The 99,678-nt window shown below is 35.0% G+C and carries 70 protein-coding genes, 1 tRNA gene, 1 rRNA gene and 1 CRISPR repeat array; of the genes, 39 read left to right on the plus strand and 33 right to left on the minus strand.

Annotated features, from left to right (window positions below; translation table 11 throughout):
• Positions 1–70 (minus strand): 16S ribosomal RNA (locus GWR14_RS22960); the annotation flags it as partial.
• A 1,252-nt stretch (positions 71–1,322) separates the two neighbouring features.
• Between GWR14_RS22960 and GWR14_RS22965 the strand changes: the two genes are divergently transcribed.
• The 5 genes from GWR14_RS22965 to cas2 all read left to right on the plus strand — a co-directional run bounded on the left by GWR14_RS22965 (position 1,323) and on the right by cas2 (position 6,206).
• The gene (locus tag GWR14_RS22965) at positions 1,323–2,696 is read left to right on the plus strand and encodes a sensor histidine kinase (RefSeq protein WP_163411483.1); all 1,374 of its coding nucleotides are present in this window, start codon (positions 1,323–1,325) and stop codon (positions 2,694–2,696) included.
• Positions 2,697–2,794: 98 nt separating this feature from the next.
• Entirely contained in the window at positions 2,795–4,015 is a 1,221-nt protein-coding gene (locus GWR14_RS22970) for a DUF763 domain-containing protein (RefSeq protein ID WP_163411484.1), read from the plus strand.
• A 262-nt stretch (positions 4,016–4,277) separates the two neighbouring features.
• Positions 4,278–4,877, plus strand: coding sequence for an NAD(P)-binding domain-containing protein (locus GWR14_RS22975; RefSeq protein ID WP_163411485.1), 600 nt, complete (start codon positions 4,278–4,280; stop codon positions 4,875–4,877).
• Positions 4,878–4,986: 109 nt separating this feature from the next.
• Positions 4,987–5,901: a type II CRISPR-associated endonuclease Cas1 gene (cas1, locus tag GWR14_RS22980; RefSeq protein ID WP_163411486.1), complete on the plus strand. Its 915-nt coding sequence runs from the start codon at positions 4,987–4,989 to the stop codon at positions 5,899–5,901.
• Complete coding sequence (gene cas2, locus GWR14_RS22985) at positions 5,901–6,206, plus strand: CRISPR-associated endonuclease Cas2 (protein ID WP_187356561.1); 306 nt, start codon at positions 5,901–5,903, stop codon at positions 6,204–6,206. The genes cas1 and cas2 overlap by 1 nt, the downstream gene beginning before the upstream one ends.
• Here cas2 and GWR14_RS22990 read toward each other — a convergent pair.
• The 7 genes from GWR14_RS22990 to GWR14_RS23810 all read right to left on the minus strand — a co-directional run bounded on the left by GWR14_RS22990 (position 6,203) and on the right by GWR14_RS23810 (position 22,808).
• Positions 6,203–6,607: a transposase gene (locus GWR14_RS22990; RefSeq protein WP_163411488.1), complete on the minus strand. Its 405-nt coding sequence runs from the start codon at positions 6,605–6,607 to the stop codon at positions 6,203–6,205. The two genes, cas2 and GWR14_RS22990, sit on opposite strands and share 4 nt — an antisense overlap.
• A 2-nt stretch (positions 6,608–6,609) precedes the next feature.
• Positions 6,610–6,921, minus strand: coding sequence for a hypothetical protein (locus tag GWR14_RS22995; RefSeq protein ID WP_163411482.1), 312 nt, complete (start codon positions 6,919–6,921; stop codon positions 6,610–6,612).
• A gap of 240 nt (positions 6,922–7,161) precedes the next feature.
• A CRISPR array of direct repeats spans positions 7,162–11,550; the repeat unit is 36 nt; unit sequence GATATCGTGTTTTCTAATCTTTAATCAAACCACAAC.
• Between the two features lie 199 nt (positions 11,551–11,749).
• A complete protein-coding gene (gene cas9, locus GWR14_RS23000; protein WP_163411489.1) occupies positions 11,750–16,606 on the minus strand; it encodes a type II CRISPR RNA-guided endonuclease Cas9 in 4,857 nt (1,618 codons plus the stop codon).
• A gap of 209 nt (positions 16,607–16,815) precedes the next feature.
• A complete protein-coding gene (locus GWR14_RS23005; RefSeq protein ID WP_163411490.1) occupies positions 16,816–18,252 on the minus strand; it encodes a sialate O-acetylesterase in 1,437 nt (478 codons plus the stop codon).
• Positions 18,253–18,674: 422 nt separating this feature from the next.
• A complete protein-coding gene (locus GWR14_RS23010) occupies positions 18,675–21,656 on the minus strand; it encodes a glycoside hydrolase family 2 protein (protein ID WP_163411491.1) in 2,982 nt (993 codons plus the stop codon).
• A 251-nt stretch (positions 21,657–21,907) separates the two neighbouring features.
• Positions 21,908–22,633 carry an AraC family transcriptional regulator gene (locus GWR14_RS23015; protein WP_223150997.1) on the minus strand — a complete coding sequence of 242 codons (726 nt, stop codon included), beginning with the start codon at positions 22,631–22,633 and terminating at the stop codon, positions 21,908–21,910.
• The gene (locus GWR14_RS23810; RefSeq protein ID WP_223150998.1) at positions 22,608–22,808 is read right to left on the minus strand and encodes a cupin domain-containing protein; all 201 of its coding nucleotides are present in this window, start codon (positions 22,806–22,808) and stop codon (positions 22,608–22,610) included. The genes GWR14_RS23015 and GWR14_RS23810 overlap by 26 nt, the downstream gene beginning before the upstream one ends.
• A gap of 165 nt (positions 22,809–22,973) precedes the next feature.
• On the opposite strand from GWR14_RS23810, the gene GWR14_RS23020 reads away from it, so the two are divergent.
• The 3 genes from GWR14_RS23020 to GWR14_RS23030 all read left to right on the plus strand — a co-directional run bounded on the left by GWR14_RS23020 (position 22,974) and on the right by GWR14_RS23030 (position 30,978).
• Positions 22,974–25,415: a beta-galactosidase gene (locus GWR14_RS23020; RefSeq protein WP_163411492.1), complete on the plus strand. Its 2,442-nt coding sequence runs from the start codon at positions 22,974–22,976 to the stop codon at positions 25,413–25,415.
• Positions 25,416–25,612: 197 nt separating this feature from the next.
• The gene (locus tag GWR14_RS23025) at positions 25,613–27,961 is read left to right on the plus strand and encodes a beta-galactosidase (RefSeq protein ID WP_163411493.1); all 2,349 of its coding nucleotides are present in this window, start codon (positions 25,613–25,615) and stop codon (positions 27,959–27,961) included.
• Positions 27,962–28,080: 119 nt separating this feature from the next.
• Complete coding sequence (locus tag GWR14_RS23030; RefSeq protein ID WP_163411494.1) at positions 28,081–30,978, plus strand: exo-beta-1,4-galactosidase; 2,898 nt, start codon at positions 28,081–28,083, stop codon at positions 30,976–30,978.
• 795 nt (positions 30,979–31,773) lie between these two features.
• Here the strand turns inward: GWR14_RS23030 and GWR14_RS23035 are convergent.
• From GWR14_RS23035 to GWR14_RS23055, 5 genes are all read right to left on the minus strand, one after another.
• Positions 31,774–32,034, minus strand: coding sequence for a hypothetical protein (locus tag GWR14_RS23035; RefSeq protein WP_163411495.1), 261 nt, complete (start codon positions 32,032–32,034; stop codon positions 31,774–31,776).
• 15 nt (positions 32,035–32,049) lie between these two features.
• Entirely contained in the window at positions 32,050–32,385 is a 336-nt protein-coding gene (locus GWR14_RS23040; RefSeq protein WP_163411496.1) for a hypothetical protein, read from the minus strand.
• Positions 32,386–32,681: 296 nt separating this feature from the next.
• Entirely contained in the window at positions 32,682–33,122 is a 441-nt protein-coding gene (locus GWR14_RS23045; protein WP_163411497.1) for a hypothetical protein, read from the minus strand.
• 217 nt (positions 33,123–33,339) lie between these two features.
• Positions 33,340–36,993 carry a hybrid sensor histidine kinase/response regulator transcription factor gene (locus tag GWR14_RS23050; protein WP_163411498.1) on the minus strand — a complete coding sequence of 1,218 codons (3,654 nt, stop codon included), beginning with the start codon at positions 36,991–36,993 and terminating at the stop codon, positions 33,340–33,342.
• 105 nt (positions 36,994–37,098) lie between these two features.
• Entirely contained in the window at positions 37,099–38,529 is a 1,431-nt protein-coding gene (locus GWR14_RS23055; protein ID WP_163411499.1) for an arabinose isomerase, read from the minus strand.
• A 115-nt stretch (positions 38,530–38,644) separates the two neighbouring features.
• Here GWR14_RS23055 and GWR14_RS23060 point away from each other — a divergent pair, with 115 nt between their 5' ends.
• The gene (locus tag GWR14_RS23060; protein ID WP_163411500.1) at positions 38,645–39,532 is read left to right on the plus strand and encodes an AraC family transcriptional regulator; all 888 of its coding nucleotides are present in this window, start codon (positions 38,645–38,647) and stop codon (positions 39,530–39,532) included.
• Between the two features lie 223 nt (positions 39,533–39,755).
• On the opposite strand, the gene GWR14_RS23065 is transcribed toward GWR14_RS23060, so the two are convergent.
• Genes GWR14_RS23065 through GWR14_RS23075 form a run of 3 tightly spaced genes read right to left on the minus strand, consistent with a single transcriptional unit; the run spans position 39,756 to position 43,728 of the window.
• Entirely contained in the window at positions 39,756–40,100 is a 345-nt protein-coding gene (locus tag GWR14_RS23065) for an L-rhamnose mutarotase (RefSeq protein WP_163411501.1), read from the minus strand.
• 19 nt (positions 40,101–40,119) lie between these two features.
• Positions 40,120–42,039, minus strand: a complete 1,920-nt coding sequence (locus GWR14_RS23070; protein WP_163411502.1) for a glycoside hydrolase family 97 protein — start codon at positions 42,037–42,039, stop codon at positions 40,120–40,122.
• Between the two features lie 36 nt (positions 42,040–42,075).
• Positions 42,076–43,728, minus strand: coding sequence for an alpha-L-fucosidase (locus GWR14_RS23075; RefSeq protein WP_163411503.1), 1,653 nt, complete (start codon positions 43,726–43,728; stop codon positions 42,076–42,078).
• A gap of 236 nt (positions 43,729–43,964) precedes the next feature.
• Between GWR14_RS23075 and GWR14_RS23080 the strand changes: the two genes are divergently transcribed.
• From GWR14_RS23080 to GWR14_RS23090, 3 genes are all read left to right on the plus strand, one after another.
• Positions 43,965–44,843: an AraC family transcriptional regulator gene (locus GWR14_RS23080; protein ID WP_163411504.1), complete on the plus strand. Its 879-nt coding sequence runs from the start codon at positions 43,965–43,967 to the stop codon at positions 44,841–44,843.
• Positions 44,844–45,186: 343 nt separating this feature from the next.
• Entirely contained in the window at positions 45,187–45,777 is a 591-nt protein-coding gene (locus GWR14_RS23085) for a TetR/AcrR family transcriptional regulator (RefSeq protein ID WP_163411505.1), read from the plus strand.
• Positions 45,778–45,834: 57 nt separating this feature from the next.
• Positions 45,835–46,326: an acyl-CoA thioesterase gene (locus GWR14_RS23090; protein ID WP_163411506.1), complete on the plus strand. Its 492-nt coding sequence runs from the start codon at positions 45,835–45,837 to the stop codon at positions 46,324–46,326.
• 104 nt (positions 46,327–46,430) lie between these two features.
• Here GWR14_RS23090 and katG read toward each other — a convergent pair whose 3' ends face one another.
• Entirely contained in the window at positions 46,431–48,701 is a 2,271-nt protein-coding gene (katG, locus tag GWR14_RS23095) for a catalase/peroxidase HPI (protein WP_163411507.1), read from the minus strand.
• Between the two features lie 276 nt (positions 48,702–48,977).
• On the opposite strand from katG, the gene GWR14_RS23100 reads away from it, so the two are divergent.
• A complete protein-coding gene (locus tag GWR14_RS23100) occupies positions 48,978–50,054 on the plus strand; it encodes a hypothetical protein (protein ID WP_163411508.1) in 1,077 nt (358 codons plus the stop codon).
• Positions 50,055–50,112: 58 nt separating this feature from the next.
• Here GWR14_RS23100 and GWR14_RS23105 read toward each other — a convergent pair whose 3' ends face one another.
• Complete coding sequence (locus GWR14_RS23105; RefSeq protein WP_163411509.1) at positions 50,113–50,592, minus strand: YybH family protein; 480 nt, start codon at positions 50,590–50,592, stop codon at positions 50,113–50,115.
• 242 nt (positions 50,593–50,834) lie between these two features.
• On the opposite strand from GWR14_RS23105, the gene GWR14_RS23975 reads away from it, so the two are divergent.
• From GWR14_RS23975 to GWR14_RS23125, 5 genes are all read left to right on the plus strand, one after another.
• A complete protein-coding gene (locus tag GWR14_RS23975; protein ID WP_246236378.1) occupies positions 50,835–51,203 on the plus strand; it encodes a glycoside hydrolase family protein in 369 nt (122 codons plus the stop codon).
• 79 nt (positions 51,204–51,282) lie between these two features.
• On the plus strand, positions 51,283–51,891 hold the full coding sequence (locus GWR14_RS23980; protein WP_246236381.1) for a glycoside hydrolase family 130 protein: 609 nt from the start codon (positions 51,283–51,285) through the stop codon (positions 51,889–51,891).
• A gap of 326 nt (positions 51,892–52,217) precedes the next feature.
• Positions 52,218–52,865 carry a hypothetical protein gene (locus GWR14_RS23115; protein ID WP_163411510.1) on the plus strand — a complete coding sequence of 216 codons (648 nt, stop codon included), beginning with the start codon at positions 52,218–52,220 and terminating at the stop codon, positions 52,863–52,865.
• Positions 52,866–52,944: 79 nt separating this feature from the next.
• Positions 52,945–53,517: a hypothetical protein gene (locus GWR14_RS23120; protein WP_163411511.1), complete on the plus strand. Its 573-nt coding sequence runs from the start codon at positions 52,945–52,947 to the stop codon at positions 53,515–53,517.
• 7 nt (positions 53,518–53,524) lie between these two features.
• Positions 53,525–54,484 (plus strand): hypothetical protein, encoded by a 960-nt coding sequence (locus GWR14_RS23125; RefSeq protein ID WP_163411512.1) that lies wholly within the window; start codon positions 53,525–53,527, stop codon positions 54,482–54,484.
• Between the two features lie 56 nt (positions 54,485–54,540).
• On the opposite strand, the gene GWR14_RS23130 is transcribed toward GWR14_RS23125, so the two are convergent.
• On the minus strand, positions 54,541–55,659 hold the full coding sequence (locus tag GWR14_RS23130; protein WP_163411513.1) for a Fe(II)-2OG oxygenase family protein: 1,119 nt from the start codon (positions 55,657–55,659) through the stop codon (positions 54,541–54,543).
• Between the two features lie 262 nt (positions 55,660–55,921).
• Here GWR14_RS23130 and GWR14_RS23135 point away from each other — a divergent pair, with 262 nt between their 5' ends.
• From GWR14_RS23135 to GWR14_RS23170, 8 genes are read left to right on the plus strand one after another with little or no spacing between them, the layout of a single operon-like run.
• Positions 55,922–56,557 carry a nitroreductase family protein gene (locus GWR14_RS23135; RefSeq protein ID WP_163411514.1) on the plus strand — a complete coding sequence of 212 codons (636 nt, stop codon included), beginning with the start codon at positions 55,922–55,924 and terminating at the stop codon, positions 56,555–56,557.
• Positions 56,558–56,586: 29 nt separating this feature from the next.
• Positions 56,587–58,113 carry a pyridoxal phosphate-dependent decarboxylase family protein gene (locus tag GWR14_RS23140; RefSeq protein WP_246236379.1) on the plus strand — a complete coding sequence of 509 codons (1,527 nt, stop codon included), beginning with the start codon at positions 56,587–56,589 and terminating at the stop codon, positions 58,111–58,113.
• Positions 58,091–60,532, plus strand: coding sequence for a GNAT family N-acetyltransferase (locus GWR14_RS23145; RefSeq protein ID WP_163411515.1), 2,442 nt, complete (start codon positions 58,091–58,093; stop codon positions 60,530–60,532). Before GWR14_RS23140 ends, GWR14_RS23145 begins: the two co-directional genes overlap by 23 nt.
• A 17-nt stretch (positions 60,533–60,549) precedes the next feature.
• Positions 60,550–61,920, plus strand: a complete 1,371-nt coding sequence (locus tag GWR14_RS23150) for a lysine N(6)-hydroxylase/L-ornithine N(5)-oxygenase family protein (protein ID WP_163411516.1) — start codon at positions 60,550–60,552, stop codon at positions 61,918–61,920.
• A gap of 1 nt (position 61,921) precedes the next feature.
• Entirely contained in the window at positions 61,922–63,757 is a 1,836-nt protein-coding gene (locus GWR14_RS23155) for an IucA/IucC family protein (protein WP_163411517.1), read from the plus strand.
• Positions 63,754–65,160, plus strand: coding sequence for an MATE family efflux transporter (locus GWR14_RS23160; RefSeq protein WP_163411518.1), 1,407 nt, complete (start codon positions 63,754–63,756; stop codon positions 65,158–65,160). Before GWR14_RS23155 ends, GWR14_RS23160 begins: the two co-directional genes overlap by 4 nt.
• Positions 65,161–65,193: 33 nt before the next feature.
• The gene (locus GWR14_RS23165; RefSeq protein ID WP_163411519.1) at positions 65,194–65,436 is read left to right on the plus strand and encodes an acyl carrier protein; all 243 of its coding nucleotides are present in this window, start codon (positions 65,194–65,196) and stop codon (positions 65,434–65,436) included.
• Between the two features lie 17 nt (positions 65,437–65,453).
• The gene (locus GWR14_RS23170) at positions 65,454–66,842 is read left to right on the plus strand and encodes an AMP-binding protein (RefSeq protein WP_163411520.1); all 1,389 of its coding nucleotides are present in this window, start codon (positions 65,454–65,456) and stop codon (positions 66,840–66,842) included.
• Positions 66,843–66,914: 72 nt separating this feature from the next.
• Here the strand turns inward: GWR14_RS23170 and GWR14_RS23175 are convergent, their stop codons facing one another.
• Entirely contained in the window at positions 66,915–69,254 is a 2,340-nt protein-coding gene (locus GWR14_RS23175; protein WP_163411521.1) for a TonB-dependent receptor, read from the minus strand.
• A 174-nt stretch (positions 69,255–69,428) separates the two neighbouring features.
• On the opposite strand from GWR14_RS23175, the gene GWR14_RS23180 reads away from it, so the two are divergent.
• Positions 69,429–70,544, plus strand: coding sequence for a PepSY-associated TM helix domain-containing protein (locus GWR14_RS23180; protein ID WP_163411522.1), 1,116 nt, complete (start codon positions 69,429–69,431; stop codon positions 70,542–70,544).
• A 134-nt stretch (positions 70,545–70,678) separates the two neighbouring features.
• Positions 70,679–70,751, plus strand: a tRNA-Met gene (locus GWR14_RS23185).
• A gap of 72 nt (positions 70,752–70,823) precedes the next feature.
• Here GWR14_RS23185 and GWR14_RS23190 read toward each other — a convergent pair.
• Positions 70,824–71,291 (minus strand): hypothetical protein, encoded by a 468-nt coding sequence (locus GWR14_RS23190; RefSeq protein ID WP_163411523.1) that lies wholly within the window; start codon positions 71,289–71,291, stop codon positions 70,824–70,826.
• Positions 71,292–71,797: 506 nt separating this feature from the next.
• Between GWR14_RS23190 and GWR14_RS23195 the strand changes: the two genes are divergently transcribed.
• From GWR14_RS23195 to GWR14_RS23230, 8 genes are all read left to right on the plus strand, one after another.
• Positions 71,798–73,309 (plus strand): hypothetical protein, encoded by a 1,512-nt coding sequence (locus GWR14_RS23195; RefSeq protein WP_163411524.1) that lies wholly within the window; start codon positions 71,798–71,800, stop codon positions 73,307–73,309.
• A 21-nt stretch (positions 73,310–73,330) separates the two neighbouring features.
• Positions 73,331–74,047, plus strand: coding sequence for a hypothetical protein (locus GWR14_RS23200; RefSeq protein WP_163411525.1), 717 nt, complete (start codon positions 73,331–73,333; stop codon positions 74,045–74,047).
• A gap of 41 nt (positions 74,048–74,088) precedes the next feature.
• Entirely contained in the window at positions 74,089–74,526 is a 438-nt protein-coding gene (locus tag GWR14_RS23205) for a peptidase associated/transthyretin-like domain-containing protein (RefSeq protein ID WP_163411526.1), read from the plus strand.
• A 41-nt stretch (positions 74,527–74,567) separates the two neighbouring features.
• Entirely contained in the window at positions 74,568–75,524 is a 957-nt protein-coding gene (locus GWR14_RS23210; protein WP_163411527.1) for an energy transducer TonB, read from the plus strand.
• A gap of 399 nt (positions 75,525–75,923) precedes the next feature.
• Positions 75,924–76,757 (plus strand): SDR family NAD(P)-dependent oxidoreductase, encoded by an 834-nt coding sequence (locus GWR14_RS23215; protein WP_163411528.1) that lies wholly within the window; start codon positions 75,924–75,926, stop codon positions 76,755–76,757.
• 18 nt (positions 76,758–76,775) lie between these two features.
• Positions 76,776–77,690: a helix-turn-helix domain-containing protein gene (locus GWR14_RS23220; protein ID WP_163411529.1), complete on the plus strand. Its 915-nt coding sequence runs from the start codon at positions 76,776–76,778 to the stop codon at positions 77,688–77,690.
• Positions 77,691–77,764: 74 nt separating this feature from the next.
• Entirely contained in the window at positions 77,765–78,346 is a 582-nt protein-coding gene (locus tag GWR14_RS23225; RefSeq protein WP_163411530.1) for a TetR/AcrR family transcriptional regulator, read from the plus strand.
• A 50-nt stretch (positions 78,347–78,396) separates the two neighbouring features.
• Positions 78,397–79,188 (plus strand): SDR family NAD(P)-dependent oxidoreductase, encoded by a 792-nt coding sequence (locus GWR14_RS23230; protein ID WP_163411531.1) that lies wholly within the window; start codon positions 78,397–78,399, stop codon positions 79,186–79,188.
• A 351-nt stretch (positions 79,189–79,539) separates the two neighbouring features.
• Here the strand turns inward: GWR14_RS23230 and GWR14_RS23235 are convergent, their stop codons facing one another.
• The 7 genes from GWR14_RS23235 to GWR14_RS23265 all read right to left on the minus strand — a co-directional run bounded on the left by GWR14_RS23235 (position 79,540) and on the right by GWR14_RS23265 (position 88,643).
• Positions 79,540–80,379 (minus strand): HvfC/BufC N-terminal domain-containing protein, encoded by an 840-nt coding sequence (locus GWR14_RS23235; RefSeq protein WP_163411532.1) that lies wholly within the window; start codon positions 80,377–80,379, stop codon positions 79,540–79,542.
• Between the two features lie 9 nt (positions 80,380–80,388).
• On the minus strand, positions 80,389–81,303 hold the full coding sequence (bufB, locus tag GWR14_RS23240) for an MNIO family bufferin maturase (RefSeq protein ID WP_163411533.1): 915 nt from the start codon (positions 81,301–81,303) through the stop codon (positions 80,389–80,391).
• Positions 81,293–81,880, minus strand: a complete 588-nt coding sequence (locus tag GWR14_RS23245) for a hypothetical protein (RefSeq protein ID WP_163411534.1) — start codon at positions 81,878–81,880, stop codon at positions 81,293–81,295. The genes bufB and GWR14_RS23245 overlap by 11 nt, the downstream gene beginning before the upstream one ends.
• Before the next feature lie 16 nt (positions 81,881–81,896).
• Positions 81,897–83,411 carry a ferritin-like domain-containing protein gene (locus tag GWR14_RS23250; protein WP_163411535.1) on the minus strand — a complete coding sequence of 505 codons (1,515 nt, stop codon included), beginning with the start codon at positions 83,409–83,411 and terminating at the stop codon, positions 81,897–81,899.
• Positions 83,412–83,431: 20 nt separating this feature from the next.
• On the minus strand, positions 83,432–85,426 hold the full coding sequence (locus GWR14_RS23255) for a flavin monoamine oxidase family protein (RefSeq protein ID WP_163411536.1): 1,995 nt from the start codon (positions 85,424–85,426) through the stop codon (positions 83,432–83,434).
• A 46-nt stretch (positions 85,427–85,472) separates the two neighbouring features.
• On the minus strand, positions 85,473–87,191 hold the full coding sequence (locus tag GWR14_RS23260) for an alpha-keto acid decarboxylase family protein (protein ID WP_163411537.1): 1,719 nt from the start codon (positions 87,189–87,191) through the stop codon (positions 85,473–85,475).
• Between the two features lie 84 nt (positions 87,192–87,275).
• Positions 87,276–88,643 carry a heme-binding protein gene (locus tag GWR14_RS23265; RefSeq protein ID WP_163411538.1) on the minus strand — a complete coding sequence of 456 codons (1,368 nt, stop codon included), beginning with the start codon at positions 88,641–88,643 and terminating at the stop codon, positions 87,276–87,278.
• A gap of 537 nt (positions 88,644–89,180) precedes the next feature.
• On the opposite strand from GWR14_RS23265, the gene GWR14_RS23270 reads away from it, so the two are divergent.
• Together GWR14_RS23270 and GWR14_RS23275 are read left to right on the plus strand one after the other, a co-directional pair.
• Positions 89,181–89,618, plus strand: coding sequence for a DUF2141 domain-containing protein (locus GWR14_RS23270; RefSeq protein ID WP_163411539.1), 438 nt, complete (start codon positions 89,181–89,183; stop codon positions 89,616–89,618).
• 36 nt (positions 89,619–89,654) lie between these two features.
• Positions 89,655–90,347: a DUF4397 domain-containing protein gene (locus GWR14_RS23275; RefSeq protein ID WP_163411540.1), complete on the plus strand. Its 693-nt coding sequence runs from the start codon at positions 89,655–89,657 to the stop codon at positions 90,345–90,347.
• Between the two features lie 194 nt (positions 90,348–90,541).
• On the opposite strand, the gene istB is transcribed toward GWR14_RS23275, so the two are convergent.
• Together istB and istA are read right to left on the minus strand one after the other, a co-directional pair.
• Positions 90,542–91,279 (minus strand): IS21-like element helper ATPase IstB, encoded by a 738-nt coding sequence (gene istB, locus GWR14_RS23280; RefSeq protein ID WP_163411541.1) that lies wholly within the window; start codon positions 91,277–91,279, stop codon positions 90,542–90,544.
• 12 nt (positions 91,280–91,291) lie between these two features.
• On the minus strand, positions 91,292–92,839 hold the full coding sequence (istA, locus tag GWR14_RS23285) for an IS21 family transposase (protein WP_163411542.1): 1,548 nt from the start codon (positions 92,837–92,839) through the stop codon (positions 91,292–91,294).
• Between the two features lie 161 nt (positions 92,840–93,000).
• Here istA and GWR14_RS23290 point away from each other — a divergent pair, with 161 nt between their 5' ends.
• Positions 93,001–94,038 carry a TlpA family protein disulfide reductase gene (locus GWR14_RS23290; protein ID WP_163411543.1) on the plus strand — a complete coding sequence of 346 codons (1,038 nt, stop codon included), beginning with the start codon at positions 93,001–93,003 and terminating at the stop codon, positions 94,036–94,038.
• Positions 94,039–94,460: 422 nt separating this feature from the next.
• Here the strand turns inward: GWR14_RS23290 and GWR14_RS23295 are convergent, their stop codons facing one another.
• The 3 genes from GWR14_RS23295 to GWR14_RS23305 form a co-directional block, all read right to left on the minus strand.
• Positions 94,461–96,464, minus strand: coding sequence for an OmpA family protein (locus tag GWR14_RS23295; protein WP_163411544.1), 2,004 nt, complete (start codon positions 96,462–96,464; stop codon positions 94,461–94,463).
• A gap of 12 nt (positions 96,465–96,476) precedes the next feature.
• Positions 96,477–97,388 carry a PorP/SprF family type IX secretion system membrane protein gene (locus GWR14_RS23300; RefSeq protein WP_163411545.1) on the minus strand — a complete coding sequence of 304 codons (912 nt, stop codon included), beginning with the start codon at positions 97,386–97,388 and terminating at the stop codon, positions 96,477–96,479.
• Positions 97,389–97,444: 56 nt separating this feature from the next.
• The coding region (locus GWR14_RS23305) for a T9SS type B sorting domain-containing protein (protein WP_163411546.1) at positions 97,445–99,678 on the minus strand (2,234 nt) is incomplete at its 5' end.

Below are 99,678 nucleotides of genomic sequence, written 5' to 3' on the forward strand. Positions count from 1 at the left end.
ACCCCTCGACTTGCATGTGTTAAGCCTGCCGCTAGCGTTCATCCTGAGCCAGGATCAAACTCTTCATCGTATATTTTAATAATGTATATTCGATGCGTTATTCTAGTCGGTTATATTCGAATCTCGCGATTCTATTACTCTTATTCTTTCTGTTCTAACATCGCTGTTAAAACGGCTGTCAATTCAATATGTCTACGAACGTAATCTCTTTGTTTTTTTTCGCCTTTCGTTTGTTTCTCAAAGCGGGTGCAAAAGTAGTGAGTTAATCCGCATTTACAAGATTTTTTATCATTTTTTTTCAATCTTTTTAAAAACTTTTTCTTAACTCCCTAATAACATATATCTTAGAAATTAAAAATTTAAACTTAAATTAAAGATTATACTTACAATATTAAATTCCAAACAAAATAAATATTATAATATCCACTGGATGACAACAATTCTTTGAGTTATAAATGATATTTCACTACTGATTTTTATACTTAATTATAATCAAATCATTTTTTTTAATCAATTTCACCCAACGGGTTATTTTAATTCTTTCTCATTGGAACTTTAAGTTTAACATTATGGAATTGCGAATAAATCAAATGATAAACAACTTTATCTGCTAATAGCATACAGTTTTTAAACTGTTGTTTATATCTTATAAGATAATGAATATTGAGGCAGGACTGATATCCAAACTTTAAAAGACACCTCCTATCGAACAAACAGCGTGAAGTTTATAGCCATATAATGCATTTTTGATGAAGCACAGTATTCTCTTTCTGGAAGAGCGCAATCTGTTTCTTTGTAGATTCTACTACGGGAACTTCTTGACAATCTATAAACTTCTAAAGACATGCTGTCTACAACAAAATATTTTTCATTACCATTAAATTTTCCTGAAAATAATTTTCTAATACCTCCCATATAAACAAATAGCCTTCTTTTTCTTCTCTTGTAAACACTTCGCTTTATAATCAGCTTGATTTCAGAAGACAATATTCTAAATAACTAATTCCCAACATATATACTCATATGTTCAGAAGTCAGATTTATGGTGATTACTATCACTATGAATATAATTATATCATTCTTTAAAATATATTTTTTACATTTGCTCCAACGACTGGATTAGTGTGTCCTTAAAGTGCAGCATAAAAATTTGACAAGACCTTGTCTAACGATTAAAAAACTTGTAAACTTTTTTTTACTAATTATTATTTTTGTCAATTTTTTTTCCTCAATTATACCTCAACCCTTGTAAACCCTTACAAATACTGAGCTACTAATTTCTGCATCGGGAAATAGAAAGATAAAATAACGCAAAACAACTAATGTTCGAGCTTTTACGCATAGATCCAAAAACTATTTTTCTACTTTATCTTTGGGGCAATTTTTTTACCTGTATCCTTATTTTCAGTTATTCCTTTTCGTATGCTACGGGTGATAACAGAAAAATTCTAAAATGGTTTGGACTGGGAAAATTATTACTTACAATTGCTTGGATACTGGCTATTTTGCGAAATATTGCCAGTGATTTTATCTCAATCAATATTGCCAATTCTTTCATTTTTTGCGCCTGCTGTTTTGAAACCATGGCTATGTTGTCACTCATCAGGAGTAAAGCCAGGAAATATTATCTGTTGCAAATAGGTATTACAACTGCTACAATACTCATCTTTAATTTTGCAACTCTTTTAAAAGCCAATATAAATACCCGCGTTATAATTAGTTCCATTGGAATATTTGCCATCTATCTTCCGGCCACAATCAGTTATTTTATCGAAAAGAAGAAAAGTTTCTTCAAAACCTTTTATGTCCTTTGTTATGTCGCATTTGAAATCCTAATTATAATACGAACCGTTTACCGATATCTTTATCCGCAAGAGCAGGTCTTTTCCGACAATTTACTGGATAGTTTGTACTGTATTGGTTTATTCATGGTAAGTCTGATTGGGATTGTTGGTTTTTTATTGTTGGTAAAAGAAAAACAAGACCATAAAATTCAGAAACTTTTAAACGATAAAAACCAGTTTTTTTCTATTATCGCCCATGATTTAAGGGGACCATTAGGATCATCTGTTTCTCTCTCTGAAGTTTTAATTGAAAATATAGAAGAATACAATCGTGAAGAAATCAGGGAAATTTCAGAAACACTGCACGATTCAAATAAAAATATTTACAAATTGCTGGAAAACTTATTAGAATGGTCGCAAATGCAAACCGGAATGATAACATTCTCTCCAAAAAATATATTACTAAACAATTTGATTGAGGAAAATATTGAACTCAGCAGAAATTCGGCGTCAAATAAAAATATAAGCATTGTATTTGAACCGGCTGATCTTATTGAAGCAGAGGCAGACAAAAATATGATTGATACCGTTTTACGAAATTTACTGAGCAATGCAATTAAATTTACCGATAAAAACGGCGAAATTAAAATTAGACTATCAAAAACAGATCAAAAAGCAGAAATAGCAATCACTGATAACGGAACCGGAGTTCCTGATAATATCAAAGAAACACTGTTTAAAATAAACCGAAAGTCCATACAAAAAGGAACCGAAAATGAAACAGGAAGTGGATTGGGATTATTACTTTGTAAGGAATTTGTAAATAAACATAAAGGCAAAATTTGGGTAGAAAGCGAATTAGGAAAAGGGAGTTCTTTTAAATTTACCCTTCCTTTAACAAAAACATTATAGACACAATACATCGTTTTTTAAGATAAAGCCATTTCTGCTTTTATTAACACACAATATATCAGTAATCGGCTAATTTTGTATACTTTTAAATTTACCTCATGAAACGTTCCGGTACAGCTGATCTTCCGCTTCATTATGGCCATGTCCCTTTATGGCTTGCTGAACGTATGTCAAAGTTAGGGCTGGCTATTGTAGAAACTATAGCAATGGAGTTTTCGACGTCTGAAGTCATCAGTAAACTAAGCAACCCGTTTTGGTTCCAAAGCTTTGGTGCTGTGATGGGTATGGACTGGCATTCCTCAGGTATTACTACTTCTGTTCTTGGAGCTTTGAAAAAGTCTGTCAATCCACATTCTAAAGAACTTGGCATTTATATCTGCGGAGGTAAGGGTACTCATTCTATGAAAACGCCTCAAGAACTCTTGTATGTAGGTGAGCGCACAGGACTCGACGGAAATAGTCTCGCAAATTGCAGCAGGCTTACGGCCAAAGTTGATAATACTGCTATTCAGGACGGGTTTCAATTGTACCAGCATAATTTTATTGTGGACAATAGAGGACAATGGGCAGTCATCCAGCAAGGCATGAATCCTTATTCTAAAACTGCAAGAAGATATCATTGGCATTCTCAGGATTTAAAATCTTTTATTAACGAACCACATACTTTTATATATGGAGAGAATCAGGGTACGATTCTGAACCTCACAGCCGGAACTGCCGAAAAATCAAGAGCAGGAATTTTAGAACTGTCTAAAGAGTCTCCGACAAAAATTATGAAAGAAATACAGTACCTTTCTATGTCGGCACATCATGACATAAGAGTTGAAGATGTAAATATGAAAAGACTTGGTGCGATGTTGTGGACCACTCATGAAAACAGACCCGAAGATTTTGAAGAACTTTTACTCTTAAAAGGTATGGGACCAAGAGCACTACAGTCCCTGGCACTGGTAAGCGAAATTATTTACGGAACTCCTACCAGATTTGATGACCCTGCCCGTTTTTCGTTTGCCCATGGCGGAAAAGACGGACATCCGTTTCCCGTACCTGTAAAAATTTACGATGAAACTATTGATACTCTGCAAAGAGCTATTCATCGAGCAAAAATTGGCAACAACGACAAAATAGAAGCGATACGTAAACTTTCAGAAATTTCCAGAAAAGCAGAAGAAAGTTTTACTCCTAATGACAATCTTGATGCGCTCATCCAAAAAGAAAGGGATGAATCTTATAAATATGGAGGCAAAACCGTTTTTGGAAATGCTAAGCCTCCTAAAAACAAATCTATCCCACCAAACAATCAGTTAGAATTATTCTGATTTTTAGGCAATTTCAAAAACTCAGGACTTCTTTAAAAATCACTTTAAAACTAAGAGTCAGGATATTCAGAAGTTTTTATATTGCTTTTTTTACCCCAACCTCTTCAAAAAAATAAAAAACAGGTAAATCTACCTGCTATCATTTCCTGAAATTTCAGTAATTTAACTAACACATTTTTAATAATAAACAAATACTAAAAACAAACTGCATTCGACACCTATCTTATCTTATCTAATCTCAATACTAACCAAAACAAATGTTATGAAAATTGGAATCATAGGAATTGGATCCCTCACATTAGAATTAGCCCGCAGATCGGCACTGGCAGGATATGAAGTTATGGTAAACAATCCTAGAGGTAATAGCCTTGTGAGAGATACTATTGCCAAAATTGGTTCAAATATAAAACTGGGACCATTGTGTGAAACTGCATCGGCAGATATCATTATTTTCTTCGTTCCTAAAGATAATCTGGAATCTGTGATTCGAAATCTGCCTGATATGAGCGGCAAAATAATATTATATACCAGTGGTCTTATATTTAATCCGCAATCCCTTTTATCAGGAATATCTAATGCCCTTACTTATCAAATTACCGCATCACTGCTTCCATCCGCCCATGTTGTAAAACTTTTCCACCCTGTCAGACTTGAATCAAAAAAAGACGATCTGAAAGAAAAAAAAGACGAGATCTTTTATATTGCAAACCATACCGGTTCCAAACACACAGTGAGGACTTTTTTAAAAAACCTGAATTTCTCAGCCATCAATCTTTCAGGACGTTTACACCCTGTAGGAGTTGATCTGAATGCAGGGATTACACCAGTCGTTATTCAGCCTTCAGGTTTTTATTCCAATTAAATCTTTATAATCAAATGTATCTTCTGAATCGATACTTCAAAAATAAGGAAAACCGTAAAATGAATTTTATTTAAAAACCGAACTTTAAGCAAACTATAAAATTAAGGTTATGCTTAAAAGAACTATTTTTATTGAAAACAAGTTTTCCTTAACGACCAAATACAATCAGCTGGTATTAAAGTCTGAAACTAAAGAAAGTACAATTCCAATAGAGGACATTGGATTTCTTGTCCTTGACCACAATGAAATCTACTTGAGTATTCCGGCAATGAATCTTCTTATTGAAAACAATACATCTGTTATTATTTGCGGAAAGAATCATCTTCCCAACGGAATGCTTCTAAACCTCAACAGCCATCATATTCAGCAGGAGATATTTAAAAACCAGATTGAAGCTTCACTTCCTTTAAAAAAACAATTATGGCAGCAGACCATAACTGAAAAAATTAAAAATCAGGGACAGTTACTGGAGAAAATTACTCATTCAAAAAACAGCTTTGCCTTTCTTGCCGGCAAAGTCCTGAGCGGCGATTCGACTAATATGGAAGGAGTAGCTGCGCAGCAATACTGGAAATATTTTCCTCAGCCAAATATGGAAATGAACGGAATCAAGAGAGAAAGATACGGAGACTACCCTAATAACTTTCTTAATTACGGTTATGCTATTTTAAGAGCAGCAACTGCAAGAGCTTTGTCGGGAAGTGGTTTATTAAATACATTAGGAATCCATCATAAAAGCAAATACAATGCTTTTGCATTAGCGGATGATATTATGGAACCTTTTCGTCCTGTTGTTGATGAAAAAGTTTTTGAAATAATGCAATGTTTTGACGAGCAGGAATTAAACACGGCTATTAAGGCTGAATTACTGCAGATACTAACCCGAACCGTTTATTTTAAAGACGAAAAAAGTCCCTTAATGATAGCTCTGCAAAAAACCGCAAGCTCTTTACAGCAATGCTTTTCAGGAAATCGAAAAAAAATTAAATATCCCGCATTGTGGAGCTTAACGGATATCGAATAATGTGGCTGTTTGTTTTTTTTGATCTGCCTACAGAAACAAAAAAAGACCGACGAAATGCATCCGGATTCCGAAATAATTTGCTGAAGGATGGATTTTCGATGATGCAGTATTCGGTTTATGTCCGTCATTGTGCCAGCAGCGAAAGTGCCGACGTTCATGAAAAACGAATTCACAAACTGCTTCCCCCGCTTGGAAAAGTTAGTGTTTTAAGAATTACCGATAAACAATTTGGCAACATTCAAAATTTCTGGGGCAAAGCAGAAGTCCCTTCAGCACCTCAGCCTACACAATTGGAACTGTTTTAACAATTAAAAAAAGTGTCTGATTTCCATTTTTCAGGATTCAAATCAATATAATTGCTAATGTTTTGATATGACTTCTCGTTTCGAATAATATGATCATGAAAAGAACGCTGCCAGGAAAAATCTTCAAAACCAGACCGATGAATCAACTTTGACGATGTTGTTTTTAACGCTCCCATTAAACTCGATACTGATTTTATTTTGATTTCTTCGCCCTGCGCCTGTACGGACAGCTCGCGAGCTGTCCCTTCTGTCCCTACCATTAATTTATTTCTATCAATTTCAATAATCATATGAACATGATTAGGCATCACGACATAATTATGAATTTCAACATATTTATATTGCTCGGTCAGCCATTCAATTTGCTTCTTTACGATTTCTCCAAATTCATTCAAATTCATTTTTACATCTCCCAAATCATTTTCATTGGAATGATTTTCATTGGAATGATTTTCATTGGAATGATTTTCATTGGAATGATTTTCATTGGAATGATATTTTCATTGGAATGATTTTCATTGGAATGATTTTCATTGGAATGATTTTCATTGGAATGATTTTCATTGGAATGATGTACGGACAGGTCGCGACCTGTCCCTACCGTCCCCACGTATCCAAAACAACATATTCTATCCTGAACACATATCGTGACGAAATATAAATTATCGCTGGAATAATCGAATCCCTGCATTCTGTTTCTTTTTCTATTTTTCATTATCAATCAATTTATAATTGCATCTGCACGGACATTCAACAAACATGCATATCTGTACAGGCAGGTCGCGACCTGCCCCTTCTCAAAACCAATCAAATTTTTCATCATAAAAATACTGAATCACAAATTATTACAAATAAAAAAATGCTTCAATCCTGGGTTATCAATCCAAAAAAGAAGCATTTTTTTACACGATAATTCAATTTAATTCCATGATTATCAGAAGGAAACAAGCCAACTGATATCGTGTTTTCTAATCTTTAATCAAACCACAACTTCACGTGGTCTGGCTTTGTGCAGCGTATCGATATCGTGTTTTCTAATCTTTAATCAAACCACAACGATCGCCTACGCTGGTAGACGAGAACGACAGATATCGTGTTTTCTAATCTTTAATCAAACCACAACGGAATATCCGAGTTTCTCGAAGATGTGAAAGATATCGTGTTTTCTAATCTTTAATCAAACCACAACTTGTACGATCTGCGCTTTTTGCGTCGATGTGATATCGTGTTTTCTAATCTTTAATCAAACCACAACAACTGGACAGAAACACATCCGTTATGCCCCGATATCGTGTTTTCTAATCTTTAATCAAACCACAACACTTTCGCCGAAAATGGCGCTCGCTGCGGCGATATCGTGTTTTCTAATCTTTAATCAAACCACAACGATCTTATATGCCCAACAAGAATGAGGAACGATATCGTGTTTTCTAATCTTTAATCAAACCACAACAATACGGCGATAAGCTCGACGTTACCAGCGGATATCGTGTTTTCTAATCTTTAATCAAACCACAACGGTTAACGATATAGCCTACGGCGGCTCGAAGATATCGTGTTTTCTAATCTTTAATCAAACCACAACCAGATACTACCAAGTTTATGGGGGTCGTGGGATATCGTGTTTTCTAATCTTTAATCAAACCACAACGGGGTTGTTGTAGTACCTTAGCTATGACAAGATATCGTGTTTTCTAATCTTTAATCAAACCACAACTGCCTGTCCTAATCCTCTTATGTTTAAGTAGATATCGTGTTTTCTAATCTTTAATCAAACCACAACACATGTGCACGTCGGTCAATCCTAAACCAGATATCGTGTTTTCTAATCTTTAATCAAACCACAACACCGTTAGGCCCATAAATCCCTACGTTTGAGATATCGTGTTTTCTAATCTTTAATCAAACCACAACAGGCGTTACAGATGACAATGACCTACGACCGATATCGTGTTTTCTAATCTTTAATCAAACCACAACTCCCGTCCTTTTTCTCCATCTTTCTCGGAGATATCGTGTTTTCTAATCTTTAATCAAACCACAACATTAAACGTCCTGCTATTGAATGTCATTTTGATATCGTGTTTTCTAATCTTTAATCAAACCACAACGGGTAAGAGCGCAGAGGGTAAAGCCCTAATGATATCGTGTTTTCTAATCTTTAATCAAACCACAACCCTTATCTATTTTCTTAACGGCTACTGCGTGATATCGTGTTTTCTAATCTTTAATCAAACCACAACAGTTTTTGATTAAATGGGCTGAGGATGTTTGATATCGTGTTTTCTAATCTTTAATCAAACCACAACGTTAAACGTTCTGCTATTGAACGTCATTTTGATATCGTGTTTTCTAATCTTTAATCAAACCACAACTATTGTTGTTATTGTGCTTCCTTTTCTTTTGATATCGTGTTTTCTAATCTTTAATCAAACCACAACGTTAAACGTTCTGCTATTGAACGTCATTTTGATATCGTGTTTTCTAATCTTTAATCAAACCACAACCATTGACCTGTTCGCTCCGCTTTTCAACGAGATATCGTGTTTTCTAATCTTTAATCAAACCACAACAATAAATCACCATACAAATTATATTGTTTTGATATCGTGTTTTCTAATCTTTAATCAAACCACAACATTTAGATAGCTCATTATTTTCCCCGCTCTGATATCGTGTTTTCTAATCTTTAATCAAACCACAACAACCGGACAGAAACACATCCGTTATGCCCCGATATCGTGTTTTCTAATCTTTAATCAAACCACAACAGAAACGGCGGTAGGGAAAGCGAACGTTAAGATATCGTGTTTTCTAATCTTTAATCAAACCACAACTCAGATCTCAGTTTTATGAGGTTTCGAAACGATATCGTGTTTTCTAATCTTTAATCAAACCACAACAACCGGTACCTACTTTTCAATATTAGGCGAGATATCGTGTTTTCTAATCTTTAATCAAACCACAACAGGAGCTAAAAGAGATTCGCGACCAGCTAAGATATCGTGTTTTCTAATCTTTAATCAAACCACAACGTACGTCATAATAGGAGTTGTAATTACTACGATATCGTGTTTTCTAATCTTTAATCAAACCACAACGGCTAATGTTTAAAAATACATTTTCGACGCGATATCGTGTTTTCTAATCTTTAATCAAACCACAACAATTGTATCTCTACCAGTTTGCGTAATTGCGATATCGTGTTTTCTAATCTTTAATCAAACCACAACCGCTAAAGGATAAGCCCCCGTAACCGGGTCGATATCGTGTTTTCTAATCTTTAATCAAACCACAACGAAATATCCGAGTTTCTCGAAGATGTGAAAGATATCGTGTTTTCTAATCTTTAATCAAACCACAACAGAGCTACAGGATAAAAAGAAAACGGCCGCGATATCGTGTTTTCTAATCTTTAATCAAACCACAACGCTATTTAACCCGTGATGTTAACGACATTCGATATCGTGTTTTCTAATCTTTAATCAAACCACAACAAGGGGCTTTTAATCCTGTCTTGGGGTCAAGATATCGTGTTTTCTAATCTTTAATCAAACCACAACGCTAACGACGATTGACACAGGGAATTTATTGATATCGTGTTTTCTAATCTTTAATCAAACCACAACGGATTCATAATTATATCACCAAAACCACCTGATATCGTGTTTTCTAATCTTTAATCAAACCACAACATAACCTTTAGCGTTAATATCTCCCCCCGAGATATCGTGTTTTCTAATCTTTAATCAAACCACAACAACAGCAATAACACAAATGCAATTAATGAAGATATCGTGTTTTCTAATCTTTAATCAAACCACAACTAATTCTGTCATCCATTCGACGTCATCGCTGATATCGTGTTTTCTAATCTTTAATCAAACCACAACGCCTTTGCGGTCCCACGTTGTCCCCTCGGTGATATCGTGTTTTCTAATCTTTAATCAAACCACAACTATCACGGCAAGTATGAACCGACCGAGACGGATATCGTGTTTTCTAATCTTTAATCAAACCACAACGAGCAACGCAAGGCCTTGGTGGATCAGGAGGATATCGTGTTTTCTAATCTTTAATCAAACCACAACGAAATATCCGAGTTTCTCGAAGATGTGAAAGATATCGTGTTTTCTAATCTTTAATCAAACCACAACGGGATATAGCTCACGTGTTCTTTACAGACGGATATCGTGTTTTCTAATCTTTAATCAAACCACAACCAGGATGGGCCGTGGCTTTGTGCCGACGAAGATATCGTGTTTTCTAATCTTTAATCAAACCACAACGGTAGGTTTTATAACCAAATGCCCTAACAAGATATCGTGTTTTCTAATCTTTAATCAAACCACAACCGCCGAGGCGTACATTTTGGAACTCCGGGAGATATCGTGTTTTCTAATCTTTAATCAAACCACAACCGTGAAGGTCTTATTTTTCCAACTCTTAGAGATATCGTGTTTTCTAATCTTTAATCAAACCACAACGCCAAACCCTAAAGCAAGCTCGGCGATTTTGATATCGTGTTTTCTAATCTTTAATCAAACCACAACACAAATGAACAAATTAGAAATAGGAAAAAAGATATCGTGTTTTCTAATCTTTAATCAAACCACAACTACCAAACCAAGTCCTTTATTGGTATATTCGATATCGTGTTTTCTAATCTTTAATCAAACCACAACTCCTTCTGGAACATCGTTCGTAGAAGCAATGATATCGTGTTTTCTAATCTTTAATCAAACCACAACGATCGTATCTCTACCAGTTTGCGTAATTGGATATCGTGTTTTCTAATCTTTAATCAAACCACAACAAAACAATAACAAAGGGCGTGAAGCAAGAAGATATCGTGTTTTCTAATCTTTAATCAAACCACAACTTATCAGTTAGAAACAGTTGAATTCATTAAGATATCGTGTTTTCTAATCTTTAATCAAACCACAACTCGGTTGATATCCAACCTTCTTTTTTACTTGATATCGTGTTTTCTAATCTTTAATCAAACCACAACTTGTACGCTTGGTTTTAAAACCATAAAAAAGATATCGTGTTTTCTAATCTTTAATCAAACCACAACTAAAATTGATTCGAAGAAAGGATTATGAAAGATATCGTGTTTTCTAATCTTTAATCAAACCACAACGGTATTGTTGACAGAAAGCTAAACGCTATCCATATCGTGTTTTCTAATCTTTAATCAAACCACAACATACGACATACACTATGTAGCAACAGGCGACATATCGTGTTTTCTAATCTTTAATCAAACCACAACCAGTCCTTTTGAACTGAGTTTTCGATTGCACATATCGTGTTTTCTAATCTTTAATCAAACCACAACTTAAAGCTGCTGTATCCCTGCTGGGCGGATGCGATACCTTTCAGTTCTGGTTTAAAAGGTTTAAGCATTTGAAAAGCTTATGTCAATGAACTTTTAATGATCCTGTCTCCTAATCATTGTAACAATCTCAACTAAATCGTCGCTAATATAACAAGTAATATAGATTGGTGTAAATTTGCACCGAAATTTTAAAATGAGATTACATTTTTGAAATTTTTCCTAAGACAGAAATTTCTACTTTTATTGGATTCATCTCGTGATACTTTTTCATACTTGTTATTCTAATCTCCTCCATTTTATTTGTAACTGTTGATGCAATATGGTGCCTAAACGAATAATCTCCATCTGAAATTTTCTGAACCCGATACAAATAATTACTTAAAAAAGTATGGTCTAGTTTATTGTCATTGTACTCATCATTAGAAATCCCTAACAAAAACATATCGTTTTCCTGAAAAGTTAATATAAGTTCTTTAGGGGCTGGTTTATCAATTTCTATTTCAGGTAGTTTATAGATTTCATCTTTTTGTTTTACTCTTTCCACAACTTTCCAAAAATTAGTAATATCATCTTTCAACTCCTCATTTTCGTCTTTATAGATTAATATATGATGATTGTTTCCAGGGTTTACATACTGTCCAATTTTTTGATTTATTGTTTCTGCATTTTTCATTACTTTTTTTATTCGTACTTTTTTTATTGGAACAGGATTTCTTTCTTTGCCAACGTCAATTTTATTTAGCCGTTTGAATCTTTTTCCTTCATTTGGCAAATAAAACGTCTCATCTTTTAGAAAACTTTCAATTGTTTCGCTTATTGTTGATTTAATCCTATTTATTTCTTTCTGATTTTTATCAATTTCTGATTTTTTTTGTAATCTATTCGAATCTGTTTCCATTTTTTCAATTACACCTAGTTTTTCTATGGCTTCATCAATTTTACCTTTATTATATTTTTTCTTTAACTCTTTAATTTCCTCAAAGGTTGTACTTACATCATTATATTTTTGAAGAATTTGTTTGAAAGAATTTGTAACACTTGAAATAATTAATTTTCTAATATTATCATCAATTATATCATAAATACTTGCTCCACCTCCTTTTGCTGGCGCAAATTTCAACTTTGAAATTGGTAAACGCTGTATGATTTCCTTCTCTTTACAATGTAAATTCTTTCCATAAAAAGTAGTTTCGTGCAATTGCCCTCTTACTGCCATACCCTCACTTTTAAACGTTTGTCCATTTTTAGTAATTTTCTTGGTGATTTTTGTTAAGATGTTTTTGTTTTGCTTGTGGGAAATCAGGATACCATTTATGACATTTTTGGCATCGTTATGAAAACCATTCCAAGGTTCCGGAAAATCTAAATGTTCTTTTTCGTGTTCATTCCCTCTTTTTTTGTTTTCAGTTGAAGCGTTTTGTTTGCTCAACCGTTGGAAAAAAGATTCTTTCGTTAAGGCAATAACTAAAGCATCAATGGCGTGATGGCGATGATCTTCTCGGTTTTTGATTGGGTCAAATTTTATTTCGCCCGTATATTTATCAATCCAAGTTGTACCTTCAACTATTGTTTGTCCTTCTTCAAGAACTGGTTTAGCGGTTTTAACAGGTGAAAATTCAGTTACTTCAGAAACGATGTCAAACAAAACATAATATTTCCCTTTGCCTTCTTCCATTTCAAAATGATGTTGATTATCCATATCAGAAACAAATATATTTTCATCATTTGTAGTTCCTTGAATCAATATTTGATTTTCTCTAACTAAAGGTCTTTCGTTTAAGGCTTTTTCAAAATCAACCTTTTCAAAATCCACATCTATGATAAGCCAATACTTTCCATCTTCAATTTCTGTTTCGCATTCATAAATATACGAGGAGAAAAGACCGTCTTTTACTTCCCCAAATAGAAGTATTTGCTTTCCATTTTTCTTGGGTTGCTCTTCTTTAGCAGGTTTTTTAAATTCTTTTTTTTCAATAGTAAATGTTGCCCAATAAATTCCATTTTCCTTGCCAGTCGCATTTATAGCATTCAATCCATCATTTTTGAATTTATCTCTTTCAATCTTACCCCTTAAAACAATTTCATTTTCTAAAGTACTTGGCTTGTCTTTAAATACTTGTACAATATTTTTGGGCCTAGACAAAACTAACTTTGCCCAATAATCGCCATTTTCTAAATCTGGTGCATCAACCTGAAATTTAACATACTGTTCCTTCGATTTAAAAACTCCCTTATCGATATTTCCAGATAAAAGTGTTTCATTTTTATTAGTTGTTGGTCTGTCATAATAAATTCGTTGTGACAAAACAGGCTTTTTATCATTGTCTAAAACAACATAGTGCGGTATATGTTTATTCTCTTCAATATGTAAATTTGGAATATCTACTGTAATAATGGGTTGTAAAATATTATTCAACCCCCAAAGTCGACGCAATTCGGCGGTTAAACTTCCTGGCATCACACGAACATCGGAACAAACTTGAGATAAAATTTCGCTCGTTTTTTTACTTATATAACGAGTGTCATTTAATTGTCGTTGAATAAAATCGTTGGTTTCAAATTTTGTTTTCGACACAAATCGCTTTGCTTTTGGATAGGGCAAAACCTTAAAAACACGTCGTTCAATTTCTTCCCATGATTTCGCACCTCCCCAAAGATTTGGATCTTTGTTAATTTCATAAAAATCGTGAGGGGTTCTATTTCCTTTTAAACCATTAAATTTTGAATCACACAATGTTTTATTTGCAAAACTATCGTCTAAAGAAATTGATTTTGGAATGATATGTTCTATCTGAAATTTATTTCCCCTACCAAGTAAATCATTAATATTTATCGTTTTGTTAGTATAAGGACAAATAGAAATCGGCATTTCTTGATACAATAACACTTTTTGGATATTCTCTCTGCTTTGTCGCAAACCAAATTCTATCAATAATTCCTTTGCCTTTTCATTTTTCTTATCATTTTCTCTAATTTTATAACCTAATTCTTCTCTTTTCGTTTTACTATTCTTTAAATCACGTCCAAGTTCAATCCTAATTTGATCAAACTTTCCTTTTTGAGCAATCAATTCATTTACAATACGTTTAGTTTCATTTACTCCTTGTTGCACAATTGGATTCCTTAAATTTTGAACGGTATCAATTTTATCTTTTTGTTTTACTTGAATAATCTCTTGGCTATGGTGATACAATTTTTTAAATCGAACATCCTCTTCGACAAAGCCATATTTGTTTTCAATTAGATATACTTTTATTTTCTCAATTGCTTCTCCTTCTTTATTGGATTTTTCGTGATTTATTTTCAATAAATCTTTCTCTAATTCAATATGGTCATTTTTATATAATTCCCATTTTTTACCAAAAGCATTTCTGACACCTGCTAATATGACAGCATCACTTAAACGCAATCCCTTTTTTAGATAGGGCAAAATGTTTTTTATAGCTTTCAGAGAAACACTTGAATAGTCTTCTTTTAAATTTACTTTTTCTATTTTTTCAATTATTGCTTTATTTAAAATATAATCTATTTTTGTCTCTTTAATCAGTTTTTCTAAACTACAGATTAACTTATCATTGTCTTCACAAAAATGAAATAAATGCCAAATACGCTCATAGCCATATTCTAATTTCTCTTCCTTATTTACTATTATTAAAAATTCTTTTTCAAGTATCGATTTTGGGAATAAAGCATTCAGATATTTTGTTGTATAATTACCAACAACTAGTGAGTCGTCTTCATAATTAAAAGTTTCATATTCCAATTTCAATTTCTTTTTTATCTCTATAAAATCAAATTTCTTGTCTTTAGAATTTATTAGTTCCAACACTTGCAATCGCTGTGATTCTTCCAATCGTTGTTTCTTACCATATTCAATGTTATTGATATATTGTAATGCACGATACTCTTCATATAAAGGATGTGATATGTGACAGGGAGTTTTACCCTTTTGTATAAACTTACCATTTTCATCTTTCAAATCAGGTTCAAATCTACATTTAGCAAGAAGTCCTTTTTGTGAACGTAAAGCTCTTTGCCAAAACAAAACACTTTCATTACTCTTGAATTTCACAACTCCCTCCTCATCTTTGTCTATTCTACCCGCCAAAAATTCTTTTAAAGAAAGTTTTGTTTTAATTTTAAGCAAATATTTCTGCTTATCATTTTTTGACAATTTATCATTTAACTCAATTACTTCAATATTCTCTTCTCCTTTTATCTTTTTTAGATGTTCTATTTTACTATTATTTCTTTTGCTTTTCAAACCGCCTTTTAACAAAACTTTTTTCTCATTTGAGCACTTAATGGTTTCAAGACCTAAATTGCAAGCCTGTCTATTCCAAATTGCTTCAAATTCTGCTACATACATATCGCGCAAAGTATATCTAGACCGAACTCGCAATTCATTACCATTTTCATCCTGAATTAACTTAAAAGGTTCTCCATCTTTTGGCAAAATATTGAACAAATATTTTCCTAATGTTGAATTTTGTAATTCTTTTTGAGTTTCCTCAATACCTTTTACACCATCTTTCCCTTTATAAATCTTTCCATCATCTTTCCCTTTTCTATTACTTAAAAAACCTCTTCTTTGTATTAAATGATATAAAATCCTGCCAAACTCTTGTAGAGTTAAATCTTCATTTAATGATTTATCTCTTAACAAATAAGGATTTTGTTTCAACCACAAACAATAAGAATGACTTTCAGGTAAATGAATTTCTGGAGCCATTCTGCCTTCTTTCTTTTTCTGCTTATCCCATTTACTCCAAATATCAAGTTCCTCGTTTTTAAGGGGGCACATATCAAGATTAATAAGAGTTCTCAGTAATTTTATTTTCCTTAACCTTTTACGATAAAAACCACGTCGCTGTTGACGGCTATTTCGCCTACTTGCGTTTTTGCTTTCTTCTTTATCTCCAGTACCAATAGTTTTTGCAACAACTCCTTCAGGGAAAATCCGCACTCCTGAATCAATTATTTTTTTATCCATATCATCTACAACCGCCCACCCAATCGAGTTCGTACCTAAATCTAATCCTAAAATTTTTGCCATATCTCTTAAAATTTAATCCGCCTGAAATTTAATATAAAAAAAATTAACACTATTACGGTTTTCCTCATTGCGTTATAATTCTTTTTAACATACATTTACAACTGATTAAAATTTCTAATCTTTAATCTTATCACAATAAGGCTATATGCCGTAGATGAAAATCTTTAGTCCTGCTTCGGTGGGACTTTTTTTATGTTCTTCTTAATATTTTATTCAGTCAGAATATTTCTCATCGCCACAACCTGAAAATCTTTTTCTTTTATGTACTGCAGCAGTTCTTCTAAAAACTCTACTGAAGTAGAATAATCAGGATGCACAACGTCAGGGACACCGTGAAAAGTCAATACGATTATATCTCCTTGTTTTAGATTTTGTAAAGCAGTTTTAACCCGTACCTCAAGCTTATCGGTTGAGGCCACAGTGTAGCTCGGAATCGCCAGTCTGGAATCTTCTGCGATATCGTACAAGGTACTTCCTCCTGCCCTTGCATATTTATAACCCCGTTTTTTTAAAATTCCTTGTGAAATGGTATCATAACGATTGCCTGGATAAGCAAATGAAATAGGTTTAGGAATTTTAAATTCAGCGCATTTTTCTTCTACGTAAGCGATTTCTTTGTTGATATCTTCGGGACTTAATTTTGTGACATTTTTGTGATGTCCTGTATGATTCCCAATTTCAAAGTCTTGTTTATAGAGTTCCTGAATCTGATTCCATGTCATGTATTCCTTTTTCTCTTCAGGCTTTTTAAACGGAAATTCGCAGACAAAAAAAGTAGCACCAAAACCGTATTTTTTCAATAATGGAGCAACATTGTTATAGTGGCTGATTTCGGCATCATCAAAAGTCAGTACTACTTTAGGTTTCTTTTTTGATGTTTTTAAAGAAGGAGTTTCTTTTAATAATTGCTGCATGGCAACAGCATAACGTTTCCCAAGTTCTCTGGCAGACGGACTATCAAAATGCAGATGATCTCCTTTGTCTGTTAATCCTTCGGAAGAAACTGCCGCTGAGTTTTCAATTTCGTTCGGAATTGTATTTATTATTTTATTAATATAATCTTCTTTATTAAAACGGCCAATTTCTCCTGCTACAAAAGGGAGATTGGGTGCATTCAAATCTTTTCTTAAACTGGCAACCAGTTCTTTTAATTTTTCCAGATATACTTGTGATTTTACAGCATCGTTATCTGATTCTCCCTGATGCCAGAGAATGCCTTTGAGAACTCCTTTTTGCATAGCAATTTTGGTACGGGAAATAGCTTCATCATACGGGAAATTATTAAAATATTTAGCTCCGGATTTCCATACTTTTATAGGTGATCCTCCCCACGCACAGGGAATCAAACCTATTTTTACTCCATTTTTGCCTTCGAGCATCGTTTGTGCAAAACTAATTCCCGGTCCTACTCCTGCCGAAGGTTTGTCAAAATGCATCGGGTCTTTGGCTGGAATCCAGTCATTGTTTTTGTCCAGCATCAAAATAACTTCGGATGGGAGTTGGCTTTGGTTATCAAGTGCTCCACGCCCTGCCATATTGGACTGACCTATGAGTAAATATAATTCAAGCGGTTTTTCCGGAACTGTGTTTTGAGAATAGCCGTTTAGAAATAATAGCAACAGTACTGTTTTGAATATTTTTTTCATTGAAATTGAATGTTTTGAACCTATTGGATAAATCGACTAAAGAAAGGCTTCGACTCCGCTCAGCCTGGCATTAGTTTGATTCAATTATTAAGTATTTTAGTGATGATAATAAAAAAGCAAAAATGTTTCCTTTTGCCCCGATTACTTCGTCAGTTCGCTCCGCTCGTGTGAAACGAAAATCCTCTTGTGCTGGTGTTCAGCATAAGAGAGATTACTTCACTTAGCTTTTATTTCAATTGGAGTTCAGTGAACTTCGTTTGTAGTGGAAAGTGGGACGATGTTTACTGAAAAACACCTGCCTTTTCCTGCTTCAAAAAACATTATTCAGATTTGTTTGAAAACTTTTAAAAAAGCCTGTCAGGAATACTGAATACCTGACAGGCTACACTAAAAACTAACCAAACTTATTTTTATCTTTTTATCTACTTAACTGGCTCATAAAATTCTATTTCTACAATTGGCAATTGCGGCATTTTACTGTTTGTTTTTTTCAGACCGCCGTCATCAACTTTTCCGGTAATTTCAACCAGATTAATATCATTACTGTTTTTAGAATTTTCCATCAATTCTATTTGGACTTTCTTTCCTTTTGTTGGTTTAATATCTAATGTTACATAGCCCAAACTGGTCGGAGTAGTTCCTTCAAAAACTTTCTTGCCGTCTATTGAAATACGAAGTGGATATTTTTTGCTTCTCCATCCGGATAGTTTCAGCACCACCTGATTGATAGTTGCATTTCGTTCCAATTCATATTCAATTTTGGCTATCCCATCCCCATTAGACCATTCGCTCAATTCGTTGTCATCATAGCTTTTAGCAGCATCTGCCAGATTCGAATCGGTTTTAGCGCCAATAATCGTTAAAGGAGTTCTGGTTTTCTTAAACGATGGTGATTTTGGCGTAGGGCCTTTTTCTGTGAAAGAAGGCAAGTTGTCAGACGTTAATTTTACAGACAATTTTTCTAAATCGGTTTTAACTGTTTTTACCTCTGTAGTCATACTTTTAAGTGACTGAGAAGAAGCTTTAATATTGATAACTCCTGCTGTTTCGGTTGATCTTACAAAAATTCGGTTCACCCCGCATTCTACAGGAAGATTTTTTGAACCTATATAATTATCCGGTCCCTGGGCAATACCGCCTACAAAAGTACCCTGACCCTGCACCTCAAAATCAATCATATTCATTGCAGTTGGACAACGGTTTCCTTTTTCATCCACTACTTCTACCTGAATGATTGCCAAATCATTAGCATTGGCCAACATTCCGCCTGGTCTCTCGATACTGGTTAATTTAAGTCCAACCGGATTTCCAGCCGTTTTAATTTCGTCTTCACAAACTTTTATACCTGATTTATCATAACCAACTGCTTTTATGTTTCCAGGTTGGAAAGCTACATTTTTAAAAGTGTACAAAAACCTTTTTGACTGAACTCCTTTTCCTAAGCTTTTGCCATTAACAAACAATTCTACAGCATCGGCGGTTGAAACTACCGTAATATCTTTTGTTTCCCCATTTTCATAATTCCAATGTCCGATGATGTGCGCTGCTGGTTTTTCGGTATCAACCCAGCCATCCCAAATAACCTGGTGCGCATAAAATCCGTCTTTAGGAATACGCATTGGATCGGCCTCTCCGCTTCGGCGGTAGTTTTCCTGCCCCCTGTAGTGGGTATTTGAATCACTAAAAATAATATTTACACCACCTGAACTTACACGATTTCCTGTTCCCGGACGGGCTTCCCAATAGTCGTACCAACGCACTACATCTTCAATAGCATGAGCATCCTGATTGTGATTGTACGCGCTCGCATCGGCTACTTTTGTTCCGTTTACATTCGTATGATTGGTTCCTCCTGTTCCTTCTTTGTGGAAAGGTGGAGTAAACTCATCCCAATATTTACGTAAACCCTCGTCCCTGCTGTATTCGGTAGCCCACATTGGGATATGAACACTTTTGTTAATATAAAGCATTTCACCGCCATATTCGGCTACTTTGCTGTCGAGCATTTCTCTCGAACCTATTGCACGACCTCCAAAAGGATCATATTTATCTCTAATCGCTTTCATTTCGCTCATGTGCTCATCCGAAATACTTTCGTTTCCTGATTCGTAAAACAAAATACTCGGGTTGTTTCGATTGTAAATAATAGCGTCACGCATCAATTCTGTACGCTGTTCCCAACGTCTTCCAGTTACATCTTTTTCAGAATCACCTGCCGGCATTGCCTGTATAAGCCCTACTCTGTCACATGACTCCACATCTTGTTTCCAGGGCGTGATGTGCATCCAGCGTACTAAATTTCCATTGCTTTTTACCATCAAACTGTTAGAGTAATCACTCAGCCATGCCGGAGCAGACATTCCAATCGATGGCCATTCGTTACTGGTACGTTGCGCATAACCGTGCATCATAATCACGCGATCATTCAAATAAACCATTCCGTTTTTGAATTCGGTTTTGCGAAAACCTGTTTTAATTTCTGCCTTATCAACCGATTGGTTATCAACTAATAATTCTGAAGTTACTGTGTACAAATATCCATAACCCCAACTCCAGAAATTCAGGTTTTGTAAAGCTTTAGAAGTTTTTAAATCTTTCGTTTCATTGGGAGCCAAAGTAATAGTTTCTCCAAAAAATGTAGTAACTTCTTTCCCTTCCAAATCTTTTATATTCACTTTCAGTTGCACTTTAACCGATTTGGATTCTTCATTTTTTACCTGAGACGCAATATTTACTGTTGCTTTTTTTTGAGTAATATTAAAATCACTGGCATACACATAAGTTCCTGTAGTTCCAAGGAAAGAATACAAGGGTAAGGTTTGGTATACTTTTGATTTAATATGCAGGAATACATTTTTTGGAATCCCTCCATAATTGGCATTAAAGTTTTTATCATTCCACTGAAAGCCTGAATCCGTAGCTTTCTCTTTGTATCTCCAGTCATTATCGGTTTTTACAGCAATCACATTTTCCTGAGGAAAAGGATTTACAAAGGCCGAAATATCCAGACCAAAAGCCATCGCTCCGTTTTCGTGACGTCCTGCAAATTTTCCGTTTACATACACTTCACCCATTTGGCGAACACCTTCAAATTCTATAAAAACTTTTTTGTCACTGGTGTCTTTTGGCAGTTGAAACGTTTTTCTGTACCAGGCAATTCCGGTAGACAAATGAGAAATATCTACTTTGAAGGCTTCTGTCTGATTCCAGGCAAAAGGCAGATTTACATTAGACCATGTTTTGTCTTCATAAATTGTCTCTTTGGCTTGCTCAGCATCACCTACATTTAATTTCCAACCGTAATTGAAATTGTACTTCACTCTGCCGGAGTCCTTCTGTGCATTTAGTCCGTTTGCAAATAATATTGCGAAACCAAATGCGTAAAAAATATTTTTAATAGTCATTATTTAAATTGGTATTGGGTTAGATGAATAGCACTTTAAAAAATCTGAATTTTTAAGGTTTGACAAATATAAATCCTTCTGCATAGCTTGTATTATCAGCTTTTGCCATTAGTTATCATAATCAGACATATTGCCTAATAATGATATGAAATGTCAAGTTATGATATGCAATCCTTCATTTAAAGGGGCTTCGACTCCGCTCATCCTGACACTATTTTTCAACTCCTCAAACGAGTTTTATAGCAACACAATCAACTTTTATCTTTTGTACGGTATTCACTTGGGGAACTCCCCATTGTTTTGCGAAAGATACGAGCAAAATAAAGAGGATCATCAAAACCAACCAGCATACTAATCTGATTGATTTTCATATTTGAAAAATCGAGGTAATGGCAGGCTTCCTGTATTTTCAAATGGATATGATAATTTAATGGCGAATATCCCGTTTTGCTTTGAAATTTTGCCGAAAAATAAGACACTGAATACCCAACATAATCCGCAATTTGTTTGAGGGTAATTCTTTTTCGAATATTTTCACGCATATAATAAATGGCATTATCGACCATATCGAGCTGTTGATGCTCCATATTGGCATTATTACTGGCGCGGAAAGTCCCTAAATATTTCAATGATCCGAGAAAATGAAAAAAAGTAGTAACACTAAAATTGAGATTCTCTTTGCTAAAACCATTATTCAGGATAGAAAATAGTTCTTCAAATAACTTCAGCTGATCTTCAATACGTGCCTCTTTTTCGGATGAAATATGAAGCGGTTTATAAAATCCTTCGGCAAAAAAAGCTGCTTTTTCACCATCAAAGTGACACCAATAAATAGTCCATGGATTTTTCAAATTGCTTCCGTAGCTGTGTTCCCTTTCTTTTGGCAAAACAAAAACCTGTCCGGCAGATATTTTTTGAGTCTGACTATCGGTTTCAAACCATCCCTCACCTTTAATACAATAAATAAATAAATACATATTGAGATACTTCTTCTTTTTTTCTTTTTCTAAAATGAAAAGACGCTTTCGGATAATAACCAATATCTGTGATGTATAATAAAGAGCCTAAATCTGTTTTCTTAAAATCTTCAATAACCGGTGAAGGCACAACTATAGCGCGTTCGCCAATAAACCCATCCTTAATTTTTGCCATAACATCATTTTTGTCAAATTCAAATTTCGGAAATAATTATATCATTTAAGATAAAATCAGAATATAATCCAGTAATAAAGTAATATATTCCATATCAGTATAAAATTATTTGCTCTAAATTGCCATTCTTATCCTGTGATTTTTTAAGGATCCAAATTCTCCTCTATGAAAAAAATTATATTCATTAAAATATTAGGAATAACGACACTGTTGTTTCTGGTAAATCCGATTGATCTAAAGGCTCAAAACAATTACAAGATTGATGTTACAGCTTCTAAATTTGACCCCATTCGTGGTCATCTGGATTTGGGTGGAAGCAATGTAAAAGGAGACAATATCAGCGTTAACAGTTTTTATATCGAAAAAAACAACGAACCTTTTATTCCGGTTGTAGGCGAATTTCATTTTAGCCGGTATCCTCATCAGTATTGGGATGAGCAGTTAAAAAAAATGAAAGCGGGCGGAATTACCGTAGTGGCTACCTATGTTTTCTGGAATATGCACGAGTTCAAAGAAGGCACTTTTAACTGGACAGGAGATCTGGATGTACGTCATTTTACGGAATTATGTGCCAAAAACGGACTTAATGTCTTAATGCGGGTTGGACCTTTCGCCCACGGAGAAATACGAAACGGAGGACTTCCTGACTGGCTCTACGGTCGTCCAATCGATGTCAGAAGCAACGATAAAGCCTATCTTTTTTATGCAAATCGCTTATATCAGGAAATCGGCAAACAGCTGAAAGGACTTATGTTCAAAGACGGTGGACCAATTATTGGAGTACAGTTGGAAAACGAATACCAGCACTCCTCTGCTCCCTGGGCATTCACTTATCAGGACGCTCCAAAAGAAAGAACTGCTGCAGGCCGTGACCGCAAAATTGTTCAGGACGGAGTTGGCATTAATGACCTGGGGAACGAATTTGCCGATGTTGGCCGCGACCACATGAAAACCCTTAAACAATTAGCTATCAAAGCAGGACTTATTGCACCTATTTATACCGCTACAGGCTGGGGTTTTGCTACTATTGTCGAAAAAGGCTCTATCCCTGTGATGGCCGGATATGCTTATCCATTCTGGACTGCGAGTAATAACCCCTCGCCTTTTTATCTTTTTAAAAACATTCACAAAAATCCGGACTATTCACCTGTAAGTTATGATGTAAACCTTTATCCTTCATTGGCTGCTGAATTGGGAACAGGTATGGCAGTAACTTATTCCAGACGTCCAAGGGTCAAAGGAGAAAGCTTTTTGCCCATGATGGTCCGTACGGTAGGAAGTGGCACCAACGGACTGGGATTTTATATGTATCACGGAGGCACAACGCCATCGGTAGGCAATTACTTATTTACCGAAGGCACCGGTCTGAACAATAAATCATACGACTATCAGGCTCCTATTGGCGAATTCGGAAAGGTAAGTTCGGGTTATTATCCATTAAAACTCATCAATTATTTACTGAAAACGTACGGCAATGATTTAGCTCCTTTATACCCTGTTTTTCCAGCTACAAACGAAAGTATCAAAGCTGAAGACACCAAAACGCTGCGTTACGCTGTTCGAAGCGACGGTGACAAAGGATATTTGTTCATGCACAATTTTCAGGATCATGTTGTAATGAATGATCTGCAGAACCTAAAAATTAATATTACAACCAAAACAGGAACCATAACTTTTCCGGAAACAGGTACTTTTACACTTAAAGCGGGCAGTTCCGCTATCTTCCCTTTCAATGTAAATTTTGATGATATACCTATTCGTATGGCTACTGTACAGCCGTTTTGCCGTTTTACCAATAAGGGCAAAAAGTACAATGTGATGACTACAATTGATGGCATTACTCCGGAGATCGTTTTTAAAGGAAAAGCAAAAGTCACAGGTACCGGAATTAAAACTACTGTACGAAATGGCAATACCGTTATAGCCTTTGCTTCAGATAAAATGACGGAATTCCAGATAAATGGAGTTTCGTTTTTAATTCTTTCTAATAATGATGCTCAAAACACTTATTTATCAGGCAAAGACAATGAAGAAAAATTGATCATCAGTAAGGCATTGGTCTTAGAAGATAACGACGAACTGACTTTAATCAGCAATAATGAAGAAAATATCGATTTGACTGTTTATCCGGCTTCAGCAAATCTAAGTACAAAAGAAGGGAAAGCTACTAAAGGCAAATCTCCTCTAAAAAATAGCAATACCTGGCACATCAATTTACCCAAAGCTGAGCCGTTCATAAATCTAATACAGGCAGACAACAGCCATTTTGTAATTAAAGCCGGCAGCGTTGATTTGTCCAAAGTCAATGATATTTTCGTCACTTTTGACTATCGTGGCGATCGCGGCATCTGTATGATGAACGGAGAATTACAGACCGATGATCTGTACACCAGCAAACCCTGGACAATCGGACTGAAAAAATATCAGGAAGCTTTAAAAACAAACGATATGTACTTCCATTTCCTTCCAATGGCCAAAGACGCTCCTTATCTAAGCTATCTCGAAAAGGAAGTGCTGCCTGATTTTGGCAATAACAAAAGTTTTTTAGAAATTAAAAAGCCCGTAATTTTGGTAGAATACAAAGTAAATGTAGTTTTGAAAAACTAAGCGTTATTATTTTTTGAAGCAGAACAATCAGGTTTTTCAGGAAATTTTGTCCCGCTTTTCATTACAATCTTACATGGCGAACCCCGCCATATAAGGATTTCCATTGCAATCGGGGCTAAAAAAGAAACATTTTACTTTCTGACCGTCAAAAAATCATCATTAAAACAACCATCAAATTCAGATTTGAAATAAAAAACATGAAAATATCAAAACTTATTCTTGCCCTTGTTTTTTTTATGACATTAACCGCTAATGCACAGTCAGAACAAAAAAAAGGGACATTCGTTGCCGGAGACAAAACCTTTCTGCTAAACGGCAAACCTTTTATCGTTCGTGCCGGCGAACTTCATTTTCCGAGGATTCCACGAGAGTATTGGGAACACAGAATCCAAATGTGCAAAGCTATGGGCATGAATACGATTTGTATTTACCTATTTTGGAATTTTCACGAACAGCAGCCTGATAAATTTGATTTTACAGAACAAAAAGACGTTGCCGAATTTGTCCGTCTCGTTCAAAAAAACGGAATGTACTGTATTGTACGTCCAGGTCCTTATGCCTGTGCCGAATGGGATATGGGCGGTTTGCCATGGTGGTTATTGAAGAAAAATGATATACAGGTACGAACTTCAAAAGATTCGTATTTTATGGAGCGTTCTGTTAATTACCTAAAGCGTGTTGGCAAAGAACTCGCCCCTTTACAAATTCAGAATGGCGGAAATATCATCATGGTTCAGGTCGAAAACGAATATGGGGTTTTCGGTCAGGATGTGAGCTATATGGAGCAGGTACGCAATGCTGTCCGTTCTTCCGGATTTGACAAAGTACAATTATTCCGTTGTGACTGGAGTTCAAATTTCTTTAAATACGATGTTGAAGGCGTTTATACCGCATTAAACTTTGGTGCAGGTTCAAATACCGATCAGCAGTTTCAAAAATATAAAGAAGTCTATCCCAACGCTCCGCAAATGTGCAGTGAATACTGGACAGGCTGGTTTGACTATTGGGGTCGTGCGCACGAAACCAGATCCATCAGCAGTTTTATAGGCAGCTTAAAAGACATGCTGGACCGTAAAATTTCGTTCAGTCTTTACATGGCACATGGCGGAACTTCTTTTGGGCAATGGGGCGGTGCCAATGCGCCTCCGTTCGGTTCTATGGTTGCTTCATACGATTATAATGCCCCGATAAATGAGGCCGGACAGCCTACAGATAAATTCTATGCAGTTCGTGACTTGCTGAAAAACTACCTGAATCCTGGAGAAACGATTCCGGAACCACCGACAAACTATCCGGTAATTTCGATCCCTAAAATCACTTTTAGCGAATCAGCACCACTTTTCGACAACCTTCCAAAAGCTATTCCCTCAGAAGCCATAAAACCGATGGAATACTTTAATCAGGGCTGGGGAAGAATTTTATACCGTACAAAACTTCCGGAATGCACAACCGCTTTCAAATTAAAGCTTACTGAACTGCATGACTGGGCCAACATATATATCAACGGAAAACTTATCGGAAATCTGGATCGCCGAAAAGATGAAAGCATCATCGAAATGCCTCCGGTTAAAAAAGGTGACATCCTTGATATACTCGTAGATGCCAACGGCCGTGTAAACTATGGAAAAACCATTATTGACCGAAAAGGAATCACCGAAAAAGTTGAAATGCAGGTTTCATCCAATTCAACCACGCTAAACAATTGGGAAGTTTATAATTTTCCAGTGGAATATGATTTCCAGAAAAACCTGAAATTCAAAAAAGAAAAAACAAATGGTCCTGCGTGGTATCGTGCCACTTTCAACCTTACTGCTATTGGTGATACTTATATTGACATGAGTACCTGGGGAAAAGGAATGGTTTGGATAAACGGTTATAACATCGGACGATATTGGAAAATTGGTCCGCAGCAAACGCTGTTTATGCCGGGATGCTGGCTAAAAAAAGGCAAAAATGAAATTATAATCCTCGATTTGGAAACTCCAAAAGAACCTCAAATTTCAGGTGTTACGATTCCTGTGTTGGATAAAATTGTAGTTGATGAATCGCTTTTACATCGCAAAAAAGGAGAAACTCTCGATCTTTCAGTTGAAACTCCTGTAAACTCAGGTGCTTTTAACGCTGATAAAGACTGGAAAGAAATCATTTTTCAAAAAACAGCTGAAGGCCAATATTTCTGCTTTGAAGCCATTGCTCCTCAAAACCCAAAAGACAATAGTGCCAGCATTGCCGAAATTGAACTTATCGGAACAGACGGACAATTGATTCCGCGTTCGAAATGGAAGATATTCTATGCCGACAGTGAAGAAGTAATGGTTGGGAATTATTCTGCCGAGAAGATTTTCGATCAGCAGGAATCGACTATTTGGACGACCAGCAAAGCCGGAGACAAAATTAGCTATCCACATCAGGTTGTGGTTGATATGGGGGAAAATATAAAAATCAAAGGTTTCAAATTCCTGCCACGCACTGATAAAAGCACATCGGGGAATATTAAATCGTATAATTTCTATATCAAAACAAGTTCATTTTCAATTAAAAAATAAACTTGTTTAGTGATTAGCTTTTAATAATAGCAGCTTCGCCCAGCGAAATAATAATCATAAAGGCTAATCACTAAACACTAATTACTCTTTACTAATCACTCAAAAATAAACCAACCTCAATGAAAAAACATATTATTACCTGCCTGCTTATGGTCGCCTTCTTTACCCTAAGCAGTTTTAAAGATGAAGAAATAAACCTTGAAGGCAACTGGCTTTTCGAAATAGACAGACAGGACGTTGGTATTGCTGAAAAATGGTTTAACCGAAAACTGACAGACAACATAAAACTGCCGGGTTCTATGGCTCAATTTCTAAAAGGAGATGAAATCACTTTGAAAACAAAATGGACAGGTTCTATTTACGACAGTTCTTTTTATTTTATTCCTCGATTAGAAAAATACCGTCAGCCGGGAAACATCCATATTCCTTTCTGGCTCACACCTGCGAGGCATTATGTTGGAGCAGCATGGTATCAAAAAGAAGTAAATATTCCGGCAAACTGGAAAGGCAGACGAATTATCCTTCGTTTAGAAAGAACACATATCGAAACCGGAATTTGGGTCAACGATAAAGAAATTGGTCTTCAAAACTCGCTTGTAGCCCCTCATGTGTATGATTTAAGCCAGTACCTGAGCACCGGAAAACAACGCATTACAATCCGTATCGACAATCGAATCAAAGAGATTAATGTCGGTCCCGATTCGCACAGTATCACAGATCATACTCAGGGAAACTGGAACGGAATCATTGGTAAAATTGCTTTAGAGTCACTTTCTCCGGTTTATATCGACGATGTTCAAATTTATCCGGATGTAAAAAACCGAAAAGCGCGTGTAAAAATTATAGTGAACAATACCGCTTTTGAAGCATTTGGCGGAAAACTGAAAATTTCGGCAAAAAGTTTCAACAGTGCAAAATCAGATCAGACCAAAGAAATAACAAGCAATATAACTGTTTCTAAACAAAAAGAAAATAGTATTGAACTCGAATTACCTTTTGGAAAAGGGATGCAAACCTGGGATGAATTTGATCCGTCACTTTATAATTTAGAAGTAAAACTTATTTCTAAAGCTGTAATTGCTACGAAAAAAGTACAATTTGGAATGCGGGAATTTAAAATCAGAAGAAATCAATTTTTAATAAATGATATTCCGGTAGTACTTCGCGGAACGGTTCACAATTGCGAATTTCCGTTAACAGGTTATCCTGCTACCACAGTCGAAGCCTGGGAAAAGATTTTTAAAACCATCAAATCTTACGGTTTAAATCATGTGCGTTTCCATTCCTGGTGTCCTCCTGAAGCGGCTTTTATTGCGGCTGATAAAACAGGTCTTTATTTACAGCCCGAAGGCCCGAGCTGGCCTAATCACGGTCCAAAAATAGGTTTGGGTCAGCCTGTCGATAAGTTCTTGTATGACGAAACCATTCGTATGGCAAAAGAATACGGCAATTATGCATCGTTTACTATGTTATCTGCAGGAAATGAACCGGCAGGAAATCAGGTGAAATACCTCAACGAATTTGTGGATTTTTGGAAAGCAAAAGACAACAGACGCGTTTACACTGGGATGTCTGTTGGCGGAAGCTGGCCCGTAGTCCCTAATGCGGAATACCAGTCCCGTGGTGGCGTAAGAGGTTTGAAATGGGAAAAAATGCCAGAAACCGAATCGGATTTCAGTGCAGGTATTGCCCCATTTAAAGTTCCATTTGTAGCACACGAAATCGGGCAATATTGTGTTTTTCCGAATTTTGATGAAATTAAAAAATACACCGGCGTTTACAGAGCCAAAAACTTTGAAATGTTCCGTCAGGATTTACAGGATCACCACATGGGCGATCAGGCGAAAGATTTTATAAACGCTTCAGGCAAATTACAGTTGTTGTGTTATAAAAACGAAATTGAAAAAATACTGAGAACGCCTGGATACGGTGGATTTCAGGCATTGGGTTTACAAGACTTCCCTGGGCAAGGAACAGCTTTAGTAGGTGTTCTGGATGCTTTTTTTCAGGAAAAAGGATACGCAACAGCTCAGAACTATACCCGATTTTGCAATGAAACTGTTCCTTTAGCCAAAATTCAAAAGTTTGTTTATACCAATAATGAGACTTTCAAGGCAGAGATAGTCCTCTTTCATTCAGGTAAAACGTCGCTGCAAAATGCAATCATCAGCTGGACTATCAAAAACGAAAAAGGAAATATATTGACTTCTGGACGTTTCAATCCTAAAACTTTTGAAAACGGAAATGGACTTTTTGCCGGAAATCTTGATTTTGCTTTAAACGCAATAAAAGAACCTGCAAAATTGAACCTTGAAGTAAAAGTAAACGGTACAGCCTTTGTCAACGACTGGAATTTCTGGGTGTATCCTGAAAAGAATCCGGAGAATACCTCAACTGTTTATTATACGACAGTTTTAGACGATAAAGCAAAAGAAGTATTGGATAAAGGCGGAAAAGTATTTTTGAATGCCGCCGGAAAAGTGGTAAAAGGAAAAGAAGTTGAGATGCATTTTCTGCCTGTTTTCTGGAATACATCCTGGTTCAAAATGCGTCCGCCACACGTTACCGGAATGCTGATTCAGGAAAAGAGTGCTGCTTTCGCCCATTTCCCAACGAGTTTTCACAGTGATTTACAGTGGTGGGATATCCAGAACCGTTCTCAGGTAATGAATCTGGAGGATTTCCCGGCTGACTTTCGTCCGTTAATTCAGCCGATTGATACCTGGTTCATGAACCGCCGACTCGCTCTGGTATTTGAAGCACAGGTAGGAAACGGAACCATCATCGTAAGCAGTGCCGATATTGGTCCGGATGTACAGAATAAGCCTGCAGCAAAACAATTGTTTTATTCGCTTCAAAAATACATGAATTCAGACCAGTTCAAGCCTAAAAACAAACTGGATTTTGAGGTAATTAAAGATGTATTTACAAGTCCGTCACGTGAAGTCTTTAAAACTTATACCAAAGACAGTCCTGATGAACTGAAGCCTAATTCTAATCAGAATAAAGTGAAGTAAAACTGAATTATAGGATTGAGTGTTTGGAAAAATTAGATCACAGTTTTACACAATATTGTCATTTTGGCGAAGAAGATTAGAACGATAGCAAACAAGCTAAGCAAATCACACTAAAAATTCCTCAAAGTAAATCATCAAATCTTTGTCGAGTTTCTAGTGCGATTTCTCCCTCCGGGTCGAAATGACAAACTTTAAAGATATTTAGTGATAAAATGTAAAGATACTCGTGACTAGCAAGCATCAGATAAAATCATAAAAATCCATTATTACTGAATTTTTAATTTATAAAACTGCTTTAGAAATTTTAGCTCATTCTAGCAGATTTAACTCCCTTATTTATGGTAGTTTTTTATTTATCAAATTATATTTTTTTCTGAATAATAAAAATTGAATTGCCGTAAGGAACAAATAAGTTATCGAAAAAATTGCAAGAGTTTTTAAGATAGTCAGATTATTGATGCTAAAATCTATTAAGACCTTAATCATGATAAAAATAACACAAAATGACGGTATTCCTAAAAATGTTAAAAGGGACAAATAGAAATTATTCCTGATTTTTTCTATCAGATTCAGTAGAACTGTAAAAGAAGATATGATCATCGCAATAAGGTATATAAATGCAAAAAATATATTCAATAGAAGTTCTAAAAACTGCATCAATTGTTCAAATAAATTTCCATTAATTGTATTTTCTGCAATCACAATTCTATAGATGATAAATAATACATTACTCATCAGAAAATTAATTATCCAAAACCTAAATACAATTTTTTTCATTTTTTGCAACAGTAGTTTTTATTCCATTTTTTCGTCAAGATAAACAAAATCTCCGGTTTTCATTTTTCCGAAAACCTCTGATTTTAATAACGGATTGATGATAAACAAATAACCAACATAATGTGTTTCCTTCTCTCCTGATGCAATTGTTTGACTTTCTTTATCAATTACTATTTTCATAGTTGTGCTTTCATCATTAAAAGCTGATACATACCTTATAATTCTATTTTTGGCAATCCACTCATATATTGTAAAAGATTCATTCCAACTATTTTTCATTTTTTTAGGCTTACCTTACTTGTTCACTAATTTTTTAATTAAGTCATCACATTGTTGTAGAGTCAGTTCGTCAGCAACAGCATTTATTGCTTTTATTTTACCATTTATTGTCGTAGCAACATTAACTTTCTGAAACTGCTGATTTTCAAATAGTGCCATCGTATCAATTGAAGTCGAACTTTTTTGAAGATACTCTATTCCGATTGCTTTTTTATTTTCTGAATATTCATTTGTATAAGTCGTGTCTTTTTCTACCAATTGTGAATGCACAACTCCTTGTATTTCATAAAAACCTTTAAAATTCCTTAGCCTTGTTTTTCTCAGGACATAAATCCAATATTTTGGTATCAAAATGAAAGGTTTCTAAATTTAAAGACTCTTCTCCTATTGGCTTTATCTGTCCATTGCAATTTGTAAATATTATTATGCTTAATAAAAATAGTAACGTAATGTTATGTTTCATTTCTGGAATACATTCGGGATTTTGTTCATCTTCTCAGTTTTCAAATATATTTAAATATTCTTACAAATTCCATGGTTATTTTGGCCAATCAAAAAGAAAATAGTTTGGTTTTACTAAGAAAAGAATTAGTCTTTAGCCGTGTTGCAAGTGCTCTATTTAGTGGCAAAATGTAAATAGGTACTTGTCACAGACGAGCGCCAGATTTGATTTGTGCAAACAATTTGTTAAGTTCTGCACTTTTACTCCAACCTTGACTTTCAGACATTGCTATAATAATAATTTTTTTAAATTCGTCCATTGATTTTGTTGCTCCTTTAATAGTTGCATTTTCCCAAGGTTGGCTATCTTTTGTAATTTGGTATTCGATGTGATATTCCTCTAAAACACTTACATTTATTGCTACATACCAGTCAGACATTGAATCATCTTCAGAAAGTAATAGTAGATGAGCATGTGAAGTCAATCCATAGATTTTTGTTTCCGTAAACGTTTTATTAATTAAGTCAACAATTTTAAGCATTGATTTTCCAATACTCGCAGATATTTCGTTGCTTTCAGAAACCCATTCAGAATAAAACTCTTCGAGAAATTGTCTTTTCTGTTCAGAACATCTTATTAAAGGCATTTTTTTATATTTAAATTGATTAAGTTTCTCTATGTAACACCTTAAGTTTACCACATCATTAGGTCACTTACATCTAATTCCATTTATACACGAAACAAACCTTCGCTTATACAGCAAAAATTAGATTGTTTATCGAATTTTTGTGTTATATGATTCTTTACCAAATATATTCAATCACTGTTTACAAATTACCAAAACTTTATGTATTTCTAAAAAACTACTTCACAAACTGAGAAGGACTACATCCAAAATACTTCGAAAAAGTACGAGAGAAATTGGAAGGTTCAGAAAAACCCAGTTTGTAGGCAATTTGCGAAACATTCAGGTCGGAATTTCTTAAGAGGTTTTCGGCTTCATTCATTTTTACCTTGGTTATAAATTCGTGAACTGTATTACCGCTGATACCTTTTAGTTTTCGGTACAGCTGCCTTTGGCTGATGCCTAATACCTGCGCCAGTTCTTCCGAATTGAATTCGGTATCTTCTATGTGAAGCATAATTTTTTCAATCACTTTTTCCAGAAACTGATTGTCGAGATCCGGCACTTCCTCCTGCAGCTGATTGATTTCTTTGATACCGGCAAGTCGGTTTTGTAAAATGATTCTGTTCTCCAAAACGCTTTTTATCTGCGCATTCAGCACCTCTACATTAAACGGCTTCATTACATAAGCTTCGGCACCCAAATTATAACCTTCAATCTGATCCATGTCAGAACCTTTTGCCGTTAAAAAGATGAGCGGAATATGCGAGGTGTTTTCATTGCTTTTTAGTTCCCTGCAAAAATCTGTCCCTTCCATTTCAGGCATCATAATATCCGAAACAATAATATCGGGCACATATTTTATCGCTGCTTCAAGACCTTTTTTTCCGTCATATTCCTGTATCAAAAAGTAATCTTTACTCAGTTCCTTGTCTAAATACAACTGAACATCAGGATTGTCTTCTACAATAAGCAATGATGGTTTTAAAGTATCGGAATCAGTTGAAACAATATCTTCAGTATTCTCTTTTTTATAATCATTTACAGAAATAACTTCTGAAGAAACCGAAGTAAACCATTCATTTTCAACCTTCTGACAAGGTAGTTTTATAGTCGCTCTAGTACCTTTGTCGGGTTCACTTTCAATAGAAATAGTGCCTTTTAGAAATGTAACCAGATTTCGTGTTAACGACAATCCAATTCCGGACGAGTATCCATAAAACGGGTTCGTTCCTATTGTATTGAACGGCTCGAATATTTTCTCCAACTCAGAAGCTTCTATCCCTACTCCATTGTCTTCAATAACAATTTCGATAATTGATTTTTCATTGTTCAATCGGACAGAAAACGAAATTTCTCCGCCATCGGCAGTATATTGAAAAGCATTGGACAATAAATTAATGATAATCTGTTCCGCTTTTTCAAAATCCAGATAACAAAACAATTCTTCTTCCTTCAAATGAAGGCTGAATTTAATATTTCGTTTTTCGGCTATAAACTGAAAAGTTGCGTAACATGCTGCAGCGAAAGCACTAAAATCCTGTGAACTCGCATTCAATTTTAATTTCCCTGTTTCTGATTTTCTAAAATCCAATATTTGATGAATCAGTCGGGTTAAATGCTGCATATTTCGGTTAATCATCGAAAAGTAAACCGCTTTGTCTTCAGGCGCCACTTTGTCCTCCATAAGGCGTTTCAAAGGATCAGCTATTAACGTCAACGGCGTTTTTAAATCATGAGAGATATGAGTAAAAAACTCGATTTTTTCCCTATTCAAAGCTTCCTGTCTTTCCGCGTTCAGACGTTCCTGTTCGATTTCGTTTTTCAGACGTTCGCGGTATAAAATTTCTTTAAAAACCCAGTAAATAACTCCCAGCAGCAAAATCAAAAACAGCCCTCTGAACCACCAGCTCCCGTACCACGGCGCACTTATATGAATATCCAGTTCAGCTACGGAAACATTTTTGGTATCAGAAACTAATCTAACTCTCAAAGTGTAATTTCCCGGAGGTACTTTATTGAACGAAATTTTGTTACTATTTGTTTTAATCCAATTGTCTTCGTAGCCTTCCAGCTGATATTCGTACACTTCTTTGCGGGTGTCACGGTAGTTGAAGGAAGCAAGTTCAACCATAAAGCTTCGGTTTTCATAATCTAAATCAATAGATTTTGTCTGGGATAAAATTTTGGATAAAATTGGTTTTCCAAAAATAGTATCCATTGGAATAACTTCCTGATTCGAAACATAAAGTGATTTTAAAATCAGTTTATTAGGTTTTGAAATTGTTTTTATGTCTTTCGGATTAAAAGCCACGTAACCATTTTTGGCACCAAAATAAATGGTGTTGCTTTTTGGATCCTTATAAAGTGCTCTTTCCAGAAAACGCCAGGAACTGTACTGATCTTTTTTCTGATAATTTGAAATCTCCCCCGAAACTTCATTAACCTTAGAAATGCCTTCTTTATGGGCAATCCAGATGTTCCCTTCGTTATCATCTGTAATCGAAGAAATATAAGTGTTTGGCAATCCCGACTGAAGCTGTACATTTTCAGCCTGCATAGGATTTGAAGTAAGCTTAATTTTATACAAACCTTCGCTGGTTCCTACCCAAACATTTCCTCGTTTGTCTTTTTGAAGGGCATAAATAATACTTCCTGAAATCTTTTTATTTATAGCAGAACCTGATCTGAAAACGTTAAAAGAAGTATCATAAATAACATCACTTTTATTGCTTATCTTCAATTGAATAATTCCGTTGCCTTCAGTTGCCAGCCACAGTTTTTGTTTATCAATGGCCAGAATATCCATCACGCTGCGTTTCTCGATTTGCTTTGCTAAATCATAAAAAACAACGGTTTCATTTGATAAATTAATTCGGGCAATTCCGTTATATAAACCTACCCATAATATATCATTTTCATAGGCTTCCATAGCAAATACAGACCAGGTTTCCAGCTTTGGATATAAAACCTTGTTAATTATTGGTTTCGTTTGATTGCTTTTCGGATTATAATATTCAAGTCCATTTACACCGCCAATCCAGATACCGCCTTTATTGTCCCTTAATAAAGTCCGTACCTGATTAATTTTACTTTTCGATTTGTAAAAAGGGTGATTGTAGTTTATTACTTGCTTATTGTAAATCAGCACGCCTTCATCTGTTCCCAGCCAAATCTCATTTTCAACTTTAAGAATTGCCCTGACACTGGCCAGTTTGGTTTTTCCTGATTTTGAAATATAACTGTAATGCAATTCAAAAGGATTACGATTCGGGTTTGCTTTGTAAATATCACCTCCTCTGGTTCCGAGCCAAATGATGTTTTCGTTATCTATAAAAAAAGTTGTCACATAATCGTCCAATAAACTTCCGGGCTGGCTTATATCAGCAGTATAATGAAATTCTTTTCCGGAAAGAATATCCAATGAAGTCAGCAGATGCGAAGACAAATAATAACGTTTTCCGTTAACAGCTCTGGATTTGTTTAAAGTATTGGAATTGCTGCTTAATTTCGAAATTATACTCTTTGGAACAGCTTTCGCATCAATTACACGAAATGTATTCAATTGATAGTTAAACCGGGCATATTTATGATCGAATGTCAAAAACCAAAGCCCGAGTTTTTGATCTGAAACGATATTACGGATTCGGTTATTGGGCAACGAACTATTGTCTGAAGATTTGTGGTAATAATAATTGAACGTTTTGCCATCGTATCGGTAAGCTCCGTTCCAGCTCCCAAACCAGATATACCCGATAGAATCCTTGGCAATACCATGAATCGAAGTACTGGGATCTGTGTCCTGCCCGGAAATCTTTTCAAAAAAGAGTTCCTGCCCGAAACAATTTAGTCCAAACACAAAACAAAATAAAACGAGTCCTTTTCTGTACATCTTTAAAAGCAAAAAAACGTTATTAAGCGAAACGTAAAATTATGCTAATATTTGAATAATGCAATTTGAAAATTTGGATACTCTTTTTTGAAAAGATTAACTGATCTAACAAATTTTTACAACATCCATATTAAGAAATTTACCTAATTTATCGATTTTTTCAGCTATATGACCTATGCCTACAGCGCAGTGGTGTGCGGGTCCATAACTATTCCACTGATTTACAAACTGCCTTGCTCCTATTGAAAATTTATATCTGCTATTCGTGTTACCAATCTGTAATATTGGTCCGGGAACTGAATCACCTTCTGCCACAAGCATTAATAATTTTCCTCCTTTCTGTTCTACTATTGAAAGCAATGTTACGGGACCATTTTTTACGGACATTTCAACAGACAATCCTTTTCCAACTTTTCCATGGTATACTTTTAAAGGACGAACTTTAGTTTTTCCCTCTGCAATAGCAATATGACCCGGACCATCATGTCCCATTAGAACTACATCATCATTATAATCCATAGCATAATATTCTGTAAAAGAACCTCCGGCACCAAAACTGTCCATGATTTTCATAGCCTGTGCATTCTTAATCTCATATTCTCCCGCAACAGGTATTCCGTTTGCCGTTAAAAGTGAATTGCCTAATATTATGGAGGAAATAGCATCTTCATTTTCAGGATTGCCCGTGCCCTTATAGTAATATGCAAGTGAACCTAACTTATAATACGCTGCTAATTTATCTAATGCAACAGAAGTAACAGCTGCATCTTTAAGTGCATCTGGTTCACAATCGTCCTGAATATCAAATTTTTCTTTGAACAATTCTAATCTGTTTTTGATTTCAATTGGCGTCACTTCTTTTCGAAAAGCCACAAGTTCCTCGACCTCAATCAATTCAATATGCCCGCCGAAATAAGCGTATTGAAGCGTTAAATCAGTATAAATATCAAGCATACCGCTATAATAATGTCCCATACATCCCAACCTGTTATAAGCCATTGTATACGCCACTTTTGCTGCTTCAATCCATTGAGAAACTTCATCCCAGCACTGTGGATCATTTCTAAGCATTCCGGTTATTTGATGAAATTTAATCCCTACTCTGTTAAAAACATTCGCTATTTCCGGAACAGGACATGCAGAACAATGAGCAAGCCATTCTCCGGTCATCGCAGTCCTGTCTTTCATCGAATTAAAACTTTCATAATCAATAGCTGCTTCAGGAGACAAATTCAATATAATCACAGGAACTCCAAGTCTTTGCACCACCGGAAGAACTGTAGAGGATAAAGCATAAGTGCTCACATATAAAAAGACAATTGAAACATCTGATCGCTTAAACAATTTTCCTGCTTCGAATGCTTTATCTATTGAATCTACAAGACCTGCATTTACAATATTGGGATGGATAGCTCTTATATTTTCAGAAACTTCCCAGAGATAATTGTGAAGTCTTTCTTCTAAACCGTTAAACTGCGGCCAGTAAGTATCTAAACCTATCCCAAATAAACCAATACGAAAATCAACTGCTGCCATTATTTTTAAATTTTATTTTTAATTAAAATGCTCTCTGTTTTGCAAATATATTTAGGACGGCTGTCTTCATTAAATAACAAAATGATATATTAGATGTAGTTTTTGATAAAAGAATATGAACAATTATTTTAAATATTTACCCGTTAATAAAGACTTCAGCAGCTGGGGCATCAATGTATTGAATGCCGGTTATGGCAAAATCAATGCAGAAGTAGATTATCCTTCACAAGAGCATCCGTCTGATCATTATTTCAGCTGGGAAACAGGACGAATATTAGATGAGTTTCAGGTTGTGTATATTTCTTCAGGATGTGGTCTTTTTGAATCTGCATCAGCAGGAACTGTAAAAATAGAAGCCGGAAGTATTTTATTCTTATTCCCCTACGAATGGCATAGATTTAAACCTGTCGAAGGAACGGGCTGGGAAGAATACTGGATCGGATTCAACGGAAAACTTGCCCGCAGGCTTTTAAAAAAAAGCTTTTTATCTAAAGAAAATCCAATTCTGAATGTTGGTTTTCAGGAACAGATACAATCACTTTATATAGAAATTATCGAGCAGATAAAAAACGAATTTACCGGTTATCAACCACAGGTTTCCGGTGCTTTACTGCATTTAATAGGCACAATTTATTCTCTTAATAAACAGAAATCAATTAGATTAAATTCTAAAGACAATGATTTAATGAAAGAAGCAGTACAAAAAATTAGAAATCATATTTACAGTAGTGTTTCAATTACTGAACTAAGCAGCGAAATGAATATGGGTTATTCTTCTTTTCGGAAGTCATTTAAACAATATACCGGCCTGGCACCAAACCAATATTTATTACAGCTTAAAATTGACAAGGCAAAACTAATGCTCAGTACAACAAAAAAAACGGTAAAGGAAATAACTTTTGAACTGGGATTTGAATCAGCATCCTATTTTTCTAAAATTTTTAAAACAAAAACCGGTGTTTCTCCAGAGAGATTTAGAAAAAGTACTTATACAGGGAATTAAGTCTTTTTAATAATTTGTTTTTGATTTATTGAAATTTATACCTGTTGGGTGAAATTATCAAAAAGGTCAGTTCGAGTGTTTTTTGCGTAATAAAATGAAGCAAAAAATGTATTCATAACTGCTTTGATGATAAATTTTCTTGTTCTCGATACTATTTCTAACGAAAATCACTCGAACTGACGAAAATTTACAATCAAAAACAATTTGACTAAACGGGTTCTTGCTATACTAATTTATAAATCTGCTCCATGGGCAGCCATTTTTCTCCTTCTTTAGCTCCCGGAGGTGCCTGCTGAAATTTCCACATCAATTCTTCCCATTCCTGAACGTTTGGATTGGCAGCATCCATCATTAATTTGCGTTCAGGACTAAAGGTTTCATCTACTTCCATAATCATAAATAAGCGGTTGGCGAGGATGTAAATTTCCATGTCTGTAATTCCTGAATCTTTAATACTTTTTGTTATTTCAGGTCTAATATTATTCTTAGCATGATAATTTTTATACATTTCTATCAACTCTGTATTATCAATTAAGTCACAGGCATAGCATAGTCTTTTTGCACTCATAAATTACTTTAATATAGATTTATTTTTCCAGAACAGCTGTAAACCCGCCTCTGGCGAGACATTCAATGTTCAGCAAATCTCCTCTTTTTACTTTTTTGGTTTCAACAGTAAATGATGTATCTTTTTCTCCATCTTTAATTAGCTTTAATTTAAAAACACCTTTACCGAGAAAATCGAAGTTAATTTTTAATGTCTGCGATTGATCTTTGCCATTAAGACCTCCTAAATACCATAGTTTTCCTTTTTTTCTGGCAATGATAACACGCTCTCCCGGATAACCATCGACAAGTTTGGTATCATCCCAGCTCACAGGGACATTTTTCAGAAATTCTTTAGGTTCTAAAGGCAAATCATTATAAGCTTTTGGCGTGTCGGCAAAATGCTGAAAACCCGATTCAAAAACAACCGATAAGGCAAGTTCATGCGCATAAGATGTAATATGAGGATGCTGAGAATCTGAAAAAGTTACCGGAGTGTAATCCATTGAGCCAATTACGTTACGGGTAAAAGGGAGCGTTGCATTATGCGCAGCGGCCTTAGTGGTAAGTGTTGGTTTATTATTATACCATTCTGCTCCGTACACCGCTTCAGTTGTCATCAGGTTGGGATACGTTCTGGACCAGCCTCGGGGAACTGTTGCTCCATGAAAATTTACCATTAAATTATATCGGGCAGCATCTTTTAAAATATCTATGTAATATTTCATCATGTCCTGCTGGTCACCGGCAAAAAAATCAACTTTAATTCCGTATACACCAATTTTATTAAGCCAGCTAAATTCTTTCTCTCTCTTTTCGGATGTTAATAAATGATCAACGGGAGTTGGCTCAAGCCAGGATGTTCCTGAATTATACCACATCATAGGCTTAATACCTTTATTTTTTGCATAATTTACAGCATCAACTAAATTTCCGCCGTTATTCATCACATCCCATTCCCAGTCAATTAAAGTATAAGGCCATTTCATTGCTACAGCTAAATCGGTATATTCAGCTACCTTTTTATAATCTTTGGATCCGTGATTATTAGCCCAGTAATTCCAGGAAACTGCCCCTGGTTTTATCCAGTTAGTTTCTTTTAACTGATTTGGTTCACTAACATCCGTAATTAAAGTCGATTCGACAACATCAGACAATTTACCAATCATTATAGTATGCCATTGTGAATTCCATGGCAAATTTGTTTTAACTCCTGTTTGTTTAAAATTATCTCTTGGCGAAGCATAAGTTACTTTATACTCATTCGGATTCTTCAAATTACTCAATTTAGCAGCGCAATTATTTTCTGTAATATCTGCTTCAGAAATCAACATCCAGGCAGGATTATTATTTGATTTGAATAAGGCTGGAAAGCCCCATTCCTGCTTTTTGCTATTTGCTTTGCCATTCTCTGAAAAAGGAAAAAAATCTTCATACGACTCTGTGTATTCCTGTAACCAACGATTTGTACCAGAAGGAAAAACATAAGTTGTGGTTTCATCAATAATATTCACTAATGAATTTGTTTTGTCGATGAATTCATAACGAAATGCCACACCATCATTATAGACCCTAAAAACAACATTCAAAGGTTTCTTATTTGAATTCACATATTGAAAAACCTTCTCATTACCTAAATTTGCGCATACTTTTCGTTTGCCTGAAATCATTTCATATTTTTGGTTCACCTCTCTAACTTTAGATTCATTTACAAATTTCAGGTTATCCGTAAACTGCTGATCTTCCCTTAGAATTCCCATTGGCGAATTGGGTAATACTTCCGTATATTCTAATTTGTTTTTATACAAAATTTTAAAATATACTTTTCCAAACAAGGCATCAACTGATTCTTTTTTTAAAGTAACAATTACCTTAATTTTTTTATTTGGTGACAAAATTTCCTGAGCATCAATTTCAAATACGCAGGAAAGAAGCAGAAATATTAAGCAGATATTTTTCATTATTCATTATTTTCATTCATATTCGAAATTGACTATTTATGAAATAATCTCTAATGCATTCGCAAAAGAAGCCTCCGGTTTTTGATTTGGGAACCGAACTTCTAAACCATTATTATGTTGGGTAAACTGAAGCTTTTCTCCTGTACTCACCAATTTTACTCGTTTTATGCTTTTCGTATAATAACCAGCTTCCTTTCCTAAACTTTTAATCAAAACAGAACCGTTTTCCGGCCAGGCCATTACGGTAGCATAAAGCTTTTTATCTTTTTGAACAAAACGAATATCCTCTGATGTATATGGTTTTCCTTTTCCTTCGTTAAACCCCTGTGCTTTTAATGCTCCGGTACTTGCCTGCTGCGGACCTTCACCAAATATCTTCCATGGTCGTGTACCATAAATGCTCTCGCTGTTGACTTTCATCCAAACACCAATTTCTGTTACAATAGCACGCTCTAATTCGTCTATGCTTCCATCACCTCTTACCGGAATATTAAGCATCAAATTTCCGTTTTTACTCACCACATCTATTAGTGTATGAATAACTGTTTTAGCAGATTTATAACGTTTGTTGTTATAAACTCCCCTGTCATAATGCCAGTTTCCAATGCAAGTATCGGTTTGCCATGGCAAAGGTTCAATTTCATTACTTTGACCTTTTTCGATATCCCAAACTATAGCTTTTCGTTGCTGCTCCGTTAATATTTTGCCTGTAATAACTGCCTGAACTGTTTTGTTTTTCTTTAAACTTTTATTGTACAAATGTGCTGCTATTCGTAAACCTGCATCACTAACAGGCCATAACGGCAAAGCAGTATCGTCAAAATAAATCATATCCGGATTGTACTTTTCGATCAGATCAATTGTTCTGTCATGAAATTTTTCAGAATAAGCAGATGACGGTATTGAAGCTCCATCTGCCCAATCCCATTGACTGTGAACAGATGATTTATCAGAGGGTTTTGCACTTAAAGAATGATTTTGCGCATACAGCTCCTGAGGATCCAGACCTTCCCACCAGGTTCCTTTTCCGTCTGCCTTAGTCAGATTACCATCATAAGGAACTCCTGCTAAAGGACCGTTTTTATCTGCCCCCTGAGCAGTATCAAACCAGTTCCAGGCATGTGCAGCATGAACGCTTACCGCAAAAGGCAAATTCGCCTTACGGGCTGCTTTTTCCCAGCCGGCAATAATGTCTTTTTTAGGACCTATTTTAGTTGAATTCCAGTTGGGCTGAAACTTGCTGTCGTACAAATCTAAATTGTCGTGATGATTTGCCATTGCCATAAAATATTTAGCTCCGGCAGCTTTATACAAATTAACCAGTTCTTCAGGATTCCAGTTGTCTGCTTTCCAGATATTAATTACATCTTTAAATCCAAATTTTGAAGGATGACCGTATTTTTCGACATGAAATTTATATTGCCTTGAACCTTCTTCATACATTCCTCTACCATACCAATCTCCTGCTTCAGGTTCACACTGAGGCCCCCAATGTGCCCACATTCCAAATTTAGCATCCCGAAACCAGTCTGGTACCTGATATTTTTCCAACGAATCCCAAGTAGGCTGAAAAGGTCCATCAATTACAGGTGGAATATCACTAAATATACGTGTCTGACTCAACAATGGGGATAAATAAACTCCGGCTAAGGCAGACATACCTAATTTTAAAGCATTTCTTCTGTTCATCTTTATATGGTTTGTTGATGATAAATTATATATTTCCGATTTTATCACTTTCATGATTCATTCATTTCAATAAAGAAACAAATTCATAAATTTTTATTATCATATATATTTTATCAATAAATTTGATTATTGATTATTTTTTACAACTATAATTAACACAAATGTAGCACGCATAAGATATATACTTTTATCTAAAAACGATTTTTTATTACTCAAAAACGATTTTATAAATTATAATGTCAAAAAATATCTTTAAATATTCCTTTTCATTATTACACATTGATTATGTAAAACTCAATGACAACTGGAATTACTATAATGTTATTAGTCCTTACTATCGCTTATATTATATTGATGAAGGAATTGGCTTTATTTCTGACAGTTTCGGTCAATTGACTTTAGAACCGGGGTATTTATACCTCATTCCGAGTTTTACAATCTGTAATTTGAACTGTGATGAGTATTTGAGCCAGTATTTTATTCAGTTCTTTGAAGAATCTGCTGACGGAATTTCTTTATTCAACAATAGCAGAAGCGTAATGAAACTGCCTGCATCTGAAATTGATATAATCCTTATCAAAAAGATGCTTCAAATTAATCCGGGAAGAGGAATTAACCGGTCGGATAACCCAAAAGTATATGAAAGAGAGGCCTATTATAAAGAATACAGGGCGTTAAATGATGCCATGAAACCAAATCTTAAATTTGAAAATCAAGGAATTATCCTTCAGCTAATTTCTCGGTTTCTAAGCACAAAGGACTTTAAAACCAACCAACCGAAAATTTCATCTTCTAAAATACTTGATACGATGAGTTATGTGCAGATTAATTTAGACAAAAACATTACGGTCTCACAATTAGCTAAAAGAGTAAATCAAAATCAGGATTATTTTTCAAAACAATTCATGCTTCATACCGGACAAAGACCCTTAAACTATATTCATGAAAAAAAGATCGAAAGAGCGCAATACCTAATTGCGACCACCAATAAAACTTTTTTAGAAATTGCTTTGGATACGGGATTCTCTAACCTGCCTCACTTTTCAAAAATATTCAAACAGATTGTAAGCCTTACTCCGGGGGAATATCGGAATCAAATAACTCATTTGAATTAAGAGTCTGGTTTGCATTTAGAGCAAAATTAAATTAATTGTCAGGCGAAAACGAAGCACTTTAGAATTCATAAGCCTTCGACTTCGCTCAGGATGACACAGATGCCTTAAATTACAAATGATGTTTCAGCTTGCAATTTTACACTTTTGATCTTTTAAAAATGGTATTTTCGATCAATTTTAGCCAACGGCATTCTAATGAACTATTTACTTTGGAAAAATAAAGGTTCAAAATTAGGAAGAAACAAAATTTAAAAACTGTTTAAAAATAATTGGCATTAATCAAATACCGATCGGTATTTATCATTATATTTGTTCTGTATTATTCATACCTGAAAAGATTTCTATGAACACTTCTGAATATATTCTGGATAAAGTTGCCCCCATTTTTAACCGACAAGGTTATATCGGAACGAGTCTGAGTGACATTACAAATGCGACCGGACTTACAAAAGGAGCCATTTATTGTAATTTTTCGAATAAAGAAGATTTGGCATTAAAAGCTTTTCAGCTGAATGTTAGCCTTGCGATAACACCTTTGTTTAAACTCATTGCTGCAACAGAAGGCTGCCTGAACAAGTTATATGCCATCACCAATTACCAACGAGCTTACTATGATTTAGTTAAGGACAGAGGAGGCTGTCCAATGCTTCGTGTGAGTGTTGATACTAAGTTTAACAATCCGTTATTGTTTGAAGCTGCGCAAAATTTATCTGCGAGATTCACATCAGGTTTAACCAATATTATTCAGGAAGGAATCTTAAATAATGAAATTCTCTCTGATACTGATGCGCTTAAAAATGCCAAAATAATTTTATCTCAAATCGAAGGAAGCTCGCTGCTTGCTTTTATTCATAATGACCCGGAATTCATTATCAATGCTATGGACTTCATTGATTCGACTATAATAGAAAGCTTTAAAAAAGTTAAAAGTTAAAAAGAAAAAAATTTAACCCTTCATATACCGATCGGTATCTGAGCAATATATTTAACAATGGAAAGAATACTTAAAACCAAAAGAAAAATCAGATTCCAGGACTGCGATCCTTTTAATCATTTAAACAACTCAAAATATCTGGAGTATTTTCTAAATACCCGTGAAGACCAAATTGCGGAACATTATGATCTTGATGTTTTTCAATACATGAAAAAAACTGGTCTTAGCTGGGTAGTAAGTTCTAATCAGATAAGTTATATCAAACCTGCTTTTACAATGGAAACGGTCTTAATCGAATCGCAACTGATTCAGTATTCTGAAAACACACTCCTGGTTGAAATGAAAATGTGGGATGAAAACGAAACCAAATTAAAAGCAATTCTGTGGATAAAATTTATTGCTTTTAACCTTCAAACACAAAAAACAGCAAACCATTCGGAAGATTTGATGAAGTTATTTCAATCGGTTGTCATACCTGTCAATGAGCAGACTTTTGAAAAAAGGACTTTAGAAATAATTCAGAAAATAAAATCTGAGACAGCCGTATAAAATCCGAAAAGCAAATATTTCTTTTTAAAAATACAAGCCTTCATAAAAAAACAGAGGAGCCATAAACTGGCTCCTCAAATAAATTTCTTTCTATAATTAATTTACTAAATCAGATCAAATCTGTCTAAGTTCATTACTTTATTCCATACGGAAACAAAATCAGTTATAAATTTTTCCTGAGCGTCACTTCCTGCATAAACTTCAGCTACAGCTCTTAATTCAGAATTAGAACCGAAAACAAGATCTGCACGTGTTCCAATCCATTTTGGCTGACCTGAATTACGGTCGTTTCCTGCATAAAGTTCCTTATCATCAGACAAAGCCTTCCATTGCGTATTCATATCTAATAAATTCACAAAGAAATCATTGGTAAGCTGGCCAGGACGATTTGTAAATACCCCATTTTTACTTCCGTCAGTATTGATATCCAATACACGTAATCCACCTAAAAGCACAGTAAGTTCGGGTGCTGTAAGGGTCAGTAAATTAGCTTTATCAATAAGGAGTTCTTCTGTCGAAACTGATGATTTTGTTCTTCGGTAATTACGGAAACCATCTACCCTTGGTTCAAGATAACCAAATGATTCAACATCTGTCTGCTCTGAAGAAGCATCAGTACGTCCTGCAGAAAATGGCACACTTACTGAATGTCCGGCATCTTTTGCTGCTTTCTCAACTCCTGCATTTCCTGCCAAAACAATTAAATCTGCCAATGAAACTTTTTTACCACTTCCCTGTGCATTAAATTCTGTCTGAATGGTTTCAAGTTTATCCAAAACCACTTTAAGCTGAGCCGGATTATTGACCTGCCAGTCTTTTTGCGGAGCCAGGCTTATACGCGCCCCATTTGCACCTCCTCGCTTATCTGATCCCCTAAAAGTAGAAGCAGATGCCCATGCTGTTGACACCAGCTGTGAAACTGTTAAACCTGAATTTAGTACTTTTTCTTTTAACTGAGCAATGTCGTTGGCATCAACCAAAGGATGGTTTACTTCCGGAAGAGGATCCTGCCACAACAATACTTCCTGAGGAACATCTGCTCCCAAATAACGGGCACGAGGTCCCATATCACGATGCGTCAGCTTAAACCATGCACGTGCAAAAGCGTCTGCAAAATCATCCGGATTTTCAAGAAAACGTCTGGATATTTTTTCGTAAGCAGGATCAAGTCTTAATGACAAATCTGTAGTAAGCATCGTTGGCAAATGTTTTTTACTACTATCGAAAGCATCCGGAATAATCGGTTCTGCATTTTTGGCTACCCATTGGTGTGCTCCACCCGGGCTTTTAGACAATTCCCATTCAAAGGCAAATAAATTTTCGAAGAAATTATTACTCCATTGTGTTGGCGTTTTGGTCCAGGTCACTTCCAATCCACTCGTTATAGCATCAGAACCTTTACCGGAACCAAAACTATTTTGCCAGCCAAATCCCTGTAATTCTATACCTGCAGCTTCCGGTTCTTTATCCACGTGATCAGAAGGAGCTGCTCCGTGTGTCTTTCCAAATGTGTGTCCTCCGGCAATTAAGGCTACCGTTTCTTCATCATCCATTGCCATACGTCCAAAAGTATCCCGAATATCTTTGGCAGCAGCAATAGGATCAGGATTACCGTCCGGTCCTTCAGGATTTACATATATAAGTCCCATTTGCACAGCAGCAAGTGGCTTTTCTAAATTTCTACTATGAATATCTCCATCTGCATTATCATCAGAAACTACCGCTCCATGATTTTCCGGTACGCCTTCTGAACCATGATTGTAACGTTCATCTCCTCCAAGCCATGTTGTTTCTGCCCCCCAATAAACTGATTCATCCGGTTCCCAAACGTCGGCACGTCCTCCTGCAAAACCGAAAGTCTTAAACCCCATCGATTCCAAAGCGACATTTCCGGTTAATATCATAAGGTCTGCCCAGGATATTTTTTGTCCGTATTTTTGTTTGATTGGCCATAAAAGCCTTCTTGCTTTATCAAGGCCTACATTGTCAGGCCAGCTGTTAAGAGGAGCAAAACGCTGTTGTCCTGCACCGGCACCACCCCTTCCGTCATGTACACGATACGTTCCTGCGCTATGCCATGCCATTCTTATGAAAAGTCCTCCGTAATGACCAAAATCTGCCGGCCACCAATCCTGTGAGTCCGTCATCAGATCATGTAAATCTTTTTTCAAAGCTTCAAGATCCAGAGTTTTAAAAGCTTCGGCATAATTAAAATTATTACCCAACGGATCCGATAAAGAAGAATTCTGTCTCAGGATATTTACTTTCAGCTGATTTGGCCACCAGTCACGATTTTTTGTTCCTGAAGCTGCTGCTTTGTCCATGCTGCCATTATGAAAAGGGCATTTACTAATGTCATTTGATTGATTTTCCATAATTTATTTTTTTGATTTTTATTATTTAACGGAATTACGAATTTACAAACTAAACAAAGAGTCTTCATCAAGCATCTATATTATATCAATCTACTTTCATAGATAAAATCTATGAATTTAAAAAACTAAGAAAAACTATTGAATGCTACCAAGAAAGAATATACTTTATAAAAAGACAATCCAATTACTAAGATAACAAACTGAAAGATACGAAAAATACTTTTTTTATACCATTGATATTCACTAACTTGCATAGTAATCTTAAATTATTATACCATGAAAAAAATCTTTTTGCCTTTTTTAGTAGTTATAATAAGTTTATTCAATCAGCCTGTATTTTCCCAAACAGAAGAAGATACACCCGCATTAGGTTTGCCCGGGGACAATCTGGATCTTTATGCTGTATTATCCCTTTTTCAAAAATCTAAAACTATCGAAGAATTCGAAAAAAACTTAAACCTGAAAGAAACAGGCATTAATAATCTGGATTTGAATCTTGATAAAAAAGCTGACTTTATAAAGGTAGTCACAAAAAAAGATGGTAACGCTTTTACTTTTATTCTTCAGGTCAATGTCAATAAAAAAGAAACACAGGATGTAGCAGTAATATTAGTTAATAAGGATAAAAACGGAAAGGTTTCGCTACAGATTGTAGGTGACGAAGATCTTTACGGAAAAGATTATGTTATTGAGCCAGCTACTAAGGATACTCCTTCTGTAACTGCAAATCCTGCTTATACAGGTTCAAACCCTGTTACAGTTAATGTTCCCGCTACAACTACCGTTGTTGTCGAGACCCAGCCAATCGTACAATACGTCTATTCTCCTGCCTACGTTCCGTATTACCCTCCTTATTATTATGGTTTTTATCCTCCTTATTTTGCAGCTTTTACCATAATGGCAGTAGGTATTTATCGTCATAATAATTGGTATTATCATGGTGGTTATTACGGAGGTCACTATCACGGTGGAAACAATACTGTGATCATTAACAACCGAAATCAAATTAATCATTATAATAGTGAGAGAAACCGATCAAATACTGTTTCTAACAACAGAGCCAACGGAAGTTATAATACCACCAGAAATAATTCAACACGCCCATCTGCCGGAACTTCAGATCGCCATACCAACAGAAGTTCTTCATCTACCCGCCCTTCGGCAGGAACATCAGACCGCCAGTTTGGATCTGGATCAAGAGGTTCGTCTACTTCAACCCGTCCCTCTACAGGGACCTCGAATCGCTCTTTTAATACACCATCCAGATCATCAAATTTTTCTTCAGGACATGCAGGTGGTTTTGGAGGACGCACAGGCGGCGGCGGAGGTTTTGGAGGCGGAAGAAGACGCTAAAAACTTTTTTCATGAGGCTGTCTAAAAAGACAGCCTCCATTATTATTTAAAAAATGCCTTATTTAGCTACAATATCAGAAGCACTCATATCTCTCACACAAACATATTTGCCATCTCTTTTTTCAAAAAAACTCATATAATTTCCTTTATTAAGAAGTATATCCGTTGAATCTTTTACCTGAAAAGTTCCTGTTTCCAAAACCTGAACACCATCACTGGATACAAAAACTTCACCTGTTTTAAAAGATATCTTGTTTTTAGAACCCTCTGCTAAATCTGCTGTCAGAAATTCCAAAATAGACTCTTTGCCCACCAGCGGTTCAGCATTTGGATAATAAGTCACCGCATCATCTGCATAATAGCCAATGTTTTTAATTTTACCTTCATTGTAGGTTGCGGCAAACTCATCTTCCTTAGCCTGAATTTCTTTTTTTATTTGCTCTTTATCAATTACCTGCACTTCCTGTTTATTATTACAAGCCAGCATAAAAGCTAAAATACCTACTAGCAACACACCTTTTAAAATACTTTTTTTCATAAATTAAAATTTTAGATCCGTACCTTAAAATTAAATATAAAATTCAGAAAATCAGACTATTTGAATTAAAAAGTTTTAAAAAGTCAAATATTAAAGAAACCTTTTAAACGAAAATTTTATAAATATTCTAATATCATTATATAAAATATTCTGTGCATAAAAATGCTTTCTTTATGGTTATCATTCCTAATTACTCAATCTTTTAATTATATTACGACAATTAAAAAAACAACTAATTAATTATGAAAGACTTAGCACGAAGATTTTCCGAAAACCCGCTATTGATGCCTAAAGACCTGCAGCCGAGTAATCCTGACTTACAAATTATCAGTCTTTTAAATCCCGGTGTATTTCTATTTGAACAAAAAACATGGCTTTTGGTAAGGGTTGCCGAAAGTATTGCACAAAAAGAAGGCATTATTTTCTTTCCGTCAGTTAATGATTTAGGTAAAGTTGAAATCATTGAAATTCCGCTAAATGATCCTGATCTCGTTGCTACAGATGCACGAATAATTCAATATAAAGGACTTGACTATCTGACTACACTTTCTCATTTGAGGCTTTTTATGCAGCGACGATGGCATTCATTTTTATGCTCCCGAAGGTTATGACTCATTATTCGGTTCAGGAATACTGGAGCAATTCGGTATTGAAGATGCCAGGGTAAGTAAACTGGAAGACACTTATTATATTACTTATACTGCCGTTTCTTCCAATGGCGTGGGTGTTGGACTTCGAACAACTAAAGACTGGAAACATTTTGAATCAAAATCGATGATATTTCCTCCGCATAATAAAGATTGTGCCATTTTTGAAGAAAAAATCAACGGTAAATTTTATGCTTTGCATCGCCCATCAAGTCCGCAGATCGGAGGCAATTATATCTGGCTTGCAGAATCTCCGGATGGTATTCATTGGGGAAACCATCATTTTCTTTTGGGAACCAGAAAAGGCCTTTGGGACAGCGCAAGAGTTGGTGCCGGTGCTGCCCCGATTAAAACAGACAAAGGCTGGCTCGAAATTTATCATGGAGCAAATGCCGAACATCAATATTGCCTGGGTGCTTTTTTAATGGATTTAAAAAATCCTTCCAAAGTAATTGCAAGAACTCTTGAACCTATCATGATACCTCTGGAAAATTATGAACTTAGCGGTTTTTTCGGATATGTGGTTTTTACTAATGGCCACGTTGTAGAAGGCGATAAACTAACAATATATTATGGAGCTGCGGATGAATTTGTCTGCGGCGCTCATTTTTCAATCAAAGAAATTTTGTCTGCACTTGAAGTTCCTTTTTAATTAACTGTCTTCAACATCCTTAATCCCTCTTTGATCCTTACATTTTATCATATCATCCTGAGCTCATTCGGCTTTGTTCAGGATAAACTTCGTCGAAGATTTTTTAACTGAATCAGGCTTCGACTCTGCTCAGCCTGACATCTATTTTTAATCTCACCTAGAAAGGCTAATCTTAGTTTTTATAAAAGGGGAAAAACACCCGTATAAAAAGGGCTATTACACTCTTTACCAAAGTTTTAAACAAAAGTACTTTTACTTAAAATACAACATTTAAAATGGAGGAAGCCGAAAAGCCAAAAAGAGTAGGTTTATAAAAAACTAGAATTATGAAAACAAAAACACTATTAATTATTGGTGTTATAGCCTTTGGGTTGATATTATTTTCCCAATGCAAACCCAATAAAATGCTCGTCTACAACGACAATGGAAATTATTTAGTCGATAATAATTTCCTGATCAAAGATGTTAAGGAAATGTCTAAAGCAGATATCGACGGACTTATCGCACTTGATAAAGAATACACCAAATTTGGAGGCGCCGGTTTTCTGAATTACATTGTCCATACACAAAGAATCCAGCACATTACCCGAATTCAAAACTGGGATAAGCTGACAAAATTCACAAAACTGAATGTCATTCATAAAGGCTGTTTTGAAAGAGCAGATATTGATTGGAACTCTTTTGGGGACATCAAAGTAAGACTTGATAAAATATTATCAAAATACAAATATGCTTCTCTGGATGGAAATATTGGAATTGAAGCCAATAAAATTGTGATCAGTGCTACCAAATTGTCTGAGAAAGATGTTAGTAATTTTAGCAGGCTGTCCGTTGTTGGTATTGACGAAAACAATATCTGTAATGACTACATGGGTACAAAAGCCTTTAGCAGAGTGCTAACCAGAACTACCAAAATAGCTATTGATAAAAACCTAAATCAACAAGTTATCAATGTCATCAAACAATATCAATAACTACTAAAAACAAGGTCAGACAATAAAAGTTTGTCCTTGTTTTTTTAATGAAAAAGAGTTTCAATCAAATACATTAAAAATGAAAAGAAAATGGCAGCTTTTTGGAATATTCCTTTTACTCTTTCTGGTGTTTACCATTGGACTAAAAGGAACTTTTGATGGTTATTACGGTTTTTATTATGACAAGGAAGAATATAAAAAACCATTTGTTTATGAGCTTTCAAACATAATTACAGAATTTGAACCAGTGAGTATATTTACTGCGTATACAGGTTTTGATACCGGATATGGCTTTTTTGCGCCCAATGTCGCCAGTGATTTTATATTGCTTTTTGAATTGCAGGATGCCGAAGGAAATGTTTTGGAAGAACGAATTATGCCGGAATTGAAGAGTAAGGAAAGCATCGTTCGGTACACTTCTGTTTTTAATATGTTTATGGATAAAGTGGTTGCTTCCAAAAAGAAAAATGAATCTCAATACCATCAATACCTGGATGTTGTACTGAAACAAATTGCAAAAAGTGTACTTAAGGAAAACTATGGAGCAGCTAAATGTACTGCCAAACTTTATTTATACGATTACCCTACTTTAGAACGATACAAAAAGGGAGAAAAAACAGATAACCTTATTTTAGTTAGTCAAATAAAATAAACCAATTATGAAAAAAGTCACCATCTTATATAAAAAGGTCGAAGATTTCTTTTTTGTTACAAAAGGAAACTCTGAGTTTCTCGGTTTTTTCAGAATTTCAATAGGAACAATGGTACTATTCCATTTTCTAGCAATCATAAGCGATTTTGATACGTTTTTTTCCAGTAAGAGTATTATTCCGCAAGATATAATGTCTGTTTTTCATCCTGGCTGGCTGCTTACTTTTTCAAAAATAACTTCTTTTTTCGAATCCATTGGAGTTTCAGAAAATACGGTAATCTTAGGAGCTAAAACAATGTTTATCATGTTATGTATTAACATTATAATAGGTTTTTATTCCCGGTTTAGTTCTTTTCTGTTACTAATTTTGCAGGTTTCTTTATTGAAAGGAAGTTCATTTTTTATCTATGGAGTTGATTTTTTTACCAGCATGTCGTTGTTTTATCTGATTTTACTTCCTTCGGATACATATTGTTCAGTTCTGCATTTTATTTTTAAAAAGAACACCAAAGTAGTAAACTTTATGCCTGTTAAAAGAATGTTTCAAATCCATATTAGTATAGCTTATTTCTTTTCGGGATTTGATAAATTATTGGGGTATAACTGGCGAAATGGTGAATCTATCTGGAAAGCCATACATTTGCCTTATGCCAACAGGGATTTTAATTTTGATTTTTCGTGGATGGCAGATCATTCATACTTATTAATTTTTATTGGCTGGGCAACTATTATCATCGAGATGCTGTATCCGGTTTTTGTCTGGATTCCTAAAACACAAAAAACATGGATAATGCTTACTATCTCTATGCATTTGGGAATTGCCTTGGTATTGAATCTCTATTATTTTTCGGCCATTATGATTATCTGGAATCTTACTAATTTTAATTTTGAAAACGAATCCGTTGCTATAAAATCTCCAGTTTTTGAACGTAGGTTTTATAAAAAATCCAGTTCAGTAGAAATATAGAAATTAATAAAGGATGAGCAATATTAACTCATCCTTTATTTTTTTACTGTGATTCCCTAATCGAGATCAAATATTTTTCCTAAATGCTCTTCCATAATAAAATAAGGATTATCGGTCTGGGTAACAGATCTAATGTGAATCAGACTTGTTTTGCTCATCATTCTAAGCATTTGTCTTCGTTCACATTTTATGATTTCACCATTTTCTATTCGTTGACCGGCAACAAAAGCACTTCGTCCGTGTGCGCACAAATGATTGTTTACAAAAATAAGATCTCCTGAATTTGGAATATAGTCGCTATTAATCAGTGTTTTTGCTTCATCCCAAAAATCCATCAAATTATTAAGAGCTTCTGATGTTTGTCCTGCATTTTCATTGAAAATTTGTTCAGCAGCATCAAAACGAATAAAAGGAAGTTCCCTGTTTCCATACAAAACAGAAGCTAAAGGTGCAGAATCTGAAGTGTCTTCATCTTCGTAATTAGCATCTTTTGGACACTGATAAATAGGTTCAAATAGCTTTTCCATTACAGCATTAACCTCTCCATGTGAACGAATAGAATACAAAGTGGATGGCACTCTTTCTTCATTTCTCAGATAAAGAAAACTTAAAAAATCAGCCTGATGAGACAAAAAAGCATCCTCTGTGTGTACATATAAATCAGTCTTAGATCCCGATCCCGTCTGTGTCATGGACATTTTTTCATCCGGAATTACAGCATGCAAAAGTCCTCCACCCTTTCTCTGAGCATAATATTGTACAGGTTTAGAAGGCACGGCTCCGTGAAGCAAAGAACATATAAAACCATACTTATTTAATTTTCCGTAATCTGCTCCCTGCCAGTTTAGAGGAGTCGGCCCCAAATCGTCCTGATCGATTTCTAAAAGCCCTTTAAATACGATTGCACCATATTGTCCAGCCGAAAAATCGGTACCAAACTGACTTAAAATTCGGGTAATTCGTTCCGGCAATAATTGAAAAGCATGAAGATGGAGAGAAGATATGTATTCAGGATTTTCATAACTCCCAAATGCTTTTACCAAAAGGTTACCAACATTTGATAAAATATTTCTTTCCTGAGGAGTTATTTCTATTATTAATGGTTTTGTAGGAATATCAAAAGACAATGGTTCATTAGTAGGCCTTTCAATTGAAAGAATTGATTGTGATTTCATTATTTAATCCGTTTTTTAGGTTATTAAAATACAATTGAAACATTAAACACAATGCACTAAAAATAAGCATTATATAAAATTAAATCTGGAACACTTAATTTATTTATGTACGGGCATTCGTATAAAATTTTTCATATTTATTTTTTTTATTCGTTTTAATTTATACTTTTGTTTTTACTTAGTCTAAATAAGATTTACTTACAAATATATTTTTAATTAATATAAATAACAATACTTTTCTTGTAAAAATTTTAAAAAAAATATGAAAGTTAAAGACAATCCCAGTAAAACAGGAGTCTCAGATAACTCTGACAAACCAAAAAAAATTTCAGAAAACATCCGTAACAGAAGAAGCATTTTTGGAGATCAATACATCAAAGGAGAATTACCTGATGAACTGCTCGATGAAATTCTAATAAATGCTACCTGGGCTCCCAATCACAAAATGACAGAGCCCTGGAGATTTATTGTGTTAAGAGGAAAATATCTTGAAGAATACGGAGAGTATATGGCTGATTATTACAAAGAATCCTATGCAAAAGAACTTAGTCCTGATGCATTAGAGAAAAAGCTGGATTTTCTACGGAATTATCCTTTAAATGCCGTATGCATGATTGGAATAATACTGGTTCGAAACACTAAAATTAATCTTCCGGAATGGGAAGAAATTGCCGCTGTGTCATCTGCTGTACAAAATATGGCACTCACTTGTACTGCTAATAACATTGGAAGTTACTGGAGTACCAAAAATGTGGCTATAGATTATGTGAGCGAATTTGGTCTTGGTGAAAACGAAAAGTCCTTAGGTCTCCTCTATCTGGGATATTATGATGATAACTTAAAAATATCAAAAAAGAAGAGAACTCCTTTATCCAAAAAAGTGATTTATCTGCAATAACTATTAACAAACCCTAAATGAAACCCATTATGAACAACGCATTAATGAATGATGAGGCACAAAAAAAATCGGTGCTTATTCCTGATCAGAATTATTATAAAGATATTTTTCATCAACACTCAAATGATGAATATTCCGAAGCCATACAATTAGCACAAGACCGTGTTTCGGATTTTTTAAAGAATAATCAAAAACCTTTCAGCGGAATCAGACCTGATGAAATGAAAGCGAAGGTAGAAAATGTGGATTTAGATACTCCCCTACCTGATTATGAAAGCCTACTGAATGAAGTAGATGAATTGTATGTAAAACATGCTACAGCCTATCATTTACCGGAATATATTGCGCATTTAAATTGCCCTGTCGTAATTCCGGCACTGGCTGCCGAAGTGCTAATCAGCGCCATAAATTCTTCTCAGGACACGTATGACCAAAGCGCCGGGGGAACTTTTATCGAACGAAAACTAATCGACTGGACCAGTAAACAAATTGGCTATTCGGAAAATGCAGACGGTATTTTTACTGCAGGAGGCTCTCAAAGTAACTTAATGGGATTATTGCTTGCAAGAGATTATTATTCACTTGAATATCAAAAATGGAACATCAAACTAGACGGATTACCACCAGACGCCAGCAAATTCAGAATTTTTGTTTCGGATAAAGCACATTTTAGCAATCATAAAAATGCCTGGATTTTAGGTCTTGGCGAACAGGCTATTGTGCATGTGGGTGTGGATGCCAGATATCGAATGGATCCAAAACAACTTGAAAAAGCAATTGCAGCTGAAATAGAAAAAGGCAATATTCCGGTTGCCATTACTGCTACTGCCGGAACAACCGATTTTGGAAATGTTGATCCGTTAACTGAAATAGCCAATATTGCCAAACGTAATAATTTATGGCTGCATGTTGATGCTGCATATGGCTGCGGATTATTGCTGACAGAAAAATACAGATATCTTTTAAACGGTATCGAACTTGCAGATTCTGTAACTATCGACTACCATAAATCTTTCTTTCAGCCTATCAGCAGCAGTGCTTTTATAGTAAAAAACAAACTGCATCTTAACATTATCAAGCACCACGCTGATTATCTCAATCCGAAAGAGCAGGATTATGATGCACTTCCGGCACAAATCAACAAATCGATTATTCAGAGTACACGTCGTTTTGATGCACTTAAACTTTGGTTTACGCTTCGCTATATGGGCAAAGAAAAACTGGGACAATATACAGACACCATCATCGAGACAACTCAGCAAACCGCTGAACATATAGAGAAAGATGAGAATCTGGAACTTCTGTGCCACTCTGATATGGGCGTATTGGTATTCCGTTATGTCAATGGTTTGGATCAGGCCAATTATTGCAACATCAACCAATATATCAAAGAAAAATTATTTTTTAGTGGAGAAGTTTTGGTTGCCAGTACTAAAGTAAATGGAAATTTCTATCTCAAATTCACCATTTTCAATCCATTGACTACGCTTAATGACATCAAAAACATTCTTAACCTCATTAAACAAAACGGAAATGACTACCAACAACTCAACTAATTTTCAGCAGCTGGCAGAGCAGGTTAATTTTAAGTCCCTGCTGAATTGTTTTTGCAGGGAATTCAAAAACTGGAGTCGTTATGAAGGTATTCCGAAATACGATCCTGCACTGGCTGATTATATGCAAACCATAAATCACAGCTCTTTGCTTCGATTTGATTTTACAGGCATCGGTCAGGAAGTTTTTGCTCCTTTGACTTATTTTTCAGAAAGCGGAGTTCATTCTTTTGGATTTCCAGTTGTTGCACGCAATTTTACATCTGATGAAATCAAAGAAATAAGTCCTTTGGATTTTGTAGAGTTTGTTGCTGCATTTGCCAAAAAAGAATATCCGGAACTGGATTCACTGCCTACGCAAAAACGTATGCAAAACAGTATTGATAATCTGGCTTTTTATCTGGAAGAGTATAAAAACAGTGATTTATCTGCCAACAGTTCTGAACAGACTTTTATCGAATCAGAACAATCACTGATTTTAGGGCACAGTGTACATCCTTTGCCAAAAAGCAGGGAAGGTTTTACTCACGATGAACTGAAAAAATATTCTCCTGAAACTGCAGGGCAATTTCCGTTGCATTTTTTCCTTATCCATCCCGATAATGTACTCGAAAAAAGTGCTGAAGATTATCTGATGACAGATTATCTGAGAAATGAAATTTCAAAATATGCAGATAACAGCACTAAAGAATTACTGATTTTGCATCCGGAATGGAAAGTCGTTCCTACGCATCCTTGGGAAGCAGAATATCTTTTAAATCAGGCTGAAGTAAAAGAAATGCAGTCCAAACAACTCTTGTTCAGTCTGGGACAATTCGGACCATCGTATACCGCAACCTCATCGGTTCGTACGGTTTACAATGCCGAAAGCGAATGGATGTATAAATTTTCCCTTCATGTTAAAATCACCAATTCTTATCGCGTAAATTACCTTCATGAATTAAACCGTGGTTATGATGCCAGCGAACTCATGAAAACGGATTGGGGAAAAGGAATCCAAAAAGACTATCCCGAAGTGCAGCTTATTTGCGATCCGGCATACATAACAGTTATTTACCAGGATAATGTGATTGACGGTTTTAGTACAAGTGTACGTCAAAATCTTTTTCACGGAGCCAATGCTAAGAAAAATGTCAGTATGGTCGCTTCTTTATCTCAGGATGGTGTTTTAGGCGAATCAGCCAGAATACTGAATATCATTAACGAATCGGCAAAACGACAGGACAAAGAGGTTTCTGATACAGCTATCGAATGGTTTAAACAATACCTCCAAGTTACTTTGCATCCGTTAGTAGGCATTTTCAATAAATACGGATTTGGAGCAGAGTTTCATCAGCAAAATATACTTATTGAATTTGATGACCATCTTTTACCTTCCAAAATGTATTTCAGGGACAATCAGGGCTATTTTTTCCGTCAGGGAATAGTTGAGGAACTGCAAAAGATAATTCCTGATTTTGGCAGTGAAAGCAGGTCATTTATAGCCGAAAGCCGCATCATTAACCTTTGGGGTTATTATCTTTTGGTAAATCACCTGTTCGGAATTGTAAATGCTTTAGGCAAAAACAAACTGGCAGAAGAATCTCAGCTTCTTAACCTGATATATGAAGCATTCCAAGCTGAAGAAGAAGCTGATACCACAGGTCTTGCTTCGCATTTCCTAAACAGTACTCAACTGTTTGCAAAATGTAATCTGCTGACCAGCCTTAACAATATGGATGAAGCCAGTGCACCAAGAACCAATCCGGCGGTATATTTAAATTATCCAAATCCGCTGAACAAGTACTTTCTTTCTAAACAATTGATTCAGCCGGAAGGAACGGATATAGTTTTTAGCCGATACTTCGAAAAGGAAAATGTAACGATAACACTTCGTCCGGTTGATCCTGACCGTGATTTAGAAATGCTGCACGAATGGTTTCATCGTGAACATGCTTTGAAAATCTGGCAAATGAACTGGCCAATCAAGGATTTGGAACTATTTTATCGCACTCTGCTTCCCGGAGATGTTTCGCACAGTTATATTGGTGAAGCCAATAGTGTACCTACTTTCAACATGGAAGTATATTGGGCGAATCGTGATATTGTTGGGGGCTATTACGACTCCCTCCCATCCGATTACGGAACGCATTTGTTTATCGCTCCAACAGATTCTAAACTGAAATTTACTTCTGCTGTAACACAATCTATGATGGATTTTGTCTTTGCAGAATCCAAAGTTGGAAAAATGGTAGGTGAAGGCGCAATAGATTCGCTCGCATCTATGATAAACAAAGCGCAAATGGGTTTCAAAATTCAGAAAGTAATTGAGATGCCTCACAAAAAAGCCAACCTTAATTTTTGTTACAGAGAATGGTATTGGGTAAAATTTCCCGCTGCTAAAAATTTTCAGAACATTCCCGTTTCAGCACCCCAGGTTTAATCAATAAAAAAAGTAAAATGAGTACAGAAAAAATATATTCGGTCATAGGTATCGGAATTGGTCCTTTTAATCTTGGCCTTGCCGCCCTTATGGAACCCGTAGACGAGCTTTCATCCCTGTTTTTTGATCAGTCAGAAAGTTTTGACTGGCATCCGGGATTGATGTTAAATAATGCCACACTTCAGGTTCCGTTTTTAGGAGATCTGGTTACCATGGCAGATCCTACAAGTAAATACACGTTCCTGAATTTCATCAAAGAAAGCGGACGTTTGTATAAATTCTACATTCGTGAAAATTTCTTTATTTTCAGAAGAGAATACAATGAATATTGCAAATGGGTCGCTTCTAAACTTGATAATTTAAGATTTTCTCACAAGGTTGTTTCTCTGGATTATACTGATGGTTTGTATAAAATTATGGTCATCAATACACAAACTTGTATAACCTCAACCTATTATGCCGAAAAAATTGTTTTAGGAACCGGAACTTCTCCATATGTTCCTGATTTTATTGAGAAAAAGGAGTTATCAAATGTAATTCACGCTTCGAAATATTTATATTCCAAATCAAGAATTAAAAACAATAATTCCGTAACAATTATTGGTTCAGGACAGAGTGCTGCAGAAGTTTTTAAAGATCTTCTGCCTGAAACGGAGAATGGTTTACAACTGAAATGGTTTACCCGTTCTTCTCATTTCTTCCCTTTGGATAATAAATCAAAACTGACTCTGGAACTGACTTCTCCGGAATATGTAGATCATTTCCACAGTCTGACGTATGAAAAACGAAAACAGCTTTTATCCCGACAACACGGACTTTATAAAGGTATCGATCAGGAACTGATCAATGAAATTTTTGACAGTTTGTATGAAATGAGTTTAGAAAACAAACCTCTGAATGTCGAATTGCGTTCTAATCTTCGTCTTACTGCTGTTGATGAAGATTCGGACGGTTCCTATAATCTGGATTTCATGCACACAGAACTGGAACAGCCTTATGAAGATCAAAGTGATTATATTATTCTGGCAACAGGTTATACCTATAAAGAACCGGAGATTATTAAAGGAATTGAAAACAAAATTAAGCGCCTTGATAATGGCTTATTCAATGTAAATCGTAATTACACTATTGACAAAGAAGGTAAAGACATTTTTGTTCAGAATGCGGAACTGCACACCCACGGTCTTTCGACACCCGATTTGGGCATGGGACCTTATCGAAATTCTATCATTATCAACCAACTGGCAAACCGTGAAGTTTATAAAGTGGAGAAACGTATTGCTTTCCAGGAATTTGGCGTAATGAAATCATCCGATTTTTTAGAAACCAATGCTATGGAATTAATAAATGAGTCTCTGGATGTTGAAGCATTAATAAAAACGAACTAAGATGATTACTTCTGAAAATATATTTAAAGATGCGCAACATCTTAATGCGGGGATTTGGAACAAAGTAAACCGCAATCTGCTGGCAAAAAGTATCGCTGAATTAATGCGTGAAGATTTAGCAAAACCACAAATCATAAGCGAGCAGGAAGACGGCCTTACCCATTTCAAATTAGCCACTGATAAAGAGAATATTTATTATACTTTTTCTGCTTACCCAAGATTTATTAATTACTGGCATATTGTAAAAGAAAGCATTCGAAGAAATGAAAACGGAAAAGAATCCGATACTATTGATGTTCCTAATTTCTTTATCGAACTTCAGGAAACTTTTGGTATCAATTCCTTTACGCTGGCTCATTATGCCGAAGAATTACTGCATACTTTATATTCCGATGCTTTTATCCATTCACAAAAACGTTTATCAGCAGCAGAACTGGCAGATGCAGATTTTCAAACTATAGAACATAGCCTGGATGGACATCCGTGGGTAATTGTAAACAAAGGACGCATTGGTTTTGATTCACAGGATTATCAAAACTTCTCTCCTGAATCAGGTCAGAATACCCGTTTAGTGTGGATTGCTGCTCATAAAAGCCGTACTACTTTTCGTTTGTTAGAAAGTATGGATCAGCAACGTTTTTTCGAAGATGAACTGGGCAAGGAAAAAATAAATTCTTTTAGAGCTGTACTGACTAAAGCAGAAGTAAATCCGAATGATTACATCTTTATTCCGGTACATTCCTGGCAATGGCAGAATAAACTTGTAATGCAGTTTGCACATGATATTGCTGCGAAATTCCTGATTCCTTTGGGACTTTCTGATGATTGGTACAGTCCTCAGCAAAGCATTCGTACGTTCTTTAACCAAAGTCAGCCACAAAGACATTATGTAAAAACAGCGATGTCTATATTGAATACCAGCCACATCAGGGGATTATGTGCCAAACAATTATCTATTGCACCTAAATTAACCGACTGGATAAAAAATTTATTAGAAAAAGATCTTCATCTTCAAAACATGGGCGTTGTACTACTAGGAGAAGTCGTATCGGTAAGTTATACACATCCTAGTTACAGTAAAATTGAAAATCCGCCTTATCAGTACAATGAGTTTTTGGGAGCGATGTGGAGAGAGAGTCCGATAAATTTTCTAAAACCCGGAGAAAATCTGATGACGATGGCGGCTTTATTATATGTAGATAATCAGGGCAAAAGTCTTGTTCAGGAACTGATTGAAAAATCGGGTCTTTCTACAGAGCAATGGCTTAAAGCTTATATGACCGCTTATCTTAAACCAGTGTTGCAAATTTATTATCAACATTCTCTATGCATTGATCCGCACGGGCAAAACGTAATTCTTATTTTAAAAGATTATGTCCCTGTCCGTATCGCTTTGCAGGATTTTGTGGGTGATATCTTAATCAACGAAGAAGGCAAGAAAAAACTGCCTCAGGAATTCATTGATAATATGTTCAATGCATCTCCAAATCCTGAAAATGCTCCACTGGTTATTCTAATAGCTGTTTTTGATGCTTTTTTCAGATACCTAAGTGATATCTTAATCACGACTGCAGATTATTCTGAAGTTTCTTTTTGGAATTGTGTTTACGAAATCATCACAGAATATCAGGAAGAGCATCCCGAGCTACAGGATATGTTTGAAAAATATAATTTATTGATTCCGGAATTTAAGCGTCTTATTTTCAATAGCCGACGCTTATTTAATGGTTATGAAGAAACTTCAGGATTTCCACACATGAAAAAAAGCGGTTTTATTCCCAATCCTTTATATCAATTAGTAACATCCGAACTGGAAACATCAAAAGAAAATTCATGAAAGAAGCCTTATTCAAAACACGTACCTTCTTTAGTCTTTTAAGGCATTCCATATCGGGCAAGGAAAGTAATTTTACCTCAGGCAGTATCAACAGAACGATTATTTTATTGTCTGTGCCAATGGTTGCCGAATTGCTGATGGAATCTCTATTTGTGTGTTCAAACCTGTTTTTTGTCAGCAGACTAGGAACCAATGCCATTTCTATTGCTGGTGCTACGACTACTTTTATAACATTTTGCTATTCGGTTTCTATAGGATTAGGAATTGCGGCTTCGGCTATGATTTCCAGAAGAATTGGGGAGAAAAAGTTTAAAGCTGCAGGACAAACCGCTATGCAGGTCATTTACATCACAACTCCAATTGCTGTACTTATCAGTATCGTTTGTACTATCTGGACAACCCAAATTATGGCACTTATGGGGCTCTCTCCAGCCATGATTCAGGAAGGATATAGTTATGGAGCAGTCATGTTTGCTTCCAGTGGATTTCTGATCCTGCGAATCGTAATCAACGGAATATTTCGCGGAGCCGGTGATGCTTCTACCGCTATGCGGGTATTATGGGTCTCGAATGCACTGAATATCATTTTATGCCCCATCTTCATTTTTGGCTGGGGAATCATTCCTGCTTACGGGTTACTCGGAGTTGGAATCGCAACCTTAATCGCCCGATTGATTGGAGTTCTTTATCAGGCCTGGTACCTTATCAGAGGCAAAACAGTAATGAAAATCGGTTTGGCACAATTGGTATTCTATCTGGAAATTTTCAAAAGAATCCTCAAACTGGCTTTTAGTGGAACTGTTCAGTTTATTATTCCTGCTTCCAGCTGGGTATTCATGATCAAAATTATGTCCCACTTTGGAGAAAATGCTCTGGCGGGTTACATTTTAGCACAAAGAGTAACCTCAATAGCGACAATGCCTGCCTGGGGACTTGGAAATGCAGCCGGAATATTAACCGGACAGAATCTCGGAGCCAGACAGCCAGACCGTGCCGAAAAGTCGGTTTGGAGAGCCGGAATGCTGAATATGGGATTTTTGGTTTTTATTGCTGTCTGCTGGATATTTCTGGCAGTTCCTGTAGTAAAGATTTTTACAGATAACCCGGAAGTGATTTCTCAAAGTACGATGTACATTCATTTTATTTCCATGGCGTATGTTTTATTAGGCTACACTATGGTTATTTCCAGAGCGCTCAATGCTGCTGGAGAAGTAAAAGTTGTTACCTGGCTTTATATTTTGATGTTTTATATCGTACAGATTCCTTTTGCCTACGTCTTGGGAATTTATTTTGATTTAGGCTCCAATGGTGTTTTTACAGCTATTCTCCTTTCAGAAATTGTACTGGCCGTTGCCTGTATTATCATCTTTCGTAAAGGAAAATGGAAGACCATCAAAATTTAATAAACCCCAAATTAATTTTAAATAATAAAAAATATGAATACAACAGAACAATTACACAGCGTATTTTCAAGAGCTTTTGAAATACCTGTTGAAACTATAAATGACGAGTTAGAATATCAGGGAATCGCCGAATGGGACTCTATGAGTCATCTGGTACTGGTTGAAGAACTGGAAAGAACCTATAATATATCAATAGACATGGAAGATATTCTGGATATGGGAAGCGTTGAAAAAATAAAAGGTATCCTTAAAAAACACGGATTTGAAATTAATTAGAAACCAAAATTAGAATCATGGAATTATATGAATTAATCTCAAAAAACGAAAACTTAATCTTTACGGATGCTGCTACAGGTGCTTCTAAATCGATACAACAAATGCATCAATCACTCGAAATTGATGATTTACGATCTGTCGTTTTTATTTATAACGACAATCAGTTACCTGCTATTGAGACTTTATTGAATTTTTATCCAAGCCGATATACCATTGCATTACTGGGACAGGGAACCAATACTGATTTCAAGGAAAACTTAGAAGCTAAGTATACTCCTTATTACATTTATGATCCGTCAAGAACTGTTATTGAAGGCTATACCGCAGTAAATGTTTCTGATACTATAATGCTTTTCAGACGAAATGAAAATTCAATTTATCCGATACATCCCAAAGTTAAGTTACTCCTGAGTACTTCCGGAACAACGGGGTCTCCAAAATTTGTGCGGCTTTCTATTGATAATCTGGTACAAAATGCCAAATCTATCTTAGCATATCTGCCTATAAAAGAAGATGATATCGTGCCTTTGAATGTCCCTGTTCATTCGGTATTTGGATTGTCTATTTTTCATACGAATTGTATTAAATCACATCAGATTGTATGTACGGATAAAGATCCTTTTCAAAAAGAATTCTGGTCAGATTTGAAGCATTATGGATATTCGACTTTAGGAGGTGTGCCTTATTTTTATGAAATGCTGAATAGTATCGGTTTTTTCAGAAAAGACTATCCTTCATTACGTTATTTCACTCATGGAGGTGGAATGCTGAGTCATAAATTAGTAGAAATTATTTCAGAATACACCGAAAAGTTTGGTAAACAATTCTTCGCACAATACGGGCAAACCGAGGCCAGCGGACGTATGTCGTTTTTACCTCCAAAAGACCTGTTAAGAAAGGCAAGTTCTATTGGGAGGGCTATTCAAAACGGGCGTTTCGAAATCGACAATGAAACCTCTGAACTGATTTATTATGGCCCAAATATTTTTGGCGGTTATGCCGAAAGAAGAGCCGATTTGCAGTTTTATGATCAGCAAGAAAAACTGCATACAGGTGATCAGGCAAGAGTAGATTCTGAAGGCTTTTATTTTATTACCGGCCGTTTAAAAAGAATCGTAAAGCTATTTGGTACCCGTATCAATCTGGATGAAATTGAATTGCTGCTTAAAAACACGCTTGGAGGACAAACTTTTATTTGCCTGAATATCCATGATAAACATTTAGCTGTGTTATATACAGATGAAAACGTAAACAAAGAAGTAATTGCAAACGTTTTAAAAGCAAAACTGAGCCTTCATTCCAGTTCCTTAAAAGTAATTTACTTAGATAATGTACCGCTTACTGCTAACGGAAAGGTAAATTATCCTGTTATTAAGGAATCTCTCGAATCTGAGATAGCAGTGTAAAACTTATAAATCATAACCAAAAAGACCTCTATCCTTGCGAATAGAGGTCTTTTTTATTGGTATAAAAACAGTTTAGAACTTAAACGTCAGACTTCCCAAAATAGTTGTAGGTGCCTGAGGTGCTGCCCAAGTACTCCAATATTTTTCATTAGTTAAATTATCTACCTTAAGTCCCACTCTCCATGTTGGCTGCTCGTAAAATACGGTTGCGCTATAAATAGTATAAGACGGAATATAAAACGTATTAGCAGTTGTCAGATAACTTTCATCTACATAATTTGCACCAAAACCTACGCCTAAACCTTTTAACTTATTTTGAAGTTTATAAGAAGCCCAAAAATTCGCAACGTGTTCAGGAGCATCAGCTGCTTTATTTCCTTCTATAGCTTTATTAGCATCACTTGTTTTTTCGATGCGGTTATCATTATATGCATAACCTGCTGTAATATCTAATCCAGGAATTGGATTTGCAAGAAATTCAAATTCAACTCCTTTACTTACTTGTCTTCCATCCTGTTGGTAAACTAAATCAGCTTGTCTTATTAATGCGTTATCGTTTGTAATCTCATAATAACTTACTGTTGTACTTAATTTTTTGTTGAACAATTCCGCTTTTATTCCTGACTCCCATTGATTAGCATACAGAGGATCCGGAACAAATTGTGTACCGTCCGGCTGATTTACAGGAGCAATATTCTGGAATCCATTCATATAATTACTGAACAGAGAAAGCTGATCTTTTAGAATTTGGAATACTACACCACTTTTGGGAGATACTGAAGTTTGTTTGTATCCTGCTACTGTACCACTTTGTTTACGCTCAAAATCATCAACGCGCAAACTTGCCATAAGAAACAGCCTGTCTGCAACACCAAAAACATAAGAAGCATAAGAACTTATCGTATGCTCATCTCTTCCTGCTCTGATAACCGGTGCTAATAATACTGCATCAATATCTTTTTTTCTAACCGGAACAAAATTAGTTGTTACGTCAATTGTTCTAAATGGAGCTGTTGGGGTTGGAGTAGATGAAAATGTATCTGAATAATATCTGTAATTTGCACCTGCAACTAATTTATGTGAAAAGATTCCAGTTTTAAATTCCCCATTAATATTTTCCTGAATATTAGTATAGTTACTTGATATTGGTCCAAACACAGTAGCACGAATAGTAGCTGTAGTTGGAGAAGTATAGGTTGGCAACACCTGATAACTATACTCTACATTTTCACCCACATAAGAAAATAACGTAGTCGATTTCCAGTTATCTGATATTTGATATTCTGCCTGTACGAAAGCTTTTGAAGCTGTAGATTTAGCATCGGCATCATCATGTACCAATGATTTTTTGTAATCTAATTTAATATCGGCTGGGTTTGTTACTCCTGATGTAGCAGTTGCCCCTGGATATAAAGGTTTAGTACTTTTCGCATTATATAGCTCAGCATCAATATTAAAAGTAAGTTTATCTGTTGCTTTGAAAGTAAGACTTGGAGTAAAAGACAAAGTATTAGAATACCCGTAATCAAGGAAACTTTTTGCTTTATTTACCCCTACATTAAGTCTGAAAAGTACTTTTTTATCTTTGGTAAGCGGTGTATTGATATCTGCAGTAAGCTGATGTGTACCGTAACTTCCAGCAGTATATCCTACTTCAGTAGCTGTGGCTTCAAACGGTTTTTTAGTAACTAAATTGACAACACCACCAAAAGAAGATGCAGAAGAACCAAATAAAGTTCCTGAAGGCCCTTTTAATATTTCAATTCTTTCAATATTTGCAATACCAACAGAAGAACGACCTGACAACGTTTCCATTCCGTTTCTGGCATTAATACCAACAGTAAAACCTCTAAAAATAAGTGCAAAACCTCCTGAAGGATAATTAAGCGGTACAACTCCTGGAGCATTTCTCATAGCAGTTGTGATATCGATTGCTACCTGCTCCTGAAAAAGCTCTTTATGGATTACATTGTACACCTGAGGATTTTCAAGGTTTTTCAGCGGCATTCTCGCCACTGTTTGTGTTTTTTTCGATAATAAACTTTTTCTACTGCTAATTACAACTTCCTGTAATTCTTTGTTTGAAACTTTTAGCTGCAGATTAACCGTTGCAGTTTTATCATCTTCAACTGTAACTTCCTGTTCAGAAGTTTCATAACCAGCTAAAGATATTTGGAGGGTATAGGTACTGGCTTTTACCCTGTTTATTTCAAAAAAACCGCCATCATTCGTAAAAGTTCCATATTTTGAGTTTTTAAGAATAATGTTTACATCTTCGGCAGGCTGCCCGTCAGAAGTTGTGATTTGCCCCTTTATCTTTCCGTGATTTTGTTGACCAAAAGATGAAATGACTATAAATAAAAAGCTAATGCTAAATAAAAATTGTGATGTTCTTAAACTAAGATATTTCATTGATTTTTAAATTTGGTTAGTATTTGTTTTTATTCATTCTAAATAAAAACTGTGCAAAAGTAAAAATTAATAGTTGTTTAACAAGTAAATATCTTTATTTATTTAGATTCATAACAAAATATTTAAAATTTAGTCTAAATAAGTATAGATTTGCAGTAATAATTCAAATAGTACATGAAGAAAAAATTGAAGAAAAAAATTGGACAATTACACCTTTTGTTAGGACTTGCTTCAGGTCTTATTTTATTTACAGTAGCTTTGACAGGCAGTCTTTTGGTATTCGAAAAAGAAATCGACCAATTTATCAATCCCGAATTTTATAATGTATCTAATGTCGGCAACAGTAAAAAAACAATTGATGATTGTACTGCTGACATTCAGAAACAATATGGCATTGAAAAAATAAACCGAATTGTAGTTTACAACGATCCTAAGCGTACTATGACAATTGTGGGTAAAGACAGCGAAGGAGATAGCCAGATTTTCTCGGTAGATCCTTACACAGGAAAAGTACTTGGGACTATTGCGCAGGAAAACCGGTTTTTCTCTATTGTTTTAAATATACACAGACATCTGTTAATGGAAGATATTGGTGAAATTATTACCGGATGTTCCTGTTTAATTTTTGTATTCATGCTGATTTCGGGAATTGTTTTATGGTGGCCCAAAAAAGCTAAAAACCTGAAACAGCGTCTTACTGTTAAATGGAAAGCCTCTTTTAAAAGAGTCAACTGGGATTTTCATTCGACTTTTGGATTTTACACTTTCCTATTTTTACTGATTATTGCTCTGACAGGATTAACATGGTCATTTAAATGGTTTGAAAACGGAATGTATTTTATAGCCAACGGTAGTACGGAAAAACCTTCTCCGAAAGTAGAAAACCCAACTAAAATTGATCCTCAATCTGATAAAACTGCTTTTTATCAGACGCTATATCAAAAAACTGACAGTATATTTCCATACAAAGGCAACATCCAAATCAGAATGCCGGCAGATACTATCAACAGTATACTGGTGCTAAAAGAAAACTTAGAGTTCAGTATTCCAAATCAGTCGAGTGCTATTTATTTTGACAAATACACCGGCAAAGGTATCGAGATCAGACCATATGAATCCTTTTCGAGAGGAGACAAACTGAAACGACTGGTTTATCCCATCCATACCGGAAGCATTTATGGCTATCCAACTAAAATACTTGCATTCATTGTTTGTCTTTTTGCTGTAACCTTACCCATTACTGGTTTATTGATTTGGCTTGGGAAACGAAAAAAGAAAACAGCTCATTAATTTATAAAACTAGATTTTCATTTTTTAAATCATTATAAATTAACGACTTATTAAAATTAATGATGTTAAATTAAAAATTTCCAGAATTTTCTTTGCATAACCGTATTTAGTGTGTATCTTTGCACCCGAAACATCGCGGGATAGAGCAGTAGGCAGCTCGTCGGGCTCATAACCCGAAGGTCACAGGTTCGAGTCCTGTTCCCGCTACACAGACAAAAAGCTTCAGAGAAATCTGGAGCTTTTTTTATAATGTATGGTTCAGATTATTAAATTAGATTTTTAATAACAAAGTTTCCTTTTTACTTTGGTTATGACAAAATCTCCATTATCATATAATAAATACTTTATAATATATTCTTCATAACCATAATTTGTTGAAAAATATAATTTAAAAGAATAATTTACAATGTCCAAAATTCGCACATAAAATAATGGTGAATTCTCCGAATTATGTTTCAACGTCAAATTATCGTTTACATTCTTAATATCATCTAAGATTTTTCTAGAAATCTTTAATATCTTTTCTTCGTTTTCAATAAACCTATCAATAAAATGTATTAAATATGAATTGAAATCATAACCTTCAATAATGTATTTTTTAGAAATTATTTTTTCCTTAAAGGAGAATTGATAATTGAATTTACGGAAGTCATTATCTGCAGACATTTCAGCCTTAGTTTCCCATATTCTTTCATCTATAGTTTGTCTAAAAATTAATACCCTATTATTTTTAGTTTTTATTTCCATTAGATAATTTTTCTAGATTTTGTTTGCTAATAAATATTACACATTGATTAATCTTCAAATATATGGATATGTAAACCAAAAAAGCAGAAAAAGAAGTAAACTAAATTTTTACAATTTGCTTTTTCTAACTCCTTGGATAGTTTTATCTTTCAAAAATAAATTTAATATGTGCATTTTATTGTCTGGTAATAATCATGAAAAAATCGGTTAGATATTTCAATGCTTCCCGCTACTAAAAAATATAAAGCCTGAGAAATCTAGATTTCTCAGGCTTTTTTGTGGTTCAAAAAATCTTGTTTCAATTGCTTCAATTCTTAGACTCCTGTATTTACAAGAAAATTTGGTTCGAGTCCCGTTAAGTCAAAATTCTAAGACATTTGAAAATATATCTCTTAACTGTCCCAACCTTTTATATTACAAAAGCATCTATCTAAGTAGAAACTGGAAAAAAAAAAATCATTCCTTCTTCTAAAAATGCTATCTTTCTCTAATTAAATTATTATTTGATGATTACAAAATACTCTAAGAAATCACTTTTCATTTTTGTTCTTGTGGTTCAGATCTGTTTCAGTCAAAAAACCTTTAAAATAAAAGAAGGTCAATTACAATTTATTAATGCTGATAAAGGGATTATCATAAAAAAAGGAGATCTCTATTATAAATTGCAGTTGCCTAACATGAATGATTACGAATCCCTATCTGAAGGTTTTAAGTATGAATTAGACGAAGTCACTTTAGAAGAAATAAATGAAGTCAAAAAAGATAGCGGGACAATTTTTTCGTCAGATATTACAGAAGTTGACTTTAAGAATTTAGACACTAAAAAGATTATAACTAAAAATAAAAGTGGTGAGGAAAATTATCAATTATATAAGTATAATAAAAACTTCTTAACCATAGATTTCATTAAGAATTCATCCCAAAAACCTTCGAAGCAGTTTTTAATGCATTATTGTTTTCTGGATTTTGGAGATCACAAAAGAATAATTTTGCATGATGAAGGCTTAATTGCACCAGAGAAAGAAAAAATGCTCTTTTTGTTCAAGAAAAATGACTTAAACAAGCCTTTCAAAAATTATATAACAGAAAAACGCAACAGCCTTACTCCTCCTGAAGTATTTTACACAAATAGAGCTGAAGTGCAACTTAATAATGGTTTCTACAGAACGGATACCACATGGCATAAGAAATTAAAAATTAAAGATATTTATAATCAAAACGTCATAAACAAAACATTTGATTCTATTGCTTTTAATGACTTTTTTATCGCTGGTTATCGAAAAGGAAAAATCAATCTTTACAATTATACTTTTCAAAATCTAAACATAGAAAACCTAAAAGCCTGTAGCTTCATTAAACACATTCCTATGATGCAAATTATTGAAAAAAATTCTTTGAGAAGAATAAATTTAACCGGAAAAGATTCCAAAATAAGCGATTACAATATAGAAGGGACGCCTTTCAGTGTTAGTTTTTCAGATTATTTTGATAGTCAGAAAGCTGAATTTAAGATCATTCAAGAAAAGGAATCATTCTATTTGGAACCATACTCTATCTCAATTAGTTCTATAGTTCCTAATGTCCGAAAGTTTCGAAAAGATTTGAAACTATTGAATTCTAATGAATTTGAAACTGTTCAGTTTTTAGATGAAGTTGCATCAATAACATTACTGTCTGAAATAACAGGTCATAGTATTCAGCATCCAATCACGATCTATACAAAACTCAAAAATGGAAAATATAACTTAACCACAATTGAATACTTAATCGCAGAAAATCCAAGTGAAGAAATAGTAGCATTTAATGATAAACTACCTAAAAACTTAGATTCAATTCAAGCAATCGATGAACAAACTTATTTAATTGAAAAAGCAGGATTATTTACATTTTACCCAATAACAAAAGAAATAAAATATAAAAAACTTGAAAACTTTAACGAGAATTTTGCACGTTTTGAATTGCCAAATGGACAAAAGGGCTGGCTGGATTTAAAAGGGAATGAATATTTGGATAACTAAATAGAAAAAAAACAATTAACTATGAAAAAACTATTTCGACTATTATATTCTCTGCTGTTTGTTTCTTGCATTTCAGAAAACAAACCTCTGGAAATTGAAACTAAAAATACTATTGGAATTGGGATACTGGAAATTAACTCCCATGAAGCATTACCTATATATTTATCTAAAAATCTTGATGAAGTAATCGATACCATAACTTTTGACCAGGTTTATCTGGGAAAAAACAGCGGGAGCATCGAAATCAATTCAAGTGTTTTAAAAACAAAATTCAAACCTTATGCCATATCTGCCAGTTCAGGCACAGCTGAAAGTGAAGGCCGCATCAATATAGGTTTAGGTAGTTATGGAACAACTTTAAAATTTACGGTAATTGAATCAAATCCTAAATATTTTAAAGTGATCTTAAATGAAAAAACTAAAGAAATTGGATATATTAAAGCTGGAAAAGAGATTGAGAAACAATATGACTATAACAGCTGGAAAAGTTATCTCCAAAATGTACAAATGATAACTATTGATAATAAAACCGCCATTTATAACAGTCCAGGCGGATCAAAAATAAATCTAATTGATGATTGTGCTCTAAAAGTAACAGATGTTCAAAATGAATGGGCTGAAATTAAACCTGCCGAAAATATTGTTGGAAGTAAAAAATACAAAGGCATTAAGGGATGGATAAAATGGCGTGATAAGGATACAATTAAAGTTAGAATAATTGTGCAAATTATTGACTAAAAGTCTGCAAAAGGCAGGTTTCGAATATTTAAAAGTAATTCATGAAAAAAATTATACATCTATTTTTCTTTCATCTAGCTATTCTGTCGTTTGCGCAGGACACAGGAACAAAAACCAAATTAATCAGAGGGTTCGTTTTTGATAATTCCGAGTATGCAAGCATTCCTTTACCAGCTGCTGAAGTTCCAATTGAAATAATAGGAACGGAAAGAAAGACAAAAACAGACAATGATGGCAAATTTGAAATTAAAGCAAAAGAAGGTGATGTGTTAATTATTCAAGGAGACTTTATTAAAACCAAAAAAGTTTTAATTACAGATAAAAACTGCTATGAAATTAATCTAGGTACAGTGACCGGTACTGGATTGATCTATTTTCAAAGTAAAAAAGCAGCTAGACAAAACAGTAGATTCTATCGTAAATTAGTAAAAAAGTTGATAAAAAAGATTGATAGTGGCTTTTATGACTGCATTGATTAAAGCGACAAAACTCATTGTTTCAACAATATAAAATGTAACTCATGAAAACAATATTTTTTATATTCTTAAGCGTTTTTTCAATCGCAAATGGTCAAAATAAAAAGACTAATAACGCAGTAAAAGATATTACTTTAAAAATTCCTGAAGGCTATACCAAACGTAAATGGGTTGAGTCATCTCCAATTTGTGGTACTGATGATTATGTATATGTTCCAGATGCAGACAACTACGCTTATGGTTTTTATAATAAGAATAATCAAATTTATTGCCAAGGCAAATTAACAAATATTGATGGCAGTAACTTTAAGAGAATTGGACCTGATTATTTTAAAAACAATACCAATGTTTATTATTATACATGGAATTTAGGTTTGAAGAAAATTGAAGGCATCGATGTGGCTTCAGCAAATTATTCTGATTGGTTTATTGCCGACAAAAACTATTTATACATTAAAACTTCAAAAGTAATTGAGAGTACAGATTTAAAACTAATATCAGATTATATAATTTACAAAGAAGGTGTTTCTACAATAAATAATGAGAAGAATTTCCTTAAAGAACAATATTACTTATTCAAAAATATTAAAGGATATTGGATTGTCAAATCTTCCGATATTGTATCCTACAATTTTTTAGGAAAAACGTATAGTCATAAATGGGATATCGTTTATAAAAAAGAAGAAGCTGTCTATAGTAATACAGATGTAGATGTTCTACCTAATTTTCCTGGCGGAATAAGTGGATTTAATGGCTTTGTAAATAAAAATTTCAAAGTGGAAGAAAAAGATCTGAAAGGAAAAATTTATTCAACCTTTATAATTGAAAAAAACGGAACTTTATCTGATATAAAAATCCTCCAAGATCTTGGTTATGGAACCGGAAAAGAACTTATTAGAGTTTTAAAACTATCTCCTAAATGGAACCCAGGAATTAAAGATGGAAAAAAAGTAAGATGCTTTTATTCGATACCTTACACAGTAAATACATCACTTGATTAAGTCATATTTATTCTTTCTAAATCCTCTGGAAAATGATTCGATAATTGTCCCGTTAGGGCTACTACTTTAAAGTAAAAGCCTGAGAAATCTAGATTTTTCAGGCTTTTTTTGGTTCGATAAAATTTATTTGAATTTTTAAAATTTTAAAAAGCCAGTATTTTCAATACATTATGATTCGAATCCCGTTAGGTTAACCCTACTAATTCAAACCGCAAATAAAGTACTAAAAGATTAACTTAGAAATCTCAACACGAAATCCCAGCTCCGTGCCATTTCTATATGTTTTTGAAACCTACTATTATATCCTTGCACTAGATTTGAACACAAGATTGCCCTTTTTAAACACTTTTAGAAATCCTTTCTTTCTGAATTTTGCATATATAATTAAAATTCAAAAATATGAGCAATCAAAAAGTATGGTTTATTACTGGAGCATCCAAAGGAATGGGACTTGAAGCTGCAAAAGCCGTTTTGAAAAATGGAGATAAAGTTGCGGCAACATCCAGAAATATAAATGAACTTATAAATCAAATTGGAGTTCAAAATACTTCATTTCTTCCGTTAGAAGTTGACATCACAAATGATAATGAGGTGAAAAAAGCAATTCAAACTGTCATTAATGCATTCGGAAAAATTGACGTTGTCCTGAACAATGCAGGTTATTATCTCGTAGGGAGCATTGAAGAAATTAGTTACGAAGAATTCAAAAAAACGATTGATGTCAATTTATTTGGAACCGTAAATGTGATTCGAAATGTAATGCCATTTTTACGCCAGCAAAAGTCTGGACATATTTTGAATATTGCTTCAAATATGGGCTATATTGGTTATGCGAATACAGGAAGTTACAACGCCGCAAAGTTTGCTGTTATCGGACTTTCAGAAGCCTTGGCTCAGGAAACAAAACAGTTTGGAATTAAAGTTACTGTTATCGCACCGGGAATGTTCCGCACCAATTTCATGAGTGACAGCACTTTGATTACAGCTAAAAACAAAATAGAAGCGTATAAGGTAGAAGAACACATAAACATTTTAAAGAGTTTTAACGGAAACCAGCCAGGAGATCCCAAAAAATTAGCAAAAGTTCTTATTGTTATCACGCAATTACCTTCTCCGCCGCTTCATCTAATTTTAGGAAGCGATAGCTACAATTCTATTATAGAAAAACGTAAAAACGAAACACAGGAAATCGAACTGTGGAAACATCTTTCGTTGTCCACCAATTTCGATTAATTTGTAAATTTCCATCAAATGAAAAAGCCTTCTCTCCATAAAATCCAAACTATTTCAGAGCTGCATCAATTATTTGCGCTTCCTAAACCGGATCATCCTCTGGTCAGCGTTATAGATTTTGCTCTTTTAAGTTATAAGCACAGTGATGTATGGAGCCACTTTACAAATGATTTTTACTGCATTACCATAAAAAAAGGCATCAAAGGAAAATTGAAATATGGCCAGCGCGATTATGATTTTAATGAGGGCATGATGACGCTTACAAAACCAGATCAGGTTTTTTCTGTTATCCAGACAAATGATAATCCTGTTACTGGTTTTATGCTTGTATTTAAAGCCGATTTGATACGACACTATCCACTCGGAAAAATGATTGCCAATTATGGATTCTTTTCCTATTCGATTGCAGAAGCATTGCATCTTTCTGACAAGGAAGATGCAATTATTACCGGACTTCTGACACAAATGCAGGAAGAACTTAAAAACAATATTGATCACTACAGTCAGGATTTAATAGTCTCCCATATTGATTTGCTGTTAAATTATACCAACAGATTTTACGGCAGACAGTTTATCACAAGAAAAAATTCAAATCATGATTTAGTGAGCCGTTTGGAACAATTGCTTTCGGATTATTTTGAGCAGGATGAAACCCGCTTAAACGGACTTCCGACAGTTCAGTATTTATCTCAGGAATTAAATATTTCTTCCAGTTATCTTGGTGACATGCTTCGAAATCTTACTGGCTTAAACACACAGCAGTATATTCATAATTATCTTATTGAAAAATCAAAACAACTGCTTTCCACCACAAGCATGACTGTAAATGAAGTAGCTTTTTCGTTAGGATTTGAATATTCCCAGTCGTTTAGCAAGCTTTTTAAAAAGAAAACGGGATTGACACCGATTCAATTCAGACAATCATTTAATTAAAATTTATGATTTTTAAGTTTGGATGTAAAGCAATTATTCATATTTTTATATCAATCATTACAAAATAAAATAAAATGCGGGGAAGGCCGACAATCTACGATGATTCTAATATCATAAAAAAGGCTCAGGAAATCTTTTGGCAGAAAGGCTACAGTGCCACTTCTTTAAGTGATTTACAGAAAGCAACTGGCGCAGGTGCAGGCAGTTTTTATAATACTTTTAAAGGAGGTAAAAAAGAGGTTTTCCAAAAAGCTGTACAAGAGCGCAGACTGGCATTTGATTCTTTTAAAAGCCAATTGGAAATTAGCGAATCTCCATTAGAGCTAATCAAAGATTTTTTTAGAAGCATAGCCGATACCTCTAAAGAGGAACACTTGAAAGGATGCATTATTGCCAATACCGTAGTTGAGATGACGTATATTGATGAAGATCTAGAAGCAAGCGCGGTCCAAATTTTAACAGAAGTAGAGCAAATGTTTACTGAAGCTATAAAACAAGAACAGATAAAAGGGAAGCTGCAAACACAAACATCTCCAGAAATACTGGGGAAATATTTAATGACATTTTGGTGCGGACTCAACACTTTACGAAGAATGTATCCCGACAAAAATGTCTTAAAAAACCAGATTGAAATGCAATTAGCTGTTATCAGCTAATTTTTTTGATTATTTATGTATCAATCATTACAAAATAAATATTATATAAAATGAACTTAAAATTAGAAAGAAAAAGAGCTTTCATCAGCGGATCAACACAGGGAATTGGTTTTGCAATTGCACGGCAATTATTATCAGAAAAAGTCGAAGTGATTATCAATGGAAGAAATGAGGAAAAGATAAATGAAGCAGTCTTTAAATTAAAAACAGAGTTCCCTGCAGCCTCTATCTCTGGTATTAAAACTGACTTCGAAAAAAAAGAGGAAGTAGATGTATTATTAGACAAGCTTACCGATATCGACATATTAGTCAATAATATTGGAATTTTCGAATTAAAGAATTTCGAAGATCTTGCAGATGAGGATTGGCATAGAATCTTCGAAGTCAATGTAATGAGCGCTGTACGTCTTTCGAAAAGACTTTTACCGCAAATGCTTGAGAAAAAATCAGGAAGAATTATTTTTATAAGCAGTGAGTCTGGAGTAAATATTCCCGGAAACATGATTCATTACGGAATGACTAAAGCCGCAATGATGGCTGTAAGCAATGGTTTATCAAAACTAACAATTGGAACTGAGGTTACTGTAAATACAATTCTAGGCGGTCCCACCTATTCTGATGGCGTAGCATCTACAATAGAACAAATTGCGTCAATGCAGAATATTGAAACCGAACAAATGAAGAACATTATTATACAGCAGACAAATCCACATTCTCTCTTACAGCGTTTTATAAATCCCTCTGAAATTGCTTCATTGGCTGCATATCTAGCAAGTCCATTATCAATTGCAACAAATGGAGCTTCAATAAGAGCTGATGGAGGTGTATTAAAAACTGTTTAAAACAACTAATTTTAAACAAAGTCTTCGTAGAAATTCAGTATTTCAACATTAAACCCTTATGATACATACTAAACCGATTCTGAACAAAAATTAAAGATAATCTTCTTATTGCATCATTTATAAACTGGCTTGAAAATTGTTCAATAAGGGTTACTTTATAAAGCATAAGTGCAAGTGACTGCTATGAGATTTAAACCGAAAATTTAATATTTTCTGATATTTATTTTGTTTAAGTCATCCTGAAAATGGTTCGAGAATTGTCCCGTTAGGCTACAACGATAAAGAGGCTGTCCACTTTAGACAGCCTCTTTTATTTTCTTTCCGTTTTAGGATTAAGCTGATAAAATCTCGTTACACTCTAAAAAAATGAGAATCCAGCCAGCGTTCTTTCCAACTGCTCCATACCTGTTCAAATTGGACTGTATTGTCTTTATAATGAATCTTAAACCATTCTTTTGTCTCAATCATATTCTTACTCTCTTTTAAAAGACACAGAAAATCATACTGCTCTTTGTGCAGATCGTAAATGGACAGTTTAAATTTGTGCCTTAACACCACGCAATAACTTTCTTTTCCAAAAGGCAGAACGGGATTTTTTCCATTTTTGAATTCGTGATAATACTTTCGGACAGGAAACCGAAACTTAAACAAAGTAAACACAGGTACCAACTTTAGTTGATCTTCGGATGTATCGATTGCCGCTAATTGATAATTTTCTTCTGCTTTCTCTTCAAAAAGAACACCAATCGCATATTCAAACCGGGCCAGTTCAATCATAAAATCAATCCAGTCTTCTTTTACATCTTCATTGGCATCAGGTCTGTTATTTTCAAGATAGTCTGTAAATTGATCTCCCAAAAAAGATAAATTATAATTAGTAGAAGGTTTTGAAGCCAGATAGTCATCAGCGAAAGCGCAAAAAATAGCTTCTCCTAAAGCATATTCCAATGCACTAAACTGCTGCGACATACAATTTCGTAATCGTGCTATATAACTTCGCTGGTAGATAGCTAAATGTTCCTGAGCAGTGAGTTTTTCTGAATGACAAATCACGTCTTCAATTGAAGCAGCATTTGTAGCATTCGAAAGCAAATCACTGGGTTTTATTCCTGTTTGCTGATAAGGATCAAGCAAAAGCTGCTGCATCCATTGCTGAAATTCTTTTAGTGGTATTTTTACCGTTTTCTGCATCTTTGGAGTTTATAAAAATTTGTCTACAGCGAATAAATTCAATGGGTTTGAAACTTGTTCTTTATCTATAGAAAAAACTTCTTTTTCAACTCCAACAAATGCTGCATCCATATATTGCTTTGATTTAAGCAATTCAGAATGATATACATCAAAAGCCGGAATATTTCCGTCCCATTCCAATAAAACTGATACCTGATTGACTAATTGATAAGCCTGTTGAAACAATTTCCAAACCTGATTATTTACTTCCCTATCATGTGTATCAATAATATAATTGCCACAATTTTGATGGCCTGCCAAATGCATTTGAACTACTTTATCATGTGGAATTCCGTTGATGTATGCTACAGGATCAAAATCATTATTAAAAGAAGATACGTATACATTGTTTACATCCAGAAGTAATCCACAGCCAGTTTCTTCGGTCATGATACGCAAAAACTCCCATTCCGGAAGTGTCGAATTATTGAAAGATGCATAGGTACTTGGATTTTCTACAATGAGCGGTCGTTCTAAGTAATCCTGAACTTGTCTAATTCGGTTACAAACGTGTTTTAATGACTCTTCATTTAGCGGAAGCGGCAATAAATCGTGCGAATTGGTCGTTAAAACTCCTGTCCAGCATAAATGGTCACTAATCCAGGCGGGTTTTACCTCAGCAGCCAGTTGTTTTAAACTCTTTAGGTAATCAAAATTTAAGGGATCAGTGCTTCCTATAGAAAGCGATACCCCGTGCATAACCACGGGATATTTTTCTGCTATTTGATGTAAAATATATCTCGGAAGCCCGTAAGAATCCATAAAATTCTCAGAAATTACCTCAAACCAGTCTACGGCAGGGTTCTTTTCGAGAATGTGCTCAAAATGCTGGCTTCTGAGTCCTAAACCCAATCCTAAATTGGGCAATCCAAGTCTATTTTCCATGGTTTTTTGATTGACAATTGGAAAGACTTTCCGGTAATTTTTTAGCGCTTTCTTCTTCCATTTTCAAAACCCTCTGCGTTGCTGCAGCCTTTCTGTCGGCAGGGTTATTAACATAAGAACAAAATCTTGAACCGCTCTGCCCGCAGGACGAATAATCTACACCCGAAGTACCGCGGATTGTGTTTACATAATCATCGCTTGGTCCGTATTGTTGTGGAGCCTCGCCAAACGACAGTCCGCTTTCTTTTCTTTTTTCTTCAAATCGTATCCTTGCCAACTGCCATACACTTAACCCTTTATTAGGTCCTTGTGCCATAAAACGCGAAGACAAAATTGGTATACCACAGCTACCCTGATAACGACAATCATTTTCACCCGGATGACAAAGTTCTTCGGTGGTTCCAAAAATACCGCAGCCTCCCTGCCCTTTACAGGCGTTTAAGGTATGGCAAGGATGACCAACTGCTGTTGAGCAATCTCCTTGACCTGCACAATCATTATTTCCTGAATATCCTGCATTCTTACATGAATTAAGCCCCATACATACATGAAGCTCTTTGATTTCTAATTCTGACATGTTGTATCTTTTTATATTAATGATTGTGTCTATAAGGTGTACTTGGTACTTTAGGAATATCGGCTTCAATGCTGTAATCCAATCCCACGTCTGGTAAAGACGGGAAATAGTTTTCGCTTTTGATTGCCCAGCCCCAATTTACAGGATCAGCTTTTGCTAATTGCTCAACCAGATTCATGATTTGTGCTTTTGGCCTTAAGAAACTTTGTTCAAACGAAAAAGGTTCAAATGTTAAAGCACCTTTATAAGCCTGATTGCCTTTGGTATAAGTGTATTGATTAATTTGGTTTCCAACACCACTCAAAAGCCAGATCATTGATTTATGAATACCAAAAATGAATAAATCGTATTGTGTACTTTCATCTTTGTAGTAACAGGCTTCGATCATTAAAAGAATATAAGCAAAAACGGCATTACCCAGTTGTGAACACAGTGCCAGTGACTGATTTCCGGAAGCAATGTAATCGGCTGTTTTCGGATCGGCATCAGTATCGTACACAAAATAGCTGAAGAAATCATCTAAGCCCTGAATGTTACGGAACTTTTGCTGATAATGTCCTCCAAGCGTATAAGCTTCAAGAAATTTGGCAAAATGGGCAGGCTCTTTTCCTGAATCATCAAAATCACCTTCCCAAAAAACTACTTTGCCATCCACAATATCCATTGGTACCGGCATTTTATTTTCGCCCCAAATTAAGGTATGCTGCTTGTATTTACTTTTTCCTTCTCCCTGTTCAATGATGCGATGTATAGCTTCAATTGCAGAGTGAGCGTCGTGTACGCCAACAAGTCCTTCACTATCATCTGTATTGGCAAATTGAGGATTGTGCTCTCTGTCATAATGTACCGTATTCATTGAATTTTGAGAATAATACGGTCTCGGACGATCCGGATTATCCGGAGGAAGTAGTTGTGGTCTTTGCTCATAAGGTCCCGGGAAATCCTCTTTTATACATTTGATAATCATTTCATACAAACGCCCTATTGTTTGATATTCAACTGTATCTAATAATTGTGCATTTGCATAAGGATCTTTAAACGGCTCAGGGCTTTCAATTTGCAAAAATGTAGTCAATTGCTTCAATGACAATTTTGCTGCATTAATTTGAAATTCAGGAATATGTCCGTCTAATTGTGTTGGAAAAGATAATACTTTTCCAATTCCCATTAAATCAGGTGCCGTTTGACAAACTGCCTGTTTCACATTGCATGAAAGTGCCAGATGCAGCATTTCTTCAATAACAACACTCATAATTAAAGCAGCTGATTTATTCGAATAAACCAATATATCCAGTTTCAGGTCTTGCGCTAATTCGTCAATTTCGGCAGCAGTACGCACACCAGATTGTGAAAGCTGCGAATGAAGTTTAGCGTACAGTTTATCCTGATCCTGCGCTCTGTTAATGGAATAATAGGTAGACAAATACGTCGGAATAGTAGCAAGCTCCAGTGCAATTGCCTGCTGCATTACATCTTTGATATTCTCTTTTGTTACCGAAGTAGAATAGGTAAATAGTTTTTTTGTTTTCATTTGTTTTTGGTTAAAATAGATTACTCCGGACTGATAAATGGATAGTATTTTTCGTCGATAATAGGTTGAATACCAAAGAAATCATTCAGAACAGATTCGGCAGTACAAAATGCACCTTCTACCCAGGCCTGATCGTTTGAATATGTTTCTCCCACGATAAAAATTTCGCAGTCTGTGTTTGGAACAAGCTGTGATGGTTTTCTGATTTTTCTTTGTACATCGCCTAAATTATAGTGTGATTTATAAGCGTGATATCCTGCATTAAATGGAGGAAGCGACCAGTCCATATATTTCGTTTCTAAAGGTTCTGGTACATACGAATAATCAGCCTGCGGTCCAAAATGCAGTGATGCCAATTGTGAACGAAGCATTTTTACCATTACCGGAGTAGCATCTCTTGGCCCTTCAAGCGGTTGTAAATCTCTTGATTCAGGAATTTCGCGAGTTGCATCTGGTCCAAGTTCTAGAGCTTTCCAGAATGTTGCGTATAGAATATCATCATAACTGGCCAAAATACCATATACTTTTTTTCCTTTTCCGTCTCTGGCATTATCACCAAAATAAACGACTTGTCGGATAGGCATATCTGTAATACTTGGGCCAATAGTATCTAATTCGGCAATAGTTGAGATTTGTTTTTCTTCTTTAAAAGTTAAACGCTCCTGAATTGCATTTTCTACAGCAGCTATAAAACTGGCTTTATCATTAAAGGTATTTGCTATAATAACCGGGTTTGTAGCCTTTTCAATTTCCTTAAGATATTTAGATGGAAAATTCTCTTTTTTTAATTTCTCAATTCCTTCCTGTGTTAAAAAATAACTTGTTAGCTTAGCCGGATAAGTTGGACTTCCTGCCTCAGTTGTTCTCCACCAGGGTGTATCGAAAAACATTCCTATTTTGTATGAAGGTTCCATTAATACAGACTCTAAATACAGCTGTACTTTTTCGTGATTTAATACATCCGTTCCTTCATCATCACTGTATCTGCTTGCCTGCGCCACTAAGTCAATTGCTGCTCTTGGCATAGCCAAAAATGCGGCATCACATTTTTTTCTTTCTGCAAGTGCATCCGGATCTTTGCGTGTTGCAGTTGTAAAATTCACTCCAGATTTTGTGTGTATAATAGAACGCAGCCTAACATTTGGATAATAATTTAGGGTAATCCCTTTTTGTTTTGCTAGTTTTTCAACTTCTTCAAATAAGCTGTCAAATAAACTGGAATATCCTTTTATTAATGTTTTGTATTCTGTTCCCGGAAGAAACTCATCATTCACATTAAATGACTGAGCGCTATTGCTGTTTACTACGTTTGAACTATAGCCATTACCATCAGATAAATAACCAAATCCTTCTTGTCCAAGCATATCGTAACCTAAGTTCCAATATCCTATTTCCTTTAGCAAATCTCCTTTTTGAAAGATCGAACTATCTGGCATATCAACATTGATTCTTCCTTCTTCATAAAATTTGCACCATTCTCTACGGGTAGTCGGCCCTGATGTTTGTGTGATTGCTACAGATTGTATCGTTGTAAAACCATCATCTGGCGGAGCATCCTGAGCGTAATTATTTGCGAAATATGGGGCTGGCTGGTTAGAATTGATATCTGAGATATACATGTTTTTTGAACGCAACGACATTAAAGGATCTGCTGATTCATTAAACGGAACTGAATCTTTCTTTAAATCCAATTCTTCAATTGTTTTAGTTACTAAACGATGTCCAGGTCCCTGAGGAGTACCATCCCAATATAAATATCTCATACCTCCTAATTCAAGGTACGAATTGTCTTTGTCATCTTTATAATGCCATGTACAAACACGTGCGCCCGGTTCTCTGGTTCCCGGATTTTTTTTAGAAAAATCATATTTTCCCCAGTCGTAAAGTTCTAATACATCGCCCTTAACGAGCATTTTTTCGTTTTTGGCGAGTTTAGATTTTCCATCAAGTAATCTCCATGCAGTATAGAGTCCGGCTGCACCTGCTCCAAAAATAGAGTATGTTTTTTTGCTCATGATAGTATAGTTTTCAAATTTTTAGTAGTTTTTATAGATAGTGGTTTTATTCATTTCCAAGTCTTGCCATTTGTTGTGCGAGATCTTTTTGAGGAATCACAATTTCTACCAGGGTTGGAAGATTTGTTTTTTTCTTAAGTTTTAGAAGTACTTCATCTAACTCTGAAACAGTTTCTGCACGGTAGCTGTTGGCTCCAAATGCTTTGGCAAGTGCCTGATAATCCCATTTTGGAAGAATATCAAATTCGTCAAATTTATGATCTGGTCCTGCTTTAAACGAATCCATATCTACATAAACTTGTTCAATTGCATATACTCCGTTGCTCATTACAAAAATTACAGAGTTGATGTTGTATTTTACAAGTGTCGAAAGTGATTGTGCAATCATCATAAAACCGCCGTCACCAGCTACTGTCCAGGCTTGCTTACCGCTTCCTAGTTGAGCTCCTGAAGCTGCACCAGTTTCAAAACCAATACACTGCCACGCTGCCGAAGATATATAAGCATTTTGAGATAATCCGTAAATATTGGTAGCCACGTACATTGATGAACTTACACCAAAAGTCATTACAATATCATCCAGCATTTTTTCTTTTTTCAGAAAAGATGTAGCATGCTCAAAAAAGCGGTTAAAGGTTATTATTTCCGGAGTTAAATCGTATTTAGGATCAGAATTAGATCGCCAAGGTTCAGGGAATTTTGGCTGAGCCGGAGCTTTTACTTTTAAAGGATATCCTGAAGCTTTTTTAAATCGTTCTGTTAAGGCTTCAATAAAGTCTTTTAAAGTTACTCCCGAATAAGTAAAATAACCAACTCTCGTTTCCTGAGTCGTTACCTGAATCATATCCGAAAATTTATTTTCTACCAACCATAAATAATCATCAGTAATAATAGTTCCTAAAGATAAAATACAGTCCGAAGCTTCGACCACTTTTATAACTTCGGGTATTGAAGCCTGATCAGAATAGGTTCCGATAAATTTATCGCCTTTTTCATCCAAAACCGTTTTTCCAAGTGAAGTTGTAGTGTACAACATTCCGCTTGCTTTAATAAGTTCTTCTAATTGCTTGGTTAGTTTATGTCGCAAAAGCTCTACACCTGCAAAAATTATAGGTGTTTTCGCCTGACTAATTTGAGACCATGCCTGAGAAACAGCATTTTCAAGTGCTGCTGGTTCACTCTTTATTATTTCAGCTTCCAATTTTTTATTGGAAGGTTTAGGACAAGGTTCGCCCCATACCTCTTTATAACATGCTATGTATACGGGTCTTTGATGCGTAAGTGCTGCGATAAGTAATTTATCTATTTTTTCAGGAGCGTCTACAGAACTACTCAGCGTCTCAGCAGCAACAGTCACTCTTTCATAAACTTCCTGATCTGCGTTAAGATTACCTGTAGAATGATGGTAAAGTACATTGTACATACTTCCAATTTGTCTTGCATCAGCTCCGGGTGTAGCACTAATTACAACAACAGGACTGCGCTCTACATAAGCTCCTGCAATAGCATTTAATGCGCTAAAAGTACTTACCCCGTATTGTAAAGATACAGCCGCTAAACCTCTCGTACGTGCATAAGCATCTGCTGCATAAGAAGCGTCTAGTTCGTTTGAAGTTCCAATGGTTTCGATTCCATCAAAGTATTCCAGAGCCTGTGTAAAATGTTTTACATAGTCGCCCGGAATTTGAAAAACCTCAGTGACATTTAATTGTTTAAGCCGGGTAAGCAGATAATCTGCAACCGTAAATTCTTTTGTAGGTTTCATTTTTTGGTTATTATAATTAGGAGTGTTTTGTTTATATCAATAAATCTCTTCAGCTTACTTTCTGAAGAGATTTATATTAGTCTTTTAAATTTTAATACGAACTTGCAGACTGCCAATATTATCGGCTAATCCGGCTCCGTATTCAGCATTTAAATCATCGTTGATACACAACTTCAATGGACCGCTTTGACCAGCAGGGGTTGTAACTGGCCCGTTTCCAATAAAAAATGGAGCATTATTTCCAACCTGTCCTATAAGTGACCCCATGTTTACATTTTGGACAGGATATCCTGATTGGGTTACAATGATACCCGGGCATCCATTTGCATCATACAGATTACCATTATTGGTTTGCGGATCTGCTGTCCATAGACCAGATTCGTAACTTATTGTTATTGTATTACCCGGTTGTACAGCAATTCCAGTATTTTGCCACGCTTGGGTTGCATTAACCGGAACAAAAGTTTCTACCAGCTGCAGGGTATTAGCATCGATATGTAAAAACTGAGTTGGCATACCATTAATCACAAATTGTAAAACAATATTTTGAATGTATTGTAACTGAGTCGTTCCGTTACTTAAATTTTCAACATACCAGGTGGTGTTCATTGAAAGCACTTTTCCAAAAGAATTTTCAAAATTTATATTGCTTACTGCACCACCTTCATTACTTGTACTTACCGTAATACTTGAATAACTGTCAACAGTAATTCCCTGACTGTTCAATGTACTCAATTGCTGTGTTAAATAAGTTGACGGATCAATTACTGTAGGATCTGTAAATGGTAATTTAGTTCTGTCTGCGGTTGGAAAAACCGGATTTCCTGTTCCCGAAGCAACTGGTCCTCCCGTCATTAAAACGGAAACTCCATGAGGAACCGAAATTTGTTTGTTATACTGAGTTGCCGGATTTTGTACAGGAATTGGATTTGAATCCGGAACAAACCCAGGACCATAAGGGCCTTCAACCTGGTTTTGTATTACGTGATAAAGCCAGGTTCCGTTTTCTGCATGAATTAAAGTATTTTGAATGGGCTGTGCTCCGTTTGGATCGGCATTGTTGGCAATGTATACTCTTTGTTCATAAAACAACACGCTGCTTGCTTGTGTATATTGTCCTTCTCTATTTGGTGCACCTCCAGCTATAGCCGAAAATGAAATTTCTTCGAAATAAGGAAAGTTTTTAGTAATGTAACCATTTGGAGCATCTGTTTGGGGTAAAGGCATAACATTGTAACCTGTAGCATTTGCTCCCGTAGGACTATTCCAGGTACCAATAAAATTATTTAAAAGCCCAAGATTAGAAGTACCAATAACCGGCGGCTGATTCGTTGTTGATACAAGCGGAGTTGTAATATCTGGAATTACCGCTGGTGGTGCTGTTACCGCCGCAGCTGCTTGTTGAGCCTGATAAGGGCATGTTTGCTGTTGTAAACCGTTTGAATTTTCCATTTTGTTATGTATTTTGATCCTTTTCAGGTTAGTTACGTCTCGTTTTGGAAAGTGATTCTGAGGCACATTAGCGCATGCATCTTTATCTCATTTCAGTAATAAAATTACTATGCCGCTATAATTCAAATTAAAAAAAAGGCATGAATGCGGAATTTTTATCCATGAGAGGTCGAAATAAAAGCATAAGATCATTTTGCTGTATTTTGGAGTATTCGTTTTATTTAAATATGCTTTAATTAAGCAATCCTCAAAAGCAATAAAATTGCATTGTTTTTAAAATGATGTAAAAACAAAAAAACCGCTATAATAAAGGGTTCCAGTGTGAAGATTATGGATTAATGCAAACTAGATTAAGCAATAACAATTCTTTTCTTAAAATATTTTTCCTGTTATTAATTGTCTCTATTATGATATCTTTTTTCTCTACATAACGGTTCACCCGTAAAATTGTCCGTTTGGCTTTATTTTTTATGACTCTTAAGAAACTGCCTTATTACTTTCGCAGAGCAATATCCTAAAATTCAAATAATGATTCAAATGAAAATCCCCCAAACAGGCTGGCTTACAATCTTAATAGTCATTTTATGCTTTACCAATTCTTATGGACAAAATACCAATGTAAAAATTTCAGGTATCCGCTCAGAAAAAGGACAAATTATATTAAATGTATTTAAAAACAGTGAAGATTACGAACAGGAAAAAGTTTTCAAAAAATTAATCTTTGAAAAAAAGACCGTTGATAACGGCTCGATGAAAATTAATTTCAATATCGAACCTGGAATTTACGGCATCACTCTTATTGATGATGAAAATAAAAATGGGGAACTCAATAAAAATCTAATTGGAATACCCAAAGAAGGTTTTGGTTTCTCGGACTTCTTCATGGAAAAGATGAAAAAACCAGTCTTTGATGACTTTAAGGTAACTATAAAAAACCCAAACAACAAAATCACCATTAAGGTAAAATATATGTAATTGGATAAAAGCTAAGTAAAACTCAAATTTAAAATTATGAAAATTAAAACAATCTTTATTAAATTAATCCCTGTAAAGGTAATGGCTGCAGCAGTCTTAATATTTTTATCATCTTGTGATAGTAACGAAGTAGATCCTTTTGGTTCTGCACACCTTAAAATTGTAAATGCCGCACCTAACTCAGGTTCTCAAAAATTTGTCATGGCTAACATTCCTTACATTAATAATCTGGATTATCTGGAGCATTCGGTATCGTACCATGATGTAGCTGTGGGAAACAATCTGGTAAGCCAGTTTAGAGATCAAAACGATAATGACCTATATGCTTCTGAAGAACTTGATCTGGATGATGATAAAAGATATACTGTATACTTAACAGGAGAATCAAGAAATGATGCAGAAGTGAGACTTTATGAGGATAATATAACTGCTCCGGCCAGTGGAAAAGCCAAAGTAAAATTTATTCATTTAAGCGGTGGTGCTCCTGCCAATATTGATTTTATTGATGCCCAAGGCAATAATCTGGCTTTAAATGTTGCACGTTACAATCAAAGCGGTTATTCTGAAATTAATGCCGGTTCATTAGGTATTCAAGTACGCGGCAGCGGGGAATCTGAAAATCTGGCAGCCTTGGCAGCAACTGATTTTGCTGCCGGAAAAGTTTATACTGTATTTATAGCCGGATCTTCTGCTTCTGGATATACAGTCAAACTGATTTTGCATAATTAAGTTATCGCTATATTTCATAATAAATGACTAATTGTAAAAACCATTGATATTGACCACCTAATTTCAATTTAAAGTGACCATCTAGTTTCGGTTTAAAGTGACCACCTATTTTCGGTGCAAAGTGAGCACCTCCATTTATTTCAAAAAACTACTTTTTTTCATTTGTTAATTTATATTCAAATATAGATAAATAATTATCCTTTATTTATGCTTTTTTTCTTTCTCATTGATTCGCCATGCAGTTCAACTCTGTGCGATTGATGTATTAATCTGTCTAAGATTGCATCTGCTATGGTTTTCTCCCCAATGATATCATACCATCCCTGAACTGGGATTTGCGAAGTTACAATGATAGAACCGTTATTATGCCTGTCTTCAATGATCTCTAGGAGTGTAATTCTGTTGTGATTATCGAGTGCTTGCAATCCAAAATCATCAAGTATTATAACATCCTGCCTTTGTATTTTAGCAAGTTCTCTTAAGTAAGTACCGTCTGCTTTTGCCATTTTTAATTTTGCGAACAGTTTTGAAGTATTAAAATAACTTACTTTATATCCCTCTATGCAAGCCTGATAACCCAGAGCTGTTCCTAAAAAACTTTTACCCACGCCAGTGCTTCCGGTTATTAAGACATTTTCGTTCTTTTCAACAAAACTGCACTCTGCAAGACGAAGTATAAGGTTTCTGTCAATGTTTCGGGACTGATCAAAATTGATGCTTTCAATATTTGATTTGTAGTGGAAGCGTGCATTTGTAATACTTCGTTCAATACGTCTGTTGTGTCTTTCATCCCATTCTGCATCTATCATCATCGATATAAACTGATCGATCGTATAATGGTCAGTTTTGCCACTTTCAATGGCTGTTTTAAAAGCGTTATGCATTCCATGAAGCTTCATTTGCTTCATTTTTGTTGCGGTAGATTCATTCATTGTATATTGATTTTAGTTAAAATAATGTTTCCCTCTAATGTTATTATGCTCAGGAAGACCCTGTTCTTTTTCTTGTTCAAATGGTATTTTATCGAGACTGTTCTCTAAGATGTTGTTTATAGTTTTAAAATTATAAATCTTAAAGTCCAGTGCGCGTTTACAGGCATTTATCAATCTTTCTGTACCTACCTTTTTTTCAAAAGATAATATCCCTAAACAACTTTTGTATGCCTGTTCTGGATGGCTTCTGCTATCGATTATCTGCATAATATATTCTCCTACTGAAGGATCAATGCTGTTGGCCCATTCAATAAATCTAAAGGCACTCCATTCTGATACAAATTGATGTGTACTTGCCAGATGTTCCGGATTTGTAGTATAGATATAAGGTTTAGGATTCCTGCTGTGAGTAGCTATACGATTGTATTTGAAGTAGATTTCAACTGTTGATGTTGTATACAACAGTTTTACTTTTTTCTTTATATATTGATAAGGTACGCTGTAATAGTTTTTGTCCTGGCTTAATTGAACATGTCCGTTTTGCATAACTGTCGCCATTGAATGATATTTGATTTCAAAACGTTCCTGAGGAAGTGGTTGTAATTCATGCTTCTCGTCTTCAATAAACAACTCAAAACGAGAGTATGGGCGTCCTGTAAGCTTTCTGTTATTATGATCATCAAGCAAGTACCATATAGTTTCATTTAACTCTTCTAAACTAAAGAATTCTATGTCCTTTAAATTCGCATAAATTCTTCTGTAAAGTATTTTAACCGCTCCTTCAACCAGAGATTTATCCCTTGGTCTATATGCTCTTGCGGGCAGAATAGTGGTTTCATAGTGTTCTGCTAAATCTGCAAGAGTTTCATTAATGGTGGGTTCGAAGCGACTGCTTTTGATTACGGCAGATTTTAGATTGTCCGGCACAATTGCGGCAGGAGTACCTTCGAAAAAGCATATCGCATTTTCTACTGAAGCAACAAAATCTTCTTTTTGCTGACTCATAGAAGCCTCTGCATAAGTATATTGGCTTGCTCCAAGAATGGCTACAAAAAACTGTACTTCCTTGATTTCAGATGTTGATTTGTCAACAATTGAGAGTGTCTTTCCGGCATAATCCACATACATTTTATCTCCAGCCTTATGAATCATATGCATCACAGGATTGACCTTATTACTCCATTTGAAGTAGTGGAATCTAAATTGAGAGATTCTAAATCCATCAACATTTAAAGAGATATAGCGCTCCCACATGCCATACATGGTTACGCCTGTTTTCTTTAATTCCCGTTCCATTTGCGGAAAAAACTCATAGACCTTTTGTATCCTTGGAGTGGTAATCTCTTCTGTGCTTTGGGAAAAAAGTGCGTCTAATTCTACATCTGTTTTTTGATTAATCGATTCAAGACTTAATCCAAGTACTTCAAATAAAGAGATGTATTTCTTTACCGTATTTCTGGAAAGAGACAAATACTTGCTTATAAACAACTTGCTCTTACCGCCACAATGTAATTTAATTACTTTTCTAATTTTATTCATGTCTATTGTATTATTTGCCATAGTCTGTAGTTTTATACAGATCCATGGTTAAACAACATGAAAAAAAGTAGTTTTTTGGTGGTCAATTTACACCGAAAACAGGTGGTCAGTTTGAATTGAAAAAGGGTGGTCAGTTTGCTCCGAAACTGATGCTCACTTTAGGCTGAAAATTTATGGTCAATTTGACCGTTTTTTCCACAGACAGCAAAGGAAATAAGTTTCCCAAAGAAAGCATTTATGCTGAAATGGCCTGTGATATGACTGAATCAAACGCAGATGCAGCCGCAGAATATTTAAAATACGGACTGGATGATTCTAAAGCAAACCTTGATAAACTGCTAATTGAAAAGAATGTAAAAGAAGATCTCATAATTCGTGCAAAAAGCACTTATATAAAAATGCTTACAGCATATATTAATGCCCTTTCAAATGGACAAAATCCTGAAAATGGCTTTCTGCTTGCAAAAGAAAAATACGAATACTCTAAAAAAATGAAATCAATTAATAATCGCTTTGAAACCGCAATAGAAAAAGCGTATGCAAATGCTCTTTTAAAGACAAAACGTTATTCAGACGCTCTTCCTTTTTTGGAAACGTACGTGTTACAAGGCAGTTCTGATCCGATCACTTTGTCTGACCTTAAAACAGCTTATCTGGCTAAAAATGGGCAGAATGCTGATTTTGACTCTTATCTCTTAAAACTTAAAACAGAGCAGAAAACTGTTTTAAAAGAAGAAATAACAAAAATTGCGATTAAAGAACCTGCACCAGAATTTGAACTGAAAGATGTAAATGGAAAAACAGTCAGACTGAGTGATTATAAAGGTAAGGTTGTGGTACTTGATTTCTGGGCAACTTGGTGTGGCCCTTGTAAAGCATCATTTCCAGCCATGCAGAAAACCATTAACAGATATAATAACGATCCCGGCGTCGTATTTTTATTCCTGCATACATGGGAGAAAAAATCAGGTAATCCAACAGTAGAAGCCGGTAAATACATCACAGATAATAAATATACTTTTAAAGTTCTGATGGATCTTCGAAATTCAGTAACCAATGAAAGTGCAGCCGCATCCGCTTACAAAGTAAAAGGAATACCAGCCAAATTTGTAATTGACGGCAAAGGTGATATTCGTTTCAGCACTTCGGGATTTTCACAAGATGCAGACAAAGCTGTTGAAGAATTATCGGCCATGATTGAATTTGCCAAACAGAGATAATGTATCGGATGTGCTGGGGATTAATTATTGCATTAAACATTTAGATTATCGATAATTTATATTAATATGAGGCTGTCTCAAAAGTGTAGACCGCCTCTATATTCATTTTTGACAATAAAATTCCATAGCATAAACAATTATGCTTCGTCATTAAAGTTCGATTTTACTGTACAAAATTTGGTAACTAAACAACTTGACATGTTAATCTGCTAATGGTATGCGACTCTTTTTTATTTCTGAACTAATAATCTGAAGGTAAGATTTTTTCACATTACTAAAGTACTGCAATAAATTACAGACTTTTAAGCCCTAAACTGAAACCAACAAAAAAGCAGCCTTCTCAAGCTGCTTTTAATAATAATCATTGATAACTAAGAATCAATATTTCTTAATGCTCTACAGGTATAATTTATATTTCCTAACTACATACTAATAATGATGAACTCACTTCGTCTGTTTAACTGATGTTGTTTTTCTGTACATTTTACTCCATCGGCACATTTATTGACTAATTGGGTTTCTCCGTATCCTTTGGCCGTTAATCTACTGGCATCAATTCCTTTCTTAACCAGCCAGTTTTTAGTAGATTGTGCTCGTTTTTCTGAGAGAATCATATTATTTGATGCAGACTGACGGCTATCTGTATGCGAACGAATATCAAGTTTCATTGTTGGATATTGGTTTAAAACATCAACCAGTTTCTTCAATTGAGGCTCTGATACTTTTTTGATTGTCGCCTTACCCAAATCAAAAAAGTTCATTGGCAAATGCAGTAATTTTGCTAAATCTATTCCTTCTTTTACAGCTTCCGGTTTTATTAACACCTTAACAGGTATTTTTTTTGATTCAATTTGTTTAGCTACAATTGGTATAAATATTTTTTCCAGCAAAATCTGTAGAGTAGTATTTCCTCTTCTTTTATTGATTGTTACTGAAACAGTCTTTGTTTCATAACCATTTCTGGAAATTCTCATAGAATATTTTTTCCCACAGACCACTTTAGGGAATATGTAATTCCCTTTTTCATCTGAAGAAACTGTTGCTACAAAATTGGAATTTTCGTCAAATAACATAAGAGATGCATTGGCAAGTATTTCGTTTGATTCAGCATCAGCAACAGTCCCTGTCAAATCTTGTTCACAAACCAGTCTTTTGGTTTCAGTGAATCGATAAATATCATCTAAGCCATTCCCATTTTCTCTGTTTGACGTAAAAAAACCACTTCTGCTTTTGCTGTTAATTATAAAAGCAAAATCATCTTGTTTACTATTTACCGGTTTTCCAACATTTTGAACCTCTTCAAAACTCAAATCTGAATTTATTTTGGAAACAAATATATCCAGTCCTCCTAAACCTGGTCTTCCGTCAGTGGCAAAATACAGTTCATTATCTCCTGAAATAAAGGGAAACGTTTCCCTTCCTTCTGTATTTATTTCACTTCCCAAATTTTCAGGCTTCCCAAATGTTCCGTCTTCATTTATACTTACTTTAAACAAGTCCGATTGCCCAAACGTTCCAGGCATATCTGATGCAAAATACAATGTTTTTTCATCTGGGCTTAAAGCAGGATGTGCTACACTATATTGGTCACTATTAAAAGGGAGTTCCGTAATATTCTGCCATTGATTCTGGATTAAAGTTGCTTTGTAGAGTTTTAAGAGTGTTACTTTTTTTTCGTCATTTCTTCTTTTACCATCTAAATAATTATTTCTGGTAAAATACATTGTTTTCCCATCCTGAGTAAAAACAGGTGTCGATTCATTAAACTTTGAGTTAATATTCTTTTGAAAACGCTCAGGAATCCCAACACTCCCGTCTGGCATTAAAGCTGCAGCATATAAATTAGTAAAAGATCTGTTGGTCCATTTGAACGTTTTTTTTACAACTCCACCTGTATCACGAGCCGAAGCAAAAACAAGTTTATCATTTAGAATCGTAGTACCGTAATCTGATAAAGCTGAATTTATTCCTGCATCAGCGATTTCAAAACGATTCGAATTGGCTTTTATCTCTTCTAAGTAATTCTTGTTATTTTCAAATAACATCCCGCGTTTATCAGTATTTACTTTTTTGTTAAACTCGGTTAGTATTTCGTCTGCTTTTTTATAATTCCCTGCTGCTTTAAGACATTGAGCATAACGATAAAGATATTCCGGTTCTTGTTCTGCATTCAAATCAAAAAGCTGATCGTACCATTTTACCGCTTTAGTCAATTCTGCATTAAAATAATATGCATTGCCTAATCGTTGAAATATCTTTTCATCTTTATATCCTTTTTCTGCAACTTTTTCATATACCTCGATAGCGTCTACAAACTCATATTTGTCATATTTTTTATCAGCATCAGCCGTTTCATTTTTTTGTCCGATTGCTGTCAAAGCCATCATAAACAATAAAGCTGTATAACTTATTTTTTTAATTATCATAGTAATTGAATATTAGAAGAATCTTGGTGAAGTAATACTTCTGTAACTGTTAAACAAATCAAATCGAAGGAAAACCTCGTGTGAACCTGAATTGAATTTTTGCAATCTTGTTGTTTCATGGTCGTATCCATACCCAATATATAACCCTTCTGTAACCTGAAAACCTGCCATCGCACTTAATGAAGCACTCCAACGATACCCAACTCCTACAACAAATTTATCGTTAAACATAAAATTACCCGAAACATCCACTTGTAATGGAGCTCCCTGAACCAATTTGGTCAATAATGCCGGTTTAAATTTGATGTATTCCAAATCGTCTAAATTAAATACATACCCCGCTATAAAATAGTAATTTATCCTTTCTTTAAAAATAGCGACATCTTCATTATTATAACGATTGGTTTCGATAAAATTAGGAACTGACAAACCTAAATAGGCTTTATCAGAATGCCAATAAATTCCTGCTCCTATATTTGGAGAGAATTTCCCGTCCATGTTTTGAAATTGTGCATCTCCCTGATCTTTTACATCTAATTTATTGACATCAAGATTAAATAAATTAGCTGTTGCTTTAATTCCAAATGAAAGTTTAAATGTTTCTGAGGTATGAATTGTATAAGACAAATCGGTAGAAACAGTAGTTTCATTCGTTGGTCCGATTCTGTCATTTACAACAGAGACTCCTAATCCTAAACTTTCACGATTTAAGGGAGTATTCACAGATAACGTATTAGTAGTCGGTGCTCCTTCAAGTCCAATCCATTGGGAACGATGCAGTCCAAAAATACTTAAGACACCACGGGAACCAGCATAAGCAGGATTAACATTGATAGTATTATACATATATTGTGTATACTGTGAATCTTGCTGAGCAAAACCCAAAGCAGAAAACAACATAAAAACTAAAACTAATTTTTTCATTTTATAACTTTTATTAAATGACTTACTGCAAATACAGTAAGTCATTTCTTTTTTTATTAATTGCTTAGATATAAATATCCTGCTGATTCATGCTGCTTCGCATTACTATCTTTATATTTTAAAATATAAAAATAAGTTCCTACAGGTAACTTCTCTGATTGTTTAATTGTTGTTCTTCCTTCTGAAATTCCTTTGAAATTCCCATTAGTATTATCATAACGGTCTCTTGAAAATACCAGGACACCCCAACGATTATAAATCTCAATAGTGTTGTCAGGATAACATTCAATACCTCTTATGTTAAGTTCGTCATTCAAATTATCATTATTAGGAGAAACAGCGTTAAATACTTTAATAACACAACCTTCTATGTTTGATACTGTTGGATTATCATCAGCATTATTTTTATCATCTGATTTGTCTTCAACAACAACACCTAATAGACTTTGACCTGTTACAGAAGCCTGATTTGTTACACTTCCATTATTGATATCACTTTGCGAAATAGAATATGTCGCTGTAAATGTATGCTCATCAGATTCACCAACTTGTAAACTAATTGGCTGTCCTGATAATACAATTCCTGGCAGATTATCTGTAACTTTTATTCCATATAATGGAACATTTCCTGTATTTGTAATTTTAAAGTTATAGGTAATCGTTTCACCTGCATTTGCATATCCGCTATTATCCTCATCATTAAATGTTGCCGTTTTAATAATTGCAATCGACGGAGCTTCAACAAAAACTTTTAATACAGCAGTAGTACAATTATTTGAACCAGCTTTTTCGCAGATCTCATATACCACTTCATAAGTACCTCCCGGAGTATTTGGCAATATATTTACCGTACCGTCTGAATTAAATTCAAAATATGTAAAAGTTGTTTTTTGTTGAATATTAACATCTGAAGGATCTATTTTCAATCCATTTCTAAAATCATTATCCAGAACATTTATAAATTCCAATGAACCATTTATTCCGTCTGGTGAAGCTTCATCATTATTGGCAATTAAAACAATACTCGTATCGTTAATGGTAGCCGTACCGATCGCAGTTGTATTGGCAATTGATCCAGCTGTTATTGTACCGGTTAGGGTAAAAGTTTCAGATGCTTCATTAATAGCATCAATTAAAGTAGGAACACTTACCGTTACATTAGTACTTCCTGCCGGAATAGTTACCGTAGTATTCACTAATGTATAATCAAGAGATCCTGCTGTACCGTTTGTAGTGACAACATTAATTACTGTATCTACTGAACTCGCTACATTCAAACTTACCGTGAACACTGCTGGACTACCCTCGCTTGCCGTTGGGTTTGAAATACTCATTGTTGGCACTCCATTATTATCGGTAATAGTTCCTGTTGTGCTTACTGTTGTATTGCTTGTAGTACCACTAGTTACAGTTCCTGTTAAGATAAATGTCTCATTAGGCTCATGGATGGCATCGTTCAATATTGGAATAATTACCGTTGCACTTGTACTTCCGGCAGGAATAATTACTGTTGTATTAACCGATGTATAATCAAGAGATCCTGCTGTACCGTTTGTAGTGACAACATTAATTACTGTATCTACTGAACTTGGTACATCCAAACTTACCGTGAATACTGCATTCGTCCCTTCTACTGCCACAGGAGCAGAAATACTTACCGTTGGTGTGGTTTCATCATCTGTAATTGTTACCGTAGCCTGCTGAACGCCGTTTTCTGTGGCGCCATTACCGCCTGTAACATTAGTAATGTCGATAATCACGGTTTCGTTGCCTTCGTACAGGGCATCATCGGTCGGATCAATAGTGATCGTTCCGCTCAGCTGGCCTGCTGGTATCGTAATGCTAGTATTGCTTGCGGCATAGTCTGCTCCGCTTGCCGTTCCGCTGAACCCTAAGCTTACTACTGTATCGGTAGTCGAAGCGGTGCTCAGTGTAGCGGTGATCGTTGCTGTGCCTGCTGCATTCTCAGCTATGCTTGTTGTGCCGCTTAATGTCACGGTTGGTGTGGTTTCATCATCTGTAATTGTTACCGTAACCTGCTGAACGCCGTTTTCTGTGGCACCATTACCTCCGCTTACCCCTGTGATGTCGATGATTACCGTTTCGTTGCCTTCGTACAGGGCATCATCGGTCGGATCAATAGTGATCGTTCCGGTCAGCTGGCCTGCTGGTATCGTAATGCTAGTATTGCTTGCGGCATAGTCTGCTCCGCTTGCCGTTCCGCTGAACCCTAAGCTTACTACTGTATCGGTAGTCGAAGCGGTGCTCAGTGTAGCGGTGATCGTTGCTG

The sequence above is a fragment of the Flavobacterium ajazii genome, assembly GCF_010614725.1.
Classification (GTDB): domain Bacteria; phylum Bacteroidota; class Bacteroidia; order Flavobacteriales; family Flavobacteriaceae; genus Flavobacterium; species Flavobacterium ajazii.

Excerpts from the sequence above, each read along its gene's own strand:
- GWR14_RS22965 (WP_163411483.1), top strand. The coding sequence starts at position 1,323 with ATGTTCGAGCTTTTACGCATAGATCCAAAAACTATTTTTCTACTTTAT.
- GWR14_RS22970 (WP_163411484.1), top strand. The coding sequence starts at position 2,795 with ATGAAACGTTCCGGTACAGCTGATCTTCCGCTTCATTATGGCCATGTC.
- GWR14_RS22975 (WP_163411485.1), top strand. The coding sequence starts at position 4,278 with ATGAAAATTGGAATCATAGGAATTGGATCCCTCACATTAGAATTAGCC.
- cas1 (WP_163411486.1), top strand. The coding sequence starts at position 4,987 with ATGCTTAAAAGAACTATTTTTATTGAAAACAAGTTTTCCTTAACGACC.
- cas2 (WP_187356561.1), top strand. The coding sequence starts at position 5,901 with ATGTGGCTGTTTGTTTTTTTTGATCTGCCTACAGAAACAAAAAAAGAC.
- GWR14_RS22990 (WP_163411488.1), bottom strand. The coding sequence starts at position 6,607 with ATGAATTTGAATGAATTTGGAGAAATCGTAAAGAAGCAAATTGAATGG.
- GWR14_RS22995 (WP_163411482.1), bottom strand. The coding sequence starts at position 6,921 with ATGAAAAATAGAAAAAGAAACAGAATGCAGGGATTCGATTATTCCAGC.
- cas9 (WP_163411489.1), bottom strand. The coding sequence starts at position 16,606 with ATGGCAAAAATTTTAGGATTAGATTTAGGTACGAACTCGATTGGGTGG.
- GWR14_RS23005 (WP_163411490.1), bottom strand. The coding sequence starts at position 18,252 with ATGAAAAAAATATTCAAAACAGTACTGTTGCTATTATTTCTAAACGGC.
- GWR14_RS23010 (WP_163411491.1), bottom strand. The coding sequence starts at position 21,656 with ATGACTATTAAAAATATTTTTTACGCATTTGGTTTCGCAATATTATTT.
- GWR14_RS23015 (WP_223150997.1), bottom strand. The coding sequence starts at position 22,633 with ATGTATTTATTTATTTATTGTATTAAAGGTGAGGGATGGTTTGAAACC.
- GWR14_RS23810 (WP_223150998.1), bottom strand. The coding sequence starts at position 22,808 with ATGGCAAAAATTAAGGATGGGTTTATTGGCGAACGCGCTATAGTTGTG.
- GWR14_RS23020 (WP_163411492.1), top strand. The coding sequence starts at position 22,974 with ATGAAAAAAATTATATTCATTAAAATATTAGGAATAACGACACTGTTG.
- GWR14_RS23025 (WP_163411493.1), top strand. The coding sequence starts at position 25,613 with ATGAAAATATCAAAACTTATTCTTGCCCTTGTTTTTTTTATGACATTA.
- GWR14_RS23030 (WP_163411494.1), top strand. The coding sequence starts at position 28,081 with ATGAAAAAACATATTATTACCTGCCTGCTTATGGTCGCCTTCTTTACC.
- GWR14_RS23035 (WP_163411495.1), bottom strand. The coding sequence starts at position 32,034 with ATGAAAAATAGTTGGAATGAATCTTTTACAATATATGAGTGGATTGCC.
- GWR14_RS23045 (WP_163411497.1), bottom strand. The coding sequence starts at position 33,122 with ATGCCTTTAATAAGATGTTCTGAACAGAAAAGACAATTTCTCGAAGAG.
- GWR14_RS23050 (WP_163411498.1), bottom strand. The coding sequence starts at position 36,993 with ATGTACAGAAAAGGACTCGTTTTATTTTGTTTTGTGTTTGGACTAAAT.
- GWR14_RS23055 (WP_163411499.1), bottom strand. The coding sequence starts at position 38,529 with ATGGCAGCAGTTGATTTTCGTATTGGTTTATTTGGGATAGGTTTAGAT.
- GWR14_RS23060 (WP_163411500.1), top strand. The coding sequence starts at position 38,645 with ATGAACAATTATTTTAAATATTTACCCGTTAATAAAGACTTCAGCAGC.
- GWR14_RS23065 (WP_163411501.1), bottom strand. The coding sequence starts at position 40,100 with ATGAGTGCAAAAAGACTATGCTATGCCTGTGACTTAATTGATAATACA.
- GWR14_RS23070 (WP_163411502.1), bottom strand. The coding sequence starts at position 42,039 with ATGAAAAATATCTGCTTAATATTTCTGCTTCTTTCCTGCGTATTTGAA.
- GWR14_RS23075 (WP_163411503.1), bottom strand. The coding sequence starts at position 43,728 with ATGAACAGAAGAAATGCTTTAAAATTAGGTATGTCTGCCTTAGCCGGA.
- GWR14_RS23080 (WP_163411504.1), top strand. The coding sequence starts at position 43,965 with ATGTCAAAAAATATCTTTAAATATTCCTTTTCATTATTACACATTGAT.
- GWR14_RS23085 (WP_163411505.1), top strand. The coding sequence starts at position 45,187 with ATGAACACTTCTGAATATATTCTGGATAAAGTTGCCCCCATTTTTAAC.
- GWR14_RS23090 (WP_163411506.1), top strand. The coding sequence starts at position 45,835 with ATGGAAAGAATACTTAAAACCAAAAGAAAAATCAGATTCCAGGACTGC.
- katG (WP_163411507.1), bottom strand. The coding sequence starts at position 48,701 with ATGGAAAATCAATCAAATGACATTAGTAAATGCCCTTTTCATAATGGC.
- GWR14_RS23100 (WP_163411508.1), top strand. The coding sequence starts at position 48,978 with ATGAAAAAAATCTTTTTGCCTTTTTTAGTAGTTATAATAAGTTTATTC.
- GWR14_RS23105 (WP_163411509.1), bottom strand. The coding sequence starts at position 50,592 with ATGAAAAAAAGTATTTTAAAAGGTGTGTTGCTAGTAGGTATTTTAGCT.
- GWR14_RS23975 (WP_246236378.1), top strand. The coding sequence starts at position 50,835 with ATGAAAGACTTAGCACGAAGATTTTCCGAAAACCCGCTATTGATGCCT.
- GWR14_RS23115 (WP_163411510.1), top strand. The coding sequence starts at position 52,218 with ATGAAAACAAAAACACTATTAATTATTGGTGTTATAGCCTTTGGGTTG.
- GWR14_RS23120 (WP_163411511.1), top strand. The coding sequence starts at position 52,945 with ATGAAAAGAAAATGGCAGCTTTTTGGAATATTCCTTTTACTCTTTCTG.
- GWR14_RS23125 (WP_163411512.1), top strand. The coding sequence starts at position 53,525 with ATGAAAAAAGTCACCATCTTATATAAAAAGGTCGAAGATTTCTTTTTT.
- GWR14_RS23130 (WP_163411513.1), bottom strand. The coding sequence starts at position 55,659 with ATGAAATCACAATCAATTCTTTCAATTGAAAGGCCTACTAATGAACCA.
- GWR14_RS23135 (WP_163411514.1), top strand. The coding sequence starts at position 55,922 with ATGAAAGTTAAAGACAATCCCAGTAAAACAGGAGTCTCAGATAACTCT.
- GWR14_RS23140 (WP_246236379.1), top strand. The coding sequence starts at position 56,587 with ATGAACAACGCATTAATGAATGATGAGGCACAAAAAAAATCGGTGCTT.
- GWR14_RS23145 (WP_163411515.1), top strand. The coding sequence starts at position 58,091 with ATGACTACCAACAACTCAACTAATTTTCAGCAGCTGGCAGAGCAGGTT.
- GWR14_RS23150 (WP_163411516.1), top strand. The coding sequence starts at position 60,550 with ATGAGTACAGAAAAAATATATTCGGTCATAGGTATCGGAATTGGTCCT.
- GWR14_RS23155 (WP_163411517.1), top strand. The coding sequence starts at position 61,922 with ATGATTACTTCTGAAAATATATTTAAAGATGCGCAACATCTTAATGCG.
- GWR14_RS23160 (WP_163411518.1), top strand. The coding sequence starts at position 63,754 with ATGAAAGAAGCCTTATTCAAAACACGTACCTTCTTTAGTCTTTTAAGG.
- GWR14_RS23165 (WP_163411519.1), top strand. The coding sequence starts at position 65,194 with ATGAATACAACAGAACAATTACACAGCGTATTTTCAAGAGCTTTTGAA.
- GWR14_RS23170 (WP_163411520.1), top strand. The coding sequence starts at position 65,454 with ATGGAATTATATGAATTAATCTCAAAAAACGAAAACTTAATCTTTACG.
- GWR14_RS23175 (WP_163411521.1), bottom strand. The coding sequence starts at position 69,254 with ATGAAATATCTTAGTTTAAGAACATCACAATTTTTATTTAGCATTAGC.
- GWR14_RS23180 (WP_163411522.1), top strand. The coding sequence starts at position 69,429 with ATGAAGAAAAAATTGAAGAAAAAAATTGGACAATTACACCTTTTGTTA.
- GWR14_RS23190 (WP_163411523.1), bottom strand. The coding sequence starts at position 71,291 with ATGGAAATAAAAACTAAAAATAATAGGGTATTAATTTTTAGACAAACT.
- GWR14_RS23195 (WP_163411524.1), top strand. The coding sequence starts at position 71,798 with ATGATTACAAAATACTCTAAGAAATCACTTTTCATTTTTGTTCTTGTG.
- GWR14_RS23200 (WP_163411525.1), top strand. The coding sequence starts at position 73,331 with ATGAAAAAACTATTTCGACTATTATATTCTCTGCTGTTTGTTTCTTGC.
- GWR14_RS23205 (WP_163411526.1), top strand. The coding sequence starts at position 74,089 with ATGAAAAAAATTATACATCTATTTTTCTTTCATCTAGCTATTCTGTCG.
- GWR14_RS23210 (WP_163411527.1), top strand. The coding sequence starts at position 74,568 with ATGAAAACAATATTTTTTATATTCTTAAGCGTTTTTTCAATCGCAAAT.
- GWR14_RS23215 (WP_163411528.1), top strand. The coding sequence starts at position 75,924 with ATGAGCAATCAAAAAGTATGGTTTATTACTGGAGCATCCAAAGGAATG.
- GWR14_RS23220 (WP_163411529.1), top strand. The coding sequence starts at position 76,776 with ATGAAAAAGCCTTCTCTCCATAAAATCCAAACTATTTCAGAGCTGCAT.
- GWR14_RS23225 (WP_163411530.1), top strand. The coding sequence starts at position 77,765 with ATGCGGGGAAGGCCGACAATCTACGATGATTCTAATATCATAAAAAAG.
- GWR14_RS23230 (WP_163411531.1), top strand. The coding sequence starts at position 78,397 with ATGAACTTAAAATTAGAAAGAAAAAGAGCTTTCATCAGCGGATCAACA.
- GWR14_RS23235 (WP_163411532.1), bottom strand. The coding sequence starts at position 80,379 with ATGCAGAAAACGGTAAAAATACCACTAAAAGAATTTCAGCAATGGATG.
- bufB (WP_163411533.1), bottom strand. The coding sequence starts at position 81,303 with ATGGAAAATAGACTTGGATTGCCCAATTTAGGATTGGGTTTAGGACTC.
- GWR14_RS23245 (WP_163411534.1), bottom strand. The coding sequence starts at position 81,880 with ATGTCAGAATTAGAAATCAAAGAGCTTCATGTATGTATGGGGCTTAAT.
- GWR14_RS23250 (WP_163411535.1), bottom strand. The coding sequence starts at position 83,411 with ATGAAAACAAAAAAACTATTTACCTATTCTACTTCGGTAACAAAAGAG.
- GWR14_RS23255 (WP_163411536.1), bottom strand. The coding sequence starts at position 85,426 with ATGAGCAAAAAAACATACTCTATTTTTGGAGCAGGTGCAGCCGGACTC.
- GWR14_RS23260 (WP_163411537.1), bottom strand. The coding sequence starts at position 87,191 with ATGAAACCTACAAAAGAATTTACGGTTGCAGATTATCTGCTTACCCGG.
- GWR14_RS23265 (WP_163411538.1), bottom strand. The coding sequence starts at position 88,643 with ATGGAAAATTCAAACGGTTTACAACAGCAAACATGCCCTTATCAGGCT.
- GWR14_RS23270 (WP_163411539.1), top strand. The coding sequence starts at position 89,181 with ATGAAAATCCCCCAAACAGGCTGGCTTACAATCTTAATAGTCATTTTA.
- GWR14_RS23275 (WP_163411540.1), top strand. The coding sequence starts at position 89,655 with ATGAAAATTAAAACAATCTTTATTAAATTAATCCCTGTAAAGGTAATG.
- istB (WP_163411541.1), bottom strand. The coding sequence starts at position 91,279 with ATGAATGAATCTACCGCAACAAAAATGAAGCAAATGAAGCTTCATGGA.
- istA (WP_163411542.1), bottom strand. The coding sequence starts at position 92,839 with ATGGCAAATAATACAATAGACATGAATAAAATTAGAAAAGTAATTAAA.
- GWR14_RS23295 (WP_163411544.1), bottom strand. The coding sequence starts at position 96,464 with ATGATAATTAAAAAAATAAGTTATACAGCTTTATTGTTTATGATGGCT.
- GWR14_RS23300 (WP_163411545.1), bottom strand. The coding sequence starts at position 97,388 with ATGAAAAAATTAGTTTTAGTTTTTATGTTGTTTTCTGCTTTGGGTTTT.